Origin of the sequence: Streptomyces sp. NPDC001339 (assembly GCF_042895955.1) — a bacterium.
Taxonomy (GTDB): domain Bacteria; phylum Actinomycetota; class Actinomycetes; order Streptomycetales; family Streptomycetaceae; genus Streptomyces.
On record NZ_JBIAWT010000009.1, the window covers coordinates 287,499 to 385,938 of the forward strand.

The 98,440-nt window shown below is 71.0% G+C and carries 72 protein-coding genes, 3 tRNA genes, 1 rRNA gene and 2 pseudogenes (1 of these 78 running past the window's edge); 29 read left to right on the plus strand and 49 right to left on the minus strand.

The window, feature by feature from the left end; genetic code table 11:
* On the plus strand, nucleotides 1-748 hold the final stretch of the coding sequence (locus ACFY12_RS26830) for a hypothetical protein (protein WP_390718452.1). 1,367 nt of this gene lie to the left of the window's left edge; the window shows 748 of its 2,115 coding nt (coding positions 1,368-2,115); its start codon lies off the left edge, out of view; its stop codon occupies nucleotides 746-748.
* A gap of 231 nt (nucleotides 749-979) precedes the next feature.
* Here the strand turns inward: ACFY12_RS26830 and obgE are convergent, their stop codons facing one another.
* From obgE to ACFY12_RS26865, 7 genes are all read right to left on the minus strand, one after another.
* A complete protein-coding gene (obgE, locus tag ACFY12_RS26835; protein ID WP_390718453.1) occupies nucleotides 980-2,416 on the minus strand; it encodes a GTPase ObgE in 1,437 nt (478 codons plus the stop codon).
* Nucleotides 2,417-2,671: 255 nt separating this feature from the next.
* On the minus strand, nucleotides 2,672-2,929 hold the full coding sequence (rpmA, locus tag ACFY12_RS26840; protein WP_066931927.1) for a 50S ribosomal protein L27: 258 nt from the start codon (nucleotides 2,927-2,929) through the stop codon (nucleotides 2,672-2,674).
* A 14-nt stretch (nucleotides 2,930-2,943) separates the two neighbouring features.
* Nucleotides 2,944-3,264, minus strand: coding sequence for a 50S ribosomal protein L21 (rplU, locus tag ACFY12_RS26845; protein WP_018538042.1), 321 nt, complete (start codon nucleotides 3,262-3,264; stop codon nucleotides 2,944-2,946).
* Nucleotides 3,265-3,521: 257 nt separating this feature from the next.
* Nucleotides 3,522-7,538, minus strand: a complete 4,017-nt coding sequence (locus tag ACFY12_RS26850; protein WP_390718454.1) for a ribonuclease E/G — start codon at nucleotides 7,536-7,538, stop codon at nucleotides 3,522-3,524.
* 220 nt (nucleotides 7,539-7,758) lie between these two features.
* The gene (locus tag ACFY12_RS26855) at nucleotides 7,759-8,559 is read right to left on the minus strand and encodes a TIGR03936 family radical SAM-associated protein (protein ID WP_390718455.1); all 801 of its coding nucleotides are present in this window, start codon (nucleotides 8,557-8,559) and stop codon (nucleotides 7,759-7,761) included.
* A gap of 259 nt (nucleotides 8,560-8,818) precedes the next feature.
* Nucleotides 8,819-10,741: a TIGR03960 family B12-binding radical SAM protein gene (locus ACFY12_RS26860; RefSeq protein WP_390718456.1), complete on the minus strand. Its 1,923-nt coding sequence runs from the start codon at nucleotides 10,739-10,741 to the stop codon at nucleotides 8,819-8,821.
* A 197-nt stretch (nucleotides 10,742-10,938) separates the two neighbouring features.
* A complete protein-coding gene (locus ACFY12_RS26865; protein WP_390718457.1) occupies nucleotides 10,939-12,687 on the minus strand; it encodes a CHAD domain-containing protein in 1,749 nt (582 codons plus the stop codon).
* Nucleotides 12,688-12,936: 249 nt separating this feature from the next.
* Here ACFY12_RS26865 and ACFY12_RS26870 point away from each other — a divergent pair, with 249 nt between their 5' ends.
* On the plus strand, nucleotides 12,937-13,398 hold the full coding sequence (locus ACFY12_RS26870) for an ATP-binding protein (protein WP_390718458.1): 462 nt from the start codon (nucleotides 12,937-12,939) through the stop codon (nucleotides 13,396-13,398).
* A 79-nt stretch (nucleotides 13,399-13,477) separates the two neighbouring features.
* Here the strand turns inward: ACFY12_RS26870 and rodA are convergent, their stop codons facing one another.
* The 9 genes from rodA to ACFY12_RS26915 form a co-directional block, all read right to left on the minus strand.
* Nucleotides 13,478-14,692: a rod shape-determining protein RodA gene (rodA, locus tag ACFY12_RS26875; RefSeq protein WP_390718459.1), complete on the minus strand. Its 1,215-nt coding sequence runs from the start codon at nucleotides 14,690-14,692 to the stop codon at nucleotides 13,478-13,480.
* Nucleotides 14,689-16,839 carry a penicillin-binding protein 2 gene (mrdA, locus tag ACFY12_RS26880; RefSeq protein ID WP_390718460.1) on the minus strand — a complete coding sequence of 717 codons (2,151 nt, stop codon included), beginning with the start codon at nucleotides 16,837-16,839 and terminating at the stop codon, nucleotides 14,689-14,691. The genes rodA and mrdA overlap by 4 nt, the downstream gene beginning before the upstream one ends.
* Complete coding sequence (gene mreD / locus ACFY12_RS26885) at nucleotides 16,836-17,552, minus strand: rod shape-determining protein MreD (RefSeq protein WP_390718461.1); 717 nt, start codon at nucleotides 17,550-17,552, stop codon at nucleotides 16,836-16,838. The genes mrdA and mreD overlap by 4 nt, the downstream gene beginning before the upstream one ends.
* Nucleotides 17,553-17,555: 3 nt before the next feature.
* Nucleotides 17,556-18,488 carry a rod shape-determining protein MreC gene (gene mreC, locus ACFY12_RS26890; RefSeq protein ID WP_390718462.1) on the minus strand — a complete coding sequence of 311 codons (933 nt, stop codon included), beginning with the start codon at nucleotides 18,486-18,488 and terminating at the stop codon, nucleotides 17,556-17,558.
* Between the two features lie 309 nt (nucleotides 18,489-18,797).
* Nucleotides 18,798-19,817 carry a rod shape-determining protein gene (locus tag ACFY12_RS26895; protein WP_003985182.1) on the minus strand — a complete coding sequence of 340 codons (1,020 nt, stop codon included), beginning with the start codon at nucleotides 19,815-19,817 and terminating at the stop codon, nucleotides 18,798-18,800.
* A gap of 294 nt (nucleotides 19,818-20,111) precedes the next feature.
* Nucleotides 20,112-20,525: a nucleoside-diphosphate kinase gene (gene ndk, locus ACFY12_RS26900; protein ID WP_390718463.1), complete on the minus strand. Its 414-nt coding sequence runs from the start codon at nucleotides 20,523-20,525 to the stop codon at nucleotides 20,112-20,114.
* A gap of 189 nt (nucleotides 20,526-20,714) precedes the next feature.
* The gene (locus ACFY12_RS26905; protein WP_390718464.1) at nucleotides 20,715-21,074 is read right to left on the minus strand and encodes a DUF4233 domain-containing protein; all 360 of its coding nucleotides are present in this window, start codon (nucleotides 21,072-21,074) and stop codon (nucleotides 20,715-20,717) included.
* Nucleotides 21,075-21,076: 2 nt separating this feature from the next.
* Nucleotides 21,077-22,630 (minus strand): bifunctional folylpolyglutamate synthase/dihydrofolate synthase, encoded by a 1,554-nt coding sequence (locus ACFY12_RS26910; RefSeq protein ID WP_390718465.1) that lies wholly within the window; start codon nucleotides 22,628-22,630, stop codon nucleotides 21,077-21,079.
* Between the two features lie 118 nt (nucleotides 22,631-22,748).
* Nucleotides 22,749-24,197, minus strand: coding sequence for a peptidoglycan D,D-transpeptidase FtsI family protein (locus ACFY12_RS26915; protein ID WP_390718466.1), 1,449 nt, complete (start codon nucleotides 24,195-24,197; stop codon nucleotides 22,749-22,751).
* Nucleotides 24,198-24,493: 296 nt separating this feature from the next.
* Between ACFY12_RS26915 and ACFY12_RS26920 the strand changes: the two genes are divergently transcribed.
* On the plus strand, nucleotides 24,494-25,666 hold the full coding sequence (locus ACFY12_RS26920) for a hypothetical protein (protein WP_390718528.1): 1,173 nt from the start codon (nucleotides 24,494-24,496) through the stop codon (nucleotides 25,664-25,666).
* Here the strand turns inward: ACFY12_RS26920 and ACFY12_RS26925 are convergent.
* Nucleotides 25,632-28,253 (minus strand): valine--tRNA ligase, encoded by a 2,622-nt coding sequence (locus ACFY12_RS26925; RefSeq protein ID WP_390718467.1) that lies wholly within the window; start codon nucleotides 28,251-28,253, stop codon nucleotides 25,632-25,634. The genes ACFY12_RS26920 and ACFY12_RS26925 overlap by 35 nt on opposite strands.
* Before the next feature lie 201 nt (nucleotides 28,254-28,454).
* Here ACFY12_RS26925 and ACFY12_RS26930 point away from each other — a divergent pair, with 201 nt between their 5' ends.
* Nucleotides 28,455-29,438, plus strand: a complete 984-nt coding sequence (locus ACFY12_RS26930; protein WP_390718468.1) for a hypothetical protein — start codon at nucleotides 28,455-28,457, stop codon at nucleotides 29,436-29,438.
* A 114-nt stretch (nucleotides 29,439-29,552) separates the two neighbouring features.
* On the opposite strand, the gene clpX is transcribed toward ACFY12_RS26930, so the two are convergent.
* The 5 genes from clpX to ACFY12_RS26955 all read right to left on the minus strand — a co-directional run bounded on the left by clpX (nucleotide 29,553) and on the right by ACFY12_RS26955 (nucleotide 34,372).
* The gene (gene clpX, locus ACFY12_RS26935) at nucleotides 29,553-30,836 is read right to left on the minus strand and encodes an ATP-dependent Clp protease ATP-binding subunit ClpX (RefSeq protein ID WP_390718469.1); all 1,284 of its coding nucleotides are present in this window, start codon (nucleotides 30,834-30,836) and stop codon (nucleotides 29,553-29,555) included.
* Between the two features lie 172 nt (nucleotides 30,837-31,008).
* The gene (locus tag ACFY12_RS26940; protein WP_390718529.1) at nucleotides 31,009-31,683 is read right to left on the minus strand and encodes an ATP-dependent Clp protease proteolytic subunit; all 675 of its coding nucleotides are present in this window, start codon (nucleotides 31,681-31,683) and stop codon (nucleotides 31,009-31,011) included.
* 65 nt (nucleotides 31,684-31,748) lie between these two features.
* Complete coding sequence (locus tag ACFY12_RS26945) at nucleotides 31,749-32,369, minus strand: ATP-dependent Clp protease proteolytic subunit (RefSeq protein ID WP_390718470.1); 621 nt, start codon at nucleotides 32,367-32,369, stop codon at nucleotides 31,749-31,751.
* A 329-nt stretch (nucleotides 32,370-32,698) separates the two neighbouring features.
* Nucleotides 32,699-34,102 (minus strand): trigger factor, encoded by a 1,404-nt coding sequence (gene tig / locus ACFY12_RS26950; RefSeq protein WP_390718471.1) that lies wholly within the window; start codon nucleotides 34,100-34,102, stop codon nucleotides 32,699-32,701.
* A gap of 193 nt (nucleotides 34,103-34,295) precedes the next feature.
* Nucleotides 34,296-34,372: transfer RNA gene (locus tag ACFY12_RS26955), tRNA-Pro, on the minus strand.
* A gap of 201 nt (nucleotides 34,373-34,573) precedes the next feature.
* Between ACFY12_RS26955 and ACFY12_RS26960 the strand changes: the two genes are divergently transcribed.
* Nucleotides 34,574-34,644: transfer RNA gene (locus tag ACFY12_RS26960), tRNA-Gly, on the plus strand.
* A 469-nt stretch (nucleotides 34,645-35,113) separates the two neighbouring features.
* Here ACFY12_RS26960 and ACFY12_RS26965 read toward each other — a convergent pair.
* The 3 genes from ACFY12_RS26965 to ACFY12_RS26975 form a co-directional block, all read right to left on the minus strand.
* On the minus strand, nucleotides 35,114-36,127 hold the full coding sequence (locus tag ACFY12_RS26965; RefSeq protein WP_390718472.1) for a methyltransferase: 1,014 nt from the start codon (nucleotides 36,125-36,127) through the stop codon (nucleotides 35,114-35,116).
* Nucleotides 36,124-36,609, minus strand: a complete 486-nt coding sequence (locus ACFY12_RS26970; RefSeq protein ID WP_390718473.1) for a DUF6875 domain-containing protein — start codon at nucleotides 36,607-36,609, stop codon at nucleotides 36,124-36,126. The genes ACFY12_RS26965 and ACFY12_RS26970 overlap by 4 nt, the downstream gene beginning before the upstream one ends.
* Before the next feature lie 99 nt (nucleotides 36,610-36,708).
* Entirely contained in the window at nucleotides 36,709-36,903 is a 195-nt protein-coding gene (locus ACFY12_RS26975) for a hypothetical protein (RefSeq protein ID WP_066931884.1), read from the minus strand.
* Between the two features lie 412 nt (nucleotides 36,904-37,315).
* On the opposite strand from ACFY12_RS26975, the gene ACFY12_RS26980 reads away from it, so the two are divergent.
* On the plus strand, nucleotides 37,316-38,485 hold the full coding sequence (locus ACFY12_RS26980; protein WP_390718474.1) for an acyltransferase family protein: 1,170 nt from the start codon (nucleotides 37,316-37,318) through the stop codon (nucleotides 38,483-38,485).
* Between the two features lie 61 nt (nucleotides 38,486-38,546).
* On the opposite strand, the gene ACFY12_RS26985 is transcribed toward ACFY12_RS26980, so the two are convergent.
* The 3 genes from ACFY12_RS26985 to ACFY12_RS26995 form a co-directional block, all read right to left on the minus strand.
* Nucleotides 38,547-39,692, minus strand: a complete 1,146-nt coding sequence (locus tag ACFY12_RS26985) for a PP2C family protein-serine/threonine phosphatase (protein ID WP_390718475.1) — start codon at nucleotides 39,690-39,692, stop codon at nucleotides 38,547-38,549.
* Nucleotides 39,693-39,902: 210 nt separating this feature from the next.
* Nucleotides 39,903-40,736 carry an Fpg/Nei family DNA glycosylase gene (locus tag ACFY12_RS26990; RefSeq protein WP_390718476.1) on the minus strand — a complete coding sequence of 278 codons (834 nt, stop codon included), beginning with the start codon at nucleotides 40,734-40,736 and terminating at the stop codon, nucleotides 39,903-39,905.
* A 113-nt stretch (nucleotides 40,737-40,849) separates the two neighbouring features.
* Nucleotides 40,850-41,335 (minus strand): ribose-5-phosphate isomerase, encoded by a 486-nt coding sequence (locus ACFY12_RS26995; RefSeq protein WP_390718477.1) that lies wholly within the window; start codon nucleotides 41,333-41,335, stop codon nucleotides 40,850-40,852.
* A gap of 211 nt (nucleotides 41,336-41,546) precedes the next feature.
* Between ACFY12_RS26995 and ACFY12_RS27000 the strand changes: the two genes are divergently transcribed.
* Entirely contained in the window at nucleotides 41,547-43,004 is a 1,458-nt protein-coding gene (locus tag ACFY12_RS27000; protein ID WP_390718478.1) for an amino acid permease, read from the plus strand.
* 87 nt (nucleotides 43,005-43,091) lie between these two features.
* Here ACFY12_RS27000 and ACFY12_RS27005 read toward each other — a convergent pair whose 3' ends face one another.
* Nucleotides 43,092-43,697 carry a biotin transporter BioY gene (locus tag ACFY12_RS27005; RefSeq protein WP_390718479.1) on the minus strand — a complete coding sequence of 202 codons (606 nt, stop codon included), beginning with the start codon at nucleotides 43,695-43,697 and terminating at the stop codon, nucleotides 43,092-43,094.
* A gap of 342 nt (nucleotides 43,698-44,039) precedes the next feature.
* Between ACFY12_RS27005 and ACFY12_RS27010 the strand changes: the two genes are divergently transcribed.
* The 3 genes from ACFY12_RS27010 (at nucleotide 44,040) to ACFY12_RS27020 (ending at nucleotide 48,090) form a co-directional block, all read left to right on the plus strand.
* Nucleotides 44,040-45,467: an amino acid permease gene (locus ACFY12_RS27010; RefSeq protein ID WP_390718480.1), complete on the plus strand. Its 1,428-nt coding sequence runs from the start codon at nucleotides 44,040-44,042 to the stop codon at nucleotides 45,465-45,467.
* A gap of 333 nt (nucleotides 45,468-45,800) precedes the next feature.
* Complete coding sequence (locus tag ACFY12_RS27015; protein WP_390718481.1) at nucleotides 45,801-47,249, plus strand: amino acid permease; 1,449 nt, start codon at nucleotides 45,801-45,803, stop codon at nucleotides 47,247-47,249.
* A gap of 199 nt (nucleotides 47,250-47,448) precedes the next feature.
* Nucleotides 47,449-48,090: a superoxide dismutase gene (locus ACFY12_RS27020; protein WP_390718482.1), complete on the plus strand. Its 642-nt coding sequence runs from the start codon at nucleotides 47,449-47,451 to the stop codon at nucleotides 48,088-48,090.
* A gap of 176 nt (nucleotides 48,091-48,266) precedes the next feature.
* Here the strand turns inward: ACFY12_RS27020 and ACFY12_RS27025 are convergent, their stop codons facing one another.
* The gene (locus tag ACFY12_RS27025; protein WP_390718483.1) at nucleotides 48,267-48,920 is read right to left on the minus strand and encodes a DsbA family protein; all 654 of its coding nucleotides are present in this window, start codon (nucleotides 48,918-48,920) and stop codon (nucleotides 48,267-48,269) included.
* 121 nt (nucleotides 48,921-49,041) lie between these two features.
* Between ACFY12_RS27025 and pepN (ACFY12_RS27030) the strand changes: the two genes are divergently transcribed.
* Together pepN (ACFY12_RS27030) and ACFY12_RS27035 are read left to right on the plus strand one after the other, a co-directional pair.
* Nucleotides 49,042-51,645, plus strand: a complete 2,604-nt coding sequence (gene pepN, locus ACFY12_RS27030; RefSeq protein ID WP_390718484.1) for an aminopeptidase N — start codon at nucleotides 49,042-49,044, stop codon at nucleotides 51,643-51,645.
* A 124-nt stretch (nucleotides 51,646-51,769) separates the two neighbouring features.
* Nucleotides 51,770-52,795 (plus strand): hypothetical protein, encoded by a 1,026-nt coding sequence (locus ACFY12_RS27035; RefSeq protein WP_390718485.1) that lies wholly within the window; start codon nucleotides 51,770-51,772, stop codon nucleotides 52,793-52,795.
* Between the two features lie 6 nt (nucleotides 52,796-52,801).
* Here the strand turns inward: ACFY12_RS27035 and ACFY12_RS27040 are convergent, their stop codons facing one another.
* Both ACFY12_RS27040 and ACFY12_RS27045 read right to left on the minus strand, forming a co-directional pair.
* Nucleotides 52,802-52,987, minus strand: a complete 186-nt coding sequence (locus ACFY12_RS27040) for a DUF397 domain-containing protein (protein WP_390718486.1) — start codon at nucleotides 52,985-52,987, stop codon at nucleotides 52,802-52,804.
* On the minus strand, nucleotides 52,984-53,808 hold the full coding sequence (locus ACFY12_RS27045) for a Scr1 family TA system antitoxin-like transcriptional regulator (RefSeq protein WP_390718487.1): 825 nt from the start codon (nucleotides 53,806-53,808) through the stop codon (nucleotides 52,984-52,986). The genes ACFY12_RS27040 and ACFY12_RS27045 overlap by 4 nt, the downstream gene beginning before the upstream one ends.
* Nucleotides 53,809-54,118: 310 nt before the next feature.
* On the opposite strand from ACFY12_RS27045, the gene ACFY12_RS27050 reads away from it, so the two are divergent.
* Complete coding sequence (locus tag ACFY12_RS27050) at nucleotides 54,119-54,328, plus strand: hypothetical protein (RefSeq protein ID WP_390718488.1); 210 nt, start codon at nucleotides 54,119-54,121, stop codon at nucleotides 54,326-54,328.
* 31 nt (nucleotides 54,329-54,359) lie between these two features.
* Here the strand turns inward: ACFY12_RS27050 and ACFY12_RS27055 are convergent, their stop codons facing one another.
* Complete coding sequence (locus ACFY12_RS27055; protein ID WP_390718489.1) at nucleotides 54,360-56,105, minus strand: TIGR03767 family metallophosphoesterase; 1,746 nt, start codon at nucleotides 56,103-56,105, stop codon at nucleotides 54,360-54,362.
* A 416-nt stretch (nucleotides 56,106-56,521) separates the two neighbouring features.
* On the opposite strand from ACFY12_RS27055, the gene ACFY12_RS27060 reads away from it, so the two are divergent.
* Nucleotides 56,522-57,553 carry an aspartate-semialdehyde dehydrogenase gene (locus ACFY12_RS27060; RefSeq protein ID WP_390718490.1) on the plus strand — a complete coding sequence of 344 codons (1,032 nt, stop codon included), beginning with the start codon at nucleotides 56,522-56,524 and terminating at the stop codon, nucleotides 57,551-57,553.
* A gap of 76 nt (nucleotides 57,554-57,629) precedes the next feature.
* On the opposite strand, the gene ACFY12_RS27065 is transcribed toward ACFY12_RS27060, so the two are convergent.
* Nucleotides 57,630-58,160 carry a DUF1203 domain-containing protein gene (locus tag ACFY12_RS27065; protein WP_390718491.1) on the minus strand — a complete coding sequence of 177 codons (531 nt, stop codon included), beginning with the start codon at nucleotides 58,158-58,160 and terminating at the stop codon, nucleotides 57,630-57,632.
* A gap of 168 nt (nucleotides 58,161-58,328) precedes the next feature.
* On the opposite strand from ACFY12_RS27065, the gene pepN (ACFY12_RS27070) reads away from it, so the two are divergent.
* Nucleotides 58,329-60,914 carry an aminopeptidase N gene (pepN, locus tag ACFY12_RS27070; protein ID WP_390718492.1) on the plus strand — a complete coding sequence of 862 codons (2,586 nt, stop codon included), beginning with the start codon at nucleotides 58,329-58,331 and terminating at the stop codon, nucleotides 60,912-60,914.
* A gap of 339 nt (nucleotides 60,915-61,253) precedes the next feature.
* Here pepN (ACFY12_RS27070) and ACFY12_RS27075 read toward each other — a convergent pair whose 3' ends face one another.
* The 4 genes from ACFY12_RS27075 to ACFY12_RS27090 all read right to left on the minus strand — a co-directional run bounded on the left by ACFY12_RS27075 (nucleotide 61,254) and on the right by ACFY12_RS27090 (nucleotide 65,550).
* Entirely contained in the window at nucleotides 61,254-62,225 is a 972-nt protein-coding gene (locus ACFY12_RS27075; protein WP_390718493.1) for an acyl-ACP desaturase, read from the minus strand.
* A 262-nt stretch (nucleotides 62,226-62,487) separates the two neighbouring features.
* Entirely contained in the window at nucleotides 62,488-62,736 is a 249-nt protein-coding gene (locus ACFY12_RS27080) for a hypothetical protein (RefSeq protein ID WP_390718494.1), read from the minus strand.
* A gap of 153 nt (nucleotides 62,737-62,889) precedes the next feature.
* Entirely contained in the window at nucleotides 62,890-65,274 is a 2,385-nt protein-coding gene (gene malQ / locus ACFY12_RS27085) for a 4-alpha-glucanotransferase (protein ID WP_390718495.1), read from the minus strand.
* Nucleotides 65,275-65,280: 6 nt separating this feature from the next.
* Nucleotides 65,281-65,550, minus strand: a complete 270-nt coding sequence (locus tag ACFY12_RS27090; protein WP_390718496.1) for a hypothetical protein — start codon at nucleotides 65,548-65,550, stop codon at nucleotides 65,281-65,283.
* A 450-nt stretch (nucleotides 65,551-66,000) separates the two neighbouring features.
* On the opposite strand from ACFY12_RS27090, the gene ACFY12_RS27095 reads away from it, so the two are divergent.
* Complete coding sequence (locus tag ACFY12_RS27095) at nucleotides 66,001-69,063, plus strand: beta-N-acetylglucosaminidase domain-containing protein (RefSeq protein WP_390718530.1); 3,063 nt, start codon at nucleotides 66,001-66,003, stop codon at nucleotides 69,061-69,063.
* Between the two features lie 222 nt (nucleotides 69,064-69,285).
* On the opposite strand, the gene ACFY12_RS27100 is transcribed toward ACFY12_RS27095, so the two are convergent.
* Nucleotides 69,286-69,822 carry an HNH endonuclease gene (locus ACFY12_RS27100; RefSeq protein ID WP_390718497.1) on the minus strand — a complete coding sequence of 179 codons (537 nt, stop codon included), beginning with the start codon at nucleotides 69,820-69,822 and terminating at the stop codon, nucleotides 69,286-69,288.
* A 287-nt stretch (nucleotides 69,823-70,109) separates the two neighbouring features.
* Between ACFY12_RS27100 and ACFY12_RS27105 the strand changes: the two genes are divergently transcribed.
* From ACFY12_RS27105 to ACFY12_RS27115, 3 genes are all read left to right on the plus strand, one after another.
* Entirely contained in the window at nucleotides 70,110-71,201 is a 1,092-nt protein-coding gene (locus tag ACFY12_RS27105) for a mechanosensitive ion channel family protein (protein ID WP_390718498.1), read from the plus strand.
* Nucleotides 71,202-71,389: 188 nt separating this feature from the next.
* A complete protein-coding gene (locus tag ACFY12_RS27110; protein WP_390718499.1) occupies nucleotides 71,390-72,682 on the plus strand; it encodes a 6-phospho-beta-glucosidase in 1,293 nt (430 codons plus the stop codon).
* Nucleotides 72,673-73,659 (plus strand): N-acetylglucosamine kinase, encoded by a 987-nt coding sequence (locus ACFY12_RS27115; protein ID WP_390718500.1) that lies wholly within the window; start codon nucleotides 72,673-72,675, stop codon nucleotides 73,657-73,659. Before ACFY12_RS27110 ends, ACFY12_RS27115 begins: the two co-directional genes overlap by 10 nt.
* Before the next feature lie 7 nt (nucleotides 73,660-73,666).
* Here ACFY12_RS27115 and ACFY12_RS27120 read toward each other — a convergent pair whose 3' ends face one another.
* Nucleotides 73,667-73,990 (minus strand): hypothetical protein, encoded by a 324-nt coding sequence (locus tag ACFY12_RS27120; RefSeq protein ID WP_390718501.1) that lies wholly within the window; start codon nucleotides 73,988-73,990, stop codon nucleotides 73,667-73,669.
* Nucleotides 73,991-74,438: 448 nt separating this feature from the next.
* Between ACFY12_RS27120 and ACFY12_RS27125 the strand changes: the two genes are divergently transcribed.
* From ACFY12_RS27125 to ACFY12_RS27160, 8 genes and pseudogenes are all read left to right on the plus strand, one after another.
* Nucleotides 74,439-75,785 carry a hypothetical protein gene (locus ACFY12_RS27125; RefSeq protein WP_390718502.1) on the plus strand — a complete coding sequence of 449 codons (1,347 nt, stop codon included), beginning with the start codon at nucleotides 74,439-74,441 and terminating at the stop codon, nucleotides 75,783-75,785.
* 35 nt (nucleotides 75,786-75,820) lie between these two features.
* Nucleotides 75,821-76,831, plus strand: coding sequence for a glutamate ABC transporter substrate-binding protein (locus ACFY12_RS27130; RefSeq protein ID WP_390718531.1), 1,011 nt, complete (start codon nucleotides 75,821-75,823; stop codon nucleotides 76,829-76,831).
* A gap of 327 nt (nucleotides 76,832-77,158) precedes the next feature.
* A complete protein-coding gene (locus ACFY12_RS27135) occupies nucleotides 77,159-78,535 on the plus strand; it encodes a hypothetical protein (RefSeq protein WP_390718503.1) in 1,377 nt (458 codons plus the stop codon).
* On the plus strand, nucleotides 78,532-81,360 hold the full coding sequence (locus ACFY12_RS27140) for a tetratricopeptide repeat protein (RefSeq protein ID WP_390718504.1): 2,829 nt from the start codon (nucleotides 78,532-78,534) through the stop codon (nucleotides 81,358-81,360). Before ACFY12_RS27135 ends, ACFY12_RS27140 begins: the two co-directional genes overlap by 4 nt.
* 1 nt (nucleotide 81,361) lies before the next feature.
* Nucleotides 81,362-83,026 (plus strand): protein phosphatase 2C domain-containing protein, encoded by a 1,665-nt coding sequence (locus ACFY12_RS27145; protein ID WP_390718505.1) that lies wholly within the window; start codon nucleotides 81,362-81,364, stop codon nucleotides 83,024-83,026.
* 38 nt (nucleotides 83,027-83,064) lie between these two features.
* A pseudogene (locus ACFY12_RS27150) lies at nucleotides 83,065-83,247 on the plus strand (hypothetical protein); the annotation flags it as partial.
* A 425-nt stretch (nucleotides 83,248-83,672) separates the two neighbouring features.
* Nucleotides 83,673-84,917, plus strand: coding sequence for an FHA domain-containing protein (locus ACFY12_RS27155; protein WP_390718506.1), 1,245 nt, complete (start codon nucleotides 83,673-83,675; stop codon nucleotides 84,915-84,917).
* Nucleotides 84,918-85,081: 164 nt separating this feature from the next.
* Nucleotides 85,082-85,486 carry a globin gene (locus ACFY12_RS27160; protein WP_390718507.1) on the plus strand — a complete coding sequence of 135 codons (405 nt, stop codon included), beginning with the start codon at nucleotides 85,082-85,084 and terminating at the stop codon, nucleotides 85,484-85,486.
* Nucleotides 85,487-85,649: 163 nt separating this feature from the next.
* On the opposite strand, the gene ACFY12_RS27165 is transcribed toward ACFY12_RS27160, so the two are convergent.
* From ACFY12_RS27165 to ACFY12_RS27195, 7 genes are all read right to left on the minus strand, one after another.
* Nucleotides 85,650-86,384: a hypothetical protein gene (locus tag ACFY12_RS27165; RefSeq protein WP_390718508.1), complete on the minus strand. Its 735-nt coding sequence runs from the start codon at nucleotides 86,382-86,384 to the stop codon at nucleotides 85,650-85,652.
* Nucleotides 86,381-86,815: an acyl-CoA thioesterase gene (locus tag ACFY12_RS27170; RefSeq protein WP_390718509.1), complete on the minus strand. Its 435-nt coding sequence runs from the start codon at nucleotides 86,813-86,815 to the stop codon at nucleotides 86,381-86,383. Before ACFY12_RS27170 ends, ACFY12_RS27165 begins: the two co-directional genes overlap by 4 nt.
* A gap of 5 nt (nucleotides 86,816-86,820) precedes the next feature.
* Nucleotides 86,821-88,485, minus strand: coding sequence for an energy-dependent translational throttle protein EttA (gene ettA / locus ACFY12_RS27175; RefSeq protein WP_390718510.1), 1,665 nt, complete (start codon nucleotides 88,483-88,485; stop codon nucleotides 86,821-86,823).
* A gap of 317 nt (nucleotides 88,486-88,802) precedes the next feature.
* A complete protein-coding gene (locus ACFY12_RS27180) occupies nucleotides 88,803-90,200 on the minus strand; it encodes a Cys-Gln thioester bond-forming surface protein (protein ID WP_390718511.1) in 1,398 nt (465 codons plus the stop codon).
* 263 nt (nucleotides 90,201-90,463) lie between these two features.
* Nucleotides 90,464-91,246 (minus strand): single-stranded DNA-binding protein, encoded by a 783-nt coding sequence (locus tag ACFY12_RS27185; protein WP_390718532.1) that lies wholly within the window; start codon nucleotides 91,244-91,246, stop codon nucleotides 90,464-90,466.
* A 253-nt stretch (nucleotides 91,247-91,499) separates the two neighbouring features.
* Entirely contained in the window at nucleotides 91,500-93,122 is a 1,623-nt protein-coding gene (locus ACFY12_RS27190) for a GTPase (RefSeq protein WP_390718512.1), read from the minus strand.
* A gap of 578 nt (nucleotides 93,123-93,700) precedes the next feature.
* On the minus strand, nucleotides 93,701-95,638 hold the full coding sequence (locus tag ACFY12_RS27195; protein ID WP_390718513.1) for an ATP-binding protein: 1,938 nt from the start codon (nucleotides 95,636-95,638) through the stop codon (nucleotides 93,701-93,703).
* 302 nt (nucleotides 95,639-95,940) lie between these two features.
* Between ACFY12_RS27195 and ACFY12_RS27200 the strand changes: the two genes are divergently transcribed.
* Together ACFY12_RS27200 and ACFY12_RS27205 are read left to right on the plus strand one after the other, a co-directional pair.
* Nucleotides 95,941-96,013 (plus strand) — tRNA-Arg (locus ACFY12_RS27200).
* Nucleotides 96,014-96,212: 199 nt separating this feature from the next.
* Nucleotides 96,213-98,096: a hypothetical protein gene (locus ACFY12_RS27205; RefSeq protein ID WP_390718514.1), complete on the plus strand. Its 1,884-nt coding sequence runs from the start codon at nucleotides 96,213-96,215 to the stop codon at nucleotides 98,094-98,096.
* A 39-nt stretch (nucleotides 98,097-98,135) separates the two neighbouring features.
* Here the strand turns inward: ACFY12_RS27205 and ACFY12_RS27210 are convergent.
* A pseudogene (locus tag ACFY12_RS27210) lies at nucleotides 98,136-98,228 on the minus strand (phosphohydrolase); the annotation flags it as partial.
* A 119-nt stretch (nucleotides 98,229-98,347) separates the two neighbouring features.
* A 5S ribosomal RNA gene (rrf, locus tag ACFY12_RS27215) occupies nucleotides 98,348-98,440 on the minus strand; the annotation flags it as partial.

A 98,440-nucleotide genomic window follows, 5' to 3' on the forward strand; every position in this document is an offset into this window, starting at 1 on the left:
GGCGATGATCACGGAGGCCAACGCCCGGCGCGGCGGCGCGCGGCCCGGCCCCGAGGCCGCCGCCGAACTGGCCCGCCGCACCGACGAGCTGGAGGCGCTGACCACCTCGGCGTTCCGTAAGAGCGCGGACGAACTGGAGCGGATGCGGCTCCAGGGCACCCCCGAGGAGGGCCGCGCGGCCGCCGTGGAGGACGCGGGCGCCGCCTGGGAGGAGGCCTACTGGAACTCCTTCCCGGAGTGGGAGCACCTGGTCATCACCACCGCCCGCCCCGGTATCTTCAGCTGCTTCAACCAGGCGGACGTGCTGATCAGCGATGTCTCCAGTGTCGTCTCCGACTACCTGACCAGCGAGAAGCCGTACGCGGTGGCCAACACCTCGGGGATGACGGAGCACGAGTTCCGGGTGAACTTCCCGACCGTCCGGGCGGCGACCATCCTCACGCCCGACGGCCGGGGCGTCGCCGGTCTGCTCGACGCGGTCCGCGATCCGGAGAAGGACACCCTGGCGGCGGAGCGGGCCGAGCTGAAGGACCACCTGCTGGGCCCGTCGGACCCGCCGTCGTCGGTCCGCTTCAACCAGGCCGCGCGGGCTCTGTGCGCCAAGGCCGACGAGCGGCGCGTCCGGATGGAGAGGCGGCTGGCCGGCATCCCCGGGCAGCGCACCCAGGAGGAGAGGGAGGCCCTGGACGCCTCCGAGGCGGCCGGACGCAAGCCCAACGGCGCCTCGGGTGCGGCGGCCGCCGTCTAGGCCGCAGCGGGGCCGTCCATGGCCGTTCATGGCCGTCTGTGGCCGCGCAGGGCGGTCCTGAGCGACGAGCGGGCCCGGGCCGCTGTGGAGTCAGTGGTCCACGGCGGCCCGGGCCCGCTCGTCGTGCCCGTCGGACGGGCTGTGGTGCCGGTGCCTGTCAGACGGGCTGCAGTGCCGGTGCCCGTCAGAGCTGTAGCGCCGGTGCCCGTGAGAACGGAGCGTCGTGTCCCGTCAGAACGGCCGGAAGCCGTCGTACTCCTCGGCGGCCTCGTCGCGCTCCGCGTCGCGGTCGCGGCGGCGCTGGGCGGCCGGGCGCGGGGCCTCGAAGCGGTGGTCCTCGCCGCGGCGGCCGAGCATCTCCGCGCCGGACGTCATCGACGGCTCCCAGTCGAAGACCACGGCGTTGTCCTCGGGGCCGATCGCCACCCCGTCCATGGCCCGGGCGCCCTGCTTGAGGAGTTCGTCCTCGACGCCGAGGCGGTTGAGCCGGTCGGCGAGGTAGCCCACCGCCTCGTCGTTGTTGAAGTCGGTCTGGCGGACCCAGCGTTCGGGCTTCTCGCCCCGTACGCGGAAGAACCCGTCGGCCTCGCGCGTCACCGTGAAGCCGGCGTCGTCCACGGCCTTGGGCCGGATGACGATCCTGGTGGCCTCCTGGACGGGCCGGGCGGCGCGGGCCTGGGCGACGATCTCGGCCAGGGCGTACGTCAGCTCCTTGAGGCCCTGGCGGTCGACCGCGGACACCTCGAAGACGCGGTAGCCGCGCTCCTCCAGGTCGGGCCGGATCATCTCGGCGAGGTCCTTGCCGTCGGGGATGTCGACCTTGTTCAGGACGACCACCCGCGGCCGGTCCTCCAGGCCGCCGTACTGGGCGAGCTCCGCCTCGATGACGTCGAGGTCGGTGACCGGGTCGCGCTGCGACTCCAGGGTCGCGGTGTCCAGGACGTGGACGAGGACCGCGCAGCGCTCGACGTGCCGCAGGAACTCCAGGCCCAGGCCCTTGCCCTGGCTGGCGCCGGGGATCAGCCCCGGCACGTCCGCGATGGTGAAGACCGTCGCACCGGCCGTGACCACGCCGAGGTGCGGCACCAGCGTCGTGAACGGGTAGTCGGCGATCTTGGGCTTGGCGGCGGAGAGGACCGAGATCAGGGAGGACTTCCCGGCGCTCGGGTAGCCGACCAGCGCCACGTCCGCGACGGTCTTGAGCTCCAGGACGATGTCGCGGGTCTCACCGGGCTCGCCGAGCAGCGCGAAGCCGGGGGCCTTGCGGCGGGCGGAGGCGAGCGCCGCGTTGCCGAGGCCGCCGCGGCCGCCCTGGCCGGCGACGAAGGTGGTGCCCTGGCCGACCAGGTCGGCGAGGACCTCACCGTTCCCGTCGAGCACGACCGTGCCGTCCGGCACCGGCAGGACCAGGTCCTTGCCGTTCTTGCCCTCGCGATTGTCACCGGCGCCGGGCTGGCCGTTGGTGGCCTTGCGGTGCGGGTGGTGGTGGTAGTCGATCAGGGTGGTGACGTCCTGGTCGACCACCAGGATCACATCGCCGCCCCGGCCGCCGTTGCCGCCGTCGGGGCCGCCGAGCGGCTTGAACTTCTCCCGGTGTACGGAGGCACAGCCGTGGCCTCCGTTACCCGCGGCGACGTGCAGTTCGACGCGGTCCACGAAGGTGGTCATGGTGGGTGCCTCCAGGTGAGCGGGGTGATCTGCGTACGGCGCACCACGGGGAGTACGCGACGGGGTGCGCGGCAGGTGGTGCGGAGTTGTCTCGTTGTCTCTGTCGTAACACGCCAAGGGCGGACCGGCCTTCCCGCTCTCGCGAGAAAAGGCGGTCCGCCCCTGGGTGGTGCTGTGGTGCCCCCGGGCCTGCGGCATCAACGGATGACGCCACGGCCCCGGGTCAGCAGCCGAGCTGCCGTGTCCGGGCCGGAATTACTCGGCGACCGGAACGATGTTCACGACCTTGCGGCCACGGTGGGTGCCGAACTGCACCGCGCCGGGCTGCAGGGCGAACAGGGTGTCGTCGCCGCCGCGGCCGACGCCCGTGCCCGGGTGGAAGTGGGTGCCACGCTGGCGGACCAGGATCTCACCGGCGAGGACGGCCTGACCGCCGAAGCGCTTCACGCCGAGCCGCTGAGCGTTGGAATCGCGACCGTTCCGAGTGGACGATGCGCCCTTCTTGTGTGCCATGTCTCCTCAGTCCCTTACTTCGCCGGAGCGTCGATGCCGGTGATCTTCAGCGCCGTGTGGAGCTGGCGGTGGCCGATCCGCTTCTTGTAACCGGTCTTGTTCTTGTACTTCTGGATCCGGATCTTGTCGCCCTTGTGGTGGTCCACGACCTCGGCCTGGACCTTCACGCCGGCGAGGACCCACGGGTCGCTGGTGACCGCGTCACCGTCGACGACCAGCAGCGTGGAGAGCTCGACGGTGTCGCCGACCTTGCTGGTGGAAATGCGGTCAACCTCGATGACGTCGCCAACAGCAACCTTCTGCTGGCGCCCGCCGGTGCGCACGATCGCGTACACGCGGAACTCTCTTTCGCTAGGGTTTCGATCCTCTGATGCCAGCCGCTCTCACGGGCTCGGGACGACCCGTGGAATCCGAGAGGACGAGCGGCCTCCCTCGGCGAACCGAGAGGTGTTTGCTCAGGGGTTTTCGGGTCTTCGACGCCAACGGTTCTCCACCAATGGTTCTCAGACACCGACGGTCAAGGTTACGGGGCCTTGACCAGGGGGTCAAACCGGCCCCGGGCCACTGACGGCCCGGGGCACGGTCCTGCTGCTCAGTCCTCCGCGGAAGCGGACACCGACGGGGCCGAGGCCTGCTCGGCGGCGGCGGTCTTCTTGGCCGCGGCCTTCTTCGTCGTCGTCTTCTTCGCGGTGGTCTTCTTCGCCGTGGCCTTCTTGGCGGTGGTGGTCTTCTTCGCCACCGTCTTCTTGGCCGTGGTCTTCTTCGCCGCGGTCTTCTTGGCGGTGGTGGTCTTCTTCGCCGCCGCCTTCTTGGCCGTGGTCTTCTTCGCCGCGGCCTTCTTCGCGGTCTTCTTGACCGCGGGCTCGGTCTCCGGCTCGACGGCCTCGGGAGCCTCGACCGCCTCGACCGCCTCGGGGGCCTCGGCCGCCCCGGCGCCCGTGACGGGCTCCACGGCCTCGGCAACCGGCTCGGCGGCCTTCTCCGGCTCCGCCGCGGCTGCCGTGACGACCACCGTGGCGGCGGCCTCCGCGGCATCCGGCGAGCCCGCCGGAGCGGACGCCCTACGGGTCACCCGGCGCCGCGTACGGGCCGGTGCGGGCTCCGCGGCCGGCGCCTCGGCAGCCGGCTCCACGGCTTCCGCGGCCTTCACCGGCTCCGGCTCGGCAGCCGGCGCCGCCTCGACGGGCACCACGATCTCGGCCGGCTCCGCGGCGGCCTTCGGGGCGCCCGCCGGAGCGGACACCTTCCGGCTCACCCGGCGGCGGCCCCGGCTCCGTCCGGCGGCCGCTTCGGCCTCGGCCGGGCTGCTGAACCACTCGTCGGCCTCGGCCACCGCGGGCTGCAGCTCGGCCTCGGTCACCGGGGCGGGCTCCAGCTCGGGTCCGGCACCGTCCGGCAGCTCGGCCGCCGCCTCCACCTCGTGGACGTGCGGCTCGGCCTGCGCGGCCTTGCCCTTCTTCTTGCGCTTGCCGCCACCGCCGACCGTCGTCGGCTGCTCCATGTGGACGATGACGCCCCGGCCGTTGCAGTGCACACACGACTCGGAGAACGACTCCAGCAGCCCCTGGCCGACCCGCTTACGGGTCATCTGGACCAGACCGAGCGAGGTGACCTCGGCCACCTGGTGCTTCGTACGGTCCCGGCCCAGGCACTCCAGCAGCCGGCGCAGCACCAGGTCCCGGTTGGACTCCAGCACCATGTCGATGAAGTCGATCACGATGATGCCGCCGAGGTCGCGCAGCCGCAGCTGGCGCACGATCTCCTCGGCCGCCTCCAGGTTGTTCCTGGTGACCGTCTCCTCCAGGTTGCCGCCCTGGCCGGTGAACTTGCCGGTGTTGACGTCGACCACGACCATCGCCTCGGTCCGGTCGATCACCAGCGAGCCGCCACTGGGCAGCCAGACCTTGCGGTCCAGCGCCTTCATCAGCTGCTCGTCGATCCGGTACGTCGCGAAGACGTCGACCTCCGAGGTCCACTTCTGCAGCCGGTCGACGAGGTCCGGGGCGACGTGCGCGACATAGCCGTGGACGGTCTGCCAGGCGTCGTCACCACTGACGATGACCTTGGAGAAGTCCTCGTTGAAGATGTCGCGGACGACCCGGACGGTCATGTCCGGCTCGCCGTAGAGCAGCGACGGGGAGCTCGTGGAAGCGGCCTTCGCCTTCTTCTGGATCTCCTCCCACTGCGCCTGCAGCCGCTGGACGTCGCGCGCCAGCTCCTCCTCGCTCGCACCCTCCGCGGCCGTACGGACGATGACGCCCGCGTCCTCGGGAACGATCTTCTTGAGGATCTGCTTCAGCCGCGCCCGCTCGGTGTCCGGGAGCTTGCGGCTGATACCGGTCATCGAGCCCTCGGGCACGTAGACCAGGTAGCGGCCGGGCAGCGAGACCTGGCTGGTCAGCCGGGCGCCCTTGTGGCCGATCGGGTCCTTGGTCACCTGGACGAGGACCGACTGGCCGGACTTGAGGGCCGTCTCGATGCGGCGCGGGCCGTTGGCCATGCCCAGCGCCTCGAAGTTGACCTCGCCGGCGTACAGCACGGCGTTGCGGCCCTTGCCGATGTCGACGAAGGCGGCCTCCATCGACGGCAGGACGTTCTGCACCTTGCCGAGGTAGACATTGCCGACGTACGAGGTCGCCTGCTCCTTGTTGACGAAGTGCTCCACGAGCACGTTGTCCTCGAGGACGCCGATCTGGGTGCGCTCGCCGCTCTGGCGGACGACCATCACCCGCTCGACGGCCTCACGACGGGCCAGGAACTCCGCCTCGGTGATGATCGGCACCCGGCGGCGGCCCTGCTCACGGCCCTCACGGCGGCGCTGCTTCTTGGCCTCCAGACGCGTCGACCCCTTGATCGACTGCACCTCGTCCGACGGCTCTTCCTTCTTCCGGGGCTCACGGATCTTGACGACCGTACGCTCCGGCTCGTCGGTGCCCGCCTCGCCCATCGCCTCGGCGGGCTCACCCGCGCGACGGCGGCGACGGCGGCGGCGACGGCTGCTGCTGGTGCCGGCACCCGACGGCTGCTCCTCGGCGGCCTCCTCCTCGGCGGCGCGCTCCTCGCCCGCCTCGGGCCCGGCCTCCGCGCCGGCGGCCTCGTCCTCGGCCGCGGGGGCCTCGGCGAGCTCCTCGGCGGCCTCACCACGGCGACGGCGACGGCCACCACGGCGACGGCGACGGGAGGGACGCTCGGCGAACTCCTCCTCCTCGCCGTGACCGGCCTCGGCCTCCGCGGTCTCCGGCTCGGCCGCCTCGGCGGCCTCCGGCTCCTCGGCCACGGCCGCGGGTGCGGGCGCCTGCTCGGCCTCGGCCGGCGCACCACGGCGGCGACGACGGCGGGTAGCGGCGGCGGGCTGCTCCTCCGGCGACGGCTCGGCGGCGGCCTCCTCCTGGCGGGCCGCGGCGGCCGCGGCGGCCGCGGTCTCCGGGGTCTGGAACATCGGCTCGGCGAACACCGGCGCCTGGAAGACGGCGGTCGGCGCACGCTGCGCCCGGCGACGGCCGCGCGCCGGCGCCTCCTTGGCCGGCTCCTCCTCGGCGCGGGCAGCCTCGGCACGCGGCGCCTCAGCGGCCGGCTCGGCCGCCGACGCGGCGGGGCGCACGGCACGGCGGCGCGTCCGGCGGCCGCGCGCCGCGGCCTCGGCCTCGGCCACTTCCGGCTCCTCGGCCTTTTCGACCTTTTCGGCTTCTTCGGCTTCCGCAGCCGCAGCCGCAGAAGTGGTGGCCACGGCGGCCTCCTCGGCCGCCTGGGGCGAGCCGGCGGGCGCGGTGGCCTTACGGGCCGCACGACGGCGGCCACGGGCGGGCTTCGCCGCCTCAGCGGCGACAGGCGCTGCCTCCTCGGCGGGCGCGGGCGCCTCCTCGGCGGCCGGAGCAGCCGGAACGGCGCTCTCGACCGTCGCGGCGGCGGCCTCCTCGGCAGCGCTCACCCGGGGAGCGCCGGCGGGCGCGGTCGCCTTACGGGTCGCACGACGGCGCGCACGGGCCGGCTTGGCCGCCTCAGCGGCGGGCGCGGCAGTCTCCTCGGCGGCGGCCGGTGCGGCCTCTTCGACCACCTCGGCCTCCGGCGCGGGCGTCCCGGCGACGGCGGCCGGCTCCGCGACGGCCTCGGCCTGCGGGGATCCGGCGGGCGCGGTGGCCTTACGGGTGGCGCGACGGCGGGTACGGCGCGGCGCGGCCTCCTCGGCCTGCGGCGCCTCGGCGGGCGTCCCGGCAGCGGGCACCTCGGCGGCGGCCGGGGCCTCGGCAGGCTCCTCCGCAGCCGTCGCGGGTGCCTGAGGGGACCCGGCCGGGGCGGTGGCCTTACGGGTCGCACGGCGGCGGGTACGGGCGGGCTTCGCCGCCTCGGCGGCGACAGGTGCCGCCTCGTCCGCCGTGGCGGAAACGGGCTCCCCGGCGGGAGCCGGATCGGCGGCCGGGGCCGGATCGGCGGCGGCGTCCGTGCTGATCACGGACACCTCGGCGGTACCTCCGGCCACCGGCGGACCGGCCGGCCGGGACGCCGCACGACGCCGACGGCGCGGCGGCAGGGTGTCGCTGGGTGAGTGGTTCTCCTCGATCCCACCGTCCGCGGACGGCGTGGATTCGATGGGCTCAATGGGCTCGAGCATGCGGGCGGTTCTCCCGTCACGCCCCCGGGCGCCGCGCCTGATTCCGGCCACGGTCCGCGTGATGAGCGCGGGCCCGCTGTCCGGGGCGTGGGCGCCGCACGGGAGCTGTCGTCTCGCTCGCCGGGCCCCTTAGGGCGGGAACCGGCGAAAGTCTCCTGGTCAGTGCGTCCGCCGGACCGGGGTGGGGCCCTGGTTTACCGGTGACGCGACGACGGCGGTCCTACGCAGTGCCTTCCCCGGCTGCCGGGGAGGACCCACTCGGCGCCTTCGCGGCACTCAGCCCGGCGGCCTGGGATGTGGCGGCCGTGGCAGCGTCGCGGTCGGGCGTAAGCGGGTCGGTCACCGCGCCGGTCTCCTCATCGAGCAGCCCCTGCGCCAGCCTGGTCACCGCAGCGGGGACCGGCGGCGCCAGGTCGGCCGTAGCTCGGAGGCCGGACAGGACGTCGTCGGGTCGAACGGCGGGTGTCACATGCCGAACAACCAGCCGCAGTATCGCACAGGCATCGCCGTCGGGCCTATCGCCCGCCCGACCGGCGGCCTCCAGACGCGCCACTGCGGCCCGCGCGTCGAAGGTCCGCATACCGTTCTTCGTACGGCGCTCGACCAGCACTTCTTCGGCGGCGAGGAACGCCTCCACGGCGCCCTCGGCCGCCTCGGCCGGCACCCCGTCGAGCCGGATCTCCCACACCGAGGCCTGCAGCCGGTCGGCCAGCCCGCTGGTGTGCGCCTCGACGGAGTCGATCACATCGAGTCCGTCCGGCAGCGATGCGTCAAGCAGTTCGCGCAGTATGTCTGGATCACGCCGCTCGGTGAGCTGGATCTCCAGATACTCGGCCTCACTCCCCGTACCGGTCGGGGCCGCGTTGGCGTACGACACCTTGGGGTGCGGGGTGAAGCCCGCCGAGTAGGCCATGGGGACCTCGGCGCGGCGCAGCGCCCGCTCGAAAGCGCGCTGGAAGTCGCGGTGGCTGGTGAACCGGAGGCGGCCGCGCTTGGTGTAGCGCAGTCGGATGCGCTGCACCGCCGGTGCGGGCGGCGGGCCTTCGGGCTGTCGCTTGCCCAGTGTCCTAGTCCTTCGTGAGTGCGGTCGTACTGCTACCTACAGTACGTGCCGCGGGAGCCTCCGGTTCCCGGCGGGCTGCCGCACCGTCGCCGCCGGGCGGCGGCCGCGTACGGAGGGAGTACGCGCCGGCCCGGCCCCGCGGGGTGCGGAACCGGGCCGAAAGCCGCTTCGGGACGTGTGACGTGGCAGGGGTACACGGGCCCCTTACCGGAGGCGTCTACTTGACGACCGAGAGCGGCAGGAGCTTCTTGCCCGTCGGGCCGATCTGGATCTGGGTGTCCATCTGGGGGCAGACGCCGCAGTCGAAGCACGGGGTCCAGCGGCAGTCCTCGACCTCGGTCTCGTCGAGAGCGTCCTGCCAGTCCTCCCAGAGCCAGTCCTTGTCCAGACCGGAGTCCAGGTGGTCCCAGGGCAGGACCTCCTCGTACTCCCGCTCACGGGTGGTGTACCAGGCGACGTCCACGCCGAACTCGGGCAGCGCCTTCTCCGCGGCCCGCATCCAGCGGTCGTAGGAGAAGTGCTCGCGCCAGCCGTCGAAGCGGCCGCCGTCCTCGTAGACCGCGCGGATGACCGCGCCGATCCGGCGGTCACCGCGCGAGAGCAGGCCCTCGACGATGCCGGGCTTGCCGTCGTGGTAGCGGAAGCCGATCGAGCGGCCGTACTTCTTGTCGCCGCGGATCTTGTCGCGGAGCTTCTCCAGGCGGGCGTCGGTCTCCTCGGCGGAGAGCTGCGGGGCCCACTGGAACGGTGTGTGCGGCTTGGGGACGAACCCGCCGATCGACACCGTGCAGCGGATGTCGTTGGACCTGGACACCTCGCGGCCCTTGGCGATGACGTTGACCGCCATGTCGCCGATCTGCAACACGTCCTCGTCGGTCTCGGTGGGCAGACCGCACATGAAGTAGAGCTTCACCTGGCGCCAGCCGTTGCCGTACGCCGTGGCGACGGTCCGGATCAGGTCCTCTTCGGAGACCATCTTGTTGATGACCTTGCGGATCCGCTCCGAGCCGCCCTCGGGCGCGAAGGTCAGACCCGAGCGGCGGCCGTTACGGGTCAGCTCATTGGCGAGATCGATGTTGAAGGCGTCGACGCGGGTGGAGGGGAGGGACAGGCCGATCTTGTCCTCCTCGTACCGGTCGGCGAGGCCCTTGGCGACATCGCCGATCTCGGTGTGGTCCGCGGAGGAGAGGGAGAGCAGGCCGACTTCCTCGAAGCCGGTCGCCTTCAGGCCCTTGTCCACCATCTCGCCGATGCCGGTGATGCTTCGCTCCCGTACGGGACGCGTGATCATGCCGGCCTGGCAGAAACGGCAGCCGCGGGTGCAGCCACGGAAGATCTCGACCGACATCCGCTCATGGACGGTCTCGGCCAGGGGGACGAGCGGCTGCTTGGGGTAGGGCCACTCGTCGAGGTCCATGACGGTGTGCTTGGAGACCCGCCACGGGACGCCCGAGCGGTTGGGCACGACGCGGGAGATCCGGCCGTCGGCCAGGTACTCAACGTCGTAGAACTTGGGGACGTAGACGCTGCCGGTCCTGGCGAGGCGGAAGAGGAGCTCGTCGCGGCCGCCCGGGCGGCCCTCGCCCTTCCAGGCGCGGATGATCTCGGTGATCTCCAGCACCGCCTGCTCGCCGTCGCCGATCACCGCGCAGTCGAGGAAGTCCGCGATCGGCTCGGGGTTGAAGGCGGCGTGGCCGCCGGCGAGGATCAGCGGGTGCTCGTCGGTGCGGTCCTTGGACTCCAGGGGGATGCCGGAGAGTTCGAGGGCCGTCAGCATGTTGGTGTAGCCGAGCTCGGTCGAGAAGCTCAGGCCGAGGACGTCGAACGCGCTGACCGGGCGGTGCGCGTCGACGGTGAACTGCGGGACGCCGTGCTCGCGCATCAGCGCTTCGAGGTCCGGCCATACGCTGTAGGTGCGCTCGGCGAGGACGCCCTCCTGCTCGTTGAGGACCTCGTAGAGGATCATGACGCCCTGGTTGGGCAGGCCGACCTCGTAGGCGTCGGGGTACATGAGCGCCCAGCGGACGTCGCAGGAGTCCCACTCTTTGACAGTGGAGTTCAGCTCACCGCCGACGTACTGGATGGGCTTCTGCACGTGCGGGAGCAGGGCCTCGAGTTGCGGGAAGACCGATTCGGACATCTCGAACCTTCGTGGACTGGCAAAGGGCGACTCTCAAGCGTAACCGCTCGGAGTCGCCCCTCGGCACGGCGATCTTGAAGCACCCCGCAGCAGCGGGGAACACAGGGCCCAGCGCGCTTCGCACTCGTCCCACGGCGGATCACCTCCGCTTCCGCGGAGCGACCGTGCACCTATACAACGATCGACCACCCGTACGGTTACGCCCCGAGCCGGGCCAGCAGGCCGGGCCGCGAGGCCTTCTTCCACACCTTCGGCAGCTCGCGTTCCCGGTCGGCCGCCAGGGCCTCCTCACGGCCGTACAGCAGCCCGAAGGTAAAGCCGCTCTCGCCGGCCCGCCGGGCCTGGGTGGCCAGCTCGCGCAGGGCGCCGCGGGCCACCACGCTGTCCTGGTGGTCGCCCAGCAGCTGCTGCACCCGCTTGGCGCCCTTGACGAACTTCTCCGCCGGACGGCCCAGCACCGGGCAGGCCGCCTCCGCCGCGTACCGCGTCCGCTTGGCCGCCTTACGGGCACCGTGCAGCAACTCGTCCCGCTCGCGCCCGGCGGGCGCCGCCAGGGCCGCCTCCATACGGCCGGCCAGCCGCCGGTAGTCCTTCAGGACGGCCTTGGCCACCGCCCCGGGCGCCGGGCGGGCGGCTGCCGGGCGCAGCGGCGGCGCCTCCAGCAGGGCGCGCAGGCTCTTGAGGAGCGCGAGGTAGCGGTCGCCGTCCAGGACGGCGAGCAGCCGGCCGCGTGAGCCGGCCCGGCGCCGCTGCGACCAGATGCGCAGCCGGGCCGAGACCGGGCCGAGCCGTAGCGTCCGGGGCACCTCGGACAGCGCGCCCTCGAGCCGCTCGGTCAGCACCTCGCGATCCCGGTCCACGCCCAACTCGGCCGCCAGCCACTTGAGTTCGGCGCCGATCGGATCGGTGACGACGCGGTCGAGGACCTTCGCGTACGAGCGGAAGGCGCTGCGCAGCCGGCGGGTGGCGACCCTCATCTGGTGCACGGAGTCGGGGAGGTCGCGGCGTACCGCGGGATCGAGTGCGGTGATCGCGCGGACCTGTTCGCGGACGTAGCGCAGGACGACATCCCCGGCGGCGGGCTCGCCCTTGCCGCCCTTACCGCCGCGCTCCTTCATACCGCCGGATTCCTTCTTGCCGCCGGGCTTCCCTTTCCCGGCCTTCCCGGCCCCGGCTTTCCCGGCCCTGGCTTTCCCGGCGCCGCGCTCCCCGGCTCGGGTGCGTTCCCGGTCGCGGCCCCGGCCGGTTTCGGCCAGCGCCCGCGCCAGCTTCGACGCGGCGGAGGCGGGGCGCGCGCCGGCGGCGGTCAGCGCCCGGCCGACCTCGTCCAGCAGCCCGGCGCCCCCACCACCCTCGCCCGCCGCTCCGGCACCCTCGCCGACCAGCTCCACCTCGATCTCCCGCCAGCGCACTTCGCCGGCTCCCTCCCCGGCCCCTTCGCGCCCTTCGGCCCCCTCGACCCCCTCGGCCCCCTCGACCCCATCAGGCCCTTCGCCCCCGCCCGCCTCAGCCACCCGACGTGCCCGCACCACGTCCTCCGCGACCTCGGCAAGCGGTACGCCCTCGGCGTCCCGCAGCTCCCGGACCGTGCGGCTGGTGCGCAGCCGTACCACCGGGGCCAGATCCTGGTCCAGTACCCGGGACCGTACGAGCGCGGTCAGCTCCGGGGGCGGCGCGTCTGACAGCGGAGCCCGCACTTCGTCCCGGACACCGGGGGCGACCGGCAGCTTCAGGTGCCAGCCCGCGTCCGTGCCGCCGGTGCGGCGGCGCAGGGTGATGCCGTCGGCCGCGAGGCGCTGGTCGGGGGTGTCGTAGTAGAGGGCGTCCAGGGACTCGGCACCCCGTTCCACCACGGTCGCGACCCGGTCGACACCGGCCAGGTCGGGCAGCCGTATGCCGTCGTCGGCCTCGTACTTCCGCTCGATTTCGCGCACGGTCTCCGCCATGCATCGAATCTAGTCACCCACCCCTCCAGGGACCACCCGCCTGCCGGAGCTCTCCCACGGGAGGGAAGGGCGGGACAGGGAAGTACGGGACAAGGAAGCGCGGGACAAGGAAGTGCGGGATACGGAGAAGCAGTGGCATGCGCCGGGGACCGTGATCTACGGTGTGCCACTGAGCGTCCACACAGGGTGGCCGGCGCGTCACGCGGCGTGTCCGCCGGCGCTCACTCGGCCCTTCGGGGAGGGAGACCCGTGCACCCCCACACCGCAGCCGTCGCCGGGAGCGCCATCCGCGCCGCGGCGGGCGCCCGCCCGTTCCTGCTGGCGGCGCCGAGCAGGCCCACCGCCCCGAAGGCCGCCCGCGATTTCGTCCGGGCGGTGCTGCGCGGGACGCACCTCGCCCCACTCGTGGACACCGCGGTGCTGCTGACCTCGGAGGCGGTCACCAGCTCCCACCTGAGGACCCCGCGGTCGGCGGAGATCCTGCTGAGGCTGCTGACGGCGGGGCACGGGCTGCGGATCAGCGTGTACGACGAGGCGCCGGTCCGCCTTCCGGTCCGGGGCCACTGGCCGTACGCCCCGATGGCCGATCAGCCGTACGCGGACCACGGGCTGCTGCTCACCAGCCGGCTCGCGGACGACTGGGGCGTCACACCGTACGCGGGCGTGCCACGGTCCGCCTCGCTCTGGTTCGAGCTGTACACGGGGCGCTGACGCGACATCAGCACATCAGTACACGCGCGCATCAGTACACCGGCGCATCAGCACCTGAACGCACCAGCACCTCGGCGCATCAGCGCGAGGCGGACAGCGGGCGTCCGACGCGGATCGACTGGAGCAGCCCTATGGCGATCCAGACCGCGAACATCGAGGTGCCGCCGTACGAGACGAACGGCAGCGGCAGACCGGTGACGGGCATGATGCCGAGGGTCATGCCGATGTTCTCGAAGGACTGGAAGGCGAACCAGGCGATGATGCCGGCGGCCACGATCGTGCCGTACAGCTCGGTGGACTCACGGGCGATCCGGCAGGCGCGCCACATGACGACGCCGAGCAGGAGGATGATCAGGCCCGCGCCCAGGAAGCCCAACTCCTCACCGGCGACGGTGAAGATGAAGTCGGTCTGCTGTTCGGGCACGAACTGGCCGGTGGTCTGGCTGCCGTGGAAGAGGCCGGAACCGGTGAGTCCGCCGCCGCCGATGGCGATCCGCGCCTGGTTGGTGTTGTAGCCGACGCCGGCCGGGTCGAGGCTCGGGTTGGCGAACGCCGCGAAGCGGGCGATCTGGTAGTCGTCGAGCAGGCCGAGCTGCCAGATGGCGACACAGCCGACGACGCCGGTGCCGACCAGGCCGAGGATCCAGCGGTTGGAGGCGCCGGAGGCGAGCAGGACGCCGAGGATGACGGCGCCGAGCACCATGACCGAGCCGAGGTCGGGCATCAGCATGATGATCACGATGGGGACCGCGGCGAGGCCCAGGGCCTGGAAGACGGTCCGGTGGTCGGGGTGCGGGCGGTCGCCGGCGTCGACCCGGGACGCCAGGACCATCGCCATGGCGAGCGCGATGGTGATCTTCGCGAACTCGGCGGGCTGGAGGGAGAAGCCGCCGGGGATCGCCAGCCAGGAGCGCGAGCCGTTGATGGTGGCGCCGAGCGGGGTCAGCACCAGCACCGACAGGATCAGGGACAGGACGTAGAGCACCGGGATGGCGCCGCGCAGGGTGCGATGGCCGAGCCAGATCGTGCCGCCGGCGAGCGCCAGTCCGATGCCGACGTTGAGCAGATGGTGCAGGAAGAAGTAGTACTCGTCGCCGTGGTTGAGCTCGGTGCGGTTGCGGGTGGCAGAGAAGACCAGTACCGAGCCGATGAGCGACAGCAGCAGGCAGGACAGCAGCAGTACCCAGTCCAGCCTGCGCAGCACCGAGCCACGCGCGGTCAGCCTGCCCCAGGTGCCGAGCTCGGGGGTGTAGCGCCGGATGGAGAACGCCCGGGAGGTGCGGCCGGTGGTCACTGTGGGCTCTCCGAGGGTGACGGCGACGGCGTCGGCAGGCGGTACGGCTTGATGGGCTGGGCCGCGATCGTGCCGTCGCTCTCGATCTTGGGGAGGCTGGTCTGCGGCTTCGGGAGCAGGGCGGCGTCCGGGTGGATGTTGCCCTCCTCGTCGACACCGTAGAGGGCGTTGTAGAGGTTGCGGACGGCCGGACCGGAGGCGCCGGAGCCGGTGCCGCCCTGGGAGATCGTCATGACGATCGTGTAGTCCTTGGTGTACGTCGCGAACCACGAGGTGGTCTGCTTGCCGTAGACCTCGGCGGTACCGGTCTTGGCGTGCATCGGGATCTTGTCCTGGGGCCAGCCCTGGAAGCGCCAGGCGGCGGTGCCGCGTTCGGCGACGCCGGCGAGTGCCGCGTCCATCTGCCGGAGCGTCGCGGGCGCGACGGGCAGCCGGCCGTGCGAGGCGGGCTTGATCGTCTTGATGTCCTTGCCGTCGGGGCTGACGATCGCCTTGCCGACGCTCGGGTTGTAGAGCGTGCCTCCGTTGCTGAGCGCGGCGTAGATGGTCGCCATCTGGATCGGGGTGACGAGGGTGTCGCCCTGGCCGATGGCGTAGTTGATCGAGTCGTAGGCGTGCAGCTTCATGCCTTCGAGGCAGCCCTCCCGGGCGAGCTTGGTCTGGAAGTCCTTCTTCTTGGGCCAGGCCTTGGCCTGGTTGCACCAGGCGTCCTTGTTGGCGCGCCAGAAGGCGTTCTTCCACCGGCGGTCGGGGACCCGGCCGGAAACCTCGTTGGGGAGGTCGATGCCGGTCTCCTTGCCGAGGCCGAACTGGTGGGCGGTCTTGTAGAACCAGTCGTGGGCGTCCTTCTTCGGCTTGTCCCCGCCGTCCTTCTTCCACTCCTCGTGCCCGAGCCGGTAGAAGACGGTGTCGCAGGAGACCTCCAGCGCGCGGCCCAGGTTGATGGCGCCGTGGCCCTGGCCCTCGAAGTTCATGAAGGTCTGGCCGCCGATGCTGTACGAGCTGGTGCAGGGGTAGCTGCCGTTGAAGTCGTAGCCGGCGTTGACGGAGGCCGCGGTCGAGATCACCTTGAAGATCGAGCCGGGGGCGGCCTGCCCCTGGATGGCGCGGTTGAGCAGCGGGTAGTTGGAGGCCTTGCCGGTCAGGCGGGCGTAGTCCTTGCCGGAGATGCCGCCGACCCAGGCGTTGGGGTCGTAGCTGGGGTTGGAGGCCATCGCCACCACCCGGCCGGTCTTCGCCTCCATGACGACGACGGCGCCCGAGTCGGCCTTGTAGTTGGTTCCCGTGTTGCGGTCCATCTGCTTACGGGCTTCCTTCATGGCCTGGTCGAGCTGCTTCTCCGCTATGGCCTGCACGCGGGCGTCGATGCTGGTGATCAGGCTGGCTCCGGCCTGGCCCTTGTCGCTCGCGGCCTGGCCGATGACCCGGCCGAGGTTGTCGACCTCGTAGCGGGTGACGGCGGCCTTGCCGCGCAGGTACTTGTCGTACATCCGCTCCAGCCCGGACCGGCCGATCTGGTCGGAGCGCAGAAACGGCGAGTTGCTGTTCTTGGCCTTCTGGATCTCCTCGTCAGTGACCGGCGAGAGGTAGCCGAGGACCTGGGCGGTGTTGGCGTCGACCGGGGACGGGTAGCGGCGGACGGCGGTGGGCTCGGCGCTGATGCCGGGGAATTCCTCGGCGCGTTCGCGGATCTGGAGGGCCTGCTGGGTGGTGGCCTCGTCGGTGATCGGGATCGGCTGGTACGGGGAGCCGTTCCAGCAGGGCTGCGGCGTCTTGGAGTCGCACAGCCGTACCTTGTTGCGGATCTCCTTCTCGGACATGCCGAGCACCTTGGCGAGCCGGCCGAGGACTGCCTTGCCGTCGTCCTTCATCTTCAGCAGCTCGGTGCGGCTGGCGGAGACGACCAGGCGGGTCTGGTTGTCGGCCAGCGGCACGCCGCGCGCGTCGAGGATGGCACCGCGGGTGGCAGGGTCGATGACCTGCTGGACGTGGTTGCTCCGCGCCTCGTTGGCGTACTCCTCACCGTTGCGGATCTGCAGGTACCAGAGCCGGCCGCCGAGGGTGAGCAGCAGGGAGAAGACGAGGATCTGGAGGGCGACGAGCCGGACCGTCACCCGCGACGTCCGGGTTCCCGGAAGACTGGTCACAGCCGCTTGACCCCCTTGATGCGGCCCGCCTTGTCGCGGGACGACTTGCCGAGCAGTCCGCCGCGCTGGCTGCCGATCCGCGTCCCGGTGCGCAGGGACTTCATGGCGCCACGGCTGGACTTGAGGCCGGTGCCGGTGTGCAGCCAGCCGTACGCGGTGTCCCTGGTGGCCGTGCCGCTCGGGCTGCCGGTGCCGTCGCCGATCACCGATTCGTGTTCCGTCCGGCGGGCCAGGGCCATCACCAGCGGGACGGTGAAGGGCGCCAGCAGCAGGTCGTAGAAGGTGGCGCTGAGCAGCAGTCCGAGGACGCCGACGTGCCGGGCCGCGGTGTCGCCGACGAGCGAGCCGACCCCGGCGTACATCAGGGTGGAGCCGATGGCGGCGCCGATGACGACCATCAGCGGGAGCGTCGCCGAGCGGTGCTGGCCGGTGTCCGGCTTGGTCAGGCCCGCGATGTAGCCGATGACGCAGAGCACCAGCGCATAGCGGCCGATGGCGTGGTCGGAGGGCGGGGCGAGGTCGGCCAGCAGCCCGCCGAAGAAGCCGATGAGCGAGCCGGCGACGTGTCCGTAGACCAGTGCGAGTCCGAGGACGACGAGCAGCAGCAGGTCCGGTACGGCACCGGGCAGTTGGAGGCGGGCGAGGACGCCGACCTGGAGGACGAGGGCGACGACCACCAGCGGGGCGGAGAGCAGGATCCGGTTGATGCGCATCGGTCAGTCCCTGGGGGAGGCGCTGGCGGAGGGGGTGGCCGTGACGGTGACCGTCGGCGCCGGCTTGGGCTTCGCGGGCCGGGGCGGCAGGACGGTGTCGCGCGGGTCCTCACGGGGCGGCTGGACGACGACGCCGACGATGTCGAGCTGGGAGAAGGAGACGAACGGGCGGACCTGGAGGATGCGGGTCAGATCGCCGTTGGAGGGCTCGACCTTGACGACCCGGCCCACGGGCACACCCGGCACGAACGGCTTGTCCTTGCTGGAGCCGAAGGTGACCAGCCGGTCGCCCTTCTTGACCACGGCCCGGCCGTTGAGCAGCTGGACGCGCAGCGAGTTGACGCCCTGCCCGTTGGCGAAGCCGATCTCGTTGGTCTTCTCCATACGGGTGCCGACGGTGAAGTCCGGGTCGGCGGCGAGCAGCACGGTGGAGGTGTCGGCGCCGACGGTGGTGACCCGGCCGACCAGACCGTCGCCGTTGAGCACGGTCATATCGCGGGCGATGCCGTCGCGGCTGCCGGCGTCGATGGTGACGGTCCAGGAGAAGCCCTGGGCCGAGCCGATGGCGATGACCTGGGCGCCCTTGATGGCGTACTGACCGGTGCCGGCGGTCTTGAGGATCTTGTCGAGCTCGGCGGCGCGGCTGCGGTTGCGGTCGGAGGAGCCGAGCTTGGCCTTGAGCGCCTCGTTCTCGTGCTCCAGCGTGGCGATCCGGCCGTGCCGGCGGCCGGAGTCCCGGACGGCGCCGACGGCGTTGCCCACCGGGTCGACGACGTGGGCGACGCCGCTCTCGACCGGGCCGAAGGCGGAGGCGGCGACTTGCCGGGCGCCATCGAGCGGGGACTGTTCACCGCCGCGGATGTCGACCGTGATCAGCGCGAACGCGATCGCGACCAGCAGCACCAGCAGCAGCCGGCTCTCTCGTGTGTCCCTCACGTGCGGCGGCCGTGTCCTTCCTCGTAGGACCGGCCGGCTGCGGGCCCCGCCGGTCTCGTTCGGGAGTTGAGCGTTTGCCTTGCTGTGACGGTTCCGGCGGTGAACGCCGGCGCACCGTGTCTGTGGAGGTGTGGTGCCTGTATATCAACGATTCGCGGCGGCGATCCGTATCAGCGGTTTCGTCTTCGCGAAGGTTTCGTCTGTGCGGAGCACATCGGCGGGACCGGGGGACCGAGTGGTTCCGCCGTGGTGCCCGACCGCCGCGGACGCCGGAGGACGGCCGCGGCGCGGTCGGGAACCGTGAGACCGCTATCGGCGGGGCTGGGAGTCGAGGACCTGCTGGAGCGCCTCGAACTCCTCGACGCACTTGCCGGAACCGAGCGCGACGGAGTCGAGCGGGTCCTCGGCGATGTGGATGGGCATACCGGTCTCGCGGCGCAGCCGCTCGTCGAGGCCGCGGAGCAGGGCGCCGCCTCCGGTGAGCACGATGCCGCGGTCCATGACGTCGCCGGACAGCTCCGGCGGGCACTTGTCGAGGGTCGTCTTGACCGCGTCGACAATGGAGTTGACCGGCTCCTCGATGGCCTTGCGGACCTCGGCGGCCGAGATGACCACGGTCTTCGGCAGACCGGAGACCAGGTCGCGGCCGCGGATCTCGGTGTGCTCGTCCTGTTCGAGGTCGTACGCCGAACCGATGGTGATCTTGATGCTCTCGGCGGTGCGCTCGCCCAGCAGGAGGCTGTACTCCTTCTTGATGTGCTGGATGATGGCGTTGTCCAGCTCGTCGCCGGCCACCCGGATGGACTGGGCAGTGACGATTCCGCCGAGCGAGATGACCGCGACCTCGGTCGTACCGCCGCCGATGTCCACCACCATGTTGCCGGTGGCCTCGTGGACCGGCAGACCGGACCCGATCGCGGCGGCCATCGGCTCCTCGATGATGTGCACCTGCCGCGCACCGGCCTGGGTCGAGGCCTCGATGACCGCGCGGCGCTCAACTCCGGTGATACCGGAGGGAACGCACACCACGACCCGGGGGCGCGCCAGATAGCGCCGCTTGTGGATCTTGAGGATGAAGTAGCGGAGCATCCGCTCGGTGATTTCGAAGTCGGCGATCACGCCGTCCTTCAGGGGCCGCACGGCGACGATATTGCCGGGCGTGCGCCCGATCATCTTCTTCGCCTCAGCACCCACCGCGAGGATGCCGCCGGTGTTGGTGTTGATGGCCACGACCGACGGTTCGTTGAGAACGATTCCGCGGCCCCTGACGTACACCAGCGTGTTGGCGGTCCCGAGGTCGACAGCCATGTCACGGCCGATGAACGACATGTTGTTCCCCATGAGGATACGTCTGGCCTTCCCAACTGGAGCGAATGCTTACTGGAGGTCGGCAGGAGGTGATGCGCGCTACGGCGCGGAAGCCTCCATCGTAGTTCGTAGTGAACCCACTCGAACACGCCGGGAGGCTGTTCCGCCATTGTCAGCCGTACACGCACCCGTCCCCCTTAATGGTGACGTCGTGTCGGGGTGATGCGTTCCCCCGATCGTGCCATATACACCAAAGGGCGACCGAGTAATTCCTCGGTCGCCCCTGGTCACGAGGGGTTTACAACTGATGGAGCGTCAGGAGATCGCGGGGAAGAAAATCTTGATCTCGCGCTCGGCGGACTCTTCGGAATCCGACGCGTGGATCAGATTCTCGCGAGTGATCGTTCCGAAGTCCCCACGAATGGACCCACTCGGCGCGGCAATCGGGTCAGTCGGACCGGCCAGCGCCCGTACGCCTTCGATCACCCGCTCGCCCTCGACGACCATCGACACGACCGGGCCCGAGGCCATGAACTCCACCAGGGGCTCGTAGAAGTCCCGGCCGACGTGCTCCGCGTAGTGCTGTTCCAGAAGGGCCCGGTCGAGGGTCCGCAGCTCCAGCGCGCTGATCGTCCATCCGGCCTTCTTCTCGATCCGGCCGATGATCTCGCCGACCAGACCGCGCCTGACCGCGTCAGGCTTGAGAAGGACGAGGGTGCGCTGGCTCATGGGTTCAGCTCCTTGCAAACATCGACTGCGGTAAGCCGCAGGCTACAGGGAGCCCTCCAGAGGATGGCGCCCGGACCATACTCGCCGATCAGACCGCAGCGAACGGCCTCGGGCGGATCACCCCCGCGGCTGCGGGGAACCGGCCCGGGCTCCGCGCCAAGCAAAGCAGTCGCCGCGGAGATACGGCAACTACGCGGCACCGTCCGCGGTCTCCGCCTGCTCCCGCTCCGCCCAACGCGCCTTCGCGGCGTCCACCTTGCGGCCGAAGTGGACCGACGCCCACCACAGGGCGGCGAACACCGCACCCAGGAAGAACATCGTCGGCACGACGAACCCGCTGGCGATGAGCGCGATCTGGAGCGCCCAGCCGAGCTGCACCCCGCCGGGACGGCTCAGCATCCCGCACAGCACGAGGCTCAGCAGCATCGCGATCCCGCTGACCGTCCAGATCGTGGCCTTCGGCAGATCGGTCAGCTGCATGGCGACCAGACCGGCGAAGCCGATCACGAAGAATTCGCCTATCAGGGTGCTGGCACACAGCGTGCGCACGGTCAGCTCCTCCTCAGCAGCATCCGGGCCTCACCGACCGTGATCACCGAACCGGTCACCAGGACGCCCGCCCCGGAGAACTCGCCCTCCTCCTCGGCCAGCGTGATCGCCGCCTCCAGGGCGTCGTCGAGGCGCGGTTCGACCTGGACCCGCTCGGCCCCGAAGACCTCCACGGCGACCGCCGCCAGCTCATCGGGATCCGTCGCACGATGGCTGGAATTACGCGTCACCACGACCTCGGCGAAGATCGGCTCGAACGCCTCCAGGAAGCCCCGGACGTCCTTGTCGTCACTGGTGCCGACCACGCCCACCAGCCGGCTGAAACCGAACGCCTCGGTGACCGCCTCGGCCGCCGCGTGCGCACCCGCCGGATTGTGCGCCGCGTCCAGCACCACCGTCGGGCTGCGGCGGACGACCTCCATCCGGCCCGGCGAGGAGACCGCGGCGAACGCGGAGCGGATGGTGTCGATGTCGAGCGTCCGGGCCTGCTCGGAGCCGACGCCGAAGAACGCCTCGACCGCGGCAAGCGCCACCGCGGCGTTGTGCGCCTGATGGGCACCGTGCAGCGGAAGGAAGACGTCCGGGTACTCGCCGCCCAGCCCGCGCAGCGTCACCATCTGGCCGCCGACCGCCACCTCACGGGAGAGCACCCCGAACTCCATGCCCTCACGGGCGACCGTGGCATCCACCTCGACCGCGCGCTTGAGCATCACGGACGCCGCCTCCACCGGCTGCTGGGCCAGCACCACCGTCGCGTCCTTCTTGATGATCCCGGCCTTCTCCACGGCGATCTGCTCGGGCGTCTCCCCCAGCCGGTCGGTGTGGTCCAGCGCGATCGGGGTGATCACGGCGACATCCGCGTCGATCACATTCGTCGCGTCCCAGGTGCCGCCCATACCGACCTCGACGACCGCGACATCCACCGGCGCGTCCGCGAAGCTGGCGTACGCCATCGCCGTCAGCACCTCGAAGAACGACAGGCGGAACTCCTGCTGGGCGTCGACCATCTCCAGGTACGGGGCGATGTCCCGGTACGTCTCGATGAACCGCTCGGCGGAGATCGGGCTGCCGTCGAGGCTGATCCGCTCGGTGATCGACTGGACGTGCGGGCTGGTGTACCGGCCGGTGCGCAGGTCGAAGGCGCCCAGCAGCGCCTCGATCATGCGGGCCGTGCTGGTCTTGCCGTTCGTGCCGGTGATGTGGATCGACGGGTAGGCCTGCTGCGGCGAGCCCAGGATGTCCAGCAGCGCCGCGATGCGCTCGACCGACGGGTCGAGCTTGGTCTCGCCCCAGCGGCCCGCCAGCTCCTCCTCGACGGCGCGCAGCGCACGGTCGACCTCGGGGTCGGCCGGCCGGGCCGGTACCTGGTCCCCCTGCGGCGGTCCGGCCTGTGTGCGCAGGGTCCGGCTGCCGGCCTCGATCACCGCGAGGTCGGGGTCCCGGTCCGTTTCGGCCTCGACCAGCTCGTCGAAGGCGTCGTCGGTCGGGTCGCTCGGATCGCTCGGATCGGTCGGGTCGGTCGGGTCGGGATCGTCGTTTCGGGGGCGCTCGCTCACGAGGACAAGTCTACGAGGCGCCACTGACAGCGGTGTGGTCCGCCGGTGCCAGCGGTGTAGTCCGCCGGTGACAGCCGGGTCCCGGCGCCCCGCCACCCCGGCGCCGCCTTCATCCCCACTACCCCAGCGCCGCCTTCATCATCGCCCTGGCGACCGGCGCCGCCAGCCCGTTACCGGAGACCTCGCCGCGGGCCGCGTCGCTGTCCTCCACCATCACGGCCACCGCCACCCGGTGCCCCGCACCGTCCTCGGCGTACGAGACGAACCACGCGTAAGGCGTACCGCTGTTGTCCACACCGTGCTGTGCGGTGCCGGTCTTGCCGCCGACGGTCAGTCCGTCGATCTTGGCGTTCGCCCCGGTGCCCTGCTCGACCACCGTCCGCATCGCCGACCGCAGCTGCTCGGCGGTCCGCGCCGACATGGCCTTGCCGTACCTCCGCGGGCTGTTCTCCTGGACCGTGTTGCCGCCCCCGTCGGTCAGCTTGTCGACCAGCTGAGGGGCCTTGAGCTCCCCGCCGCCCGCGATGGCCGAGGCGACCATCGCCATCTGCAGCGGGGTCGCCTGGTCGTCGAACTGGCCGATACCGGACAGCGCGGTCTGCGCCTGGTCCATGTCCGAGGGGTAGACGCTCTTGGCCGCCCGCACCGGGATGTCCACCCTGTCGTTGTTGAAGCCGAACTTCTCGGCCTGCGCCCTGACCTTGTCCTTGCCCAGGTCGACGGCCATCTTCGCGAAGACGGTGTTGCAGGAGTACTGGAGCGCGGTGCGGAGGGTGGCGTTCTTGCAGGGGGCGGCGGCGTTCTCGTTCTTCAGCGTGGTGCGGGTGTGCGGGAGGGTGTACGGGTCGGGGCTGTCGGTGGGCTCGTCCACCGAGGAGTACAGGCCGTTCTCCAGCGCGGCCGCGGCGACCACCAGCTTGAAGGTGGAGCCGGGCGGCAGCGGCTGCCGCAGCGCGCGGTTGACCTCCGGGTGGTCCGGGTCACCGGTCAGCTTCTGCCAGGCCTTCTGGTCGGCCGCGGAGGACCCGGCGAACTTCCCCGGGTCGTACGACGGGGTGCTGACCAGGCCCAGCACGCGTCCGGTGGCCGGGTCCAGGGCGACCGCCGCGCCCTTCTTGCCGGCCAGCGCCTCGTAACCGGCTTTCTGCACCTTCGGATCGATGGTGGTGGCCACATCGCCGCCCTTGGCGCGCGTACGGGTCAGCGCGTCGGCGGGGGTCCGCAGCCGGCTGTCGGAGCCGTCCAGGAGGTCGCCGTAGAGGCTCTCCAGCTGGTTGCTGCCGAAGATCTGCGAGCTGAAGCCGGTGACCGGTGCGTACAGCGGGCCGTCCTTGTAGGTCCGCTTGTACTTCAGCGTGGACGAGGTGGCGGCGGAGCCGGTGACCGGTTCCCCGCCGACGAGGATGTTGCCCAGCGGCGCCCCGTACTTGCCGATCGCGACCCGTGGATTGTGCGGGTCGTCCTGGTACGCACTCGCCTTGGCCACCTGTATCCAGGTGACCCAGCCCATCAGCGCCAGGACCAGGACGAGGCAGAAGACCGAGACCCGTCGCAGGGGCTTGTTCATCGGGCGCGGCTCCTCGCTGCTGGACGTACAGTTCCGGTTCCGCCGGACCCGGGCGGTTCCGGCCCACCGTGCCCCGGCTTCCTGAGAGCGCCATGAGAGCAGCGTAAGAACGGCTCGAATCCGTCGATTCCCACGAAAAACAGCTGGCCAGGGCAACTTTCTGCGGCATTCGCCCCTCTTCCACGGCGGGCTGTGCGTACCCGGTGGCCACCGGCCGCGAGCGCGCCCCCGGTGGTCATCAGCACACAGTGGACGGAAAAGCGGGAGCGAGACGAGTGCCGGCAATCAGTCAGCGGATGCACCTGGTGCTGCTCACCGCCTGGACCGCGGTGTGGTTCGCCGTGGTGGTGCCCAACGGCGGCTTCTCCTGGCACTACCTGCGCACCGGCGGCGAGCTGATCTACGGCGGCGACAGCACCGGCGGGCTCAACCTCTACGCCCACCACCCCGAACTCCAGATGGGCCCGATCAGCTTCCTGACCGCGGGCCTGTTCAACCCGTTCCCCGAGCACGTCGGCCAGTTCCTCGCGCTGGCCATCATGTCGGTACTCGGTCTGGTCATCGTCGTACTGGCCGGGCGGAGCGCCGCCACGTACTTCCTGGGCACCGGCACCAACCACCAGCGCCTGCGCCAGCGGGTCCTGATCGCCGGGCTGGCCTTCATCCCCATGTGGATCGAGGTCGCGGTCCGCTTCGGGCACCTCGACGACGTCCTGGCGCTGTTCTTCACCGCCCTCGCGGTACGGTCCCTGACCCGCGGCAATGCCGTGACGACGGGCGTCTTCCTCGCCCTCGCCATGGATTCCAAGCCCACCGCGGTGGCCTTCCTGCCCCTGCTGCTGGCGCTCCCCCGCAAGGACTGGCTGCGCGCGGGCGCCTGGTGCGCGGGGCTGGTGGCCGTCGCCTGGCTGCCGTTCTTCCTGCACGACGCGCAGTCGTTCTCCGCGGCCAGGTTCGCCATCCCCAACCACCCGGCGTCCGCCCTGCGCTGGCTGGGCGTGGGCGACCCCGAGACGCCCGGCTGGGACCGTCCCGCGCAGTTCGCGCTGGGTCTGGTGCTGGGCAGTGTCGCCGTGTGGCGGGGCCGCTGGGCGGCCGTGGTGCTGATCGGCGCCAACGCCCGCATCGTGCTGGATCCCAGCGTGTACACGTACTACACGGCGTCGGTGCTGCTCGGCACCCTGCTCTGGGACGTCATCGGCCAGCGCCGGCTCGTCCCCTGGTGGAGCTGGCTGGCCCTGCTGGTCCTCTACGGCAGCGTCTTCGTCGTCCCCGACGACTCCGCCCGCGGCCTGATCCGCCTGGCCTTCGTGGCCGTCTCCACCGGGTACGTCCTGCTGTGGCCGGTACGGGAACGGGGCCGCGACGCCCAAAAGGGCGGGCCCCACATCCCTCCGGACGTGGGGCCCGCGGAAGCCGCGTGGAAGGCGGGGACTACGCCGTGGGAAGAGCCTCCAGCTGGGCGCTGATCCGCGCGATGTCCGCCTCGGCGGCGGCCTGGCGGGTGCGGATCTTCTCCTTGACCGGCTCGGGCGCCTTGGCGAGGAACGCCTCGTTCCCGAGCTTGGCCGTGGTCTGCGCGAGCTCCTTCTGGGCCGCGGCCAGGTCCTTGGCCAGCCGCTTGCGCTCGGCGTCCACGTCGATCGCGCCGGACAGGTCCAGGGCGACCGTGGCGCCCGCGACCGGCAGGGAGGCGGTGGCGGTGAAGCCCTCGCCCGCGGGCTGCAGGCGCAGCAGCGAGCGCATCGCGGCCTCGTGCGCCGCCAGGCCCGTACCCGCCAGATCGAGCTGCGCCGGGACCTTCTGGCCGGGCTGCAGCCCCTGGTCGGAGCGGAACCGCCGGACCTCGGTCACCACCTGCTGAAGGGTCTCGATCTCCTTCTCGGCCGCGGCGTCCCGGAAACTGGAGTCAGCGGGCCAGTCGGCGATGACGATCGACTCACCGCCGGTCAGCGCCGTCCACAGCGTCTCCGTCACGAACGGCACGACCGGGTGCAGCAGCCGCAGCGTGACGTCCAGGACCTCGCCCAGCACCCGGCGCGAGGCGTCGGCGGCCGGGCCGCCCGCCATGAACGTGGTCTTGGACAGCTCGACGTACCAGTCGAAGACCTCGTCCCAGGCGAAGTGGAAGAGGGTGTCCGACAGCTTGGCGAACTGGTAGTCGTCGTAGTACGCGTCGACCTCGGCGACGACCGAGTTGAGCCGGGAGAGGATCCACCGGTCGGTCGCCGACAGCTGCTCGGCGGGCGGCAGGTCGCCCTCCACCGTCGCGCCGTTCATCAGCGCGAAGCGGGTGGCGTTCCAGATCTTGTTGGCGAAGTTCCGGGATCCCTGGACCCAGTCCTCACCGATGGGCACGTCGACGCCGGGGTTGGCACCACGGGCGAGGGTGAAGCGGACGGCATCCGATCCGTACTTGTCCATCCAGTCCAGCGGATTGACCGCGTTGCCAAAGGACTTGGACATCTTCTTGCCGAACTGGTCACGGACCATGCCGTGCAGCGCGATGGTGTGGAACGGCGGGGTGCCGTCCATCGCGTACAGCCCGAACATCATCATCCGGGCGACCCAGAAGAACAGGATGTCGTAGCCGGTGACCAGCACCGAGTTCGGGTAGAACTTCTCGACGCTCGGGGTCTGCTCGGGCCAGCCCAGCGTGGAGAACGGCCACAGACCCGACGAGAACCAGGTGTCGAGGACGTCGGTGTCCTGGTGCCAGCCCTCGCCGGTGGGCGCCTCGTCGTCGGGGCCGACGCAGACGACCTCACCATTGGGCCCGTACCAGACCGGAATCCGGTGCCCCCACCACAACTGCCGTGAAATGCACCAGTCGTGGAGGTTGTCCACCCAGCTGAAGTAGCGGGACTCCATCTCCTTGGGGTGGATCGCGACCTTGCCGTCGCGGACCGCGTCACCGGCCGCCTTCGCCAGCGGGCCGACCTTGACCCACCACTGCATCGACAGCCGCGGCTCGATGGTGGTCTTGCAGCGCGAGCAGTGCCCGACGGAGTGCGTGTACGGGCGCTTCTCGGCGACGATCCGGCCCTCGGCGCGCAGCGCGCCGACAATCGCCGAACGGGCCTCCAGCCGGTCCAGACCCTGGAACGGGCCGTGCACGGTGATCACCGCGTGCTCGTCCATGACGGTGAGCGACGGCAGGCCGTGCCGCTGGCCGATCTCGAAGTCGTTGGGGTCGTGCGCCGGCGTGACCTTCACCGCGCCCGTACCGAACTCCGGGTCGACATGCTCGTCCGCGACGACCGGGATCCGGCGCCCCGTCAGCGGCAACTCGATCTCGGTACCGACGAGATGGGCGTACCGCCCGTCCTCCGGGTGCACGGCCACGGCGGTGTCGCCCAGCATCGTCTCGGCACGGGTCGTGGCGACGACGATCGACTCGTCACCCTCGCCGTACCGGATCGAGACGAGCTCCCCGTCGTCGTCCTGGTACTCCACCTCGATGTCCGAGATGGCGGTCAGACAGCGCGGGCACCAGTTGATGATGCGCTCGGCGCGGTAGATCAGCTCGTCGTCGTAGAGCCGCTTGAAGATCGTCTGGACGGCCTTGGACAGGCCCTCGTCCATGGTGAAGCGCTCACGCGACCAGGCGACGCCGTCACCCAGCCGCCGCATCTGGCCGGAGATCTGGCCGCCCGACTCGGCCTTCCACTGCCAGACGCGCTCGACGAACGCCTCGCGCCCCAGGTCGTGCCGCGACACGCCCTCCTTGGCGAGTTCGCGTTCGACCACGTTCTGGGTAGCGATGCCCGCGTGGTCCATTCCCGGCTGCCAGAGCGTCTCGTACCCCTGCATCCGCTTACGGCGCGTGAGCGCGTCGATGAGGGTGTGCTCGAAGGCGTGCCCCAGGTGCAGGGAGCCGGTGACGTTCGGCGGCGGGATGACGACGGTGTACGGCGGCTTGTCGCTCTTCTCGTCGGCCTCGAAGTAACCGCGCTCTACCCAGCGCTCGTACAGCGGCCCCTCTACGTCGGCCGGCGTGTACTGAGTCGGCAGTTCGGGGGCGCTGTGGTTGTTCTGCTGAGTGTTCTCGGTCACGACGGACAGTGTACGGGCGCGGATGTACCAGCTTCGAATCGGTTTGGCACCCGGGGCAACGGCTGTCAGTGCCGTCGTACAGGATGTGAGCAACGCATAAGACGTCACCAGACTTCAGCAGAATTCACCACGCGGCGCCGCCGCACAGCAGCATCACACAGAAGTTCGACTGTCCTCAGTTGTCACGAGGGGAACCGCTCAATGAGCTACAACCAGCCGCCTCCCGGCCCGTACGGGCAGCAGCCCCAGCAGCCCGGACCGTACGGCCAGCCGCAGCAGCCGCCGGCTCCGCAGCCCGGGTACGGCTATCCGCAGCAGGGCGGCCAGGTACCTCCGCAACAGGGCTACGGCTATCCGCAGCAGGGCGCTCCGGTGCCCCCGCAGCAGGGCTACGGCTACCCCCAGCAGCCGGCCCCCCAGCCCGCCTTCGGCCAGCAGCAGCCCGGCTCCCCCTACGGCGGCCAGCAGACCCCCTACGGCATGATCCCGCAGGGCCCCCCGGAGACCGGCGGCGGCAACGGCAAGAAGATCGGCCTGATCGCCGGCGCGGTCGCGGTCGTCGCCGCCATCGGCGTGGGCGCCTATGTCGTCTTCGGCCCCGGCGGGGAGGTGAAGCCGTACACGATCTCGCTCCCGAACAGCCTGCTCAAGAACGAGTACAGCAAGCTGCCGGACAAGTCGGGCGGCCAACCGCCGAAGGACATCTCCGACGACAAGGAACTGCGGGCGATGGGGATCACGGACGGCAAGTCCGTGAACGGCGCGTACACCAACGTCAGCAAGCTGATTCTCAGCGTGGGGGGCGTCTACGGGAAGGTGAGCGACCCGGAGAGGGCCGTGGACCAGCTCTTCGCCAAGCTGGAGAAGACCCAGCAGGAGAAGGCCCAGCAGACCGGCGCCAAGATCGAGACGGTCACGCCGAAGACCGCGTACTCACCGAGCGACTTCGACGGCGCCGTGATGAAGTGCCAGACGCAGAAGGCGACGGCCACGATCCAAGGGGTCAGCGCCTCCCAGCAGGTCTCCCTCTGCATCTGGGGCGACAGCAGCGCGCTCGGCTTCGTCCAGTCGCAGGCCGCTCCGCCGTCGCCGTCCGGGGGTGTCCCCAGCGCCTCGCCGCTCACCGCGGAGCAGCTCTCCGAGAAGGCCGCCCAGGTCCGCAACGAGGTCCGCAAGGAAAAGTAGACGAAGCAGGCACGGACGGACCCGTGACACCAAGAGCCGCCCGGCAGGAGACTCCTCCGCCGGGCGGCTCTTGTGTGTGTCCGTGGGACTGGTTGTGTCCGTGGGACGCGCGGGCTACGCGCTCTTCTCCTGCGGCTCACCGGCGTCGCCCCGGGTGCGGGGTACCAGGGTCGGGTTCACGTTCGAGTGAACGACGTCTTCGGTGATGACGACGCGGGCGACGTCCTTGCGGGACGGAATCTCGTACATCACGGCCTGGAGGACCTCCTCCATGATGGCGCGCAGGCCGCGGGCGCCGGTGCCGCGGAGGATGGCCTGGTCGGCGATGGCCTCCAGGGCGGGGCGGTCGAAGTCCAGCTCCACGCCGTCGAGTTCGAAGAGCCGCTTGTACTGCTTGACCAGGGCGTTGCGCGGCTCGACCAGGATCTGGAGCAGGGCCTCGCGGTCGAGGTTGTGGACGGAGGTCAGGACGGGGAGGCGGCCGATGAACTCCGGGATCATCCCGAACTTGACCAGGTCCTCCGGCATCACGTCCTGGAGCTGGTCCTTGGACTCGATCTCCCGCTTGGAGCGGATCGTGGCGCCGAAGCCGATGCCCTTGGCGCCGGACCGGGCCTCGATGATCTTCTCCAGACCGGCGAACGCGCCACCGACGATGAACAGGACGTTCGTGGTGTCGATCTGGATGAATTCCTGGTGGGGGTGTTTACGACCGCCCTGGGGCGGCACCGAGGCGGTGGTGCCCTCCAGGATCTTCAGCAGCGCCTGCTGGACGCCCTCACCGGAGACGTCACGGGTGATCGACGGGTTCTCACTCTTGCGGGCGACCTTGTCGATCTCGTCGATGTAGATGATGCCGGTCTCGGCCTTCTTGATGTCGAAGTCCGCGGCCTGGATCAGCTTCAGGAGGATGTTCTCGACGTCCTCGCCGACATAGCCGGCCTCCGTCAGGGCCGTGGCGTCGGCGAACGCGAAGGGGACGTTCAGCATCCGGGCGAGAGTCTGCGCGAGCAGGGTCTTGCCGGAGCCGGTGGGGCCGAGCAGCAGGATGTTGGACTTGGCGAGCTCGATGCCGTCGTCGCCGCGCCCGGGGCCGTTCTCGCCCGCCTGCACCCGCTTGTAGTGGTTGTAGACGGCGACCGACAGCGCCTTCTTGGCGGGCTCCTGGCCGACGACGTAGCCGTTCAGGAACTCGTAGATCTCCCGGGGCTTGGGAAGCTCCTCCCAGCGCACCTCGGAGGTCTCGGCGAGCTCCTCCTCGATGATCTCGTTACAGAGGTCGATGCACTCGTCGCAGATGTACACACCAGGTCCCGCGATGAGCTTCTTCACCTGCTTCTGACTCTTTCCGCAGAATGAGCACTTGAGCAGGTCGCCGCCATCACCGATGCGTGCCACGAGGTGCTTCCCCTTCGCCTGGGATCCGCATTGCTCCACGGACCCGAGTGCTTGCCTATCGACGGTACCTTGCCGGGCCCCCCGTACGGGCCCCCCTTGGACCGACTCGGTTCAGTCGATCGCGTCCCGGTCCAAGGGGGCAACGCTCCGCCTCACTTCGCGAAGAACACGATCAGACCGAGACGGAGGTCTTCCGCGTCGTGACGATCTGGTCCACCAGACCGTACGCCAGGGACTCCTCGGCGGTCAGGATCTTGTCGCGCTCGATGTCCTCGCGGATCTTCTCGATCGGCGTGGTGGAGTGCTTGGCCAGCATCTCCTCCAGCTGCGTGCGCATCCGCTGGATCTCGTTGGCGGCGATCTCCAGGTCGGAGACCTGGCCGCGGCCGGTCTCGCTGTACGGCTGGTGGATCAGGATGCGGGCGTTCGGCAGCGCCATCCGCTTGCCGGGCGTGCCGGCCGCCAGCAGCACGGCCGCGGCGGACGCCGCCTGGCCCATGCAGACCGTCTGGATGTCGGGCTTGACGAACTGCATCGTGTCGTAGATGGCCGTCAGCGCCGTGAAGGAGCCGCCGGGGCTGTTGATGTAGACCGAGATGTCACGGTCCGGGTCCATCGACTCCAGGCACAGCAGCTGCGCCATGACGTCGTTGGCGGAGGCGTCGTCGATCTGCACCCCGAGGAAGATCACCCGCTCCTCGAAGAGCTTCGCGTACGGGTCGTACTCGCGCACGCCCTGCGAGGTGCGCTCGACGAAGCGCGGAACGATGTAGCGGGACTCCGCGACCGGGCCGGAGTACTCGGCCTTCGTGCGCTCGTAGAGACCGCTTCCGGGGTAGTTGATCATCTGGTGGTTCACCATCCTGGTGACGAAGTGGGGCTGGGGGTCGACTGCGGGGCGCGGACCGGGGGTCAGCCCCGGGCCTTGGTGCCGCCCCCGCCCGGCACACCGGCGGCGGAGGGCATGACGTCGTCGATGAGGCCGTACGCCTTGGCCTCCTCGGGGGTGAACCAGCGGTCACGGTCGGCGTCCTTGGTCCACTGCTCCAGCGTCTGGCCGGTGTGCTGGGCGGACAGCTCACCCAGACGCTTCTTCGTGCGCAGCAGCTGCTCGGCGTGGATCTTGATGTCCGTGGCCGAGCCGGCCAGGCCCGCGGAGGGCTGGTGGATGAGGATCTCGGCGTTCGGCAGCGCGAAGCGCTTGCCCGGGGTGCCGGCGCTCAGCAGGAACTGACCCATCGAGGCGGACATGCCCATGGCGATGGTCACCACGTCGTTCTTGATGTACTGCATGGTGTCGTAGATCGCCATGCCGGCCGTGACCGAGCCGCCCGGGGAGTTGATGTAGAGGTAGATGTCCTTCTCGGAATCAGCGGCGAGGAGCAGCAGCTGCGCCGTGATCTTGTTGGCGATGTCGTCGTCGACCGGCTGGCCGAGGAAGATGATCCTGTCGTTGAGCAGCCGGTTGTAGACCTGGTCGCCGAGGCCGCCGTAGGTCGGCTCAGCGGCGGCGGAGGGCTTCGGGATCGTCACGTGTCCACCTGCTCGTTGATTCGGACGGCCGGGGCCGTCTCAGCGTCGTCTTCTGGGGCGTGGGGACCGCCGCCGCATCCTGCCCGGGCGCGGTTCCGGGGACTCCCCTGCTCCCGTATCTACGGACCCTAACGCGCAGGTAGGACAACGCCATCCCACATCGATAACTGTTCGCTGTGAGCGCAGGCTCACGGGTCGGATACGGCATCCGGGTGAGTCCGCCGCCGGACCCGGGTCCGGCACGGTACGGCACACGGGCCCGAACACGCCGACATGCGTGTTCGGGCCCGTGCTCAGTCGTGCTGCGCGGGGCGCGGGACGGCCGGGGCTCAGGCCTCGGTCTTCTCCTCGGCGGCCTCGGCGGCCTTCTCGTCCGCACCCTCGGCCTTGGCGACGACGTCCTCGGCGGCCTCGGTCTCGTCCTCGTCGGACATGTCGACGACCTCGCCGCTGGCGTCCTTGACCGTGGCGGCCTCGACGACCACCGCGAGGGCCTTGCCGCGGGCGACCTCACCGACGAGCATCGGCACCTGGCCGCCCTCGACGACGGCCTGGGCGAACTGGTCGGGGGACATGCCGGAGGACTGCGCGCGGCGCATGAGGTGCTCGGTGAGCTCCTCCTGGCTGACGTTCAGCTTCTCCTTGTTGACCAGCTCGTCGAGGATGAACTGGGTCTTGATGCCCTTCTCGGCCTGCTCCTTGGTCTCGGCGTCGAACTCTTCCTCGGTCTTGCCCTGGATCTCCAGGTACTTCGCGAGGTCGAGACCCATCTGGCCGAGCTGGTGGTGCTGGAGGTTGTGCTTGCGGGTCTGGATCTCGTCCGCGAGCAGCTTCTCCGGCATCGGCACCTCGACGAGCTTGAGCAGCTCGTCCAGGACCTTCTCCTGCGCCTGGGTGGCCTGGTCGAACTTCTTCATCCGCTCGAGGCGCGTGCGGCTGTCCGCGCGCAGCTCCTCCAGGGTGTCGAACTCGCTGGCCAGCTGCGCGAAGTCGTCGTCCAGCTCGGGCAGTTCGCGGACCTTGACCTCGGTGACCTTGACGGTGACCTCGGCCTCCTTGCCCTGGGCGGAGCCGCCCTTGAGCTCGGAGGTGAAGGTGGCGCTGCCGCCGGCCTCCAGGCCCTTGACGGCGTCGTCGATGCCGTCGAGCAGCTCGCCGGAGCCGATGGTGTAGCTGACGTCCTGGGCGACGCCGTCCTCGAGGACCTCGCCCTCGACCTTGGCCTCCAGGTCGATCGTCACGACGTCGCCGTCCTGGGCGGCGCGCTCGACCGGGCTGGTGGAGGCGAAGCGCTCACGCAGCTGCTCGACGGACTTGTCGATGTCCTCGTCCGACACCTCGACGGTGTCGACCTCGACCTCGATGCCGGAGTAGTCCGGGATCTCCAGGGCCGGGCGGATGTCCACCTCGGCGGTGAAGGCCAGCAGCTCGTTGTCCTTGAGCTCGGTGATGTCGACCTCGGGCTGGCCGAGGACGTTCAGCTCACCTTCGTTGACCGCTTCGGTGTAGAACTTCGGGAGCGCGTCGTTGACGGCCTCCTCCAGCACCGCGCCGCGGCCGAACCGCTGGTCGATGACCCGGGCCGGGATCTTGCCCTTACGGAAGCCGGGCACCGTGACCTGCTGGTTGATCTTCTTGTACGCCGCGTCGAGGCTGGGCTTGAGCTCCTCGAAGGGCACCTCGACAGTGAGCCGAACCCGAGTCGGGTTCAGGGTCTCCACGGCGCTCTTCACGGTTCGGTCTCCTTGTGGCTGACTTCTGGGGTTCTGCCGGAGCCAGACTGGTCCGGCGGATTTCGCCGCCCGGAGGACTTCCTCAGAAGAGAGACACACGGGCGCGCAGCTTGCATAGTAACCGCAGCCGCTGAACGCCCCAAAAGGCGATCGTGTGTGGTGATCGCGCAGGTGGCCGGCGATCGGCCGGTCATGGTCGGGGTGGCGGGATTTGAACCCACGGCCTTCCGCTCCCAAAGCGGACGCGCTACCAAGCTGCGCCACACCCCGTCGGTGCGACACGTAGGGTACATGGCCGCAGGCCGTACGGCTGCCGGATATCGGAACACCCGGTGTGGACACCGGTGCGGGCGGAGCGCGGAACGGCGCACAAGAGGGGGCGTACCGGACGGGGTGCGCACGGGGTGTGCGGGGCACCGTGATGACCCGCTAGGATGCACTGCGTGCCGAGGTCCCTGACCTGCGGTGCTCGCGGGCGTAGCTCAATGGTAGAGCCCTAGTCTTCCAAACTAGCTACGCGGGTTCGATTCCCGTCGCCCGCTCCGGAAATACCCAGGGCCGGATCGTGGAACTCCACGGTCCGGCCCTGAGTCTTTTCGGCTTGCCGCCGCCGCTGCCGCCGCGATGCCCGTCACATCCACCGCCGTAATTACTGTTGCGGGAACATCGGGGGCAACGTCGGGCCGGCCTCGATCGGTTTCGCCGACGCCCAGCCCGATATCCAGGTCATCGTCGCCATCCAGGTCATCGCCGCCGAGCCCGCGCCCGATGTGTTCGCGTGCCCGGCGAAGAGCTTCGCGGCGCATGGCCGCTTTCCAGGCGATCCTGCACCGGCACGGATTCCTCTCCGAGACGCGGCAGGACCCCGTACTGCGGGGAACCGGCCTGTATGAAGTGGATGCGGTGCGGGAATCGCAGAAATCCGGCCGACGGCTTCTTTCACGGAATACGGCGGCTTCACCGAATACGGCGGCTTCACCGAATACGGCGGCTTCACGGAATACGGCGGGCTCAGTGCGCCAGGACCACCGCCGAGAGCTCGCCGCCCGCGTCGTGGACCTCCCGCAGGGACAGGCCGGCGCCGGACGCCAGCGCGGCCCACTGGGCGCGGGTGCGCTCCTGGCCGCCGGTCATGGCCATCATCCACATGTCGCCCATGGTGCGCGGATCCGGTCCGGTTTCGGACAGCACCCGCTCCAGGAGGATCACCTCGCTGCCGGGGCCCATGGCCCGCGCGCAGCGGGTGAGGAGACGGCCGGCCTCGGCGTCGGGCCAGTCGTGCAGCACGCTGCCCAGGACGTAGGTGCCGTGGCCCGGCGGAATGTGCTCGCGCATATCGGCGGCGACGGTGGCGAAGCGGCCGGGGTGGCGCCGGGCCAGCTCGTCCGGGACGAGGGCGATCACCTCGGGCAGGTCGGTGAGGGTGACGTGGTGGGTGGTGCCGTGCTCCAGCAGGAGCCGGGCCAGTCCGCCGGTGCCGCCCGCCACGTCCACGACGTCGGGCGCGCACCGGTCGAGGAGGAACGGCAGCAGCGGGCGGTAGAGCCGCGCGGCGCGCGTCCGCATGTGCTCGTGGAAGGTGGCCAGCGCCTCGGGGTCGTCACCGATCGCGTCGAAGATCGCGGTGCCGTGGACGAGTTCGTAACTGGGCCGGCCGCCGCGCACGCAGTCCGCGAACGGGCCCCAGGCGGTGAACAGGGAGTTGTCGCTGAACTCGGCACGCAGACCGCCGGGTTGACCGGAGCGCAGCAGGGTGCCGGCCGGTGTGAGGCGGACCGTGCGGTCGGCGTCGACACGTACGACGTCGAGGCATTCGGCGGCGCGCACGAGGCGGGCGAGGCGGCCCGGATCGGTGTCCAGGGCGGTGGCCAGGGCGTCCAGGCCGGTGCCCGCGTCCGGGATGTGGTCGGCGACGCCCAGCACACTGAAGGCGTGCAGGACGCGGCTGGGGGCCACGTCGAACAGCTCGGCCAGGCGCAGGCGTTCACGGTCGAGGTTGACGTCGTCGAGGTCGAGGTCGGTCATCGGTCGTCGAGTTCCTTCTCTGCCGCGGCCAGGGCGTCGGCGTGCAACTGGGCCCACGGGCCACCGGTCACCTCGCCGAAGCGACTGTGCCACACCTTCAGACAGGGCAGCCGCTCGGCGGCGGGGATGCCGGGGAGGGTGAGGAAGAGGATGTCGGTGATCACCATGGCGCGCACGGCGAGCACCGGGTGCGGGCCGGCCAGGGGGCGGAAGCCGGTGCGGTGGATGCCCTGCATGGGGTGGCCGGGGAAGAACTCACCGACCGTCTTCCCGGCGGACACCGCCTCCGACTTGAGGGCCTGCTGGACCTCGAGCACCAGGTCGCGGCAGGTGTCGGGGTCGGTGCCGACCGGGACCATGACGAAGGCGTTGCAGGTCTCCTCGGCCGTGGCCTCCTCGCCCAGCCGGTTCAGGGCGGAGCGGGCGGTGGCGGCCGGCCGGCCCAGTCCGCGCGGCCCGGTCTCCGCCTCGCCCTGACCCACTGCCGGGTCCGCCAACCCGCAGGTGGCGACCCGGCCTTGACATCAGGTCCAGCGGGCGGCACCTGGGACGTGGTGCGTGGCGTCGGGGGCTTGACACATCTAGAACGAGATGTGATTGATGGTGTTCGCCACCGAGTTGAAGAATCTGTTGATGGCGGGCGCCATGCCGGTGGAGGCCAGGAAGAAGCCGAACAGTATGGCCACGATCGCGGGGCCCGCCTTGATCGACTTACCCCTGATCAACACGACCAGGATGATCCCCAACAGCAGTACAACTGACAGCGATAGAGCCACAACTGATCACACCCTCGGTCGGAACGCCTCACCGGCCCCGGGAGCATGCCGCGCACACCCCCCTGGCACCATCGTGCCACCAACTTCATGCCCACCGCAGGCAGGTGACGAATCATCGGCCAACGCTTCGCCCGTTTCCGGCCGCCGCAGCCGCGGGGTCCCGACCGGGGGCCACCAGCGCAAGGGCAGCGGACGGAGCGCGCACACGACGGCCCCAGGACGGCCGGTACCCGTCCAGCCCACTTGGGCGTAAAGAAGTGGCATTCCACCCGCGCCACCCACCGGAGATATAGCCCCTTTTGGGCGCATGAAGTGTACTAAGAAGTGCACTAAAGGGGATAGCGAGGCCCGCCCCCACGGAATGGCCGGACACGGTTTTACGCATGCACCGGGCGCCACTATCGTGCCTCAGATGTTTCCCGCTCCCCCCACGCCACGACGTGACCTCCCCCCTCCCCGGGAGGCACCTGGTACGGGCCCGGCGGAGCCCGCGCCGCGGCCGTCCGATGCGCCCGAGGCCGCCGCGTCGCCGACGACCGGTTCCGACGGCCGTCATGCGTTCTTCGACAACGCGAAGTACCTGGCCATCGTGCTGGTGGCGATGGGCCACGCCTGGGAGCCGCTGACCGACGGCAGCCGGACCGCCAAGGCGCTCTATATGACCGTCTACGCCTTCCACATGCCGGCGTTCATCATCATCTCCGGCTACTTCTCGCGCAGCTTCGACCTGCGCAGGGACCGGCTGCAGCGGCTGATCACCGGAGTCGCGGTCCCGTACGTCCTGTTCGAGACCGCCTACGCCGGCTTCAAGAGCTGGGCGGGCGACGATCCCGGGCCCATCAGCCTGCTCGATCCCTGGTACCTGACGTGGTTCCTGGTGGCGCTCTTCGTGTGGCGGCTGACCGCCCCGCTGTGGAAGATCGTCCGCTGGCCGGTTCCGCTCGCCGTGGCGATCGCCGTGCTCGCGTCCGTCAGCCCGGAGATCGGCGACGACCTGGACCTCCAGCGCGTCCTGCAGTTCCTGCCGTTCTTCGTGCTGGGGCTGTCGCTGCGGCCGGAGCACTTCGCGCTGGTGCGGCGGCGGTGGGTGCGGATCGCCGCGTTGCCGGTCTTCGCGGTCGCGCTGGTGATGGCCTACTGGGCGGCGCCGCGGATGGCCTCGGCGTGGTTCTACCACCGCGACAGCGCGCAGGAACTGGGCACCACCTGGTGGATCGGCGCGGCGATGACCCTCGCCCTCCTCGGCTGCTCGATCGTGCTCGTGGCCTGCTTCTTCTCCTGGGTGCCGACGCGGCGGACATGGTTCACGGTGCTGGGCGCCGGAACGCTGTACGGCTACCTCCTGCACGGGTTCCTGGCGAAGGGCTCCCGCTTCTGGGGCTGGTTCGACGACTACGCCTGGCTCCACACGCCCCTCGGCGAGGTCACGGTCACCCTCGTCGCCGCGCTGATCGTGACGGGCCTGTGCACACCGCCCGTCCGCCGTGCCCTGCGCTTCGCCATGGAGCCGACGATGGCCTGGGCCTTCCGCCAGGACCCGGCCGACGCGGCGGCCCGCTCGCGGACCCGGTCCGCCGCCTGAGAAGCCCGCTCAGGCATCGCGCTCAGGCGTCGCGCTCAGGCATCGCGCTCAGGCGTCGCGCTCAGGCGTCGCGGCAGATCAGCAGGAGCGCCCGGTCGTCGTTGACATCCTTCGCGACGGCCTCGATCAGATGCCAGGCGGCGCCGGCGAAGCCGCCGGCGACATAGCGGTCGGCCTCGCCGGTGAGCCGGTCGATGCCCTCGGCGATATCGCGGTCGGCGGCCTCGACCAGGCCGTCGGTGAAGAGCATCAGGACGTCGCCGGGGCGCAGGGTGCCCTTGACAGGGTCGAACTGGGCGCCGTCGTAGACGCCGAGGAGCGGGCCCTCGCCCGGCTTCTCCTCCCAGCGGCCGCTGCCCGCGCTGAGCTGGAGGGCCGGCAGATGGCCCGCGGAGAAGAGTTCGTAGTCGCCGGATTCCAGGTCGAGAACGAGGTGGATGGAGGTGGCGAAGCCCTCGTCCCAGTCCTGGCGCAGGAGGTAGCCGTTGGCGGCGGGGAGGAAGCCGTGCGGCGGGAGGGAGCCGAGCAGACCGCCGAAGGCGCCGGACAGCAGCAGGGCGCGGGAGGCGGCGTCCATGCCCTTGCCGGAGACGTCGGTGAGCACGACTTCGAGGATGTCGCCCCCGTGGGTGCGGGAGGCAACGACGAAGTCACCGGAGAAGGACTGCCCGCCCGCCGGGCGCAGCGCCATCTCGTGGTGCCAGCCCTTGGGCAGTCTGGGGAGCTTGCTCTGGACGCGGATACGTTCTCGCAGGTCGAAGAGCATGGTGCCGCCGCGCCGCCAGGGCACCCCGACGCGGCTGCGGAACTGCGCGATGAGCAGGCCGAAGAATCCGACGGCGGCCACGACCAGGACGGTGCCCGGGGTGATCCGCTCGGGTCCGTCCTCGTACGGGCCGAAGAGCGCGGACTCGACGACCAGGGCGGTGGCCGAGGCGCCGTAGAGGACGAGGAGGTTGGCCGGGCGCAGCAGCAGACCGCCGGCGATCACGGGAAGGACGAGGGAGGTGGGGGCGAACCATTCGGGGCGCCAGAGGGTGCCCGCGGCGATGACGGCGATGGCGATCAGCAGGGCGGCCAGCGCGAGCCGGTCGGAGCCCTCACCGCGGAAGTAGTCGACCCCGGCTTTGCGCACGCCGACGCGGGCCCGGTGCAGACCTTTGTGCACCCGGGCCGTCAGGGTTTCCGTTCCCGGGCCGTTTGTCATCGCTCTGGGACCTTATCCACCCGTTCGGCGGTGCGTCGATTCGCCGCACGACGCACCGGCCAATTGCCGGGAATCCTCGTTCGGCACGAGGGAGCACGGCCGACGGGGAGGGCGTACGCGGGTGGCGGGGACGACGCGCGGATACGCCTGGGCGGCGACCGGTGCCCGGGTGCGGTGTTCGGGGTGTTGTCCGGGGGTGTTGTCCGGGGGTCAGCGTCCGCCGGTGGCCGTGGCCATGGCCGGCTGGCAGCCGGGGCACCAGAAGAGGTTGCGGGCGGCCAGGCCGGCGGTGCGGATCTCGCTGCCGCAGATGTGGCAGTCCTGCCGGGCGCGGCGGTACACGTAGACCTCGCCGCCGTGGTCGTCGACCCGGGGCGGGCGGCCCATGGCCTCGGGCAGGTGCTCCGGCCGTACGGTGTCGATGCGGTTGTGACGGACGCCCTCGGCCATCAGGAACACCAGGTCGGCCCAGACGGCGTCCCATGCGGCACGGGTGAGGTCGCGGCCGGGGAGGTACGGATCGATGCCGTGCCGGAAGAGGACCTCGGCGCGGTAGACGTTGCCGACCCCGGCGATGATCTTCTGGTCGAGCAGCAGGGCCGCGATGGTGGTGCGGCTGCGGGAGATCCGCTGCCAGGCGCGGCCGCCGTCGTCCCCTGGGCGCAGCGGGTCGGGGCCGAGCCGGTCGTGTATCGCCTGCTTCTCGGCGTCGGTGATCAGTGCGCAGGTGGTGGGGCCGCGGAGGTCGGCGTGGGCGGTGGGGCCGGTGATCCGCAGTCGGACGGTGTCGGTCGGCGGCGGGGCGGGGGCGCCGCCGAAGCCGAGCTTGCCGAAGAGGCCCAGGTGGATGTGGACCCACTGGTCCGGGCGGAAGCCGAGGAAGAGGTGTTTGCCGTGGGCCTCGGTGTGGGCCAGCACCTGGTTGTCGAGGAGGGCGGCGCCGTCGGAGAACTTGCCCTGCGGGCTGGTGACGCGCACCGTCTGCCCCTGGAAGTTCTGGGCGTAGTCCGCGGCGAGGCGGTGGATGGTGTGGCCCTCGGGCATGGGTGTGGTCTCCAGTGGGTGCGCCCGCCCTCCCCCAAGCTCTTAAGGAGCAGGGGGGACCCCCACCGGCGGCGGGGAGGACGGGCGGCGACTGCGGCGGCGGGGTGCGGCGGTCAGCCCTGCGGGTGGTGTGCCGGGATGGCCGGGAGTTCGCCGGTGGTCTCGTACGCGGAGAGCATCTCGATACGGCGGGTGTGCCGCTCCTCACCGGAGTAGGGGGTGGCGAGGAAGATCTCGATGAACTTCGTGGCCTCCTCCTGAGTGTGCATCCGGCCGCCGACGGAGATGACGTTGGCGTTGTTGTGCTCACGGCCGAGCTTGGCGGTCTCCTCGCTCCAGGCCAGCGCGGCCCGTACGCCCTTGACCTTGTTGGCGGCGATCTGCTCGCCGTTCCCGGAGCCGCCGATCACGATGCCCAGGCTCTCCGGGTCGGCCGCGGTCCGCTCCGCGGCGCGGAGGCAGAACGGGGGGTAGTCGTCCTGGGCGTCGTAGATGTGGGGGCCGCAGTCGACGGGCTCGTGGCCATGGGCCGTGAGCCACTCGACGAGGTGGTTCTTGAGGTCGAAGCCGGCATGGTCGGAGCCGAGATACACGCGCATGGCATGAGTGTGACATGGCACTCGCCGGGCCGGCGCCGCCGGGTCTCCCCACGTTCTGTGCACGGAACCCCACCCTCTGCCTTCCATCCATATGCCGGGAAGGCGCCCGACCGGTGATTCGCACAACGATCCGGATTCGGACCCTTCCGATCGGCTGTTGACGCAGTTCTAATGCGGGGGTTCCATCCGCGAACCACAAAGGACGGTGCACATGGGTGCGCACCATCCCCCGAGCTCCAAAGGAGCGAGGGGTACCCTCACCACCCCAGCGGCCCCCGTGACCGGCGATCCCGGCCACGGACCCACAGGAGGGCAGTCGCCGGACGGGCTGCAGGCGGGCCTGAAGAACCGCCATCTGTCGATGATCGCGATCGGCGGTGTCATCGGCGCCGGACTGTTCGTGGGCTCCGGGGCCGGGATCGCGGCCGCCGGGCCGGGCATTCTGCTCTCGTACATGCTGACCGGGCTGCTGGTCGTCCTGGTGATGCGGATGCTGGGCGAGATGGCCGCGGCGTCCCCCGCCTCGGGCTCGTTCTCCGCGTACGCGGACCGGGCGCTGGGCCGCTGGGCGGGCTTCACCATCGGCTGGCTGTACTGGTTCTTCTGGTCGGTGGTGCTGGCGGTCGAGGCGACCGCGGCCGGCGCGATCCTCACCGGCTGGGTCCCGGCCGTCCCGCAGTGGGCCTGGGCGCTGCTGGTGATGGTGGTGCTGACCGGCACCAACCTGGTCTCGGTCGGCTCGTTCGGTGAGTTCGAGTTCTGGTTCGCCGGGGTCAAGGTCGTCGCGATCGTGGTGTTCCTGGTGATCGGCGCGCTGGCGGTCTTCGGGCTGCCGCCCGGTGACCACGCGGTGGGGCTGAGCAATCTGACCGGGGAGGGCGGCTTCCTGCCGCACGGGCCGGGGGCGATCCTGTCCGGGATGCTGCTGGTGGTCTTCTCCTTCATGGGCAGCGAGATCGTGACCCTGGCGGCGGGCGAGTCGCCGAACCCGGTGCAGGCCGTCCGCAAGGCCGTCAACAGCGTCATCTGGCGGATCGCGCTGTTCTACATCGGCTCGATCGCGGTGATCGTGACGCTGCTGCCGTGGCACGACCCGGAGCTGCTCAAGAGCCCGTACGTGGCGGTGCTGAAGTCGCTGGACATTCCGTACGCGGGCACGGTGATGGACATCGTGGTGCTGACCGCGGTGCTGTCCTGTCTGAACTCCGGGCTGTACACGGCCTCCCGGATGGCGTTCTCGCTCGGTGAGCGCGGCGACGCGCCGAAGTCGTTCGCCACCGTGAACAAGGGCGGGGTGCCGGCGGTCGCGATCTGGGCGTCGGTGGCCTTCGGCTTCATCGCGACGATCTTCAGCTACACCTCGAAGGACACCGTCTTCGAGTTCCTGCTGAACTCCTCGGGCGCGGTGGCCCTGTTCGTGTGGCTGGTCATCTGCTTCTCGCAGCTGCGGATGCGCCGCACGCTGGAGCAGGAGGCGCCGGAGCGGCTGACGGTGCGGATGTGGCTGTACCCGTGGCTGACGTACGCGACCATCGGGCTGATCGTCTTCGTCGTGGGCTACATGTTCTACGACCCGAACGGGCGGAAGCAGATGGTGCTGTCGGTGGTCGCGGCCGTGGTGGTCCTGGTGGTCGGGCTGCTGCTGGAGCGGCGGCGCATACGCCAGTAGGGACGAACGCACGCATCACCACGCGGAAGGGCCCGCACCGCCATAGTGGTGGTGCGGGCCCTTCCGTTCTGTCATCCGTCCGCGCTGTCAGCCTCGGCGGCCGACGAGCTTCCAGGCGGCGGGCAGGGCGCCCATGGCCAGGGCCGCCTTGAGGGCGTCACCGATCAGGAACGGGACGAGGCCGACGGCGGCGGCCTGACCGAGGGACATCCCTGTGCTCAGCGCGAGGCAGGGGACGCCGACGCCGTAGATCACGGCGGTGCCGGCGGCCATGGTGACGGCGGTGCGCAGCACTCCGCGGTCGCCGCCGCGGCGGGCCAGCGCGCCGACCAGGCCGGCGGCGAGCACCATGCCGACGACGTAGCCGAGGGTGGCGCCGGTCCCGGAGGTTCCGCCGGCGAACCACGGCACGCCGGCGAGGCCCGCCAGGGCGTACAGCGCGAGGGCGAGCAGCCCGCGGCCCGCGCCGAGCGAGGTGCCGACCAGGAGCGCGGCGAAGGTCTGACCGGTCACCGGGACCGGGGAGCCGGGCAGCGGGAGGGCGATCTGGGCCGCGAGGCCGGTGAGCGCGGCACCGCCGACGACCAGCGCGGCGTCACGGACGCGGGCGCGGGTGGCGGTGGTGGCGGTCGGCAGCAGGTCGGCGAGGACAGTGCCCGAGCTGGCCGGGCTGGTGAGAGCGGCAGTGCTCATCGGGACTCCGCGAGTGTGTGAGTGGTGCGGGACGGGTCGGGACGCGTTGACGTTAGTCCAGCGGGCCCACGGCGATCATCGTGTAGCGGTGACAAAGCCGTAACGGCCCGCTTGGAGAGTTCCGATGGAGCGGTCCGAACCGCCACCTCGCGCCCGGTCCGTGCGGGCCATCGGCGTCTGCGCAGGTCACGTGATGCTCATCACGGAGGCGGCCGCTCCATGGTGTCGGTTTTGTGGTAGCGCGCGAAGTGCGGCGACACTGGGTGGAACCCGCGGTGACCTGTGGAGTTCCCCCAAACCCCCGGCGCCGCTCAAGCCCTTCTCCCTGAGAGTGACGAACCGATGCACGACATACCGACCGCCGTCGGTCCGACCCCGCTCGGCGAGGGCGCCGGTGAGAAGGAGCCGCTGTCCGCGGGGCTCAAGCAGCGCCATCTGACGATGCTGGGCCTGGGCGGGGTGATCGGCGCGGGCCTGTTCGTGGGGTCCGGCGCGGGGATCGCGGTGGCCGGGCCGGGGATCGTGCTGTCGTATCTGATCGCCGGTGCGCTGGCGATGCTGATCATGCGGATGCTCGGTGAGATGTCGGCGGCGATGCCGGCCTCCGGGGCGTTCTCGGTGCACGCGGAGCGGGCGCTGGGGCGGTGGGCCGGTTTCAGCGTCGGCTGGCTGTACTGGTTCCTGCTGGTCGTGGTGCTCGCCGTGGAGGCGACCGGTGCGGCGCGGATCGCGGCCGGCTGGGTTCCGGCGGTGCCGCAGTGGGGCTGGGTGCTGATCTTCATGGTCGTGTTCACCGCGGCCAACCTGTCGGCGGTGAAGAACTTCGGGGAGTTCGAGTTCTGGTTCGCGGCGCTGAAGGTCACCGCGATCGTGCTGTTCCTCGCGCTGAGCCTGCTGGCGATCTTCGGGGTGCTCCCCGATACGGAACCGGTCGGGCTGACGAACCTCACCGGGCACGGCGGGCTGCTGCCGCACGGCTGGGCGGGGGTGGTCTCCGGTGTGCTGGCGGTGGTGTTCGCCTTCGGCGGGCTGGAGGTGGTCACCATCGCCGCGGCCGAGTCGGACGATCCGGCGCGGGCGGTGGGCCGGGCGGTACGCAGCGCGGTGTGGCGGATCCTGTTCTTCTACGTCGGTTCGATGCTGGTCATCGTGACGCTGCTGCCGTGGTCGTCGATGCGGCCGGGGCAGAGCCCGTACGTGGCGGTGCTGGACGGCATCGGGGTGCCGGGCGCGGGCCAGATCATGAACATCGTGGTGTTCGTGGCACTGCTCTCGGCGCTGAACGCCAATCTCTACGGCTCGTCGCGGATGGTGTTCTCGCTGGCGGAACGGGGGGAGGCGCCGCGCGCGCTGCTGACGGTGACGCGCGGCGGGGTGCCGCGCCGGGCGGTGCTGGCCTCGGTGGCCTTCGGGTTCGTCTCGGTGCTGCTGAACCTCAAGTGGCCGGACTCGGTGTTCCTCTACATGCTCAACGCGGTCGGCGCGGTGCTGCTGTTCGTCTGGGGTCTGATCGCGGTCTCCCAGCTGCGGCTGCGCCCGCGGATCGAACGTGAGGCGCCCGGGAAGCTCGCCCTGCGGATGTGGGCGTTCCCCTATCTGACGTGGGTGGCGCTGCTGGCGATGGCCGCGGTGATCGTGCTGATGCTGCTCGACGACGCGGCCCGGCCCCAGCTGCTGTGGTCGGCCGGGGCGACCGGCGCGGTGCTGGCCGTCGCGGGCGCACGGGAGCTGCGGCACCGCCGCGGGGGCCTTCGTACGCGGCGGCGCTGAGCCGCCCGGGACCGCCGTATGCCGGACGCTGCTCCGGCTGTCCGGAAGGCGCACCAGACGGTGTCGGAAAATCGATGACGATTCAGGCACGTACGGTAACGATCCCGTCTGAATATCGAACATCCGCCGTAAGCCTGTTGCCGTGACCGAACATCGACGCTCAAACTGAGCCAGCTTTGCCGAGGCCCCCGGAGCTCCGCCGTCGGCAGCCCCTGCGGGACGCTCTGCCGCGGCAGAGGTCCGGGGGGCCTGGCAGCAGGGCCGCACCGGTCGGGGCACCGGGAGAACGCGGTACCACCTTGCTCCGCTCTCACCTACTGGGACAGGTACGACATGAATCGGACATCCTCGTCCGCCACACCCGCGCGCGAGCAGACCGGCGCCGCTCCGGGCGCCGGCCCGGACAACGGCTCCACACTGTCCAACGGCCTCAAGCAGCGACACCTTTCGATGATCGCCCTGGGCGGGGTGATCGGCGCGGGCCTGTTCGTCGGCTCGGGCAAGGGCATCGCGGCGGCCGGCCCTTCGATCGTGGTGGCCTACGCGGCCTCCGGCATCCTGGTCATGCTGATCATGCGGATGCTCGGTGAGATGTCCGCGGCCAATCCGGCCTCCGGCTCCTTCTCCGTGCACGCCGAGCGCTCCATAGGCTCCTGGGCCGGTTTCACCGCGGGCTGGATGTACACCGCGCTGCTGTGCGTGGCGGTGGCCGCCGAGGCGCTGGGCGCCGCGGACATCATGGTCCAGTGGTTCCCGGCCACCGAGACCTGGATGTGGGTCCTGCTGTTCATGGTGGTCTTCACCGGTACGAACCTGGCGGCGGTCAGCAACTTCGGCGAGTTCGAGTTCTGGTTCGCCACCCTCAAGGTCGTGGCGATCGCCCTCTTCCTGGTCCTGGGCGTGCTCGCGATCCTCGGTCTGCTTCCCGGTACCGAGGCGCCGGGCACCGCGCACCTCACCGGTGACGGCGGCTTCCTGCCCAAGGGCGCCGACGGCCTGATGGTCGGCCTGCTGGCGTCGGTGTTCGCGTACGGCGGGCTGGAGACGGTGACCATCGCGGCCGCCGAGTCCCAGGACCCGGTCCGCGGCGTCGCCCGAGCGGTACGTACCGCGATGTGGCGGATCGCCCTCTTCTACGTCGGCTCGCTGGCGATCATCGTGACCGTCATCCCGTGGAACGACTCCTCGATCGCCAAGAGCGGCCCGTACGTCGCGGTGCTGAACTACCTGCACATCCCGGCGGCCGGCCAGATCATGAACGTCGTCATCCTGGTGGCCCTGCTGTCCGCGATGAACGCCAATATCTACGGCTCGTCCCGGATGGCGTTCTCGCTGACGTCCCGCGGCCAGGGTCCCCGAGCCCTCGCCAAGGTGAGCGGCGGGGTGCCGCGCCGCGCGGTGTTCCTCTGCTCCTCGTTCGGCTTCCTCGCGGTGCTGTTCAGCTTCTGGTGGCCGACGACGGTCTTCCAGTGGCTGCTCAACATGGTCGGCGCGGCCACCCTGGTGGTGTGGGGCTTCATCTCCGTGGCCCAGCTGCGGATGCGCGGACGGCTGGAGCGCGAGGCGCCGGAGAAGCTCGTGGTCCGGATGTGGGCGTTCCCGGTGCTGACCTGGGTGGCGCTGGCGGGCATCGTCGCCGTCCTGCTGCTGATGCTGCGCGATGAGAACCAGCGCATCCAGCTGCTGTTCACCGGCGGGTTCGGGGTGGTGCTGACCGTGATCGGAGTGCTGCGGCAGCGGGCACTGCGCGGGGGCGCGGACACGGAGGCGGCTTCGCGGTAGCGCCATCGCGGCTACGGCAGATCCCCCGAGGCGGGGCGGGACCTCCTTCCGAGGTCCCGCCCCGCCTCGGTCTTTGGGACCAGGCGGGTCCCCTTCCCCCGTCAATGATCACCTCTGCTGATAGCGTGCTCTTGCACATCAATTGCAACTACACAGGTTCGCAACTACTGCATTCACGCAGCTTGGAGGCGGGATCGGCATGGCTCTCTACACACTTCCGGAACTCCCCTACGACTACTCGGCGCTGGCACCGGTCATCAGCCCCGAGATCATCGAGCTGCACCACGACAAGCACCACGCGGCGTACGTGAAGGGCGCGAACGACACCCTGGAGCAGCTCGCCGAGGCCCGCGACAAGGACCAGTGGGGCACCATCAACGGCCTGGAGAAGAACCTCGCGTTCCACCTCTCCGGCCACATCCTGCACAGCATCTACTGGCACAACATGACCGGCGACGGCGGCGGCGAGCCGCTGGAGAAGGACGGTGTGGGCGAGCTGGCCGATGCCCTCGCCGAGAGCTTCGGATCGTTCGCGAAGTTCAAGGCGCAGCTCTCCAAGGCCTCGGCGACCACGCAGGGCTCCGGCTGGGGCGTGCTGGCGTACGAGCCCGTCACGGGCCGGCTGATCGTCGAGCAGGTCTACGACCACCAGGGCAACGTCGGCCAGGGCTCGGTCCCGATCCTGGTCTTCGACGCCTGGGAGCACGCCTTCTACCTCCAGTACCGGAACCAGAAGGTCGACTTCATCGAGGCCATGTGGCAGGTCGTGAACTGGCAGGACGTGGCCAAGCGCTACACGGCCGCCAAGGAGCGCGCCAACAACCTGCTGCTGGCGCCGTAACGGCCCAGGCCCTGTCGCCCGGCGCCCCAGGCGTCCTGCCTCGTGATCGTCTTCTCACCTTTCACTTGGCAGGCGGATGAACGGCGAGCCCCCACGAGGACGTGACTCGTGGGGGCTCGCCTGTTGGTTCAACCGGTTCAACTTGTTCAGCCGGTTCAACTGGTTCAAGGGGAGAGTCAGTCGAAGCTCGGGCCGGCCGTCCGCGTCCGCTTGATCTCGTAGAAGCCCGGGATGGAGGCGACCATCAGCGTGCCGTCCCAGAGCCTGGCGGCCTGCTCGCCCTTGGGCGCGGGGGTGACGACCGGGCCGAAGAAGGCGATCCGGTCGCCGTCCGAGCCGGGGACGGCGATGACCGGGGTGCCGACCTCCTGGCCGACCAGGTCGATGCCCTCCTTGTGGGAGGCGCGCAGCTGCGCGTCGTACGTGTCCTTGTCGGCGTACTCGATGAGGTCGGCGGGCAGGCCGGCGTCTTCGAGGGCGGCGGCGATGCTCTCGCGGTTCGCGCCCAGGCCCTCGTTGTGGAAGCGGGTGCCGAGCGCGGTGTAGAGCCTGCCGACGACCTCGTCGCCGTGCAGCTGCTGCGCCGCGGTCACCACGCGGACCGGGCCCCAGGCCTTGCCGCCGGGGCGCATGTTCTCGCGGTACTCCTCGGGCACCTCGTCGAGTTTGTTCTCGTTCAGCACGGCCAGGCTCATCACATGCCAGCGCACCTCCACCGGGCGGACCTTCTCCACCTCCAGCATCCAGCGGGAGGTCATCCAGGCCCACGGGCACAGCGGATCGAACCAGAAGTCTGCGGGGGTCTTGGCCTTCTCTGCGTTCTCGGACACGTCTGCGGTCTCCTCAAAAGGCTGGTGATGAACGATGTGCTCCGTGGACGGTTCAACCGTCGGCGGGCGTGCCATGATTCCCGTTGTTCGATATTCGAGACGAAGTCGAGGGAGTCACGTCGTGCCAGGTGAGAATCTTTCCCGGGACGAAGCACGTGAGCGGGGCCGGCTGCTCAGCGTCGACGCGTACGACGTGGCGCTGGATGTCCGCTCAGCGGTCGCACCGGGACCGGACGCGGCGACCTTCCGGTCCCGTACGACCATCCGCTTCCGCTGCGCCGAGCCCGGTGCGTCGACCTTCGCCGACCTCCTGGCGCCGCAGGTGACCTCCGTCAGCCTCAACGGGCGGGAACTGGACCCCGCGGAGGTCTTCGACGGTACCCGGATCGCGCTGGACGGCCTGGCCGCCGAGAACACCCTCACCGTCGACGCGCAGTGCGCCTACAGCCGCACCGGCGAAGGCCTGCACCGTTTCGTGGACCCCGAGGACGGCGAGGTCTACCTCTACACGCAGTACGAGCCGGCCGACGCCCGCCGGGTCTTCGCCAACTTCGAACAGCCCGACCTGAAGGCCCCGTTCACCTTCGAGGTGACCGCGCCCGAGGGCTGGACCGTGCTGAGCAACGGCGCGCAGGAGGGGGCCACGGAGGGAGGGCGGCACCGGTTCGCGACCACCCGGCCGATCGCCACGTACATCACGGCCGTGGTCGCCGGCCCGTACCACTACGTCACCGACAACTACCGCCGCACGTTCCCGGACGGCACCGAGCTGGAGATCCCGCTGGGCGCGCTCTGCCGCAAGGGCCTGGCCAAGCACTTCGACGCGGACGACGTCTTCACCGTCACCAAACAGGGCCTGGACTTCTTCCACGACCACTTCGACTTCCCCTACCCGTTCGGGAAGTACGACACCGCCTTCGTCCCCGAGTACAACCTCGGTGCGATGGAGAACCCGGGCTGTGTCACCTTCCGCGAGGAGTTCATCTTCCGAGGGAAGGTGACCGAGGCGTCCTTCGAGCGCCGGGCCAACGTCATCCTGCACGAGATGGCGCATATGTGGTTCGGCGACCTGGTCACCATGGAGTGGTGGGACGACCTGTGGCTCAAGGAGTCCTACGCGGACTTCATGGGCTCGTTCGCGCAGGTGGAGGCGACCCGTTTCCGCGACGGCTGGATCACCTTCGCCAACCGCCGCAAGGCCTGGGCCTACCGCGCCGACCAGCTGCCCTCCACCCACCCGGTCACCGCCGACATCCGTGACCTGGAGGACGCCAAGCTCAACTTCGACGGCATCACGTACGCCAAGGGCGCGTCGGTGCTCAAGCAGCTGGTGGCGTACGTGGGGCAGGACGCGTTCCTGGAGGGCGCCCGGCGCTACTTCAAGCGGCACGCCTACGGCAACACCCGGCTCGCGGACCTGCTGGCGGTGCTGGAGGAGACGTCCGGGCGGGACCTGGCGGCCTGGTCGCGCGCCTGGCTGGAGACGGCCGGGGTCAACTCCCTCACCCCGCAGGCCACTTACGACGCCAACGGGCGGATCACCGAACTGAGCGTTCTCCAGGAGGCGGCTCCCGAGCAGCCGGAGCTGCGCCCGCACCGGGTCGCGGTGGGCCTCTACCGCAGCCGGACCGTGTTCTCCGAAAGCGGGGACTCGGCGCTGGTGCGCTACGCCCGCGCCGAAGTGGACGTGACCGGCCCGCGGACCGCGGTACCGGAGCTGGCCGGCCTGGAGCGTCCCGAGCTGATCCTGGTCAACGACGAGGATCTGACGTACTGCAAGGTCCGGTTCGACGAGGGATCGCTGGCCACACTGCGGACCCGGCTCGGCGATCTGACCGACCCGATGGCACGGGCGCTGTGCTGGGCGGCGCTGTGGGGGCTGACCCGCGACGGGCTGATGCCGGCCCGTGACTACCTGGACCTGGTACGGCGGTTCGGCGGCCAGGAGACCGATATCGGCGTGCTGCAGTCGCTGCACGGCCAGGTGCAGACGGCGCTGGAGCACTACGCGGCGCCGGACCGCCGGGAGCGCGCCGCCCATGAGCAGGCCGAGGGCGCGCTCCGCGAGCTGCGGCTGGCCGGGCCCGGCAGCGGCCATCAGCTCAGCTGGGCCCGGCACTTCGCCGCTCTCCCCGCCACGCCGTCCGGTCTTCAGCTGCTCCAGGGGTTGCTGGACGGTACGGCGAAGATCGACGGCCTGGAGGTGGACCAGGAGCTGCGCTGGTCGTTCCTGGAGCCGCTGGCCGCGCACGGGATCGCGGACGAGGCGGTGATCACCGCGGAGCTGGCCCGGGACGACACCGCGTCCGGCAGGCGTTATCAGGTGCGCTGTCTGGCGGCCCGCCCGTCGGCCGAGGTCAAGGCGCGGGCGTGGGCGGATGTGGTGGAGTCCGACGCGCTCTCCAACGCCCTGGTCGAGGCGACCATCGCCGGATTCGCGCAGCCCGGGCAGCGGGAGCTGCTCGCACCGTACGCGCCGCGCTACTTCGCGGCGATCGAGCGGATCTGGCAGGAGCGGTCCATCGAGATCGCGATGTCCGTGGTACGCGGGCTGTTCCCGTCGTGGCTGGTGCGGCAGTCGACGCTGGACGCCGCGGACGCCTGGCTGGCCGAGCATGCGCAGGCGGCGCCCGCGCTGCGGCGGCTGGTACTGGAGGAGCGGGACGATCTGGCCCGGGCGCTGCGCGCACAGGCTTGTGACGAGACGGCCGGAGCGCGGCCGTAACCCCCGCTCCGACCAGCCCTTCTCGGCAGTCGAACGCCCGTACTTTAGCGCGGGATTGTCCAGGTTGCGGTACGGGCGTGTAACAGCGGTTAGGGGGCGGAACGGGCGCGGGAATCGACCGGTCATGAACCACGAAACCCCGCTCTCCCCCCTCCCCCTGCACCTCCTCTCCGGCCTCCGCTGCCGCGTGCTGACGAGGCATCAGCTGCAACAGCACGGTGTCCCGGCGGCGGAGCTCACCGAGCGCTGCCGCCCCGGCGGGGGCTGGCAGCAGCTGCTCCCCGGGGTGTACCTGCTCCACCCCGGGGCGCCCACCAGCGAGGAGCGGCTGCACGCGGTGCTGCTCTACGCCGCCCACCGCGGGCCGGGTGTGCCCCGGCAGCCGGATCCGTCCGGCGACACCCCGCAGGCGATGATCACCGGCCTGGCGGCGCTCGCCCTGCACGGCTTCTCCGAGTCGCCCCCGCTGCTCGCACTGGACCGGATCGAGGTGCTGGTGGCCCGCAGCCGGCGGCTGCGCTCGGCCGGCTTTGCGCGGGTCGTCCGGACGGTGGAGCTGCCGGTGGCGCAGGAGGTCACCGGGGTGCCGACGGCGCCGGTGCCGCGCGCGCTGGCGGACGCGGTCGCCGGGATCGGTGACGCGTCGGCGGTCCGCCGGCTGCTGACCGAGTCGGTCCGCGGCGGGCACTGCGAGGCGCCCGCGGTGGTCCGCGAGCTGAGCCGGGCGCGGCTGCTGAGCCGGCCGCATGTGGTCGACGCGGTCGACACCCTGCTCGCCGAGGGCCGGGCGCTGGCCGAGCAGCGGCTGTACGCCATGGTGCGCGACCACGACCTGCCCGACCCGCTGTGGAACGTCGATCTGCGGCTGCCGGGCGGGCCGCATCTGGGCGGGGTGGACGCCTTCTGGCCGGAGCACGGGGTGGCCCTGGAGATCGACACCCGGGCCCCCCGCCCCGAGGAGGGCCCGTCGCCGCACTCGGCCTTCGACCACAAACGCGAACACCTGGAGCGGCTCGGCATCGCCGTCGTCCGCTGCCTCCCCCGCACCCTGCGCGACGCCCCCGACCAGCAGGCCGCCGTGGTCCGCACGGCCCTCATGGCAGCCCCGGACCGCCACCCCACGTCGTACGTGGTGGCCCTGCCCCGCTAAGACGGATTACGCATCAACGTTGGCCGTGGCCTTGATGAACGCGGACCAGGCGGAGGGCGTCACCTTCACGACCGGGCTGTTACTCAGCTTGGTGTCACGGACGAGGATGCGGGGCTGGTTGTCGGCGACCTCGACGCAAGAGTCGTTGCTTCCTCCGCTGTAGGAGGACTTGTGCCAGTTGGGAACGTTCACTTGAGCCTCTTCAGTGCTTCATGCAGTCGGTCCGTGGTCGCCTCAACCGTCAACGCGCTGTCGGCGAGGCGATCATAGACTCTTTGAAACCGCAGGACAGTTGCAATGTCTTCCGTGTAGTTGCCCGTATCAAAACCCTCCGTGTAGGCGCCCCGACTACCATTCGGCATCGTCAGGAGCGCAACGACGGTTCCAAGCGCATGCCCTGCGGCCCCGAAGGGTAGGGCCCGAAGGCTGATGTTCGGCTTCTCCTGGTCTTCGAGCAGGCGCTCAAGCTGAGCTGCGGAGCACTTGAGCAACGCGGACTCGTCAAGCACCACAGAAAGCCATAGGGGATCTGGGCGCTCCCACACCTTCTGTCGCTCCATTCGCTGATCTACGTACCGCTCTATGTCCGTAGGGTCTCCTGCTTGCCCTGACAGCAGCAACGCGCGGGCATAGTCCGGCGTCTGGAGCAAACCAGGCACGATGTACCCAACCGTGTGGATCAGGTGGGCCTTGGCCTGGCGGTCCAGGTATGGCTTCGCGTAGTCACGAACGGTCTCCTCCTCCATGAACCTCACCAGGTTCACCAGGCAGTCCCGGGGGAGATCCAGCGCCTTCTCCAGCTTGCTCGCCAGGCTCCTGTCCGGCGGTACGTCCCCCAGCTCCACCTCGGAGATGCGCGTCTGGCTCTCGAAGACCCGTCCGGCCAGGCAGGTCTGCGACCAGTCTTTGCCTTCGGCCTTGGCCCTGCCCTTCGCCAGGCGGGCGTCTCTGACCATATTGCCGATGTACTGCGGAAGGCCCTCGCCGGGATCAACGTCGCGGACTCTTGGCATATGCCGGATACCCCGATCTCGCGCTGGTACTCAACTCCTGGTCACAGTACTGCCGCTGGAGCAGGGTGGAAGCCAGTCAGAGCAGGCCAACGAGGGGCACGATCATGGCAGTTCCGGAAGTCCAGACGGCGTGGACGGCAGCGAGCGGAGCGCGTGAACATCTGGACCGGGCGCTGCGTCGTGCGGGGTTCGATCTTCCACCATCCCTCGTCTCAGTGACCCGCGATGGCCCCAGCAAGATCGCCCCGCCGCACCTGTCGTTCGCGGACGTCGATCGGCTGGCGGCGATTCTGGAGGAGAGGACCCGAGGATGAGCGGCTACCAAGAGAAGCCCGTAGAGCTTTCCTGGCCGTACAGCGAGCAGGATCTCGACCCCCCACCCGTAAAGGGCTGCGACGAGTGCGCAGCGCAGGCCGAGGAGCGCACCCAGGCGCGCGACCGGGGAGCGGTCGGGCTTGCGGTCATCGCCAGTATGAAGATCCGGGAACACATCGCGTTCGGCTCCCACAACGACACCTGAGTCCCCCCGGAGTCGGGGGCCGCCCGGCCCCTCAGCGGCGCGTGAGCAGCAGCTCCACGTTGCGGTCCCGGGCCGTGCCCGCCAGGTCCCGGCGGGCCTCGGGGGCGTTGAAGGACAGCTCGCGGTAGAGGGCGGCCAGTCCGGTCTGCGAGAGGTCGGCGAAGTCCGTACGGTGCGGGGCGGCCGACTCGACGAGCGTGGCGATCAGCGACAGCGTCCCGTCGTGGTTGTCCACCAGCTCGATGACCCGGGCCAGTTGGGGGAAGTCGATGTGCGAGGCGGTGGAGACCTCCCAGAAGCCGCCATGCGGGGTGATGGCGTTGCGGTGGCAGTGGCCGTTGATCCAGCCGACGACACTCCGGTGAGCGGCCAGCACCTCGACCAGCTCCGCACCGCCGTACCGCTTCTCCTCCGGACGGGCCGGATCGGGGCGGGAGTTGGTCATGGTCGCGCTGGTGTGATGGCTGAAGACCAGCACATGCGCCCGCTCGCCCCGTTCGTTCCCCTTCAGAACCCCCTCCAGCCAACGCAGTTGGGACGCGCCGACCGAGCCGGTGTAGTGGCCACCGGGGTCGGTGGTGTCCAGGCTGATCCCGAGGACGCGGTCGGAGACCCGGAAGGTGTAGTACAGGCGGTTCTGCTCCAGGTTGGCCGCGGTGTAGCCGTGGCCGTGCGGTCCGGGCCCGGTGTATGCCGGGTCGAGGTGGGCACGCAGGTACTCGGCACGGGTGAAGGGAGCCCGGCGCTCGTCCGGGGTGACCGTCCTGGCCTGCCGGGCATGGGCTTTCAACAGCCGCTTGAAATCCGCCCCCTTGGGGTCGAGCCCGTCCTTCACCGCCCGCCAGACCTTCTTCGCCTCGGCGGCGGGCAGCGCCTCCAGCTTGCGGCTCCCGGTGGCGATCTCGGTGAAGTACGGGTCACCGGGGGCGTAGCACCCGCCGGGCAGCGAGTCGTGGTTCCCCACCGTCGAGTACCAGGACAGCCGCAGTCCGGGGCTGTGCACGGTGCGGATCGCCGCGTCCAGGAACCCGTCCAGCCGCGGGAAGCCCCGCCCCTTGTCGGCATCGCGCAATACGCTGTCCGGCTGCCAGTACAACGTCAGCCCGCTGTCCTGGACGCCTTCGTAGCGGCGCGGGTCACCGGAGTTGGGGGTGATCCGGCCGCCGCTCATCGCGGTCAGGAACCACTCCAGCTCCAGCCTGGAGTTGTTGTCGGTGTTGTCGCCGGTGGTCATCACGAAGGACAGCGGGGCGCCGGTGGCGGGGCCGCCGGGCAGTGCGTTGACCCGTTCGATCAGGGAGACGACCCCGGCGACGGACAGCGCCTCCTGCGGCCGCCAGGCACTGGCGGTCTCGGCGCGCAGGTACTCGTAGCGCAGCGGGCTCTGCACATCGACCAGGTGCAGATCGGTGAACTGCACGAACGACGCCAGCGCGGTGCGCCGCCGCTCACGGCCCCGGTGCGCGGCGGCCAGCTCGGCGCGGACGACCCGCTTCCAGGCCGGGCCGGCGGCGAGCCGGCGGTAGCCTCCGCAGCGCCCGCCCCCGCGCGGGGCGGCGACACCGGCGAGGGTGGTGCCCCGGGTGTACGGCGCGCGGGGCACGGCGGGGCCCTCGACAGTCACCGGGGCGACCGGAGCCGGGACGCGAGCGGCGGCGGTGGCCCCGGCCGCCCGGTCCGGACCGGCGCCGAAGGCGAGCCCGAGCCCGGTGGCGGCGCCGACTGCGCCGGCGGCGGCGAGGAAGGCGCGGCGGTCGACAGCAGCGGCAGACCGCATACGAGAGACAAGAGAGGCATCAGGCATGCGCGGGATACGGGACATACGCGTAGCTCCCCGGGTGCGAACGCGACGACCGACGGCCGGGCGGCACAACTGCCCTGCCGTCAGGGATCGTTGACATCAGGGATGGCCTCCGCGTGAACGCCACCACAACACGGAGCGCCCATCACCGGACGCGCATCCGGACCAGGGCATCAGGCGGGAACAACCGAGGGTTATCGCGCGTTCACCTCACGAAGTCACACACGCCACCTGCCGCAATGTGACGAACACCCTCCGTCGCCCTCATGCCCCCCATGCTCCACAGATTGGAATGGATTGGACAACGCGACGGGTGTCACACACATGATGGAGGCACTACTGAGCAGGTGTTCCGAGCAGACATCGCTGTCAGGCCAGAAAGAAGGAGTCCCATGAGGGTCGGAATCGTCGGAGCCACCGGACAGGTCGGCGGCGTGATGCGCGGCATTCTCGCCGAGCGGAACTTCCCGGTCGAGCAGCTGCGGCTGTTCGCTTCGGCCCGGTCCGCGGGACGTACCCTGCCGTGGCGGGACACCGAGATCACCGTCGAGGACGCGGCCACCGCCGACTACTCCGGGCTGGACATCGTCCTCTTCTCGGCCGGCGGCGCGACGTCCAAGGCGCTGGCGGAGAAGGTCGCCGAAGCGGGCCCCGTGGTGATCGACAACTCCTCAGCCTGGCGCCGTGACCCCGAAGTCCCGCTGGTCGTCTCCGAGGTCAACCCGCACGCCATCGCGAACCGCCCCAAGGGCATCATCGCCAACCCGAACTGCACGACCATGGCCGCGATGCCGGTGCTGCGCCCGCTGCACGAGGAGGCCGGTCTGGTCTCGCTGGTCGTCTCCACCTACCAGGCGGTCTCCGGCAGCGGCCTGGACGGAGTGGCGGAGCTCGACGGCCAGGTCCGCAAGGCCGTCGAGCAGGACGCCACCAAGCTGACGCACGACGGCTCGGCGGTGGAGCTCCCGGCCCCGGACAAGTACGTCCGTCCGATCGCCTTCAACGTCCTGCCGATGGCCGGCTCGATCGTGGACGACGGCCTGGGCGAGACCGACGAGGAGCAGAAGCTCCGTAACGAGAGCCGCAAGATCCTGGAGATCCCGGAGCTGAAGGTGTCCGGCACCTGCGTCCGCGTCCCGGTCTTCACCGGCCACTCCCTCCAGATCAACGCCCGCTTCGCGCGTCCGATCAGCCCCGCCCGGGCCCAGGAGCTGCTGGCCGCCGCCCCCGGAGTCGCTCTCTCCGACGTCCCCACCCCGCTCCAGGCCGCCGGGCAGGACGCGTCCTTCGTGGGCCGTATCCGCGCGGACGAGACCGTCGAGAACGGGCTGGCGCTGTTCGTCTCCAACGACAACCTCCGCAAGGGCGCGGCGCTGAACGCCGTCCAGATCGCGGAGCTGGTCGCCGCGGAGCTGCGCGGCTGACCGCGGACCACAGACCGCAGTCGACGGGTCGGCCGCACTCCGCGGCCGGCCCGTCGTCGTCCCGGGTCGTCCCGCGTCACCCCGCTCGGTGCCGTCGCACCTCGAAGAGGAAGCAGCCGTACTCCACGGCCCGCACGTGCACCAGCGCCACCTCGGGGTCGACGAAGGCCTCACCGACGGCCGCGTCGAGCCCGGCTTCCGCCTCCTCCGGGACCTCCAGCAGCCGCCCGCCGATGATCTGTCCCTCGGCGTTGTAGCGCCGCACCATCCGCAGCGCTCCGGGCCGCGTCACCGGATACCGGGGGCCGTCCCCGTCCGGCTCGCCGCACTCCTCGGCGTGGATGAACACCGGCCCCTGCTCGTCATACGCCCCGGGCCCGGCCCCGGTCTCCGCCGCCCACCTCCGCAGCGGCGCGTACGAGACCAGCGCGACCTTCTCACCTGCCCGGATCCCGCGCAGACAGCAGCGCGCCAGACTGCCGACACAGTCCACGGGTACGCCGTCCTCACGTGCGGTGTACGGCTCGACGAGCCGCCCGGCGTCATCGGTGTCGCGGAGTTCCCTGAGGGCGGTGAGAGGGATGGGCAGCGGTATGTAGGTCGTCATGCGACCAGCGTGGCCTGAGCCGGCGTGCGGCGCTGGCGGGAAACGGACGGCGCGATCCCAGGCAGTCACCCGTCCGCTACCTCAAATACCACCGCCCACCCATATGGGTGGCCATGGAAGGATGGCCGGGACATCCGGTGCGATGACCAACGCGAAGGAGATGAACGGGTGCCTGGCACGAATCTGACCCGCGACGAGGCGCAGCAGCGGGCGCGGCTGCTGACCGTGGACGCGTACGAGATCGATCTCGACCTCTCCGGTGCGCAGGAGGGTGGTACGTACCGGTCCGCGACGACGGTGCGGTTCGACGTCGCCGAGGCGGGCGCGGACTCGTTCATCGACCTGGTGGCGCCGGCCGTGCACGAGGTCGTGCTCAATGGCGAGGCGCTGGAGCCGGGCGAGGTGTTCAAGGACTCGCGGATCGCGCTGCCGGGGCTGCGGGCCGGCCGTAATGAGCTGAGGGTCGTCGCGGACTGCGCGTACACGAACACGGGTGAGGGGCTGCACCGGTTCGTCGATCCGGTGGACCAGCAGGCCTATCTGTACACGCAGTTCGAGGTGCCGGACGCCCGGCGGGTGTTCGCGTCCTTCGAGCAGCCGGACCTGAAGGCGACGTTCCAGTTCACCGTGAAGGCCCCGGAGGGCTGGACGGTGATCTCCAACTCGCCGACGCCGGAGCCCCGGGACAACGTCTGGGCCTTCGAGCCGACGCCGCGTATCTCGACGTACATCACCGCGCTGATCGTGGGCCCGTACCACAGCGTGCACAGCTCGTACGAGAAGGACGGGCGGTCGGTGCCGCTGGGGATCTACTGCCGGCCGTCGCTGGCCGAGCACCTGGACGCGGACGCGATCTTCGAGGTCACCCGGCAGGGCTTCGACTGGTTCCAGGAGAAGTTCGACTACGACTACCCGTTCGCGAAGTACGACCAGCTCTTCGTGCCGGAGTTCAACGCCGGCGCGATGGAGAACGCGGGCGCGGTCACCATCCGCGACCAGTACGTCTTCCGGTCGAAGGTGACGGACGCGGCGTACGAGGTGCGCGCGGAGACGATCCTCCACGAGCTGGCGCACATGTGGTTCGGCGACCTGGTCACCATGGAGTGGTGGAACGACCTGTGGCTGAACGAGTCGTTCGCCACCTACACGTCCATCGCCTGCCAGGCGTACGCCCCGGGCAGCAAGTGGCCGCACTCGTGGACCACCTTCGCCAACTCCATGAAGACCTGGGCGTACCGGCAGGACCAGCTGCCCTCCACCCACCCGATCATGGCGGAGATCCGCGACCTGGACGACGTGCTGGTCAACTTCGACGGCATCACCTACGCCAAGGGTGCCAGCGTCCTCAAGCAGCTGGTCGCGTACGTCGGCATGGAGGAGTTCTTCAAGGGCGTCCAGGCCTATTTCAAGGCGCACGCCTACGGGAACACCCGGCTGTCGGACCTGCTGGGCGCGCTGGAGGAGACCTCCGGCCGTGACCTGAAGACCTGGTCGAAGAAGTGGCTGGAGACGGCCGGTATCAACATCCTGCGGCCGGAGATCGAGGTGGGCGCGGACGGTGAGATCACCTCGTTCGCGGTCCGGCAGGAGGCCCCGGCGCTGCCCGCCGGCGCCAAGGGTGAGCCGGTGCTGCGCCCGCACCGGATCGCGATCGGCGCGTATGAGCTGGAGGACGGCCGGCTCGTCCGCAAGGAGCGGATCGAGCTGGACGTGGACGGCGAACTGACCGCCGTACCGCAGCTCGTGGGCCGACGGCGGCCGGCCGTCATCCTGCTCAACGACGACGATCTGTCGTATGCCAAGGTCCGCCTGGACGAGGAGTCGCTGAAGGCCGTCACCGAGCACCTCGGGGACTTCACCGAATCGCTGCCGCGCGCCCTGTGCTGGGCGTCCGCCTGGGACATGACCCGGGACGCCGAACTGGCCACCCGCGACTACCTGTCGCTGGTGCTTTCCGGCATCGGCAAGGAGTCGGACATCGGCGTCGTCCAGTCGCTGCACCGGCAGGTGAAGCTGGCGCTGGACCTGTACGCGGCACCGGAGCGGCGCGACGCGGGTCTGGCCACCTGGACGGAGGCGGCGCTGGAGCACCTGCGGGCGGCCGAGCCGGGCAGCGATCACCAGCTGGCGTGGGCCAGGGCGTTCGCCGCCTCGGCCCGTACGGACGGCCAACTGGACGTTCTTCAGGGCCTGTTGGACGGTACGGAGGAGATCGCCGGGCTGGCCGTGGACACCGAGCTGCGCTGGTCGCTGCTGCAGCGGCTGGCGGCCACCGGCCGGGCGGACGAGAAGGCCATCGCGGCGGAGCTGGAGCGCGACAAGACCTCCGCGGGTGAGCGGCACGCGGCCACCGCGCGGGCGGCGCGTCCGACGGCGGAGGCGAAGGCGGAGGCCTGGGCCTCGGTCGTGGAGTCCGACAAGCTCCCCAACGCCGTGCAGGAGGCCGTCATCGGCGGCTTCGTACAGACCGACCAGCGGGAGCTGCTGGCGCCGTACACCGCGAAGTACTTCGACGTGGTGAAGGGCATCTGGGACACCCGCAGCCATGAGATGGCGCAGCAGATCGTGGTGGGCCTCTACCCGTCCGTACAGGTCTCCCAGGAGAGCCTCGACGCCACCGACGCCTGGCTGGCCTCGGCCGAGCCGAGCCCGGCACTGCGCCGGCTGGTGACGGAGTCGCGGGCGGGCATCGAGCGGGCGCTTAAGGCGCAAGCCGCTGACGCTGCGCTTGGCCGGTCCGCTGCGCTTGGCTGACCTCCCACGTTGTCGGCCGTCCCGCCGTGCGTCTTCTCGCCGTGACGCCTGCGGCGGGCGTGGTTTTGTCGGGTGCGGGTCCGCTCCTCCGGACTTCGTCCTGCGGAGCGGCCCCTCCCGGGAGTGGGAGAACAAACGGTGAGTGGGGGTGTACGCAAGTGGTCCGCTTCCTGCGGATTATCGCTTACGTACACCCCCACCGGCCTTTTCCCACCCACCCACGGGAGGGGGCGGACCGCAGAACGAAGTTCGGAGGGGCGCACCCGTGACGTACAGCCCCGCGCAGCGGCAACAGCCCGCCGCCAGGCAACACGGCGGGAAAGCCAAAAACGTGGGAGGTCAGCCAAGCGCAGCGGACCGGCGGCGAGCGATTCGCTCGTCGAACTTGCGCGCCTTCGCGTCCAGGCCCTCCATGAAGATCCCCAGCTCCTCCTGCGCGGCCAGGCCGGCCGGGCCCAGGCCGCCGATCTCCAGCACCTTCAGATGGCGCAGCACCGGCTGCAGCACGTCGTCGTGGTGGATGCGCAGGTTGTAGATCCCGCCGAAGGCCATCCGGGCCGCGGCCCGCTCGAAGCCGGGCATGCCGTGGCCGGGCATCCGGAAGCCGGTGACCACATCGCGTACCGCGCACATGGTCTGGTCGGGAGCGAGCTCGAACGCCGCGGTGAGCAGGTTGCGGTAGAAGAGCATGTGGAGGTTCTCGTCCGCGGCGATCCGGGCGAGCATCCGGTCGCAGACCGGGTCGCCCGAGTGGCGCCCGGTGTTGCGGTGCGAGATCCGGGTGGCCAGCTCCTGGAAGGCGACATAGGCCACCGAGTGCAGCATGCTGTGCGCGTTGTCGGACTCGAAGCCCTCCGACGTATGGGCCATACGGAACCGTTCCAGCTCGTCCGGGTCGACGGCCCGGCTGGTGAGCAGGTAGTCGCGCATCACGATGCCGTGCCGGCCCTCCTCGGCGGTCCAGCGGTGCACCCAGGTGCCCCAGGCGCCGTCGCGCCCGAAGAGGGTGGCGATCTCGTGGTGGTAGCTGGGGAGGTTGTCCTCGGTGAGGAGGTTGACCACGAGGGCGATCCGGCCGATGTCGCTGACCTTGGACTGCTCGGTGGCCCAGGCTTCACCGTCGTCCAGTACGCCCGGGAAGTTCCGGCCGTCGCTCCAGGGCACGTACTGGTGCGGCATCCATTCCTTGGCGACCTTCAGATGCCGGTTGAGTTCCTTCTCGACGACCTCTTCGAGTGCGTAGAGCAGCTGGGCGTCGCTCCAGGCGGTCTGGCCGCGCTCTCCGTGATGGCGGGCGGGGGCGATGGTCACGGGGGCTCCTGGGGGGACGACGACCTACGGGGCCGCAGGTTTGACCTACGGCTGCGTAGGTTACGCCATCGTAGGTTAGGACCGCTTAAACACTGCGCACCGCAAACCGACCCAAAAGGGCTCGATAGACACCCGGTGGCCCCCGGCGCGAGCTGCGGGAATATCCGGGTACGACAAAGGGCGCCCTCGGTTCTTGTCACCGATGGGCGCCCTTGGGGGGCGGCGGCGGAATCCCGCGTCGGCCGGTGGCCGGACCGCGGGCTCAGCCCTTCGCGTCGACCTGCTTGCGGGACTTGTCGCCCACCATGACCAGTCCGGCGATGACCAGGAAGAGCACGATGGGGGCAGCGACGTAGAGGCCGAGCGTCTCGATCACGCTCAGGCCCTGGCCCGGGTCGTCACCGTCGTCGCGGGTGAGCGCAAACGCGGGGGACGAGATCAGCATCAGCAGCGCGGTACCGGCCGTGATGGTTCCGGCACGCAGGGTGGTCTTCTTAGCCTGGTTGCTCACGAAGTCAACGTAGCGGACGCGCTGTCACCCCGCGCGCCCGGGGTGGCACAGCGGTCATGGTGCTCCCGCGGTCACCGCCACCACAGGGGCCGGCGGTGGACGGCGGTGGACGGCGGTGGACGGTAGTGGGGTACCACCGGGGCGCGATCGGCGTCACCGGTCCATGGCGGCGAACACCCGCATCAGGGCGTGCAATCGGGGCGATGCCGCCAGTTCCTCAAGGGTCAGCGGACGTCCGTCGGGGCCGGCGATCGGGAGGCGCCAGTTGGGGTACTCGTCCCATGTTCCCGGAAGGTTCTGGGGACGGCGGTCCCCCACCGCGTCCGGCAGCCACACCCCGACCATCCGCGCCGGGGTGCGCAGCAGGAAGCCGTGTACGGCGCGGACCGCCGCCTCCTCGTCACCGGCACCTTCCGGCAGCAGCCCGAGCCGCGCCACCTCCCCCAGCCATTCGGCGAGTTCGTACCGGGCACGGGACCGCTCGCGCTCCGGCGGCCCGGCCAGCAGCCCGAGCCGCTCGCGAAGCGCGACGTCTTCGCCGGTCAGCCGGGCGGCGGTGGACGGAAGGTCGTGGGTGGTGACGGTGGCGAGACAGGCGCTGCGCCACTCGTCGGGGGCGAGGATCCGGGCCTCGGCGGCGTTGTCGGGGGCGGTGTCGGAAGCGGAGTCAGGGGCAGCCGCCGCCCGGCCCGCCGTCCCTTGCTCCGCCTCCCGCCCTGCCTGCCGTTCCGCACTGCCGGTGTCCCCGTTGCCGCCGGCGTGCCCGTCCCCGGCGTGCCCGTCCCCGGTGTCCCCGTTCCCGGTGCCCCCGTTCCCGTAATCCCGCTCGAACCACAGCACCGACGTGCCCAACACGCCGCGCTCGGCGAGTGCGCCGCGCACGCCCGGCTCGACCGTGCCCAGGTCCTCACCGATCACCGCGGCGCCGGCCCGGTGCGCCTCCAGGGCCAGCACCGAGAGCATCGCCTCACCGTCGTAGCGCACATAGGCGCCCTCGGTCGGCGGGCGGCCCTCCGGGACCCACCACAGCCGGAACAGCCCCATCACATGGTCGATGCGCAGTGCGCCGGCGTGCCGCAGCACGGCGCGCAGCAGCTCCCGGTACGGGGCGTAGCCGGCGGCGGCCAGCGCGTCCGGGCGCCAGGGCGGCAGGCCCCAGTCCTGGCCCCGGGAGTTGAAGGCGTCGGGCGGCGCCCCCACGGACATGCCGGCTGCGAAGGCGTCCTGCTGCGCCCAGGTGTCGGCGCCGGACGGGTGCACGCCGACGGCGAGGTCGTGCACCAGACCGATGTCCATTCCGGCGTCCCGCGCCGCCCGTTGGGCGGCGGCCAGCTGCTGATCGGTGTACCAGGCGAGCCGGGAGTGGAAGTCGATCCGGTCGAGCAGCCGCGGCCGCAGGCGGGCGGTGCCCGTGGACCGTGGATCGCGCAGCGCGGCGGGCCAGGCGCGCCAGTCGGTGCCGTGCCGCTCGGCGATCGCGCACCAGGTGGCGTGGTCCTCCAGCGCCTGGCCCTGTTCGGCGAGGAAGTCGCAGTACGCCGCCCGGCGGCCCGGGGTGAGCGGTACCGCGCACAGCAGCTCCAGGGCCTCCCGTTTGAGCACCCATACGGCGTCCCGGTCGATCAGCGCGCCCCCTTCGAGCACCTCCGCGCGGAGCGCACGAGCGCGCGCCGCAAGCGCGTCGGCCCGCGACCGAGCGGGGCCGGACAGCAGGGCGTACTCCGGGACGTGTTCGATCCGCAGATGGACCGGGTCGGGGAACCGGCGCGAGGAGGGGCGGTAGGGGGACGGGTCGGCGGGTGGGCCGGGGACGGCCGCGTGCAGCGGGTTGAGCTGGATGAAGCCGGTGCCCAGGGCGCGCCCGGACCAGGCGGCGAGGTCGGTGAGGTCCCCGAGATCGCCCATGCCCCAGGACTGCCGGGAGAGCAGGGAGTAGAGCTGCACCAGGAAGCCGTGACTGCGGCCGGGCGGCGCGGGAACCCGGTCGGGCGCGACGATCAGCCGGGCGGTGGCGGTGCGGCCGCCGGGGGCCCGGGCGTGCAGCAGATGGATGCCGAGGGGCAGGCGGGCCAGGGTCTCCGGGAGGTCCGCACCCGCTGGGATCTCCGGGATCGCCCCTCCCGTCCCCCTCCTGCCCCTCGTCCCGGCCGCCTCCTCGCCCGTCCTCCCGTCCTCGGTCTCCACCCGTAGGACGGTGCCTTCAGGGAGACCGGAGAGGTCGGGGAAACCGGAGCGGCCAAGAGGTCCGGGGAGGCCGGAGCGGTCAACAGGTGTGGGGCCGCCGGAGCGGTCAAGAGGTGTGGGGCGGCCCGGTGGCCGGCGGGCCCGGATGACGACCGTACGGGGAAGCAGGGCACGGCCCGGACCGTCCTCGTAGGCGGCCAGCGCGGTACGTACGGCCCGCGGGGTCGAGGCGTCGACTCCCAGTGCGGCGAGCACGGCGACGACGGTGTCCTCGCCGATCTGAACGCTTCTGCCCGGCGACGGTTCGTACGACGTGGCGATACCGTGCAACCGGGCGAGCCGCGCGCGGCCCATGGGCCGTCAGACCTCCATGGACTCCGTCCCCAGGCCGGCGGCTGTCGGCTCGCTGGTGAGCGGCAGCTCGGCGGCGATGGGGACCTCGCTGGTCAGCGGGGCGGCGTCGGCGAGCGGGGGCTCGCTGGTCAGCGGCGGCTCGACGAAGCTGGCGGAGCCGGAGCCGTCCAGGCCGGAATCGGGGTCGGACACTCCGGCGAAGGGGTCGGGCTCCTCCGTCGCGCCTCCCGGTTTCGCGGAGAGCGCGTCGAGGAGCAGTTGAGCGGACGCGGCCACGAGGGCCTCCCGTTCATCGGTAATGGGACACGTGGGCCCTACCCACTCGTCACGATCGCAGACGCCTGCACCCACGAAACGTGACCCACGTCACACTACGCTCACGCAGGCGATTTCCCGGTTCGGGACACCAGTAGGCGCACAGAAGGCGGAAGATTCGGCACCGCGCCGGAAGTTCTGCGGAAGTTCTACGGGCCGTCCGCCGACCGCGCATCCCCACTCACCCGGGACACCCGGTACATGCCGCCCGGACCCCGCCACCCCCCTGTTGACACCCTCACCGCCAGAATGGTGGGCTCACGGCCGAAGACCTGTCCGAACAGGCGCCGGCGGGGAGAACAGTGGGACCTACGGGGCGGCGCCGGTGCGGACCGGTGGACAGCGGGACGGGGACGAGGAGCAGCCGTGCGAGGCCGGGGCGTGTGGGGCGTCGGAAGAATCGGTACCGGTATCGGTAGGAGCGGCAGGGGGAGCGGCGCGGGCGCCCGGGCACGGGCCGCGGGAACCACCGCGCTGGCCGCCGCGGTCATCGGAGGACTGCTCGGCGGGGTGCCCAGCGCCCAGGCCGCGACGGGACGCCCCGCGGACCCCGTCCTCGGCGCCCCCGACCAGCCGGACCGGACAGACCGGCCGGACCGGCCCGGCGGGCCGGACAACCGGCCGATCAGCGCGGGCCGGGCGCCGACCGTCTGGCCGCGCCCCCAGTCGCTGCGGGAGCTCGGCGACGCGGTGCCGCTGGGCGACGAGGCGGCGGTGGTGGCCGCGCAGGACGCCGATCCGTACGCGCTGGACGTGGTGCGCGGCCTGCTGCGGGACGCCGGGGTGCGCACGGTCCGGCAGATCGCGCCGGGCGAGCGACCGCCCGCGGACGGGCCGGTGATCCTGGTCGGCGGCGAGCAGGCCGAGGAGGCGCTGAGCGCACTGCGCGCACCGGCCCGCGGGGACCTGCCCTCCGGCGGCTACCGGCTCGCCGTCGGCCAGGTCGCCGGCCGCGACACCGTGGCGCTGGCCGGTGCCGGCCCGGACGGCCTGTTCCACGCCGCGCAGACGCTGCGACAGCTGGTCACCACCGGGGAGGGCAGAAGCCGGCAGCTGGCGTCCGTGGCCGTACGGGACTGGCCCGGCACGGCGGTGCGCGGCACCGCCGAGGGGTTCTTCGGCCGGCCGTGGACCCAGGCCCAGCGCCTCGCCCAGCTCGACTTCATGGGCCGTACGAAGCAGAACCGGTACCTCTACGCGCCCGGCGACGACCCGTACCGCCAGGCGCGCTGGCGCGAGCCGTACCCGGCCGGGCAGCGTGCCGAATTCCGGGCGCTGGCCGAGCGGGCCCGCGCCAACCACCTCACGCTGGGCTGGGCGCTCGCCCCCGGCCAGGCGATGTGCTTCTCCTCCGAGGAGGACCTGCGGGCGCTGCGGCGCAAGGTGGACGCGATGTGGGCGCTGGGCGTGCGCGCGTTCCAGCTCCAGTTCCAGGACGTCAGCTACCACGAGTGGCACTGCGACGCCGACGTGGAAGCGTTCGGCACCGGTCCGCGGGCCGCCGCCAGGGCTCAGGCCCGGGTCGCCAACGCGCTCGCCGAGCACCTCCGGGAGCGGTACCCGGGCTCCGCGCCGCTGTCCCTGATGCCGACCGAGTACTACCAGGACGGCGCCACGGCGTACCGGGGCGCGCTGGCCGACGCGCTCGGCAGCCGGGTCGAGGTGGCCTGGACGGGCGTCGGGGTGGTCCCGCGGACCATCACCGGCGGGGAACTCTCCACCGCCCGGGAGGCGTTCGGGCACCCGCTGGTGACCATGGACAACTACCCGGTCAACGACTACGCCGAGGACCGGATCTTCCTCGGCCCGTACCGCGGCCGGGAGCCGGCCGTCGCCACCGGCTCGGCGGCGCTGCTGGCCAACGCCATGCAGCAGCCGCTGGCGTCCCGTATCCCGCTGTTCACCGCCGCCGACTACGCGTGGAACCCGCGCCACTACCGCCCGGCCGAGTCCTGGCACGCGGCCATCGGCGACCTGGCCGGCGGCGACCGGCAGACCCGGGCCGCGCTCCACGCGCTCGCCGGCAACGCCGCCTCGTCGCTGCTCGACAAGGACGAGTCGGCGTATCTGCGGCCGCTGATCGACCGTTTCTGGAAGGCCAGGGAGGCGGCGGTCAGTGGGGGCCGTCCCGGCACGGACGAGGACTACGCCGAGGCGGCCCGGGCGCTGCGCGACGCCTTCCGCACCATGAGCACCGCACCCAAGGAGCTCACCTCCGATCTGGCCGACGAAATACGGCCCTGGGCCGAGCAGTTGGCGCGCTACGGCCGAGCCGGCGAACAGGCCGTGGACACGCTGCTGGCGCAGGCCCGGAGCGACGGCACCGCCGCCTGGTCCGCGCAGCGCGAGGTGGTGGGGCTGCGCAAGGCGATCGCGGACAGTCCGGCGACCGTCGGCAAGGGGGTCCTCACCCCCTTCCTGGACCGGGCGATGCTGGAGGCCGACGCCTGGACCGGCGCCGGACACGATGCCCCGCACCCGACCGAGGCCGCCCATCCGACGTCCCTCACCGTCCCCTTCGAGCGGCCCCGTCCACTGGCCGCGGTCACCGCGCTGACCGACCCGGGCCCGTCCGTGGGTGCGGTCTCCCTGGAGGCGCACGTTCCCGGCGAGGGCTGGCGCCGCCTCGGCGGGCTCTCACCGACCGGCTGGACGGAGTCCCGTACGCCGCGACTGCGTGCCGACGCGGTCCGGCTGACCTGGGCGGACGGTGCCCAGGCGCCGTCCGTGCACGCGCTCACCCCGTGGTTCGGCGACACCGCGCCGGCCGGTCTGGAGCTCTCCCGCAAGGAAGCGGACGCGCAGACCGGCGGGAGGGTGACGGTCGATGCGCGGATCTTCTCCCGCCGCCCCGGCGACATCCGGGAGCGGCTGGCGGTCAAGGCGCCCAAGGGCTTCACCGTGCACGCGCCCGAGGAGGTCACCGCCCCCCGGGGCGGCACCGCGACGGCCCGGATCACGGTGGACGTCCCCGAGTCCGCCCCCTCCGGGACGTACGAGATCCCGGTGGCCGTCGGCGGAGAGGAGCGGACACTGACCGTACGGGCCTATCCGCGCACCGGCGGGGCGGACCTGGCGCGCGGCACGGTCGCCACCTCGTCCGGGGACGAGACCGCCGGCTTCCCGGCTTCCGCGGCCACCGACGGCGATCCGAAGACCCGCTGGTCCTCGCCCGCCGACGACGGCGCCTGGCTCCAGTTCGCGCTGGCCCACCCGACCCGCCTCGGCCGGCTCGTCCTGAACTGGCAGGACGCCCATGCGGCCCGCTACCGCGTCGAGGTCTCCCCGGACGGCCACAGCTGGCGTACGGCGGCGGTGGTACGGGACGGCAAGGGCGGCCGCGAGTCGGTCAGAATGGACGCGGAGAATGTGCGGTTCGTCCGCATTCAGGGGGAGAAGCGGGCGACGAAGTTCGGCTACTCCCTGTGGTCGGTCGAGGCATACGCGGTCGCATCCGGCTCTGCCCGCGACTAGGGAGTGTCCTGGCGATAGGGCGCTGCCGGCGGACGTGGACCGCGGCGAGAGGGGCGTGAGCCGCGGAGCGAGGGACGTGAGCGGCGGAGAGCGGGGCGTGGGGCCGGGACGGTGGGGATCCGTCGGCATGCCGGACGAACCCGGCCCGTACGCCCGTACGCCGTGACACCTGCTGGCACCTGCTGACATCTGCTACACCTGCACGTACGGAAAAGCCCGGCTCTACGCCGAAACGGCATCGATCCGGGCCAACGCGTCATCCGCGCCATATGGCTGCAAATACGGCAGCCAGCGCGGATCGCGATGACCCGTGCCGATGATCCGCCACGCCAGACCTGACGGCGGGGCGGGCGGATGACGCAGTCGCCAGCCGATCTCGGCGACATGGCGGTCGGCCTTGACGTGATTGCAGCGCCGGCAGGCGGCGACGACGTTCTCCCAGGTGTGCTGACCTCCGCGGCTGCGCGGGATGACGTGGTCGACGCTGGTTGCGACGCCACCGCAGTACATACAGCGCCCGCCGTCACGAGCGAACAGTGCCCGGCGGGTCAGGGGCACGGGGCCGCGAAAGGGCACCCGCACAAACCGCTTCAAGCGGACCACGCTCGGAGCGGGGATGACACGGGTCGCGCTGTGCATCAGGGCGCCGGACTCCTCGAGACTCACAGCTTTCTCATTGAGGACGAGGATGAGCGCGCGGCGGAGCGGTACGACGCCGAGCGGCTCGTACGACGCGTTGAGGACCAGGACATGCGGCACGGGTGCCTCCTTGTACGCCGGCGGCGCGTGGCTCGCGCCGGGACGATCTCCCCACAGTGTCCCCCGGTGCCTGGTCGGAGCGCCACCATGACCGAGTAACGGGTCCGAGGTGTTTTCTCCCACACTCCGCACGCGCCTCCGAATACGGCTCATTCCGGCCGCCCGGGGCCCCACCCCTCGAACACGGGCACGGACCGTCCCCGTTGCCCCGTTAGTGTGGTGAATCAGCCCGGTGGTCGGAGTTCCACCATGGTTCCGGGTGACTGTCCCACACGGAGGATTCGACTGTGTTCTGGTCCGTTTCGTCGGTCGCCGGCGCGCCCCTGAGCGCCACCGCGCCCGGCCCAACCGGTCCGACCTCGCTCGACGAGGCCGCCAAGGAGGCCACCAACGCCGCCGGCTGGGTGCAGGAGAACTGGGGCACGTGGCTCACGTCCGGCCTGCAAATCGTGCTGATCATCGTGATCGCGGTGGTGCTCCGGCATGTGATACGCCGCACGATCACCAAGCTCATCGAGCGGATGAACCGCACCGCGGCCGCCGCCGAGGGCACCGCGCTGGGCGGTCTGCTGGTCAACGCCGAACGCCGCCGTCAGCGCTCGGAGGCCATCGGCTCGGTGCTCCGCAGTGTCGCATCCTTCGTGATCATGGGCACGGCGGCGCTGACGGTGCTCTCCGTCCTGCGGATAGATCTGGCGCCGCTGCTGGCGAGCGCCGGTGTGGCCGGCGTCGCCATCGGTTTCGGTGCCCGCAACCTCGTCACCGACTTCCTCTCCGGGGTCTTCATGATCCTTGAGGACCAGTACGGCGTCGGCGACGAGATCGACGCGGGCGTGGCCACCGGTACGGTCATCGAGGTCGGCCTGCGCGTCACCAAGCTGCGCGGCCCCAACGGCGCGATCTGGTACATCCGCAACGGCGAGGTCAAGCGGATCGGCAACCTCAGCCAGGGCTGGTCCACGGCCGCCGTGGACGTCGTGATCGCCGCCGACCAGGACCTGGAGCGGGCCCGCGAGATCATCACCGCCGCCGGCGAGCAGATGTCCAAGGACGAGCCCTGGAACGAGCAGCTGTGGGAGCCGGTGGCGGTGCTGGGCCTCAGCGAGGTGCACCTGGACACCGTCACCCTCAGCGTCTCGGCCAAGACCATGCCCGGCAAGGCGCTCGGCGTGGAGCGCGAGCTGCGCTGGCGCATCAAGCACGCCCTCGACGCCGCCGGTATCCACCTCGCCCCTCGCCCCGAGCCCGAGGACGCCGAGGCTCCCACGGCCGCCGACCCCTCCGCCGGCGTCTCGGCCCCCTCGGCACTCAACAACCCCCTGTCCCCCCAGTCCCGGGCCGCCGAACCGATCTCACCCCCTTCGAAGCTGGAGAAGTAGCCCGCTCCCGTGTCGCGGGCCGATGGGCCAGGCTCCCCGTTCCCGACGGGGGCCTGGCCCATCGGATTGTGGGCCATGTGTTGCCAGATCGAGCCAACTGCTATAGGTAAGTGATCAGTTGGCTCGCTTTCGCACCGAGTGATGGAAGGCGTCACCCGACCCGCACCGGAGTAAAGGGCTGATGCAGCATGCTGCCGTCTCCTGCTGGACGTTCCCCGCGCCCCCGCGTCAAACTCGCCGTGATCGGCGGCGGCTCGACCTACACCCCCGAACTCATCGACGGCTTCGCACGGCTGCGTGACGTCCTGCCGCTGGCGGAGCTGGTCCTGATCGATCCGGCGCTGGACCGGCTGGAGCTGGTGGGCGGCCTGGCCCGGCGGATCTTCGCCAAGCAGGGCCACCCGGGCACCGTCTCCTGGACCGCTGACCTCGACGCCGGGATCGACGGCGCCGACGCCGTACTGCTGCAACTGCGGATCGGCGGGCAGGCCGCCCGCGACCAGGACGAGACCTGGCCGCTGGGGTGCGGCTGCGTCGGGCAGGAGACCACCGGCGCCGGCGGCCTCGCCAAGGCGCTGCGCACCGTGCCCGTCGTCCTGGACATCGCCGAACGAGTGCGCCGCCGCAACCCGGACGCCTGGATCGTCGACTTCACCAATCCGGTCGGCATCGTCACCCGCGCACTGCTCACCCACGGCCACAAGGCCGTCGGTCTGTGCAATGTCGCGATCGGCTTCCAGCGCAAGTTCGCGAAACTGCTGGGGGTCTCCCCCGAGCAGGTCGAGCTGGAGCACATCGGTCTCAACCACCTCACCTGGGAGCGGTCCGTACGCGTCGCCGACGAGGACGTCCTCCCCAAGCTCCTCGCCGAACACGGTGACGCCATCGCGGGCGATCTGCGCCTGCCCCGCTCGCTCCTCGACCGTCTGGGCACCGTCCCCTCCTATTACTTGCGCTACTACTACCAACACGACGCGGTGGTGGAGGAGTTGCGGAGCAAACCCTCCCGTGCCGCCGAGGTCGCCGCCATCGAGCGACAGCTCCTCGGCCTGTACGCCGATCCCGCCCTCGACGAGAAGCCGGAGCTCCTCTCCCGGCGCGGCGGCGCCTTCTACTCCGAGGCCGCCGTGGCTCTCACCTCCTCTCTGCTGGGCGACACCGGAGACGTCCAGATCGTCAATGCGTCCAACAACGGCACCCTGCCCTTCCTCCCCGACGACGCGGTGATCGAGGTCCCCGCCACGGTGGGTTCCGCCGGCCCCGCCCCTCTGCCCGTACGCCCCCTCGAACCCCTCTACACCGGCCTGATCGCCCACGTCACCGGCTACGAACAACTGGCCCTGGAAGCGGCGCTGAAGGGCGGCCGGGACCGGGTGTTCTCCGCCCTCCTCGCCCACCCCCTCATCGGCCAGACCGACTACGCGGACCGCCTCACCGACGAGCTGATCGCGCACAACCGGGAGCACCTCACGTGGGCCTGACCGGCACGGCGCTCGCCGTCGACGCGGGCAACAGCAAGACCGATGTGGCACTAGTGGCCACGGACGGCAGACTGCTCGGCACCGCCCGCGGCGGCGGCTTCCGGCCGCAGGTGACGGGTGTCGGCCGCGCGGTCGACACCCTGACGCCGCTGGTGGAATCCGCCCTCGGCCAGGCCGGGCTGACCGGGTGCGGCCCCGTCGACCACCTCTGCGCCTTCCTCGCCAACGCCGACCTCCCCGTCGAGGAGACAGCCCTCACCACCGAGATCGCCGACCGCGGCTGGGCGCACGCGGTCTCCGTCCGCAACGACACCTTCGCCCTCCTGCGGGCCGGCCTTCCGGACGACGGGGCAACGGTGGGCGTCGCCGTGGTGTGCGGGACCGGCATCAACTGCGCAGGCCTCGGCCACGACGGGACCACCGCCCGCTTCCCGGCCGTCGGCCGGATCTCCGGCGACTGGGGTGGCGGTGCCTGCCTCGCCAAGGAGGCCCTGTGGTTCGCGGCCCGCGCCGAGGACGGCCGCGGCACCCCGACCGAGCTGGCCCGTGCGCTGCCCGCCCACTTCGGTCTGACGACCATGCAGGCGCTGATCGAGGAGCTCCACCTGCGGCGTATCCCCCGCCACCGCCGCCACGAACTGGCCCCCGTCCTCTTCGCCGTGGCGACCACCGGCGATCCGGTGGCCCGCGCCATCGTCGCCCGCCAGGCCGAGGAGATCGCCCTCATGGCCACCGTCTCCCTGCGACGCCTCGGCCTCCTCGGCGAACCCACGCCCGTAGTCCTCGGCGGCAGCGTGCTGGCCGCCCGCCATCCCCTCCTCCACGACCGGGTCCTCCAGCTCCTCTCGGAACAGGCCCCGAAGGCGCTCCCCCATGTCGTCACCGCACCACCGGTGCTGGGCGCCGCCCTCACCGCCCTGGACCGGGCGGACGCACAGGCGGACGCCTACCTGCGATTGCGGGGGACTTGGGGGTAGGGCTGTCTCAGTCGACGTGCACACTGTCCCCCGTCCGTGTCTCCGTGCGCTCGCCCGGCGCGAGGACGAGGGCCGGAGGCGGGGCGTGGCCCGGGCCTGGCGAGGGCGGATGGTGGTTGCGCTCCGTGAGGATGGTGATGAGGCGGTCGGTGTCGTTGACGACGAGGGTCGCGCAGCCGTCGACGCGGTGGTCGATGGGGTAGCTGCCGCCGCCCGGGTCGATGTACGTGGTACCGCCGATGGTGAGGAAACCACTGGCCGGAGTGGTGGTTACGGCGACCGCGGCATCTCGGGACGCGGCTGCCCTGAGAGGGGCGAAGAGTGTGGTCATGCGGCGCATGCCGGTACCTCCGTTTCATGAAGCGTGGTTGGTCCACGCCGTTCGCTGTGATGTCTGTAGCCGTCGAGCTCGACTTTCGTCACTTAGAGTAATGGAGAGAGGGTGCGCTTGGCAGGGCGCACGGGGGTGAAAATGAGGGCGTGTGAGACCACGGCATGCGCCGTTGAGGTGTCGGGCAGGGTGCCGGCGAGCGGGCGGCCCGGGCCCGTCGCGGCTTCGGCGCAGGAGAGTTGGCCCCCCTCACCGACCGTGATCCGTACAAGATCAGGTCAATACCGGTGTGCTTGTCGGTGGCGGCGGACATACTGCTGCCCATGCACCGGTCCCCGCCATGAACGCTCTCGGGCGTCGGGCGCGGAGGCCGGACCGCAGTCAGCGACCAGGGGGAGGTTCCGTGCCGTCCGCGTCATCCGCCTCGACCAGCAGCGTGTCACCGCCCATGCCGGATCGCCGGCCGGCCTGGGCCGAGGGCCTGGACGACCTGCGGGCCGCCGCGACGACCGAGCCGGGCCGGCTGCGGGTGATCGGTGCCGTACTCGCGCTGCTGGTCGTCGTGTTCGGTGCGACCACGGCCTGGCAGGTCACGGAGCGGGCGGCCGCCGCGGACGATGTGGTGGAGCACAGCCAGCCGCTGACGGCGGTCGCGGCCGGCATCTACCGGTCGCTGGCGGACGCGGACACGGCGGCCGCGGTCGGGTTCCTCATGGGCGGGGAAGACAGTGCGGCGATCCGCGAGCGCTATGACCGCGATATCGCGACGGCGGGGGAACTGCTGGTCAAGGCCTCGCGGAACGGGCGGGGCCCGGACGGCGCGGCCGCACAGATCTCCCGCCTCAGCCGGCAACTTCCGCGCTACACGGGACTGGTGGAGACGGCGCGGGCGCACAACCGCCAGGGGCTGCCGCTGGGCGGCGCGTATCTGCGGTATGCGAATGAGCGCATGCGTACGGAACTTCTCCCGGCGGCCCGGGCGTTGTACGACACAGAGACGGATCGGCTCGCCGCGGACTACGCCAGCGCCGAGGCCTGGCCGTGGCTCGCGCTGGCCTCCGGCGTCCTGGCACTCGGTGCGCTGGGGTGGGCGCAGCGGCGGCACTACCGGCACACCAACCGGGTGTTCAACCGGGGCCTGCTGGCCGCGACGGCCGCGTCCGTCGCGATGTTGTTGTGGCTGGTGATGGGGCATGCGGTGGCGCGCGGGGGGCTGACGGAGTCGGATGAGCACGGTGTCCGGTCCTTGCGCGTGCTCCATGAGGCGCGGATCGACGCGCTGCAGGCGCGCGGGGACGAGAATCTGACGCTGGTGGCACGCGGGGCGGTGCTCACGGAAGACCAACAGGACTTCTACGAGGCCGGTTTCCGTAAGGGGATGAAGGATCTGGCGGGGGCGGGCGATCATGGTGCGGCAGCGGCGACGGGCCGGCTGGGGGCGGCGCTGGCGCTGGCCGACGACGAGGCGGGGCGGGGTCCGGTGCGTGAGGCGCTGACATACGTACGGCAGTGGCAGGTACGGCATGCCGAGGCGCGGACGGCGGACGAGAAGGGCGATTACGACCGGGCGCTGGAGCAGGTGACCGGCGCGGACGGCTCCACCGGTGAGTCGTTCGACCGGGTGGTGGCCGGGCTGCGGAAGGCCTTGGAGCACGAGCAGGCGCAGTTCCGGTCGGCGGCGGACGACGGACGGGAGGCGTTCGGCGGACTGCCGGTGGGCGCCGGGGCACTGGCGGCGCTGGCCGCGGTCGGCGCGGTGCTGGGGATCGGCCGCAGGCTGGCGGAGTACCGGTGAGGGGGCCTGGTGAGCGGAGAGAGGGGGACATGAGGATGCGCGCGCGAGGGCTGAGGAATCTGCGTGCCGTCCTGGCACCGGTCGCGGCGGGGATGTGTGTGATGGCGGCGGCCGCGGCCGTTCTGGTGCCGGCGCTGGGCGGGGGCACCGCGGGAGGGGGATCCGGCCGTGCCGGCACGGCGCCACCGGTCACACACCACGCGTACCCGCCGGGAGCCGCGCCGGCCGCGGCGACGTGTACGGAGCGGAACGCGGCGGAGAGCCTGCGGCCGTCGTCGGCCGAGGGTGCGGCGGTGACCCGGATCAAGGAGAAGGGCCAACTGGTCGTCGGCGTCGACCAGAACACCTACCGGTGGGGCTACCGCGACCCGGCCACGGGCAGGCTGGCGGGCTTCGACATCGATCTGGCGCGGGCGATCGCCGAGGACATCCTGGGGCCGGACGCCAAGGTCGTCTTCAAGGCGGTGCCGACCAACCAACGGATACCCGCGCTGCAGAAACGCTCGGTGGACATGGTCGTACGGACCATGACGATCAACTGCGCGCGCAAGCGGAAGGTGGCGTTCTCGACTTCGTACTTCCAGGCCGGGCAACAGGTACTGGCCCTCAAATCGTCGAAGATCACAGCCTTCGACGACTCGCTGCGCGGCAAACGAGTGTGCACGGCGGCGGGTTCGACGGGCGAGTCGGTGCTGACGGCACAGCGGCACGGTGCGATCGTGCTCACGGTGCCCAACCAACTCGACTGTCTGGTACGGCTGCAGCTGGGTGCGGCGGACGCCGTGGTGACGGACAGTGCGCTGGCCGCGGCGCAGGCGGCGCAGGATCCCGCGGTGGAGCTCAAAGGGGAGCCGTTCACGGACGAGTCGTACGGCGTCGCGATGAACCGGGACGACACGGATCTGGTGCGACGGGTCAACAAGGTCCTGGACGACTACCGGGGCGACGGGGGCCCCGACAGCCCCTGGATGCAGGCCTATCGCACCTGGCTACGGGCCGATATGCCGGGAATATCGAGGCCGCCGTCGCCGGAGTACAGCGACTGACCCGCCGATGGGGCCCGTTCCGCCGCGGGACCGCCCCAAGGAGCGGAGTCCGGGACCGATCGCCGCATGGAGCGCCCCGGTGCCGTTCACTGGGGAAGAACGCATAAGGGGGAAGAACGCATAAGGGGGAAGAACGCATAAGGCGGCGAACGGGACAACAGGCGGCCGCGACGAACGGGAGGGCGAACCGGAGGGCAGACGGGACGACGAACGGGAGGACCGGGCGAGGGAACGGGGAAGGGAAAGACCGCAGGAGCCGACGACACCGCGGCAGCCACTCGGTCGCAGCAACCGCCGTGCACCGTACGCGTATTGGAGAGGTGATCGATGGGGGTCCCTGGACCCGCCCCCGGTTCTCCGGGGAGTCCCGATGCCCCGGTGCTGGGCCGGGAGGAGGTGGACCGCGCCCTGGACCGGCTCGGCGCCGAGTACGAGGCGATCGAGACATCGCTGCTGGCGCTGCAGGACCACGCCGGGCGCCGGCTGCTCGAAGGCGCCGATCTGTCGGGCACCACGAAGGAGCGCTGGGCCGCCACGGAGCGGTCCGTCACGGTCCTGTGGTCGCTGTTCGACGCCTATGCGGCGACCCTGGAAGCGGCGCGTGAGCTGCGGTCCCGGCACCGCTGGCCGTCCCCGCAGGAGCTGGTGGAGCTGACGGAGCTGCTGCACGGCGAATCGGTGACGGTACCCGGGCCGACCGCGACGGCCGACACCCCGGGGAGCGGTCCGGGGATCGGACCGGGGAGCAGTCCGGGGAGCAGTCCGGGGAGTGATCCGGCCGGCCCCGGCCAGCGGTACCGCCTCGAGGACGTCGTCGAGCGGATGAACGGGCTGTACGCACGGTCGCTGGATGTGATCGTCGCGGCCGACGCGGTCTGGTCGGCGCTGCCGGCCCGGATAGACCTGCTCTCCGCCGAGCTGCAGCGCACGCGTTCGCTGGCGCATTCGGTGGGTGTGCGCCCCGGTGAACATCCGGCGGGCGACGACCTGGAGCGGATCACGGGCGAGCTGCAACGGCTGCGCGGCCAGGTGATCGCGGATCCGCTGGCGTTCTGGGTGTCGTCGGCGACGGGGAGTTCCGCGCCCGGCGGAGGCCGTCCGGACACCGCCCGCTACGACCGCGCGGCGCGGGCGCTGGAGGACATCCGGCGGGAGGTGGCGGCGGTGCTGGACGTCCGGCAGGACGCGGAGCAGCGGCTGATGCAGCTGCGCGATGTGCTCTCCCGCGCCGACCGCACGCTGACCGAGGCGCGGCAGGCCCGCGGTGAGGTGCTGGCGAAGATCGCCGCATCGGAGGTACCGGCGGTCAGCGGGCCGTCGACGGCGCTGCACGAGCAGCTGGCCACCGCCGCCGAGTACCGCAGGCACGCACTGTGGCACCGCCTCTCGCCGCTGCTCGACAGCCTGGAGGAGCGGGCCGAGGACGAACTCCACCGCGCCCGCGCGTCGTTGACGGCGGTGACCGCACCGCTGGCGGTCCGCGCCGAGCTGCGCGGACGGCTGGACGCATACCGGGCGAAGCTGGCCCGGCAGGGCATGGGGGAGGACCCGCTGCTGGTGGAGCGGTACGACGCGGCCCGCCGGATGCTGTGGAGCGCGCCGTGCGATCTGCGGGCGGCCGAGCACGCGGTGTGGCGCTATCAGCAGGCCGCGGCGGAGGCGATGAGCGCGCCTCCGCCACCGGGTGAGGGGGTTGATTCGTGACCGAGCGGGCCGACGAGCGCTGCCAGCGCCGGGACTGCACGGGCAGGTACGAGGATGCCGGCGGCGGCGAGCTCTACTGCGACCGGTGCGGTCGGCCGCCGGTGGTCTCACCGGCCGGTCTGCTGTCCTCACCGCCCACCGGCCTGACGGGCCGGGCACTCACCGGAGCAGCGGGCCGGGCCGCGGCTGGGGCACTGCTGACGGTCCCCTCCCCCGGCCCCGGTTCAGACGGTTCAGGCGATTCAGGTGGTTCAGGCGGTTCGTCACCGTACGACCGCTTATCGACATCCGCACGGCCCTCGCCGTCCGAACGCCCCTCATCGTCCGAAGGCTCCTCACCGTCCGACCGCTCCTCTCCGTCCGCACGCTCGGTCTCCGGCCGGCTGTCACGGTCGCGTTCCGGCGGCGGGGCGAAGGCGGCGGTACCGGTACGCAGCGCGGGCAGCGGCTCGTCCTCCGGGTCGGCGCGGGGACGGCTGGGGGCGGGCCTGGTGACGGTGCCGCAAGTGCCACGGCCCGATCCGCGGACGGCGGTGCTGGAGCACCCGGAGGTCCCGGAGCGCAAGAGGTTCTGCAGCCGTGCCGACTGCGGTGCGCCGGTGGGCCGTTCGCGGGGTGGGCGGGTGAGCCGGACGGAAGGGTTCTGTACCAAGTGCGGCCATCCGTACAGCTTTGTGCCCAAGCTGTGGCCCGGCGAGATGGTGCACGGCCAGTACGAGGTCGTCGGCTGTCTGGCGCACGGCGGGCTCGGCTGGATCTATCTGGCGATCGACCGCGCGGTCTCCGACCGGTGGGTGGTCCTCAAGGGGCTGCTCGACACCGGGGACGAGGAGGCGCTCTCGGTGGCGATGTCCGAGCGCCGCTTCCTCGCCGAGATCGAGCACGCCAACATCGTGCGGATCTACAACTTCGTGGAGCATCTCGACCGGGCCACGGGCAGCCTCGACGGCTATATCGTCATGGAGTACGTCGGTGGCATGTCGCTCAAGGAGATAGCCAACGGCCGGCGTACGCTCCAGGGGAGGCGCGATCCGCTGCCGGTCGAGCAGGCCTGCGCGTACGGTATCGAGGCCCTGGAGGCACTCGGCCATCTGCACAGCCGGGGCTTCCTGTACTGCGACTTCAAGGTCGACAACGCCATCCAGCAGCACGACCAGCTCAAGCTGATCGACATGGGCGCGGTACGCCGGATGGACGACCACCAGAGCCCGATCTACGGCACCCTCGGCTATCAGGCGCCGGAGATCGCCGAGTTGGGCGCGTCGGTGGCATCCGATCTGTACACGGTCGCGCGCACCCTCGCCGTCCTCACCTTCGACTTCCAGGGCTATACCACCGTCTTCGCGGACTCTCTGCCTGATCCCGACCACATCGGGGTGTTCCGCACCTATGAGTCGTTTCACCGGCTGCTGGTGCGCGCCACGGACCCGGACCGGGAGCGCCGGTTCGGGTCCGCCGAGGAGATGGCCGAGCAGCTGACGGGCGTACTGAGGGAGGTGGTGGCGCTCCAGTCGGGCGAGCCGCGGCCGGCACTGTCCAAGCTGTTCGGGCCGGAGCTGCGCGCCGTGGACACCGAGGTGATGGCCCCGCAGGACGGGGACAGTTCGCTCCTGGGGGCGCGTGGCGCGGTGCCGGTGCGCGCCCCCGGCACGCGGTACGCCGGGCGCGCGGCGTACGCCAAGCGCGCACCGCGCGGCACACAGCGCGCACAGCACGGCGCAGAGTACGCGGAGCGCGCAGAACGCTCCGAGCGAGCAGGGCACTCCGAGCAGGCAGGGCACGGCGGTCCGGTGGTGCGCCCGCTGGATGTCGCGGCTGCCGCCCTCGCGCTTCCTCTGCCGCGGGTGGATCCGGATGATCCGAACGCCGGACTGCTCGCCGGCCTGCTGACCGCCGCCCCGGCCGAACTGCTCGCCGCGCTGCGCTCCGCGCCCACCACGTCCTTGGAGGTCCGGCTGCGGGAGCTGCGCGCCCACCTGGAGACGGGCGACGGCACGGCGGCCCGGGCGGTGCTGGAGGCGATCGCGGCGGAGCCCGCCGAGCCGTGGACGACCGCGGCGCGGAACGGCGCCGGGAAGTGGGACACCGACTGGCGGGTGGTGTGGCACCGCGGCCTGGTGACGCTCGCCACCGGGGACGTCGAGGACGCCGCACCGGCCTTCGACGCGGTCTACGACGCCTTCCCCGGCGAGCCGGCGCCCAAGCTGGCCCTGGGCATCTGCGCCGAGCTGCTGGGCCAGTTGGACAACGCGGCGGCCTACTACCGCCTGGTGTGGACGGCCGACCGCGGCTATGTCAGCGCCGCGTTCGGGCTGGCCCGGGTGCGGCTGGCGGCGGGCGACCGTACGGGCGCGGTCGAGGCGCTGGAGTCCGTACCGGAGGCATCGATCCACTACACCCCGGCGCGGATCGCAGCGGTGCGCGCCCGGCTGCGGCAGCGCGCGCCGGGCGACGCGCTGCTGCCCGACCTGAGGGCCGCCGCCGAACAGGTCGAGGCCCTCGCCGGCTTCGGCCTGGATGCCGAGCGCCGGGAACAACTCGCCACCGAAGTACTGGGCGCCGCCCTGGACTGGGTACTCTCCGGGAGCCACGGCGCCGCCCCGGAGGCCGAAGGAGCATTCGAAGGAGCCACCGAAATCGAAGGGGCCACCGTAGGAGCCACGGGCGAGCGGCCGGAGCTGCTCGGCTGCCCACTGGACGAACGCGGCCTGCGGTTCGGCCTGGAGCGGTCGTACCGACTGCTGGCGCGGCTGGCGCAGCGTGGCGAGAGAAGGATCGAGCTGGTGGAACGGGCCAACCGCTTCCGCCCCAGGACGTGGGTGTGACATGGGTGTGACGGGGCCGGTCCGGTGTGCCGGGTGCGGTGAACCGCTCGACGCGGGGGACAAGTTCTGCGGCCGGTGCGGCACCGCGCTGCGCATGCCGGCCACACCGCCGGCGTACGGTCGTCCTGCCGCACCACCGCCGCCATACGGTGCGCCGTACGGTCCTGCCATGCCGCCGCAGTACGGTTCTGCCGCGCCACCGCCGTACGGTTCCGCGGCATCACCGGCGTACGGGGTGCCTGCCGTCCCGCCGGTACCGTCGCTGCCACCGGGTCCACCAGGTCCACCGGTGCCACCAGGTCCACCAGTGCCGCCGGGTCCACCGGTGTCGCCGGCGTCTCCGATGGCCTCCTCCGTACCGGACACCGCCGCCCGGTCGGCTGACGCGGCCGGCGCGTCCGGCCCCGTGGGGCCGCCGCCTCCGGATCCGCAGACCCGCCTCCCGTACGGGGACGCCCCCGCGCCGTCGGCACCGGGCCGTGCCCCGGCACCGTCCGGCCCCGCGGCACCGGAATGGTCGGCGCCGCCACCCATCGACCCCCGTGTCCCCAGGTACGCAGTCGACCCCCGGGTAGCCGGGTACGAACGGGTCGCCGACGCCGCAACCGGGGCAGCTGCCCGCGCCACGCCGGAGGCCGAGGATCCGGTCGCGGCCCCCGAGGTGTCCGGCACCCCCGTCCAGGACACCCCGGCCCACCGCGCTCCCGCCCGGAGCGCCCTCAGCCGGCTCGCCCAGGCCTCCGCGGTCTGCGCCGCCTGCCGCGCCGGTACCGTGGATCCCGACGGCTACTGCGACCGGTGCGGCCACGACCGGCCCCGCGAACGCGACCACCTGGAGAGCGAGTTGGCGGGGATCGCGGCGGTCAGCGACCGAGGCCACCGCCACCATCGCAACGAGGACTTCTTCGCGCTCCGGGCCACCGCGCTGCCCGACGGTTCGCCCGCCGTGGCCGCGGTGGTCTGTGACGGGGTCTCGTCGGCGACCCGTCCGGACGAGGCGTCCCTGGCGGCGTCGGAGGCCGCCGGCGAAGCGCTGCTCGCCTCGCTGCCGCGCGGCATCCACCCCCAGCAGGCCATGCACGAGGCCGCCCTGATGGCCTCCGCCGCCGTCGACGCGCTGGCTGCCGACCCCTCCCTGGCACATCACGAGCACCATCAGCAGAACGCCCCGGCCTGCACGTTCATCGGTGTGGTGGTCGGCGGCGGGCTGCTCACGGTCGGCTGGGTCGGCGACAGCCGCGCCTACTGGATCCCCAACGACCGTACGGCGCCGCCCGTCCGGCTCACCGAGGACGACTCCTGGGCCGCCCAGATGGTCGCCAACAACCTGATGTCCGAGGCGGAGGCGAACGCCGATCAGCGGGCGCACGCCATCACCGCCTGGCTCGGCGCCGACGCGTACGAGGTAGAGCCGCACACCGCGACATTCAAACCGGACGGTCCCGGTGTCGTGGTGGTGTGTACGGACGGGCTGTGGAACTACGCCGAAACCGCCCAGCGGATGGCCGCGGCGCTGCCCTACGACGCTCCCGTCAGGCCGCTGGACGCCGCCCGGGCGCTGGTCGGCCATGCGCTCGACGGCGGCGGGCACGACAACGTGACGGTGGCGGTGGTGCCGTTCCCCGCGCCGTCGGTGGGGGCAGGATCGGCCCCACGCGCATCCTGACCGCCGGAAGTCGGGAGGTATCAGGCTGTTTGGTGAGGAAACCGGGCCGAGTCGTGCAGCTCGTCGGCACCTCGGGGAACACGGGGACGGCGAAACTCCTTGCGAAGGTGGTGGGCGTCGCCGATGCGGCGACCGGTACTGTGCGACTGACGGCGAAGGGCACCGAGGCCGACGAGACAGCTCTCGGGACGCCCTCGACGCACACCATTCGCGTAAAACGCGTAAAGCAACAGCCACAACAAACCACAATCAGTACCGACACCATCAGTACCGAGCAACACCGAAACCAAGCAGTGTGCCTGAGAGAGAACGGCACGGAGGGGGAAGATCCGACATGCCGACCTGCCCGAACGGCCATCAGTCGGTGGCCGAAGACTGGTGCGAGGTGTGCGGCCAGCGAATGGCGGGTGCTGTCCCCCCGCCGCCCTCCCTGCCTGCCGGCTTCCTGAACACACCGCCGACCGGTCAGCCCGGCCCGCCCCCGGGACAAGCCGGGCCGCCGCCCGGTGGACCCGTCGGTGGGCCCGTGCCCGGTACGCACGACACTCAGGGCGGCCCGGGCGGCCCAGGCGGCCAGGGCGGCTATGGATTTCCGCCGCCCGCACCGGGCCCCGGCCAACCCCCTGCCCCCACTCCGCCCCAAGGCATGCCCGGCCCCGACACCCAGAGCAGCCAGGGCGGTTACGGCTTCCCGCCCCCCGCACCCGGCCCAGGCGCTCCCGGCCCCGGCCCGCAGTACGGCGCCCCTCCCGGCATGCCCGGCCCTGGCATGCCCGGCCCCGGTGGCCCGGCCGCGCAGGGCGGCCAGGGTACGCACGGCGGCCAGGGCGGCTACGGATTCCCGCCGCCCGCACCGGGCCCCGGCCAACCCCCTGCCCCCACCCCGCCCCAAGGCATGCCCGGCCCCGACACCCAGGGCAACCAGGGCGGTTACGGCTTCCCACCCCCCGCACCCGGCCCAGGCGCTCCCGGCCCCGGCCCCGGCCAGCCCTCGACTCCACCCCCGCACCAGGGCATGCCCGGCCCCGGCCAGGTCGGCCCCGGTCAACCCGGTCCCGGTGGTTTCCCTGGCCAGCCGCCCGGCCCGCCCAGCCCGCCGCCCGGCATGCCCGGCCCCGGCCCGGCCGGTCAGCCCGGGCCGCCGCCGCAGCAGCAGAGCGTCGACGACTGGCCACAGCAGCAGAGCGCCGACGACTGGCCGCTGACCCCGCCGGCCGCCCAGCCCGGCCCCCCGCCGGTCGGCCATATGCCTCCCGGCAACGCCCAGGCCGGACCCGCTCCGATGGCACCGCCGCAGCCGGGCCCCGGCCCGCAGGCCCCGTTCGAGCAGCAGCCGCCCGCGCCGTTCTCGCAGCCGCCGCAGGCTCCGTTCGAACAGCAGATGCCGCCGCAGCAGGCGCCCGGACCGGACCAGCAGTGGAACGGCGGACCCGGCCAGGGCCCCGGCCCCGTGGCGCCGCCGCAGGGTCCGGCGCCGGTCGTCGGTGATGGCTGGGTGGTGGCGATCGCGCCGGACCGTGAGTACTTCATGGCGATGATGGGCCGCAGCGGCCCGGAGGCGGCGGGCCTCAACCTGCCCTCCTACTCCCCCGAGCAGGTGCTCCCGCTCGCCAACGGCCAGCTCTCGATCGGCCGCCGCCGCAACAGCACCGGCGAATCCCCGGACATCGACCTGGGCAGCACACCGGAGGACCCGGGCGTCTCGCATCAGCACGCGCTGCTGGTGCAGCAGCAGGACGGCAGCTGGGCGGTAGTGGACCAGAACTCCACCAACGGCACGACGATCAACCTCGCCGAGGAGCCGATCCAGCCGTACGTACCGGTGCCGCTCCACGAGGGCGACCGGGTGCACGTCGGCGCCTGGACGACGCTGACCGTCCGCCGCGGCTGACCCGGCGGACGAAAACAGGACGGAAACAGACGAACAACGGGCGAACGGGGCGTGATCAGCTGATCGCGCCCCGTTCGTACGCCCCCGCCCGCCTCTTCCACCACCCCCCACAGGCCCGCCCTACGACCGAAGTCCTACCCCGGGGCGTCTGCCACCATGGACGGGTGAACAAGATTCCGCGCGGCACACTTCAGGAGCAGACCTTCTACGAGCAGGTCGGCGGCGAGGAGACCTTCCGGCGCCTGGTGCACCGCTTCTACCAGGGAGTCGCCGAGGACCCGCTGCTGCGGCCGATGTACCCCGAGGAGGATCTGGGGCCGGCCGAGGAACGGCTCGTCCTCTTCCTCATGCAGTACTGGGGCGGCCCCCGTACGTACAGCGAAGGCCGCGGACACCCCCGGCTGCGGATGCGGCACGCCCCGTTCACCGTCAACCGGGCCGCGCACGACGCCTGGCTGCGCCATATGCGGGACGCGGTGGACTCCCTCGGCCTGTCCCAGGATCACGAGACGCAGCTGTGGAACTACCTCACCTACGCCGCCGCCTCAATGATCAACACCGCGGACTGAATCAGCGAATCGGCCGGACGGAATCAGGGAACCACTGAGAAACGCGTCACACCGTACGGGCGCCACGGCCGTCGTCCCGAACTCGGGAGCCCCAGCCCCGCGCCCCGTCCCCCCCGTACCCCCGTCACCGCCCCGTCACCACCGCCCGCGCCTCAGACGCGCCTCAGACCGGCGTGACCGTGAGCCCCGACAGCCCCGTGAGCCCGGCCGGGCCCCCGATCCGCACGGCGATCGATCCGTACGGGGTGCTCAGCCGCAGCCACCCGGCCGCGGACAGCAGACTCAGCTGCTGGGACCGCGTACCCGGGGCCTGAGTGCCGTTCGCGGTACGGCCGTCCCCGGCGAGCGCCCCGGTCCGTGCCGGGCGGAGGAAGCCCAGCGACTGGGCGGCGTGCGCGGCGCGCAGCGGGAGGTGGGTGTCACCGAGGCTGCGCGACCAGATCTCCCGGCCGATACGGTCGCGTTCGGCGCGAGAGCGGTGCTGGGGCGGCAACGCCTCGGCCCGGGCGCGGAATTCGGCGACCGCGGCGGCCACCGCGCGTACCAGTGCCTCGGGCGCCGGCAGCCCCGGCACCCGCTGCCAGCCGCCACGCGGCGGCAGCACACCGGTCCACGGCGGCCCCGTGACGCCGGCGGGCACGGTCAGCGTCTCCACCGACTCGTCGATGCCGTCGAGGAGTTCACCGGCCGAGACGGTGGTGTCGAGGGTGTGGTCCTCGGCGAGCCGGACCGTGCGGATGGCCAGCACCTCGAAGGACGGCGGGCGGCCGAAGACGGCGAGCACTCCGCCGCCGGCCTGCAGGCGCACGACCGCGGCCCGGTCGTAGTGGATCAGCCGGGCGAGGAAGGCGGCGAGGTCCGCCGCCTCCCCCGCGTCGACCAGGTGCAGCACCGTCATACCGCGACGGTTCCCTCCTCCAGCGACCGACCGTCCAGGTACTCCGTGAGGATCGCCTTCTCCTCCGCGGTGAGGCGGCGCGGACGCTCCTCGGCGAAGTCGAACGGCACGACGACGGTCGAGGCCCTCAGATAGAGCCTGTCCTCGTCCTTCACCTCGTAGGCCACGGTCATCGACGCGGCACTGATCTTGGTCACCCACAGCTCGACGGCCACCGGGGCGTGCCGGTGCACCAACGGGCGCACATAGTCGATCTCGTGCCGGGCGACGACCGAGCCACCCGTGAACGACGGGCTCCCGTCCCCCGGCGCCAGCCGCCGCATGAAGTCGATCCGCGCCTCTTCGAGGTAGCGGACGAACACCGCGTTGTTGACATGGCCGAAGGCGTCCATGTCCGACCAGCGCAGGGGGCAGGAGTAAAGGTGCCGCACGACGGTCAGCCCCGGGTGAGCTTCTTGTACGTGGCGCGGTGCGGACGGGCGGCGTCCGCACCGAGCCGCTCGACCTTGTTCTTCTCGTACGACTCGAAGTTGCCCTCGAACCAGAACCACTTGGACTCGCCCTCGTACGCCAGGATGTGCGTGGCGATGCGGTCGAGGAACCAACGGTCGTGGGAGACGACCACGGCGCAGCCGGGGAACTCCAGCAGCGCGTTCTCCAGCGACGACAGGGTTTCGACGTCGAGGTCGTTGGTCGGCTCGTCGAGGAGGAGCAGGTTGCCGCCCTGCTTCAGGGTGAGCGCGAGGTTCAGCCGGTTGCGCTCACCACCGGACAGGACACCCGCCGGCTTCTGCTGGTCCGGGCCCTTGAAGCCGAACGCGGAGACGTACGCCCGCGAGGGCATCTCGACCTGGCCGACGTTGATGTAGTCCAGCTCGTCGGAGACCACGGCCCACAGGGTCTTCTTGGGGTCGATGTTCTCGCGGCTCTGGTCGACGTAGGAGATCTTGACGGTCTCGCCGACCTTGATCGTGCCGGAGTCCGGGGTCTCCAGGCCCTGGAGCATCTTGAACAGGGTGGTCTTACCGGCGCCGTTGGGGCCGATGACGCCCACGATGCCGTTGCGCGGCAGGGTGAAGCTCAGGTCGTCGATCAGGACCTTCTCGCCGAAGGCCTTGTTGAGGTTGTTCACCTCGACGACGACGTTGCCCAGGCGCGGGCCCGGCGGGATCTGGATCTCCTCGAAGTCCAGCTTCCGGGTCTTCTCGGCCTCGGCGGCCATCTCCTCGTAACGCGCCAGACGGGCCTTGGACTTGGCCTGCCGCCCCTTGGCGTTGGAGCGCACCCACTCCAGCTCTTCCTTCAGACGCTTCGCACGCTTGGCGTCCTTCTGACCCTCGACCTTGAGACGGGTCTGCTTGGTGTCGAGGTAGGTCGAGTAGTTGCCCTCGTAGGGGTGGGCACGGCCGCGGTCCAGCTCGAGGATCCACTCGGCGACGTTGTCGAGGAAGTACCGGTCGTGGGTGACGGCGACGACGGTGCCGGGGTACTTCGCGAGGTGCTGCTCCAGCCACTGCACGGACTCGGCGTCCAGGTGGTTGGTGGGCTCGTCGAGCAGCAGCAGGTCGGGGGCCTCCAGCAGCAGCTTGCACAGCGCGACGCGACGGCGCTCACCACCGGAGAGGTTGGTGACCGGCCAGTCGCCGGGCGGGCAGCCGAGCGCGTCCATGGCCTGCTCCAGCTGGGTGTCCAGGTCCCACGCGTTGGCGTGGTCCAGGTCCTCCTGGAGCTTGCCCATCTCCTCCATCAGCGCGTCGGAGTAGTCGGTCGCCATCAGCTCGGCGACCTCGTTGAAGCGCTTGAGCTTGCCCATGACCTCCTTGGCGCCGTCCTGGACGTTCTCCAGCACCGTCTTGGACTCGTCCAGCGGCGGCTCCTGGAGGAGCATGCCGACGGTGTAGCCGGGGGAGAGGAACGCGTCACCGTTCGACGGCTGCTCGAGACCGGCCATGATCTTCAGCACCGTGGACTTACCGGCGCCGTTGGGACCCACGACACCGATCTTCGCGCCCGGAAGGAAGCTCAGCGTCACGTCATCGAGGATGACCTTGTCGCCGTGCGCCTTGCGCGCCTTGCGCATCGTGTAGATGTACTCAGCCAAGAGAAACCGTCCGGCAGATTGGGATCTATCAGGGTCTGTGTGCGGCACCGCCCCAGGACCGGCGTCGCCGGGGCCATGGGAGGGGGCAGATACACCCCATCTTGCCGTACGTCCATCGCTCGGAGAAAACGACTATCGAGGGGTGGACGCCCGTGGCCCCGGAGCGAATCAACGCTCCGGGGCCACGGGATGTTCCCTCGACGGTCACCCGGTCACCGGCCGGGCGGCCTGGGGTGACCTTCGGCGACGGGACGGTCGCCGAAGGTCACGGGCGGATGAGGTGCCGCCGGACGGTGCCGACTGGCGCCGGCGCCGCCTTACTGAGCCGGGGTGCCCGTCTTCTTCTTACGGAGGAAGAAGACCGCCGCGCCGCCGACCACGACGAGGCCGACCGCGATGCCCGCGATCATCGGGGTGGCGCTGCTGGCACCGGTCTCGGCAAGGTCGGAGCCCTGGCCGCCACCGTTGCTGCCGCCGACCGTGGCCGGGCTGGGCTGGGGGGTGGGCTTGGCACCACTGCTGCCGGCGGTCTTGCAGTCCAGCACGCCGGTGAAGGTCTTCTTGAAGCCGCCCGCACCCTTGATCGTGATCTCGTACGCCTGGTCCTCGGCCACCGGCACGGTCACGGTCTTCGACGCACCCGGCGCGACCTCGTAGTCCTTGCCGGACAGCTGGAAGCGGAACGCCTCATCGCCCTTGTTGCTGGCGGTCACGTCCACGCCGCCCTTGGCGCAGTTCTTGTCGGCGGTGATCGCCGGAATGGCGCCCTGCTTCTTCCAGGAGGCACTGGCGCCCGCGGAGACCGTGGACTCACTGGAGCCGGCCAGGATCTGGGTCTGGCTCTTGGCGTGCCGGCCGATACCGGTGAAGGCACGGCCGACCGGGACCTTGGTGGCGGCCTGCACCGTCAGCGAGGTGCTGCCGTCCCCGGCGCCCTTCGGGACGTCGAAGAACAGCTGGGTGCCGTCGGTCGCGCTGGTGACCGGCTTGCCGTCCTTGCCGACGACCTTGACGCCGGCCGGCGCACCGGCGGCCGGGGAAACCGTCGCGCTGTCGGCGTTGGTGTGCACGGTGACCGGGCCGAGCTTGCTGCCGGACTTGCCGGAGACGGCCGACGGGTCCAGCCTCAGCGAAGCCTTCGGCTCGGCCACGCTCTGGGCGTTCTTCTCGAGGTAGTCCGCGAGCTTCTCGGCCGCCGGGTCGAGCGCGTCGACCTTGACGTGGTCGGAGAAGCGCCAGATCGCGACCTGGGTACCAGCCGCGGCGGTCTTCTCGGTGAGGTTGCCCGCACCGGCCTTGGAGGCCAGCGCGGCGAGGTCGTTCACCTGGGGGTAGGAGTTCTGCAGGATCCAGCGGATCTTGCCGGCGTCCGTGTTGTTGTGCAGCGACGAGGCGCTCCACGGCACTTCCTGGTACCGCGCCTGCTGCTGCGTCGGGTTGTGGATGTCGATGCAGTACGTCTGGAGCGTGCCGCCGTTGTCCACCGACATCTCGAAGAGCCCGGCGCCGATGCGCTGCTCTCCACCCTCACCGTGCACGACCGCCTGGTCGAAGGTCTTCAGCCCACCGAGTGTGGCAGTGGCACCCCCTTGTGCCGGGGTGTTCTCGTCCGCCACCGCGGTGCCCGCGGTGGCTATCGCGCCGGCCGCGATGAGGCCCGAGGCCACCATCGCGGCGGCAAGGCGGGCTGCGCCCCGCCCCTTCATCGAAAGCATGAATTTCCCCTCTGGGCGAGGCGGTCGAGTGGGGACGGTGCCTCGCCGAAAGATCCCAAAGAACTCAACAGCTGGACGTTGTTGTTTTTCGGCTCTCATGAGCCAACGTCAACCCCCGTGAGCCCCCGTGAGTGCTGCTCGGATCTTATGAAGCAGGCGCCTCAGGGTCCCCACCAATGTCCTCCCATAAGCGATCCGAATCGCAATCGTTACCGAACTCGGGCACTTTGACCTGGCCTTATCGACAAATCTCCAGGGACTTTTCAGGACACTGCGACCTTCTGGGGTGAATCACTCCGGACCGCCTGCACGCACTCCGTCTGTACGCGCTCCACCCCCTCATCCCTGACCGTGTGTCTCGCCTCGCCCCGCGCCTCCCCCTTCGCCTCGCCACGCGCCGGTTTGAGCACCTCGTCCCGAGCCCGTCCAAGCGTCAACGGGGCGGACTGCGGTGGCGATTCTGACGCTTCTGACAGTTCTGCTGCTTCTGAGAGTTCTGCCCCCGAATGCCACGGATCGGGCGGCGACGGCGGGTTCGGGCCCGGGCCCGGGTCCGGGTCCGGGTCCCGGACCGGATCCGGGGTCGAAGCCGGGGCCGGGGTCAGGGCCGCCTGAGAATCCGACTGTGAGTGGGGGTGGGTGTGGGGGCGCGGCTCCAGGCCAAGCTCCGCTCCCGTACGAGCCGTCCGCGTCACTCTGCGGAACGCGGCGGTGCCGCGCGAGAGATCGTGGCCGATCGCGACGGCGTCAACCTCGGCCGAGAACCAGCGCCGACCACCCCGTTCGGGAGACTGCTCCCCCTCCCTCACCCGCAACCGCCCCTGCACCACAAGCGGTTCCCCCACCGCCACCGAGGCGGCCACGTTGTCCGCGAGCCCACGCCACGACCGGACCGTGTAGAAACTCGTCTCCCCGTCGGTCCAGCGCTCCTGGGCCTTGTCCCATCGTCGGGACGTCGCCGCGAGCCGGAACCTGGCCACCGTCACGCCCGCCGCCGTCAGCCGGTGTTCCACCGCCGTTGCGGCATTCCCCACCAGCGTCACCATCGTGTCGTTCACCGCACACGCCTCCCCCGTGTTCCGCGCGCCGGTTCTTACCGCTCGCGCTGCGTTGACCTCATGTTCCTCGCATCCGGCCACCGCCGCGAAGGCCTGTGGACGAGCGGCCGACTGTGGATAACCCGGCCACCCGACAGGGGGACTTCGCGGCGGCCTCGCAGCACAACATCACAGGAATTTCCGGGAACTCCTGGGAACTTCCGGGAACTTCTAAGAACTTCTAGGAATTCCCGTGAAACAGTCACGCGCCCGACGCCACCGCGTACTGCTCCCGCACCTCCCGATAGCGCAACAGCTCGGCGGCGACCGGGTCCAGCACATGTGCCCGCCCGCGCCCCGCCACCGCGCTCCGCAACCGCCGCTCGGCGTCCTGCCCGTAACGCCTGGCGGGACCGCGTGCCACCACCCGGCACAGCCATGCCAGCACCGGCCCGCCCACCGAGCCGACGATCGCGGACAGCAGCCCGGAGACCCAGGCCACCGCACCCCCCACCCCCATGACCGCACCCAACAGCCACAGCACACCGAAGACTTGAAGCACGGACATCAGCACCTGCAAAGTGGCGGCCACCGTCCACCACCGTGGCTTCACCAGCGGCCCGCCCCGCAGCGACTCCTCGGCCTCGGCCGCCGCCCCGTCCAGCGCTTCGGGCAGCCCCCGCGCGCCCCGTTCCGCCGCCTCGCGCACGGCCAGCGCCCAGGGAGCCGGCAGTCCACGCGCCGCCTCACCCGCCACGGACCGTACGGCCTGCTCCACCACCGGACGCGCCGCCACCCGCCCGTCGGCGGCGGATTCCCCCGGCCCCGTACGAGCTCCCTCCGCACCGCCCCGCCCCGCGCCGGCCCCCTCCACACCATCCGTACTCCCCCGCCGCTCCCGCCGCCCCCGCAGCCGCAGCCACGGCGACCCGCACGCCCGTTCCGCGTGCCGCAGCCAGTCCCGCTCCGCCGCGCGCCCGGTGGCCGCCGCCCCCACCGCCTCGGCCAACTGGCCGTCGAACTCCTCCCGGGCCCGTTCCGTCAGCCCCACCCCGCTCCGCGCCACGTACACGGAACGCAGCCGTTCGGCCGCCGCATCCACATCCGCCGCCAGCCGCCGGTCCGCGGCGCCCCGTTCCGCGACGAACTGGCCGAGCGCCTCCCGCAGTTCCGCAACGCCCCTGCCGGTCGCCGCGGACAGCGCGAACACCGCGGCCCCCGGCTCCCCGTGCTCGCCGAGCGCCAGCCCGTCCTCGTCCAGCAGCCGTCGCAGATCGTCCACCACCTGGTCAGCGGCGTCGCCGGGCAGCCGGTCCACCTGGTTGAGGACGACGAACATCACCTCGGCATAGCCCGCCATCGGCCGCAGATACCGCTCGTGCAGCACCGCGTCCGCGTACTTCTCCGGGTCCACCACCCAGATCACCGCGTCCACCAGCTCCAGCATCCGGTCCACCTGCGCACGGTGCTCGGTGGCCGAGGAGTCGTGGTCGGGCAGGTCGATCAGGATGAGGCCGCGCAGCTCGGAGCCGTCGTCCGCCGGGATGTGCCGGCGGTGCACGGGCACGCCGAGCCGCCGCAGCAGCCCCTCCGCGCCCGGTCTGCCGCCCGGCCACACACAGGCCACCGGCTCAGCGGTCGTCGGCCGCCGCGGCCCCACCTGGGAACGGTTCGCCCCGGCCAGCGCGTTGAACAACGACGACTTACCGCTGCCGGTGGCCCCCGCGAGGGCGACGACGGTGTACTCACCGGAGAGCCGGTACCGCTCGTCGGCCACTTCCAGCACCCGCCCCGCCGCCTCCAGCTTCCGCCCGTCCAGCCGGCTCCGGGACAGCGCGATCAGCTCCCGCAATGCCTCCAGCCGCTCCCGCAGCCGCCCACCCACGGCCGGCCGCCCCCCGTCCGCGACCCACCGATACCCAGCCGCGCCCCCACCCACACCGCCGCCCGACGCACCCCGCACATCTCCCCTGCCCCCCAGGCCCACCCCGTCCTCCAGCCCCGCCCCGCCTTCCACACCCCTCAGACCCTCCAGCCCTGCCCCACCCGCCGGCGCCCGCGGCGGAATCACCGCCTCAGCCTCGGCGTACGCCCTGTCGCACGACGCGCTACGTGATCCGGCAGGCGAACCGGCGCTGACGGCGACACGTGCGGCGACGGCTGCCCCGCCCCCCGATCCGGTACGGGAATCGACGCATGACCGCTCCCGCGGCTCGATCCACGACTCGGCGCATGACGCGACCCATGACTCACCACCTGCCTCACCACCCGCCCCCTCGGCCCCCGGCACGCTCTCCGCCACAACCCCGCCCCTCACGCCACCCGTGGACGCACCTCCCGCACGAGCCCTGCGCGCGATCAACCCGTCATCCCACACGCCGCCCGCCGCCTCCCGTGCCCCTTGTTGCCCGCCTCCGCCCTCACGCTCTTCTCCGGAGGCGTCCACCGGCCCACTGATCCCACTCACCGCGACACCTCCTCCTTGACCTCCTCCTTGGGCAACTCCCACCCCGTACCCCATCCGGACCCGCCACCCGCCCCCCGTTCGCCCGCCCACTCCCACTCCCGTTCTCGCTCCTCCGCCCGCTGCCGCGCCCTCTCCTTCTCCCACTCCCGCTCCTTCTCCCTCTCCTTCTCCCGCTCCTTCTCCCGCTCCTCTCCCTTCTTCTCCCGCTGCATCACGGAAAGCGCGGCGATCAGCCCGGCCTGCTGACGCGGCGGCACGGTCAGCTGGTCCAGCGGTGCCAGCCGCCGCTCGCGCTCGCCGTCCACGGCCCGTTCCAGGTACGTGGTCAGCAACCGGCGGCCCCGCTCGCACAGCCGCAGCGCGGTCTGCGCCCCCACGAGGTCGGCGAGGTTCTCGCCCGCCGTACGAGCGCGCCGGCCGCCGAGCAATGCGGTGGCAAGCAGTGCCGCCGGCAGCTCCGGCTCCACGGTGCCGCCGTGCTCACCGGCCCGCCCGGTCCGCGCGGCCCGGGTCTCCTCCTCGACGAGTTCCTCCAGGCAGCGCCGCCAGCGCCGGACGATGACCCCCAGACGTCCGCCCGCGCCCACGGCATCCGCGGCGGCCATCACCACGATCTCCGCCGCCGCGGGGTCTCGCCGCCAGGCATCCGCGGCCCGCTCGTCGGCCTCCTCGACCGCGCACGTCAGCAGCGCTGCCAGGCCGTGGGTCAGCGCGTCGAGCAGCTCGTCCGCCCGCCCGCCGAGCTCGTGATCACGCCAGTGGGCTCGCGCGTCCCCCGCGAGCACCTCGCCGTCGGCCACCTCCCGCCGTACTCGCTCCGCGGCCCGCTCGTACGCGTCCTCGACCCGTCCGGCCAGCCGTAGCGCGGCGGCGTGCTGGGCGGCGGCGGCCCCGGCCAGCGCGGGCAGGCGGCTGCGCAGGGCGGCGATCGCGCCCGCCGCGGTACGTTCCGCGGCCGCGGTACGGGCCGCCGAGTCCTCCGCGTGCCGCTCCAGCCACTCCCGCAACGCCGCGACAGCCGTCGCCGGCAGCAGCCCGCGCCCCCCGCCCGCCGACTCGGGCAGCTCCGGAATCGTGAACCGCGGGACGTGGCCGAGTCCGGCGCGCTGCAGAAGGTCCGCGTACCGCCCGGAGATTTCGGTGGCGATCTGGTGCGGCACCCGGTCCAGCACGGTCACCAGCGTGACGTCGTACTCCTTGGCCGTACGCAGCAGATGCCAGGGCACCGCGTCCGCGTACCGGGCGGCGGTGGTGACCAACACCCACACATCCGCCGCGCAGATCAGCTCGGCCGCCAGCTCCCGATTGCGCGCGACCAGCGAATCGATATCCGGCGCGTCCAACAGCGCCAGCCCACTGGGCAGCGCCACATCGGTCTCGATCCGCACCGTGCCCACCCCGACCTCGGCCGCCCCACGATCACCCCCCACTCCAAACCCGCCCCCCAAACCCCCACACCCCTCCCCCTCGCCCCCTCCTCCCCTTCTTCTCCCCTCTCCTCCCCTTCCTTCTCCTTCCCCTACACCCCCACGGGTCTCCCCCCTGTCATCCTGTTCGGGGACCCACACCCGGGTGAGCTGCGGCAGCACCCGCGGCCCGGCGAACCAGGGGGCGTCATCGGGATGGCAGACCAGCACCGGTGTACGCGTCGTCGGACGCAGCACCCCGGCTTCCGAGATCCGCCGCCCCACCAGCGAATTCACCAGGGTGGACTTACCCGCCCCGGTGGACCCGCCGATCACTGCCAGCAGCGGTGCCTGAGGCGACCGAAGCCGGGGAATCACATAGTCATCAAGCTGGGCGAGCAGCTCGTCCCGGTTGCGCCGGGCGCGGGCGGCCCCCCGAAGTGGCAGCGGAAAGCGTGCGGCATCGACGCGGTCACGCAGTACGGACAGTGCGTCGATCAGCCGGGGTCGTACGTCCAAGGTCACCACATGTGCAGAATGCCCAATTTCGTTAGCTTTTTGAAGCGTATGACCCTTTGTGCGCGCCGCGGGAACCCGCGCAGAACAGGACGAGTGACACATGGGACAGTCGCGACACGTGGGACGCAGGCATAACGAGTGCACAACACCCGACGCGCGAGACGCCAAAAGCAGTGCAGAATTCGCACCTGCCTGCGATTATCGGGACCGCTTCACCGAACCTCCACAACGTGCCACGGAGGTGAAGCAACCGGGACGAGGCACCCGGACCTCTATTCTTGACCGCGGTCCGTGATCCACGTCCACACCCGGCCCCCGTAGCTCAGTGGATAGAGCAGGTGCCTTCTAAGCACTTGGCCGCAGGTTCGAGTCCTGCCGGGGGCGCTCTTGGTCATGCAGTGCTCTGCCCTCCCTTCGGGAGGGTATTTTTGCTGGTCAGGGGCGTATTGGCGAGAGCGGCGCAGCCGTGACACGAGGCCCGGACGCCGGCATCGTCCCCGCCTACACCGTGATCAGCGCCCCCACACAGCCGAAATCCTCATCCACGAGCACCGCCCTGGACGGCAGGGGCACACTGAAGCGCATGCTCTTCGGCGATGTAGTAGTCGACCCGTCGTGGACTTTCGAGCTGGCGGAGGCCCTCCGCGACCGCTGGTACGAGAAGGACCTACAGGATCTGGCCTTCCCGGAAGCACTGGACCAGCTCGCATCATGGCTCGACGATCCGCGCGACTTCGAGAGGCGGCACCGGTTCTCCTGGCAGGCCGCCATGGCCGACTTCGACCTCGGCGTCAATCGTCTGGGGTCCGAATACCGACAAGGGTTGGACGTCCATGTGAACGCCTTCCGTTCGGCAATGGCCGGCCTGCCTGCGGCAGGGGTCCAAGAGCAGGTGGCACAAGCACGGCAGCTCATGCGCACTCTGTCCCAGGAAGCGTATTCGGACAGCCAGTTGGTCCACGCCTGGCAGGACATCGTCTCTGCGGTCAGGGACGGCCAGTGCTACGAGGACATCAGCACACGTACCGTCCTGCTGCGCGCCCTCCTGGAGCGTTCCCGGCGTGGCTCCGCTGAGGTGATGCACTCCCTCGCAGGTGTCTTGCTCGATCGTCTTCTGGATGTACAGATGGCTCGGCTCAAGCTGGGAGACATCGAGGATCTGAACGCACTGTCGCGCCAAGACGTCATGTCGTCAGCCGGACTTTCCGAAGAGACCCGGCTCGGCTTGTGTGCGCGGTTGCTGACAGCTCCTCCGCGTCAGGCCCATCACGTGGTGTGGCACGCCTTCGCGAAGGCGCGGATTGCGGGCACGGTGCAGGCATTCGGCCCCATCACCTTGTACAACCGTGACTGGTTTCACGGAAACGCGGCCGAGCACGGTCCATTCCGAGACCAACTGCCGTACGAGGTGACCGGAGCCGAGTCCTTCTTCCCCACGGACTGGCTTCCTGACGGGCCACACGTCGTCCTCGCCCGGGTGGATCTCGGCGTGGGAGCACAGGCAGACGCTCCGGCCGTCTCGCGCCTGCAGGCACGATCCATGATCTTGGCCGCAACGTTCCCGGAAGACTTCCGTGGCTGGGAGATGTACGAGGGGTACATCCATGCTGTCGACGGCGTCTGCACTTCCAACGAGGTGTTCCGCCTGACCGAGGAGGATTTCGCAACGCCGTATATCCAAATGGACGCCACGGCAGAGCGCTTGAACCGCATGGCCCCTCGCATCGCACCACATCTCCCCGGGGCAAGCTCAAACCTGTCCGAGGTCATCGACGCGGTGGGCTGGTGGAAAGCCTCCAGTGCGCAGCCCTCGCTGCCATCGGTCGTCCTGGATGTGAGGATTCTCGAGCTGCTGGCCAGCAGAGTCTCGGGCCAGGACTGGTACGTGTATGTGGACAGCTTCCACAAAAACGCCTGGATCCAGCATCAGGTCATCCACGCGCTGGTACGAGTGGCCTGGCACGCCCGCGACGATCTGAGGCACTTCACGCCGGACGTCCGTCAAGCCGCCGAGACCCTGCACAGGGAAATGGTGCAGTACGAAGGGATGGGATTCCGCGCAGACGTACGCAAGGTCATCTCCACGCTGCCCGACCTCGTGTCGGTCTATCCCACGCACAGCAAACAGCGCCGACGTGCCGAGAGCATGGCGGGCCGACTAGCGGGGAGTGAGGGCATGCGCGCCTGGTACGAGGAGCTCAATGACCGCTGGTCGCGCGCCCTCAACCGCCTGAGATCCGTGCGCAATTCACTTGCCCATGGCGGTCCCGTCACTCCGGAGGCTGCTACGTCAGTGACGCCACTCGCCCACTTCCTGGCGGGTACCGGTCTGATGGACAGCCTCAGTGCGCTGCTCGAAGGCGAGCCCCAGGCAACAGCGCATGTTAAGAGGCGAGATGGGGCCAATGCCTGGGCCGAGCGGTGGCTCTCCGGCATTCCCGCAAAGGAGACGCTCCAAGCCGAGTGATATACGGCTCGCGGATCAACCAATAGGCCCTCTACCGGCCGGCTGAACGGATCGGGCTCGCTCTGCCATACCGAGGCAGTGGGACCAGCGACGCGGCAGCGGCTCAGACAGCAGCGATTCGGCAAGTACCAAGTACCCCGTCCAAAACGCCCGTAAAGCCGACGCGGCGGCCGGCGCATGAGAGAGGGCGAACGAACCCGGAACGCAGAAAGACCCCGCACCATCACGGTGCGGGGTCTATCCCACAATTTGTTCGGCGGCGTCCTACTCTCCCACAGGGTCCCCCCTGCAGTACCATCGGCGCTGAAAGGCTTAGCTTCCGGGTTCGGAATGTAACCGGGCGT

Bases quoted from the DNA above. Each gene is read 5' to 3' on its own strand.
- obgE (WP_390718453.1), bottom strand. From the start codon at position 2,416: ATGACCACCTTCGTGGACCGCGTCGAACTGCACGTCGCCGCGGGTAAC.
- rpmA (WP_066931927.1), bottom strand. From the start codon at position 2,929: ATGGCACACAAGAAGGGCGCATCGTCCACTCGGAACGGTCGCGATTCC.
- ACFY12_RS26850 (WP_390718454.1), bottom strand. From the start codon at position 7,538: ATGCTCGAGCCCATTGAGCCCATCGAATCCACGCCGTCCGCGGACGGT.
- ACFY12_RS26860 (WP_390718456.1), bottom strand. From the start codon at position 10,741: ATGTCCGAATCGGTCTTCCCGCAACTCGAGGCCCTGCTCCCGCACGTG.
- ACFY12_RS26865 (WP_390718457.1), bottom strand. From the start codon at position 12,687: ATGGCGGAGACCGTGCGCGAAATCGAGCGGAAGTACGAGGCCGACGAC.
- mreD (WP_390718461.1), bottom strand. From the start codon at position 17,552: ATGCGCATCAACCGGATCCTGCTCTCCGCCCCGCTGGTGGTCGTCGCC.
- ACFY12_RS26895 (WP_003985182.1), bottom strand. From the start codon at position 19,817: ATGTCGTTCATCGGCCGTGACATGGCTGTCGACCTCGGGACCGCCAAC.
- ndk (WP_390718463.1), bottom strand. From the start codon at position 20,525: ATGAGCCAGCGCACCCTCGTCCTTCTCAAGCCTGACGCGGTCAGGCGC.
- ACFY12_RS26915 (WP_390718466.1), bottom strand. From the start codon at position 24,197: ATGAACAAGCCCCTGCGACGGGTCTCGGTCTTCTGCCTCGTCCTGGTC.
- ACFY12_RS26920 (WP_390718528.1), top strand. From the start codon at position 24,494: ATGCACCTGGTGCTGCTCACCGCCTGGACCGCGGTGTGGTTCGCCGTG.
- ACFY12_RS26930 (WP_390718468.1), top strand. From the start codon at position 28,455: ATGAGCTACAACCAGCCGCCTCCCGGCCCGTACGGGCAGCAGCCCCAG.
- ACFY12_RS26940 (WP_390718529.1), bottom strand. From the start codon at position 31,683: ATGATCAACTACCCCGGAAGCGGTCTCTACGAGCGCACGAAGGCCGAG.
- ACFY12_RS26965 (WP_390718472.1), bottom strand. From the start codon at position 36,127: ATGACCGACCTCGACCTCGACGACGTCAACCTCGACCGTGAACGCCTG.
- ACFY12_RS26980 (WP_390718474.1), top strand. From the start codon at position 37,316: ATGTTTCCCGCTCCCCCCACGCCACGACGTGACCTCCCCCCTCCCCGG.
- ACFY12_RS26985 (WP_390718475.1), bottom strand. From the start codon at position 39,692: ATGACAAACGGCCCGGGAACGGAAACCCTGACGGCCCGGGTGCACAAA.
- ACFY12_RS26990 (WP_390718476.1), bottom strand. From the start codon at position 40,736: ATGCCCGAGGGCCACACCATCCACCGCCTCGCCGCGGACTACGCCCAG.
- ACFY12_RS26995 (WP_390718477.1), bottom strand. From the start codon at position 41,335: ATGCGCGTGTATCTCGGCTCCGACCATGCCGGCTTCGACCTCAAGAAC.
- ACFY12_RS27000 (WP_390718478.1), top strand. From the start codon at position 41,547: ATGGGTGCGCACCATCCCCCGAGCTCCAAAGGAGCGAGGGGTACCCTC.
- ACFY12_RS27005 (WP_390718479.1), bottom strand. From the start codon at position 43,697: ATGAGCACTGCCGCTCTCACCAGCCCGGCCAGCTCGGGCACTGTCCTC.
- ACFY12_RS27010 (WP_390718480.1), top strand. From the start codon at position 44,040: ATGCACGACATACCGACCGCCGTCGGTCCGACCCCGCTCGGCGAGGGC.
- ACFY12_RS27015 (WP_390718481.1), top strand. From the start codon at position 45,801: ATGAATCGGACATCCTCGTCCGCCACACCCGCGCGCGAGCAGACCGGC.
- ACFY12_RS27020 (WP_390718482.1), top strand. From the start codon at position 47,449: ATGGCTCTCTACACACTTCCGGAACTCCCCTACGACTACTCGGCGCTG.
- ACFY12_RS27035 (WP_390718485.1), top strand. From the start codon at position 51,770: ATGAACCACGAAACCCCGCTCTCCCCCCTCCCCCTGCACCTCCTCTCC.
- ACFY12_RS27045 (WP_390718487.1), bottom strand. From the start codon at position 53,808: ATGCCAAGAGTCCGCGACGTTGATCCCGGCGAGGGCCTTCCGCAGTAC.
- ACFY12_RS27050 (WP_390718488.1), top strand. From the start codon at position 54,119: ATGAGCGGCTACCAAGAGAAGCCCGTAGAGCTTTCCTGGCCGTACAGC.
- ACFY12_RS27055 (WP_390718489.1), bottom strand. From the start codon at position 56,105: ATGCGGTCTGCCGCTGCTGTCGACCGCCGCGCCTTCCTCGCCGCCGCC.
- ACFY12_RS27060 (WP_390718490.1), top strand. From the start codon at position 56,522: ATGAGGGTCGGAATCGTCGGAGCCACCGGACAGGTCGGCGGCGTGATG.
- ACFY12_RS27065 (WP_390718491.1), bottom strand. From the start codon at position 58,160: ATGACGACCTACATACCGCTGCCCATCCCTCTCACCGCCCTCAGGGAA.
- malQ (WP_390718495.1), bottom strand. From the start codon at position 65,274: ATGGGCCGCGCGCGGCTCGCCCGGTTGCACGGTATCGCCACGTCGTAC.
- ACFY12_RS27110 (WP_390718499.1), top strand. From the start codon at position 71,390: ATGCTGCCGTCTCCTGCTGGACGTTCCCCGCGCCCCCGCGTCAAACTC.
- ACFY12_RS27120 (WP_390718501.1), bottom strand. From the start codon at position 73,990: ATGACCACACTCTTCGCCCCTCTCAGGGCAGCCGCGTCCCGAGATGCC.
- ACFY12_RS27125 (WP_390718502.1), top strand. From the start codon at position 74,439: ATGCCGGATCGCCGGCCGGCCTGGGCCGAGGGCCTGGACGACCTGCGG.
- ACFY12_RS27130 (WP_390718531.1), top strand. From the start codon at position 75,821: ATGCGCGCGCGAGGGCTGAGGAATCTGCGTGCCGTCCTGGCACCGGTC.
- ACFY12_RS27135 (WP_390718503.1), top strand. From the start codon at position 77,159: ATGGGGGTCCCTGGACCCGCCCCCGGTTCTCCGGGGAGTCCCGATGCC.
- ACFY12_RS27145 (WP_390718505.1), top strand. From the start codon at position 81,362: ATGGGTGTGACGGGGCCGGTCCGGTGTGCCGGGTGCGGTGAACCGCTC.
- ACFY12_RS27155 (WP_390718506.1), top strand. From the start codon at position 83,673: ATGCCCGGCCCCGACACCCAGAGCAGCCAGGGCGGTTACGGCTTCCCG.
- ACFY12_RS27165 (WP_390718508.1), bottom strand. From the start codon at position 86,384: ATGACGGTGCTGCACCTGGTCGACGCGGGGGAGGCGGCGGACCTCGCC.
- ACFY12_RS27180 (WP_390718511.1), bottom strand. From the start codon at position 90,200: ATGCTTTCGATGAAGGGGCGGGGCGCAGCCCGCCTTGCCGCCGCGATG.
- ACFY12_RS27185 (WP_390718532.1), bottom strand. From the start codon at position 91,246: ATGGTGACGCTGGTGGGGAATGCCGCAACGGCGGTGGAACACCGGCTG.
- ACFY12_RS27205 (WP_390718514.1), top strand. From the start codon at position 96,213: ATGCTCTTCGGCGATGTAGTAGTCGACCCGTCGTGGACTTTCGAGCTG.